The organism is Calothrix sp. NIES-3974 (assembly GCF_002368395.1).
In the GTDB taxonomy this organism is placed as follows: Bacteria; Cyanobacteriota; Cyanobacteriia; order Cyanobacteriales; family Nostocaceae; genus NIES-3974.
This window is the reverse complement of record NZ_AP018254.1, coordinates 1499460-1614802: the sequence shown is the minus strand read 5'-3', so window position 1 is coordinate 1614802 and position 115343 is coordinate 1499460. Positions and strand designations below refer to the sequence as shown.

Annotated in this window: 93 protein-coding genes, 3 tRNA genes and 2 pseudogenes (2 of these 98 cut by a window edge); 50 read left to right on the top strand and 48 right to left on the bottom strand. The window is 42.3% G+C overall.

The window, feature by feature from the left end; translation table 11 throughout:
• From CDC37_RS06300 to CDC37_RS06290, 3 genes are all read right to left on the bottom strand, one after another.
• On the bottom strand, positions 1–13 hold the start of the coding sequence (locus tag CDC37_RS06300) for a bleomycin hydrolase (RefSeq protein WP_096620992.1). Its footprint begins 482 nt before the window's first position; the window shows 13 of its 495 coding nt (coding positions 1–13); it begins with the start codon at positions 11–13; its stop codon lies beyond the left edge, outside the window.
• Between the two features lie 116 nt (positions 14–129).
• Positions 130–663 (bottom strand): bleomycin hydrolase, encoded by a 534-nt coding sequence (locus CDC37_RS06295; RefSeq protein WP_096620991.1) that lies wholly within the window; start codon positions 661–663, stop codon positions 130–132.
• 489 nt (positions 664–1152) lie between these two features.
• Complete coding sequence (locus CDC37_RS06290) at positions 1153–1716, bottom strand: phosphoribosyltransferase (protein ID WP_096620990.1); 564 nt, start codon at positions 1714–1716, stop codon at positions 1153–1155.
• 67 nt (positions 1717–1783) lie between these two features.
• Here CDC37_RS06290 and CDC37_RS06285 point away from each other — a divergent pair, with 67 nt between their 5' ends.
• The 4 genes from CDC37_RS06285 (at position 1784) to CDC37_RS06270 (ending at position 5383) form a co-directional block, all read left to right on the top strand.
• Positions 1784–3232, top strand: coding sequence for an MFS transporter (locus CDC37_RS06285; protein WP_096620989.1), 1449 nt, complete (start codon positions 1784–1786; stop codon positions 3230–3232).
• A 97-nt stretch (positions 3233–3329) separates the two neighbouring features.
• Positions 3330–3923, top strand: a complete 594-nt coding sequence (locus CDC37_RS06280) for a methyltransferase domain-containing protein (RefSeq protein ID WP_096620988.1) — start codon at positions 3330–3332, stop codon at positions 3921–3923.
• A gap of 102 nt (positions 3924–4025) precedes the next feature.
• The gene (locus CDC37_RS06275; RefSeq protein WP_096620987.1) at positions 4026–4712 is read left to right on the top strand and encodes a HEAT repeat domain-containing protein; all 687 of its coding nucleotides are present in this window, start codon (positions 4026–4028) and stop codon (positions 4710–4712) included.
• Positions 4713–4846: 134 nt separating this feature from the next.
• Complete coding sequence (locus tag CDC37_RS06270; RefSeq protein WP_096625960.1) at positions 4847–5383, top strand: phycobiliprotein lyase; 537 nt, start codon at positions 4847–4849, stop codon at positions 5381–5383.
• Positions 5384–5502: 119 nt separating this feature from the next.
• Here the strand turns inward: CDC37_RS06270 and CDC37_RS06265 are convergent, their stop codons facing one another.
• Positions 5503–6987 carry a site-2 protease family protein gene (locus CDC37_RS06265; protein ID WP_096620986.1) on the bottom strand — a complete coding sequence of 495 codons (1485 nt, stop codon included), beginning with the start codon at positions 6985–6987 and terminating at the stop codon, positions 5503–5505.
• Between the two features lie 179 nt (positions 6988–7166).
• On the opposite strand from CDC37_RS06265, the gene CDC37_RS06260 reads away from it, so the two are divergent.
• Positions 7167–7826 carry an MBL fold metallo-hydrolase gene (locus tag CDC37_RS06260; RefSeq protein ID WP_096620985.1) on the top strand — a complete coding sequence of 220 codons (660 nt, stop codon included), beginning with the start codon at positions 7167–7169 and terminating at the stop codon, positions 7824–7826.
• Positions 7827–7899: 73 nt separating this feature from the next.
• Here CDC37_RS06260 and ctpA read toward each other — a convergent pair whose 3' ends face one another.
• The 5 genes from ctpA to CDC37_RS25715 form a co-directional block, all read right to left on the bottom strand.
• Positions 7900–9144: a carboxyl-terminal processing protease CtpA gene (ctpA, locus tag CDC37_RS06255; RefSeq protein ID WP_096620984.1), complete on the bottom strand. Its 1245-nt coding sequence runs from the start codon at positions 9142–9144 to the stop codon at positions 7900–7902.
• A gap of 413 nt (positions 9145–9557) precedes the next feature.
• On the bottom strand, positions 9558–10583 hold the full coding sequence (locus CDC37_RS06250; RefSeq protein ID WP_096620983.1) for a glucokinase: 1026 nt from the start codon (positions 10581–10583) through the stop codon (positions 9558–9560).
• A gap of 166 nt (positions 10584–10749) precedes the next feature.
• Positions 10750–11421, bottom strand: coding sequence for a histidine phosphatase family protein (locus tag CDC37_RS06245; protein ID WP_096620982.1), 672 nt, complete (start codon positions 11419–11421; stop codon positions 10750–10752).
• A gap of 193 nt (positions 11422–11614) precedes the next feature.
• Positions 11615–12094: a bile acid:sodium symporter family protein gene (locus tag CDC37_RS25720; protein ID WP_442861066.1), complete on the bottom strand. Its 480-nt coding sequence runs from the start codon at positions 12092–12094 to the stop codon at positions 11615–11617.
• Positions 12073–12528, bottom strand: a complete 456-nt coding sequence (locus tag CDC37_RS25715; RefSeq protein ID WP_442861065.1) for a bile acid:sodium symporter family protein — start codon at positions 12526–12528, stop codon at positions 12073–12075. Before CDC37_RS25715 ends, CDC37_RS25720 begins: the two co-directional genes overlap by 22 nt.
• 419 nt (positions 12529–12947) lie before the next feature.
• Between CDC37_RS25715 and CDC37_RS06235 the strand changes: the two genes are divergently transcribed.
• Positions 12948–13196 carry a hypothetical protein gene (locus CDC37_RS06235; protein ID WP_330220833.1) on the top strand — a complete coding sequence of 83 codons (249 nt, stop codon included), beginning with the start codon at positions 12948–12950 and terminating at the stop codon, positions 13194–13196.
• Between the two features lie 94 nt (positions 13197–13290).
• Here the strand turns inward: CDC37_RS06235 and CDC37_RS06230 are convergent, their stop codons facing one another.
• A complete protein-coding gene (locus CDC37_RS06230; protein WP_231943234.1) occupies positions 13291–13779 on the bottom strand; it encodes a GNAT family N-acetyltransferase in 489 nt (162 codons plus the stop codon).
• A gap of 444 nt (positions 13780–14223) precedes the next feature.
• On the opposite strand from CDC37_RS06230, the gene CDC37_RS06225 reads away from it, so the two are divergent.
• Positions 14224–14541 carry a DUF2605 domain-containing protein gene (locus CDC37_RS06225; RefSeq protein ID WP_096620980.1) on the top strand — a complete coding sequence of 106 codons (318 nt, stop codon included), beginning with the start codon at positions 14224–14226 and terminating at the stop codon, positions 14539–14541.
• 285 nt (positions 14542–14826) lie between these two features.
• On the top strand, positions 14827–15138 hold the full coding sequence (locus tag CDC37_RS06220) for a DUF2973 domain-containing protein (RefSeq protein ID WP_096620979.1): 312 nt from the start codon (positions 14827–14829) through the stop codon (positions 15136–15138).
• 184 nt (positions 15139–15322) lie between these two features.
• On the opposite strand, the gene CDC37_RS06215 is transcribed toward CDC37_RS06220, so the two are convergent.
• Positions 15323–17641: an amylo-alpha-1,6-glucosidase gene (locus CDC37_RS06215; RefSeq protein ID WP_096620978.1), complete on the bottom strand. Its 2319-nt coding sequence runs from the start codon at positions 17639–17641 to the stop codon at positions 15323–15325.
• Positions 17642–17999: 358 nt separating this feature from the next.
• Here CDC37_RS06215 and CDC37_RS06210 point away from each other — a divergent pair, with 358 nt between their 5' ends.
• Positions 18000–18209: a hypothetical protein gene (locus CDC37_RS06210; protein WP_096620977.1), complete on the top strand. Its 210-nt coding sequence runs from the start codon at positions 18000–18002 to the stop codon at positions 18207–18209.
• Between the two features lie 205 nt (positions 18210–18414).
• On the opposite strand, the gene CDC37_RS06205 is transcribed toward CDC37_RS06210, so the two are convergent.
• Entirely contained in the window at positions 18415–19497 is a 1083-nt protein-coding gene (locus CDC37_RS06205; protein ID WP_096620976.1) for a glycosyltransferase family 4 protein, read from the bottom strand.
• A 172-nt stretch (positions 19498–19669) separates the two neighbouring features.
• On the opposite strand from CDC37_RS06205, the gene CDC37_RS06200 reads away from it, so the two are divergent.
• Entirely contained in the window at positions 19670–20002 is a 333-nt protein-coding gene (locus CDC37_RS06200) for a XisI protein (protein WP_096625956.1), read from the top strand.
• Between the two features lie 307 nt (positions 20003–20309).
• On the opposite strand, the gene CDC37_RS06195 is transcribed toward CDC37_RS06200, so the two are convergent.
• Positions 20310–21338, bottom strand: coding sequence for a glycosyltransferase family 4 protein (locus CDC37_RS06195; RefSeq protein WP_096620975.1), 1029 nt, complete (start codon positions 21336–21338; stop codon positions 20310–20312).
• An 852-nt stretch (positions 21339–22190) separates the two neighbouring features.
• Entirely contained in the window at positions 22191–24701 is a 2511-nt protein-coding gene (gene gyrA, locus CDC37_RS06190; protein WP_096620974.1) for a DNA gyrase subunit A, read from the bottom strand.
• 720 nt (positions 24702–25421) lie between these two features.
• Here gyrA and CDC37_RS06185 point away from each other — a divergent pair.
• Complete coding sequence (locus CDC37_RS06185) at positions 25422–25817, top strand: response regulator (RefSeq protein WP_096620973.1); 396 nt, start codon at positions 25422–25424, stop codon at positions 25815–25817.
• Positions 25818–25927: 110 nt separating this feature from the next.
• Here CDC37_RS06185 and CDC37_RS06180 read toward each other — a convergent pair whose 3' ends face one another.
• Complete coding sequence (locus CDC37_RS06180; RefSeq protein ID WP_096620972.1) at positions 25928–26788, bottom strand: tetratricopeptide repeat protein; 861 nt, start codon at positions 26786–26788, stop codon at positions 25928–25930.
• A gap of 1111 nt (positions 26789–27899) precedes the next feature.
• On the opposite strand from CDC37_RS06180, the gene CDC37_RS06175 reads away from it, so the two are divergent.
• The 3 genes from CDC37_RS06175 to CDC37_RS06165 all read left to right on the top strand — a co-directional run bounded on the left by CDC37_RS06175 (position 27900) and on the right by CDC37_RS06165 (position 32331).
• Positions 27900–29744 carry a TolC family protein gene (locus tag CDC37_RS06175; RefSeq protein ID WP_096620971.1) on the top strand — a complete coding sequence of 615 codons (1845 nt, stop codon included), beginning with the start codon at positions 27900–27902 and terminating at the stop codon, positions 29742–29744.
• A gap of 244 nt (positions 29745–29988) precedes the next feature.
• The gene (locus tag CDC37_RS06170; RefSeq protein WP_096620970.1) at positions 29989–30720 is read left to right on the top strand and encodes an ROK family protein; all 732 of its coding nucleotides are present in this window, start codon (positions 29989–29991) and stop codon (positions 30718–30720) included.
• Positions 30721–30969: 249 nt separating this feature from the next.
• Positions 30970–32331 carry an ABC transporter substrate-binding protein gene (locus CDC37_RS06165; RefSeq protein WP_096620969.1) on the top strand — a complete coding sequence of 454 codons (1362 nt, stop codon included), beginning with the start codon at positions 30970–30972 and terminating at the stop codon, positions 32329–32331.
• Positions 32332–32668: 337 nt separating this feature from the next.
• Here the strand turns inward: CDC37_RS06165 and CDC37_RS06160 are convergent, their stop codons facing one another.
• Positions 32669–32872 carry a hypothetical protein gene (locus tag CDC37_RS06160; RefSeq protein WP_157780666.1) on the bottom strand — a complete coding sequence of 68 codons (204 nt, stop codon included), beginning with the start codon at positions 32870–32872 and terminating at the stop codon, positions 32669–32671.
• Between the two features lie 405 nt (positions 32873–33277).
• Here CDC37_RS06160 and CDC37_RS06150 point away from each other — a divergent pair, with 405 nt between their 5' ends.
• Complete coding sequence (locus tag CDC37_RS06150; RefSeq protein ID WP_096620966.1) at positions 33278–35173, top strand: N-acetylmuramoyl-L-alanine amidase; 1896 nt, start codon at positions 33278–33280, stop codon at positions 35171–35173.
• 232 nt (positions 35174–35405) lie between these two features.
• Positions 35406–36332, top strand: a complete 927-nt coding sequence (murI, locus tag CDC37_RS06145; RefSeq protein WP_096620965.1) for a glutamate racemase — start codon at positions 35406–35408, stop codon at positions 36330–36332.
• A gap of 29 nt (positions 36333–36361) precedes the next feature.
• On the opposite strand, the gene CDC37_RS06140 is transcribed toward murI, so the two are convergent.
• Positions 36362–36538: a hypothetical protein gene (locus CDC37_RS06140; protein ID WP_231943233.1), complete on the bottom strand. Its 177-nt coding sequence runs from the start codon at positions 36536–36538 to the stop codon at positions 36362–36364.
• A 1130-nt stretch (positions 36539–37668) separates the two neighbouring features.
• Here CDC37_RS06140 and sds point away from each other — a divergent pair.
• On the top strand, positions 37669–38640 hold the full coding sequence (gene sds / locus CDC37_RS06135) for a solanesyl diphosphate synthase (protein WP_096620964.1): 972 nt from the start codon (positions 37669–37671) through the stop codon (positions 38638–38640).
• Positions 38641–39226: 586 nt separating this feature from the next.
• Here sds and CDC37_RS06130 read toward each other — a convergent pair.
• Entirely contained in the window at positions 39227–39706 is a 480-nt protein-coding gene (locus CDC37_RS06130; protein ID WP_096620963.1) for a hypothetical protein, read from the bottom strand.
• A gap of 233 nt (positions 39707–39939) precedes the next feature.
• On the opposite strand from CDC37_RS06130, the gene hetZ reads away from it, so the two are divergent.
• The 5 genes and pseudogenes from hetZ to gmk form a co-directional block, all read left to right on the top strand.
• Positions 39940–41130, top strand: a complete 1191-nt coding sequence (gene hetZ, locus CDC37_RS06125; RefSeq protein ID WP_096620962.1) for a heterocyst differentiation protein HetZ — start codon at positions 39940–39942, stop codon at positions 41128–41130.
• On the top strand, positions 41123–42109 hold the full coding sequence (locus CDC37_RS06120) for a PatU (protein ID WP_096620961.1): 987 nt from the start codon (positions 41123–41125) through the stop codon (positions 42107–42109). Before hetZ ends, CDC37_RS06120 begins: the two co-directional genes overlap by 8 nt.
• Before the next feature lie 453 nt (positions 42110–42562).
• The gene (locus tag CDC37_RS06115) at positions 42563–44905 is read left to right on the top strand and encodes a transglutaminase TgpA family protein (RefSeq protein WP_096620960.1); all 2343 of its coding nucleotides are present in this window, start codon (positions 42563–42565) and stop codon (positions 44903–44905) included.
• Positions 44906–45692: 787 nt separating this feature from the next.
• Positions 45693–45959 carry an extracellular matrix/biofilm regulator RemA gene (gene remA, locus CDC37_RS06110; protein WP_096620959.1) on the top strand — a complete coding sequence of 89 codons (267 nt, stop codon included), beginning with the start codon at positions 45693–45695 and terminating at the stop codon, positions 45957–45959.
• Between the two features lie 226 nt (positions 45960–46185).
• Positions 46186–46779: pseudogene (gene gmk, locus CDC37_RS06105) on the top strand (guanylate kinase); the annotation flags it as partial.
• 208 nt (positions 46780–46987) lie between these two features.
• Here the strand turns inward: gmk and CDC37_RS25440 are convergent.
• The 4 genes from CDC37_RS25440 to CDC37_RS06090 form a co-directional block, all read right to left on the bottom strand.
• A complete protein-coding gene (locus CDC37_RS25440) occupies positions 46988–47113 on the bottom strand; it encodes a hypothetical protein (RefSeq protein ID WP_255408901.1) in 126 nt (41 codons plus the stop codon).
• 236 nt (positions 47114–47349) lie between these two features.
• Entirely contained in the window at positions 47350–47868 is a 519-nt protein-coding gene (locus CDC37_RS06100; protein ID WP_096620957.1) for a photosystem I reaction center protein subunit XI, read from the bottom strand.
• A gap of 428 nt (positions 47869–48296) precedes the next feature.
• The gene (psaJ, locus tag CDC37_RS06095) at positions 48297–48431 is read right to left on the bottom strand and encodes a photosystem I reaction center subunit IX (RefSeq protein WP_442861082.1); all 135 of its coding nucleotides are present in this window, start codon (positions 48429–48431) and stop codon (positions 48297–48299) included.
• 105 nt (positions 48432–48536) lie between these two features.
• On the bottom strand, positions 48537–49031 hold the full coding sequence (locus CDC37_RS06090; RefSeq protein WP_096620956.1) for a Photosystem I reaction center subunit III: 495 nt from the start codon (positions 49029–49031) through the stop codon (positions 48537–48539).
• Between the two features lie 653 nt (positions 49032–49684).
• On the opposite strand from CDC37_RS06090, the gene tsaD reads away from it, so the two are divergent.
• Entirely contained in the window at positions 49685–50731 is a 1047-nt protein-coding gene (tsaD, locus tag CDC37_RS06085; protein ID WP_096620955.1) for a tRNA (adenosine(37)-N6)-threonylcarbamoyltransferase complex transferase subunit TsaD, read from the top strand.
• A 228-nt stretch (positions 50732–50959) separates the two neighbouring features.
• On the opposite strand, the gene CDC37_RS06080 is transcribed toward tsaD, so the two are convergent.
• Positions 50960–51859: an alpha/beta fold hydrolase gene (locus CDC37_RS06080; protein WP_096620954.1), complete on the bottom strand. Its 900-nt coding sequence runs from the start codon at positions 51857–51859 to the stop codon at positions 50960–50962.
• A 234-nt stretch (positions 51860–52093) separates the two neighbouring features.
• Positions 52094–52813, bottom strand: a complete 720-nt coding sequence (locus tag CDC37_RS06075; RefSeq protein WP_096620953.1) for a hypothetical protein — start codon at positions 52811–52813, stop codon at positions 52094–52096.
• 484 nt (positions 52814–53297) lie between these two features.
• Between CDC37_RS06075 and CDC37_RS06070 the strand changes: the two genes are divergently transcribed.
• Together CDC37_RS06070 and CDC37_RS06065 are read left to right on the top strand one after the other, a co-directional pair.
• Positions 53298–53840 carry a GNAT family N-acetyltransferase gene (locus CDC37_RS06070; RefSeq protein WP_096620952.1) on the top strand — a complete coding sequence of 181 codons (543 nt, stop codon included), beginning with the start codon at positions 53298–53300 and terminating at the stop codon, positions 53838–53840.
• Positions 53841–54052: 212 nt separating this feature from the next.
• Positions 54053–54126 (top strand) — tRNA-Pro (locus CDC37_RS06065).
• 396 nt (positions 54127–54522) lie between these two features.
• On the opposite strand, the gene CDC37_RS06060 is transcribed toward CDC37_RS06065, so the two are convergent.
• From CDC37_RS06060 to CDC37_RS25435, 4 genes are all read right to left on the bottom strand, one after another.
• Positions 54523–54594, bottom strand: a tRNA-Thr gene (locus CDC37_RS06060).
• 11 nt (positions 54595–54605) lie between these two features.
• Positions 54606–54686, bottom strand: a tRNA-Tyr gene (locus CDC37_RS06055).
• A 1083-nt stretch (positions 54687–55769) separates the two neighbouring features.
• Positions 55770–57245, bottom strand: a complete 1476-nt coding sequence (gene gatB / locus CDC37_RS06050) for an Asp-tRNA(Asn)/Glu-tRNA(Gln) amidotransferase subunit GatB (RefSeq protein WP_096620951.1) — start codon at positions 57243–57245, stop codon at positions 55770–55772.
• A gap of 113 nt (positions 57246–57358) precedes the next feature.
• Positions 57359–57484, bottom strand: coding sequence for a hypothetical protein (locus CDC37_RS25435; RefSeq protein ID WP_255408899.1), 126 nt, complete (start codon positions 57482–57484; stop codon positions 57359–57361).
• A 35-nt stretch (positions 57485–57519) separates the two neighbouring features.
• Here CDC37_RS25435 and CDC37_RS06045 point away from each other — a divergent pair, with 35 nt between their 5' ends.
• Positions 57520–57702 carry a CsbD family protein gene (locus CDC37_RS06045; RefSeq protein WP_096620950.1) on the top strand — a complete coding sequence of 61 codons (183 nt, stop codon included), beginning with the start codon at positions 57520–57522 and terminating at the stop codon, positions 57700–57702.
• A gap of 437 nt (positions 57703–58139) precedes the next feature.
• Complete coding sequence (dps, locus tag CDC37_RS06040) at positions 58140–58655, top strand: DNA starvation/stationary phase protection protein Dps (protein ID WP_096620949.1); 516 nt, start codon at positions 58140–58142, stop codon at positions 58653–58655.
• A gap of 119 nt (positions 58656–58774) precedes the next feature.
• On the opposite strand, the gene CDC37_RS06035 is transcribed toward dps, so the two are convergent.
• Both CDC37_RS06035 and CDC37_RS06030 read right to left on the bottom strand, forming a co-directional pair.
• On the bottom strand, positions 58775–59362 hold the full coding sequence (locus CDC37_RS06035; RefSeq protein ID WP_157780665.1) for a hypothetical protein: 588 nt from the start codon (positions 59360–59362) through the stop codon (positions 58775–58777).
• A gap of 305 nt (positions 59363–59667) precedes the next feature.
• Positions 59668–61482 carry an ABC transporter substrate-binding protein gene (locus tag CDC37_RS06030; RefSeq protein ID WP_096620947.1) on the bottom strand — a complete coding sequence of 605 codons (1815 nt, stop codon included), beginning with the start codon at positions 61480–61482 and terminating at the stop codon, positions 59668–59670.
• A 661-nt stretch (positions 61483–62143) separates the two neighbouring features.
• Here CDC37_RS06030 and CDC37_RS06025 point away from each other — a divergent pair.
• The 6 genes from CDC37_RS06025 to CDC37_RS06000 all read left to right on the top strand — a co-directional run bounded on the left by CDC37_RS06025 (position 62144) and on the right by CDC37_RS06000 (position 72120).
• The gene (locus tag CDC37_RS06025; protein ID WP_096620946.1) at positions 62144–64273 is read left to right on the top strand and encodes an FG-GAP-like repeat-containing protein; all 2130 of its coding nucleotides are present in this window, start codon (positions 62144–62146) and stop codon (positions 64271–64273) included.
• 1157 nt (positions 64274–65430) lie between these two features.
• Positions 65431–66330, top strand: a complete 900-nt coding sequence (locus CDC37_RS06020; RefSeq protein ID WP_096620945.1) for a WecB/TagA/CpsF family glycosyltransferase — start codon at positions 65431–65433, stop codon at positions 66328–66330.
• A 72-nt stretch (positions 66331–66402) separates the two neighbouring features.
• Positions 66403–68574 (top strand): GumC family protein, encoded by a 2172-nt coding sequence (locus CDC37_RS06015; RefSeq protein WP_096620944.1) that lies wholly within the window; start codon positions 66403–66405, stop codon positions 68572–68574.
• Positions 68575–68743: 169 nt separating this feature from the next.
• A complete protein-coding gene (locus tag CDC37_RS06010; RefSeq protein ID WP_096625950.1) occupies positions 68744–69319 on the top strand; it encodes a serine O-acetyltransferase in 576 nt (191 codons plus the stop codon).
• 3 nt (positions 69320–69322) lie between these two features.
• Complete coding sequence (locus CDC37_RS06005) at positions 69323–70543, top strand: glycosyltransferase family 2 protein (protein ID WP_096620943.1); 1221 nt, start codon at positions 69323–69325, stop codon at positions 70541–70543.
• Positions 70544–70956: 413 nt separating this feature from the next.
• Positions 70957–72120 (top strand): glycosyltransferase, encoded by a 1164-nt coding sequence (locus CDC37_RS06000; RefSeq protein ID WP_096620942.1) that lies wholly within the window; start codon positions 70957–70959, stop codon positions 72118–72120.
• 351 nt (positions 72121–72471) lie between these two features.
• Here CDC37_RS06000 and hisG read toward each other — a convergent pair whose 3' ends face one another.
• Positions 72472–73107 carry an ATP phosphoribosyltransferase gene (hisG, locus tag CDC37_RS05995; protein WP_096620941.1) on the bottom strand — a complete coding sequence of 212 codons (636 nt, stop codon included), beginning with the start codon at positions 73105–73107 and terminating at the stop codon, positions 72472–72474.
• Between the two features lie 413 nt (positions 73108–73520).
• On the opposite strand from hisG, the gene rppA reads away from it, so the two are divergent.
• On the top strand, positions 73521–74210 hold the full coding sequence (rppA, locus tag CDC37_RS05990) for a two-component system response regulator RppA (protein WP_096620940.1): 690 nt from the start codon (positions 73521–73523) through the stop codon (positions 74208–74210).
• A gap of 477 nt (positions 74211–74687) precedes the next feature.
• Positions 74688–75899 carry a precorrin-6y C5,15-methyltransferase (decarboxylating) subunit CbiE gene (gene cbiE, locus CDC37_RS05985; protein ID WP_096620939.1) on the top strand — a complete coding sequence of 404 codons (1212 nt, stop codon included), beginning with the start codon at positions 74688–74690 and terminating at the stop codon, positions 75897–75899.
• Between the two features lie 826 nt (positions 75900–76725).
• Here cbiE and CDC37_RS05980 read toward each other — a convergent pair.
• The 3 genes from CDC37_RS05980 to CDC37_RS05970 form a co-directional block, all read right to left on the bottom strand.
• On the bottom strand, positions 76726–77613 hold the full coding sequence (locus CDC37_RS05980) for a DUF5895 domain-containing protein (protein ID WP_096620938.1): 888 nt from the start codon (positions 77611–77613) through the stop codon (positions 76726–76728).
• Positions 77614–78190: 577 nt separating this feature from the next.
• Positions 78191–79819 (bottom strand): mechanosensitive ion channel, encoded by a 1629-nt coding sequence (locus tag CDC37_RS05975; RefSeq protein WP_096620937.1) that lies wholly within the window; start codon positions 79817–79819, stop codon positions 78191–78193.
• Between the two features lie 345 nt (positions 79820–80164).
• Complete coding sequence (locus CDC37_RS05970; RefSeq protein ID WP_096620936.1) at positions 80165–81376, bottom strand: acetate/propionate family kinase; 1212 nt, start codon at positions 81374–81376, stop codon at positions 80165–80167.
• A 580-nt stretch (positions 81377–81956) separates the two neighbouring features.
• Between CDC37_RS05970 and CDC37_RS05960 the strand changes: the two genes are divergently transcribed.
• A complete protein-coding gene (locus CDC37_RS05960) occupies positions 81957–82178 on the top strand; it encodes a hypothetical protein (protein ID WP_096620934.1) in 222 nt (73 codons plus the stop codon).
• Between the two features lie 52 nt (positions 82179–82230).
• Here the strand turns inward: CDC37_RS05960 and CDC37_RS05955 are convergent, their stop codons facing one another.
• The 5 genes from CDC37_RS05955 to rpaB all read right to left on the bottom strand — a co-directional run bounded on the left by CDC37_RS05955 (position 82231) and on the right by rpaB (position 87034).
• Positions 82231–82746, bottom strand: coding sequence for a DUF456 domain-containing protein (locus CDC37_RS05955; protein WP_096620933.1), 516 nt, complete (start codon positions 82744–82746; stop codon positions 82231–82233).
• A gap of 222 nt (positions 82747–82968) precedes the next feature.
• Entirely contained in the window at positions 82969–83829 is an 861-nt protein-coding gene (locus CDC37_RS05950) for a transposase (protein ID WP_096620932.1), read from the bottom strand.
• Positions 83830–83844: 15 nt separating this feature from the next.
• Positions 83845–84552 carry a class I SAM-dependent methyltransferase gene (locus CDC37_RS05945; protein ID WP_096620931.1) on the bottom strand — a complete coding sequence of 236 codons (708 nt, stop codon included), beginning with the start codon at positions 84550–84552 and terminating at the stop codon, positions 83845–83847.
• A 409-nt stretch (positions 84553–84961) separates the two neighbouring features.
• Entirely contained in the window at positions 84962–85603 is a 642-nt protein-coding gene (locus CDC37_RS05940) for a cofactor assembly of complex C subunit B (protein WP_096620930.1), read from the bottom strand.
• Between the two features lie 702 nt (positions 85604–86305).
• Positions 86306–87034: a response regulator transcription factor RpaB gene (gene rpaB / locus CDC37_RS05935; RefSeq protein WP_096620929.1), complete on the bottom strand. Its 729-nt coding sequence runs from the start codon at positions 87032–87034 to the stop codon at positions 86306–86308.
• A gap of 172 nt (positions 87035–87206) precedes the next feature.
• On the opposite strand from rpaB, the gene radA reads away from it, so the two are divergent.
• Positions 87207–88760, top strand: a complete 1554-nt coding sequence (radA, locus tag CDC37_RS05930; protein ID WP_096620928.1) for a DNA repair protein RadA — start codon at positions 87207–87209, stop codon at positions 88758–88760.
• 146 nt (positions 88761–88906) lie between these two features.
• On the opposite strand, the gene CDC37_RS05925 is transcribed toward radA, so the two are convergent.
• On the bottom strand, positions 88907–89389 hold the full coding sequence (locus CDC37_RS05925; protein WP_096620927.1) for a hypothetical protein: 483 nt from the start codon (positions 89387–89389) through the stop codon (positions 88907–88909).
• 330 nt (positions 89390–89719) lie between these two features.
• Here CDC37_RS05925 and aroA point away from each other — a divergent pair, with 330 nt between their 5' ends.
• The 4 genes from aroA to CDC37_RS05905 all read left to right on the top strand — a co-directional run bounded on the left by aroA (position 89720) and on the right by CDC37_RS05905 (position 94757).
• The gene (gene aroA, locus CDC37_RS05920) at positions 89720–91090 is read left to right on the top strand and encodes a 3-phosphoshikimate 1-carboxyvinyltransferase (protein ID WP_096620926.1); all 1371 of its coding nucleotides are present in this window, start codon (positions 89720–89722) and stop codon (positions 91088–91090) included.
• Between the two features lie 73 nt (positions 91091–91163).
• Positions 91164–91889, top strand: coding sequence for a peptidylprolyl isomerase (locus tag CDC37_RS05915; protein WP_096620925.1), 726 nt, complete (start codon positions 91164–91166; stop codon positions 91887–91889).
• 986 nt (positions 91890–92875) lie between these two features.
• Positions 92876–93208 carry a hypothetical protein gene (locus tag CDC37_RS05910; protein WP_096620924.1) on the top strand — a complete coding sequence of 111 codons (333 nt, stop codon included), beginning with the start codon at positions 92876–92878 and terminating at the stop codon, positions 93206–93208.
• Between the two features lie 157 nt (positions 93209–93365).
• Entirely contained in the window at positions 93366–94757 is a 1392-nt protein-coding gene (locus CDC37_RS05905; RefSeq protein ID WP_096620923.1) for an aminopeptidase P family protein, read from the top strand.
• A gap of 113 nt (positions 94758–94870) precedes the next feature.
• Here CDC37_RS05905 and leuD read toward each other — a convergent pair whose 3' ends face one another.
• Together leuD and CDC37_RS05895 are read right to left on the bottom strand one after the other, a co-directional pair.
• The gene (leuD, locus tag CDC37_RS05900; RefSeq protein WP_096620922.1) at positions 94871–95464 is read right to left on the bottom strand and encodes a 3-isopropylmalate dehydratase small subunit; all 594 of its coding nucleotides are present in this window, start codon (positions 95462–95464) and stop codon (positions 94871–94873) included.
• Between the two features lie 495 nt (positions 95465–95959).
• Entirely contained in the window at positions 95960–96505 is a 546-nt protein-coding gene (locus CDC37_RS05895; RefSeq protein WP_096620921.1) for a hypothetical protein, read from the bottom strand.
• A gap of 653 nt (positions 96506–97158) precedes the next feature.
• On the opposite strand from CDC37_RS05895, the pseudogene CDC37_RS05890 reads away from it, so the two are divergent.
• From CDC37_RS05890 to CDC37_RS05880, 3 genes and pseudogenes are all read left to right on the top strand, one after another.
• A pseudogene (locus CDC37_RS05890) lies at positions 97159–99672 on the top strand (response regulator); the annotation flags it as partial.
• Entirely contained in the window at positions 99662–100039 is a 378-nt protein-coding gene (locus tag CDC37_RS05885; protein ID WP_096620919.1) for a response regulator, read from the top strand. The pseudogene CDC37_RS05890 and the gene CDC37_RS05885, both read left to right, overlap by 11 nt.
• Before the next feature lie 101 nt (positions 100040–100140).
• Positions 100141–100590, top strand: coding sequence for a hypothetical protein (locus CDC37_RS05880; RefSeq protein WP_096620918.1), 450 nt, complete (start codon positions 100141–100143; stop codon positions 100588–100590).
• 85 nt (positions 100591–100675) lie between these two features.
• Here the strand turns inward: CDC37_RS05880 and CDC37_RS05875 are convergent, their stop codons facing one another.
• Both CDC37_RS05875 and lepB read right to left on the bottom strand, forming a co-directional pair.
• Positions 100676–101452, bottom strand: coding sequence for an MOSC domain-containing protein (locus CDC37_RS05875; protein ID WP_330220832.1), 777 nt, complete (start codon positions 101450–101452; stop codon positions 100676–100678).
• A gap of 259 nt (positions 101453–101711) precedes the next feature.
• Positions 101712–102368 (bottom strand): signal peptidase I, encoded by a 657-nt coding sequence (gene lepB / locus CDC37_RS05870; protein ID WP_096620916.1) that lies wholly within the window; start codon positions 102366–102368, stop codon positions 101712–101714.
• 619 nt (positions 102369–102987) lie between these two features.
• Here lepB and CDC37_RS05865 point away from each other — a divergent pair.
• Entirely contained in the window at positions 102988–104313 is a 1326-nt protein-coding gene (locus CDC37_RS05865) for a dihydroorotase (protein WP_096620915.1), read from the top strand.
• A gap of 417 nt (positions 104314–104730) precedes the next feature.
• Here the strand turns inward: CDC37_RS05865 and CDC37_RS05860 are convergent, their stop codons facing one another.
• Together CDC37_RS05860 and CDC37_RS05855 are read right to left on the bottom strand one after the other, a co-directional pair.
• The gene (locus CDC37_RS05860) at positions 104731–105174 is read right to left on the bottom strand and encodes a cupin domain-containing protein (RefSeq protein WP_096620914.1); all 444 of its coding nucleotides are present in this window, start codon (positions 105172–105174) and stop codon (positions 104731–104733) included.
• Positions 105175–105675: 501 nt separating this feature from the next.
• Positions 105676–106455 carry a cysteine hydrolase family protein gene (locus tag CDC37_RS05855; protein ID WP_096625948.1) on the bottom strand — a complete coding sequence of 260 codons (780 nt, stop codon included), beginning with the start codon at positions 106453–106455 and terminating at the stop codon, positions 105676–105678.
• Positions 106456–106604: 149 nt separating this feature from the next.
• On the opposite strand from CDC37_RS05855, the gene CDC37_RS05850 reads away from it, so the two are divergent.
• From CDC37_RS05850 to CDC37_RS05835, 4 genes are all read left to right on the top strand, one after another.
• Positions 106605–108008: an amidohydrolase gene (locus CDC37_RS05850; protein ID WP_096620913.1), complete on the top strand. Its 1404-nt coding sequence runs from the start codon at positions 106605–106607 to the stop codon at positions 108006–108008.
• A gap of 1017 nt (positions 108009–109025) precedes the next feature.
• Positions 109026–109592 carry a hypothetical protein gene (locus CDC37_RS05845; RefSeq protein ID WP_096620912.1) on the top strand — a complete coding sequence of 189 codons (567 nt, stop codon included), beginning with the start codon at positions 109026–109028 and terminating at the stop codon, positions 109590–109592.
• A gap of 104 nt (positions 109593–109696) precedes the next feature.
• A complete protein-coding gene (locus tag CDC37_RS05840) occupies positions 109697–110473 on the top strand; it encodes an armadillo-type fold-containing protein (protein ID WP_096620911.1) in 777 nt (258 codons plus the stop codon).
• Between the two features lie 95 nt (positions 110474–110568).
• Entirely contained in the window at positions 110569–111099 is a 531-nt protein-coding gene (locus CDC37_RS05835) for a thermonuclease family protein (protein WP_096620910.1), read from the top strand.
• A 398-nt stretch (positions 111100–111497) separates the two neighbouring features.
• Here CDC37_RS05835 and CDC37_RS05830 read toward each other — a convergent pair whose 3' ends face one another.
• A complete protein-coding gene (locus CDC37_RS05830) occupies positions 111498–111914 on the bottom strand; it encodes an AbrB family transcriptional regulator (protein WP_096620909.1) in 417 nt (138 codons plus the stop codon).
• Positions 111915–114326: 2412 nt separating this feature from the next.
• Between CDC37_RS05830 and CDC37_RS05820 the strand changes: the two genes are divergently transcribed.
• On the top strand, positions 114327–115334 hold the full coding sequence (locus tag CDC37_RS05820) for a succinate dehydrogenase/fumarate reductase iron-sulfur subunit (protein ID WP_096620907.1): 1008 nt from the start codon (positions 114327–114329) through the stop codon (positions 115332–115334).
• A gap of 6 nt (positions 115335–115340) precedes the next feature.
• Here CDC37_RS05820 and CDC37_RS05815 read toward each other — a convergent pair whose 3' ends face one another.
• A protein-coding gene (locus CDC37_RS05815; RefSeq protein ID WP_096625946.1) for a TolB family protein crosses the window boundary here: on the bottom strand, positions 115341–115343 show its 3' end. Its footprint extends 516 nt past the window's final position; 3 of the gene's 519 nt are visible here — the last part of the coding sequence; its start codon lies off the right edge, out of view; it ends in the stop codon at positions 115341–115343.

The following is a 115343-nucleotide window of genomic DNA, read 5'->3' as shown; positions in this document are numbered from 1 at the left end:
TAACGGATTTCATTTTCTGATATCTCCAGAATCGATATTTGAAAGGGATTTCAATTTCAGTCAGCTACAAGGTGTAAACAGGAAGTAATTCTGTCAACACACTTCGTCTTGTGGATAGTTACAAATCAACTAGCTTAAAGCCGCAATTACACGGTCAAAGTAGCTGGCACATTCAGCCGCAAGAGCAGAGCAGTCACCTTGAGGTGTATCCATTTTCCGCTTGGTAGCGGTGTTGTTGATGTGAGCAACTGCACAAGCTTTCATGATTTGAACTGCACGCACAGCAGAGGTTCCTGGTACACCCAAAGCGGTGTAGGTTTCTTTTAACCCGTTCAAACAACGGTCATCCAATACTGATGCATCACCAGCTAACAGAGCGTAGCAAACGTAGCGGAGGATGATTTCACCATCACGCAAACAAGCAGCCATGCGACGGGTGGGGTAGCAGTTACCACCAGCTTGTACTAAACCTTGGTTTTCGCAAATCATTCCCGAAACAGAGTCGGAAACGATACAGCTAGCATTACTAGCTACGCAGTTCACAGCATCCAAGCGTTTGTTACCTTCAGCAACGAAGCTCTTGAGTGCAGCCAACTCAGAACCACCGATGCAAGAGGTTTTGGTGTCTGCTGTGATTACAGCTCTGGAAAATGCGTCAAGCATTTTTATCTCCTTGAGTATTCACAAAAACAAATGGCGGATATTTTTCACTGAGTTCTTGAAACTGTTTTCAAGTAACCCATGTTAGAAAACATAGGCGAAGGGGGGGGCCGTCGTCTTCTCTATGAGAAAGAAAGTAATAATCTGTAATATTTCGGGGTTTGCTGGGGATAAATGAATATAAAACAATACAGGTGTATTTGTCTGGGATTCTGTTGCGTAATGCCATCAGGGGTAGAGAGGAATCGTTGGGTCGTCTCTACAGGATATTGTGTCTAAACTACATGGGGGAATGATTTGACCTATGAAATTGATGTGTTGGATGTTTAAAACCTCTTATAGAGACGCGATGTATTTATCAGAGACGCGATGTATCGCGTCTCTACGTGTTGACATCATGTTGCCATCATTTTCGTTACAAGACTTAATCTTTGGCAGAACAATTCTCATGTACTGTGCAAAAAAATGACGGTAGGGCAGTACCTAGTATTATCAGTAATTACGGCTGACTTCGTACTGCGATCGCGCCATTTCTAAATTGTCATCCAGGGCGTATTTGGCGGCTAAATCGGCCGGATTAGTCATTTCATAGGGTTCAAAAGGTTGATGAATCCACGGATTATCATGTAAATAATCCACATAGTAATCTGGTTCAATTACGGAACAAGATTTATACCAAATAACAGCAGAACGAATATCTTCAATCGGGGATTCGCTATACTGATGTAACCAGGGGATGGTTTCTTGGAGAGTGATACCAGAATCGACTAAATCATCTACTAGGAGAATTTTTGAGCCGAGATGAGTCGATGTCATGGTCAGATGTTTGGCGAATTTTAAATTACCTCTTTCTTGCTTGCCTGCACCACTGTAAGATGATGTAGCGAGAATTGCCAAGGGCTGGTGGTAAATACGCGAGAGAATATCGCCAATCCGCAGTCCCCCCCGTGCAAGACAGACAATTTGGTTGAATTGCCACCCAGATGCGTAAATCCGAGCGGCCAACTTTTCAATTTTTTGATGATAATCTGACCAAGAAACGTATAGGTCTGCCATAGCGGATTGTTTGATGGGTAGTAAGCGTGAGTACCAAAGTTATTATTGTATCTGAGCTTGAAGTAGTATGAATGATTTACCATCAGATATTCATCAACAGGGTGTCAACACAAGGGATAAACTCAGTTTTTGGTTAAAGTTAGCCTATGGTGCAGGGGATTTAGGACCAGCCATGACTGCGAATATTTCCAGTTTCTTTTTAATGGTTTTTTTTACCAATGTGGCGGGAATCCCTCCGGCTTTAGCTGGTAGCATTTTGATGGTGGGGAAAATTTGGGATGCGGTCAATGATCCAATGGTGGGTGTACTTACGGATAGAACCCAATCAAAACGATGGGGACGACGTTTACCGTGGTTGTTGTATGGAGCAGTTCCCTTTGGAATTACATTCGTATTGCAATGGATTGTACCGCAATTTAGTACCAATCCCAAGATCAATATTTGGGGTTTATTTATGTACTATATTGTGATTGGATTGATTTCCCAGGTATTTTATACCGTTGTCAATTTACCCTATACAGCGATGACACCGGAATTGACCCAGGATTATGACGAGCGTACTAGCTTAAATAGCTTTCGGTTTGCCTTTTCCATTGGTGGTAGCATTGTTTCCCTGATATTGGCACAGGTAATTTTCAGCCTAATTGCCAATCGCCAATCCCAGTATGTTATTTTAGCGGTGGTGTGTGGAATAATTGCCACCCTCTCCCTACTTTGGTGCGTGTATGGAACCCGCGATCGCATTTTGGCTTTTGAAGCTCAACGCACCCAAAATCATGATACAACGGCGGAAATTCCCATCATCGATCAATTTAAAATCGCCTTTCGCAATCGTCCTTTTTTATTTGTGATTGGTATTTACCTATTTTCCTGGTTAGCATTACAAATTACCGCCAGTATCCTACCCTATTTTATCGTCAACTGCATGGAACTACGGGAAGCCGATGTCCCAACGGTACTAATTGGGGTACAGGGAACAGCCCTATGCATGTTATTTATCTGGGGAATTTTCAGTCAAAAAGTTGGCAAAAAAATCGTTTATTTTCTAGGGATGATGCTGTGGATGATTGCCGCAGTTGGGTTATATTTTTTACGACCAGGACAAATTGGTTTCATGTATGTATTAGCCGTATTAGCCGGTGCAGGTGTATCCACAGCCTATTTAGTACCCTGGTCAATGATGCCTGACATAATTGAATTAGATGAGTTGCAAACCGGACAACGAAGGGAGGGCATTTTTTACGGATTTATGGTACTGTTACAAAAATTTGGTTTAGCCTTCGGTTTATTTCTAGTCGGTTTAGTCCTAGAAGCATCTGGATTCCAGGAAAGAATCCCCGGAAGTCCCACCATACCTGTTCAGCCAGAATCAGCCCTGCAAGCAATTCGTACCGTTGTTGGTCCGATTCCAGTTATCCTCCTAATCGCTGGTTGCGTGTTAACCTACTTTTACCCAATCACTAGGGAAATGCACGCAGAAATCATGATGAAATTGGCACAAAAGAAAACAGGTTGAGAAGTGAGTAATTGTCATGGAGGGAGTATTTCGTTAGCCTCCCATTCCCCAGGAAAAAAGCATTACAAATTATGAATTACAAATTACGAATTATTTGATGCTAGACTCAAAAGACTGGAATCAACGCTATTTAGAGGGAAAAACCGGGTGGGACATCGGTCAAGCAGCACCTCCATTTACCAGTTTGCTGCAATCGGATCAACGACCTGCACCTGGGAAGGTTGCGGTGTTGGGTTGTGGTCGTGGTTATGATGCTTTGTTGTTTGCAGAATTTGGTTTTGAGGTGATTGGCTTTGATTTTGCCGAAACAGCTATCGAGTCAGCAGTTCATCTTGCTCAGACTCATCAAAATCAAGCCCAATTCCAACAACGTGATATTTTTGATTTACCCGGAGAATTTAGCAATTACTTTGATTACGTCGTCGAACATACTTGTTTTTGTGCCATTTTACCCCCACAACGGGGTGAGTATGTCAAGGTAGTGAAATCAATCTTAAAACCCCAAGGAAAATTAATCGGGTTATTCTTTACCCACAATCGTCCGGGTGGTCCCCCATTTGGTTCTACACCAGCAGAAATTCAAACCCTATTCACCATCGATTTTCGCATTCTCAGTTTTGAACCCGTCACCAACTCCATCCCCCAACGTCGAGGGGAAGAGCATTTAGGGATATTCCAACGACTTGATTAAATATTCGGCTTTCCTCCCTTGGTAAACAGTGCCACTAAAATCGCCAGAGGACTTAAGATGTAGATATATGAAAATGCGAATTCCAAATGCACTGAAAACCGAATGGCAATTCCCAGCTTAGAAGAACTTTCCACCCAACTAGAAAGCCCCAATCTGCGCGATCGCATGGTGGCTTTGGCTGCATTGCGAGATGTCCCGGCTGAAGATGCTTTACCTTTAATCAAGAAGGTACTGTACGACGAATCCCTGCAAATCCGAGCAATGGCAGTATTTGCTCTGGGAATCAAGCAAACCAATGAATCCTATCCGATTCTCGTCAATATCCTGGAATCAGACCCTGATTATAGTATTCGTGCGGATGCAGCAGGTGCTTTAGGATACTTGGAGGATAACCGTGCCTTTGAAGTCTTGAACCGAGCATTTTACGAGGATACAAGCTGGTTAGTCCGGTTTAGTGCCGCAGTCGCTTTAGGTAATATTAAAGACCCTCGTGCCCGTGAAGCCCTATTGAGTGCCTTAGATAGCAGCGAAGTCGTAATTCAACAAGCTGCGATCGCTGCTTTAGGGGAAATTCGCGATTTGAGTTCTGTGGACGCAATTTTAAGGTTTGCGCAGTCGGAGGATTGGTTAGTCAGACAAAGATTAGCCGAAGCATTAGGTAATTTACCGACACCGAAAAGTGTCTCTGCACTGAAATTTCTTGCTAAAGATAGCCATCACCACGTGTCCGAATCCGCTCGCATCTCCCTACAGCGACTAGCTGATTCCGGGTATCAGGTGGAGGAATAGGGAAACTATTCCCCGATTTCCCGTAGAGACGACCCGACGTTGTAGAGACGACCCGACGTTGTAGAGACGACCCGACGGGTCGTCTCTACTGCCCAAAAAATATGGTAATTTTTGAAAAACGACTGATTAAAAATATGAATATTGAAAAATTCTTTGACTTGAGTACAGGTAAATGGTTTGCTCACCGAACCAAACATGAATTAACAACTCAAAAGTCCATCGAGTCAAAATCAGAAATTGTGATTGATCGCTTGGATGGTGCTCATGCTGAGGTGTTGAGTTTATGTGAAACCCATAATATCCAACCAAGTCAGGGTTTGTTGGCGTTGAAACTAACATGGAACGATACAACCCGACTCAATCAAAAAAATGTTGGCTCCATGATTATGGTTGCTGTTCCGACTTTGGATCTAGTGAATGCGGGAAAAATCCTATTTAGCAATCAATCCCAAATCGGTGAGTATAAATTAGGTGAAGATCAAGCTTTAACATTAACCTTGACAGCAGAGCAAATCGTCTCTGAAGAAAGATTATGGTTTGCCAGTGATAACTTGCGGATGCGGGTAAGCACCCTCAAACATGCAAATAGGGTGATGAATACAGCATTTACCTCAGAAATTCGCATGGGAGTACCACCAAAAACGCGATCGCAGGTAGCAGAATCGACGTAGAGACGCAATATATTGCGTCTCAGATTCTAGATGTATTGCCAAATATATCGCGTCTCAGATTCTAGATGCATTGCCAAATATTTTTTCTGCAAATACTTCAGCTAAAAACCTGACTTCTCTTAAATATTTAACAATCTCGCTAAAGGAGTAGGTAGGGGTAGAACAATCGCAATTAATAACGCCATAGCCAGTAAACCCAAGGTATCACGTCGATTATCCAGTTCGGTGACATCATTGAGTGCAGGTTCATCCAAAAGGGGGAAAAACAACAGAATAATTGCCCAAATAAAATACTCCCGTTGTACTAAAGACAGTAAAAGTAATAAAAATCGCGTGATTTGGCCAATAATAATTGCATTACGTTGTCCAAACATAGCGTGGATAATGTGTCCCCCATCCAATTGACCTACGGGCATTAAATTTAATGCTGTAATAATTAATCCCAGTAATCCGGCGATCGCCACTGGATGGAGATTGAGTCCGTTACCCGCGACTAATTGGTTCCCCCACACTGATTTGGCAATCAGGGCAAACAGTAGAGAATTTCTGGGATTAAAGGCATTAAAATCAAAAATTGGTGATCTATCACCCAAGGTGACAATTTGCGAATTGGATAAACCCCAAATCAGAAATGGTAAAGTGGCTATCAAACCAACAATTGGTCCAGCAAAGCTGACATCAAACAACGCTTTACGATTGGGGAAAGGACTACGCATTTGAATGAAAGCGCCAAAAGTACCCAGGAAAAAGGGAATGGGAATAAAATAGGGCAGAGTGGAACGAATCCGATAACGTTTTGCCGTTAGATAGTGTCCCATTTCATGGCAACCAAGAATCACCATCAGGGAAATGGCGTAGGGTAAACCCAATAACCAATTATCAGGATTCCGTTGTAGTTGTTCCGCACTCACATTGGCAAATCTTAACCCCACAAAAGCTGTGGTAATTAGGGTGATACCTAATAGACCCAAAGCCAAAGGTATATTTGTTAACTTTTGGGAGCTATCACCATAGGATTTAGCCAGTATGGTATTGGGAACTAAAGCGAAAAAAGGCTTGCCATTTAAATCTTCCTGCAACATCACCACAAAGCGATCGCCAAATTGTTCCCTCACATTCTCCTGTATACGTTGATATGCAGCATCGGGTTGACCACGTAACTGTCCGCGACAAATAATTGCCTGGGGACGGTACTCAATATCCTGCAAATAAAATACCGACCAGGGGAAACAATTGCGTAATTGAGTTTCCTCTCCTGCGCTAATAGGTCGTACCGGAGGCGAAGTTTCTGGGGTAGGATTAACATCAGTGCCCGATGCGATCGCCTGTGATGCTACCTGTGTATCAGACAGTGATCGCCGTCCCAACTGAAACAAAAACCAGTACAAAATGGGGCAAATAATTAATGACCAGAGCATCACACCTAAAGCACGAGGAGGTAGCTGATTGGTTTGATACACACTGGCCATCACAGTCCAGAAAATCAACGGCAACATCAAAACCAACCATAATAACCAAACAGGGGTTTTGGTGACTCGCCCTACAGTTCGCTGCACCAGCAGATAAGTAAATATACTTAATATCAGGAGAAACAAAAATTCCATTTTATCTTCACAAATTTTAAATCATGTCGTTCGGACTTAATATTGTCGCCAAGCTCCACAAATACAAAAACACGAACAACATTTATCGCTGACATTTAGCCTGGGAATTTAAAATCCCACTCCACAACTTCCTCGCCCCTCAATACTTTAATTTTAACTAACCCGATTCAGTTTCTCCCATGTGCCCTTTAAATTCAGAACCGACCCATACACAAAAGCCACCACGGCTGGTGTTAGATACGATTTTTGCATTTCCTCCCAATCGGGACACACTTGGAGGGACAGCTTACCTTATTGTAGGAAAAGAAGGCAATATCTTGATCGACTGTCCAGCTTTAGATGTAAATCTTTTCAATTTTTTGCAGTCCCAGGGAGGAATAAGGTACTTATTTATTACCCATCGTAGCGCGATCGCTCAAACTGCTAAACTACAGGCGGAACTTTCCTGTGAGGTGGTCATCCAAGAGCAGGAAGCATACCTACTTCCAGACATCCCAGTCACCACTTTTGGTTCCGAATTAACTCTAACCCCTCAAATTAAAGTGATTTGGACACCCGGACATACCCCCGGCTCATCCTGTTTATATTACAGCGAATTGGGCGGAGTATTGTTTAGTGGTAGACATCTTCTCCCTGACCCAAACGGTCAACTATTACCAATACGAACAGCCAAAACCTTTCATTGGCGACGACAAATTAATAGCCTACATGCATTACGCCAGCAATTTAATGAAACAACATTAAAATATATTTGTCCAGGTGCAAACACCGGATTTCTACGCTCACAACGGGTTATCGACAACGCCTACCAGAAATTGATCGATATTGATATTGCGTAGAGACGACCCGACGGGTCGTCTCTACATACGTCGGGTCGTCTCTACATACGTCGGGTCATTCCTCGGGGGTATTCTAAACCGCACCCAGCATCACACGGTTTTTCGTCAACATTTCCACTGCTGCTTGATATTGGGGGTCATCTGCGGTTGCGATTTGCTCCCGTGTTAGCAGTCCTGACCCCACTTCCTTATCTGGTTGGATACCTAATTTATGGATGTCGTGGTGTAGGGGTGTTTCGTATTTCGCGATTGTCACAGCTAAACCGGAACCGTCGGAAAGTTCAAATAAAGACTGAATTAAACCCTTACCAAAGGTTTTCTCACCCACTAATTGAGCGCGTCCGTTTTCCTTCAAAGCACCAGCGAGAATTTCACTTGCACTCGCAGTACCTTGATTTACCAAGACAACTAATGGATCATCCGTTAAAGCTGGACCAAAAGCTTCAAAACTACCTTGAATTCCCTGACGGTTGACTGTGTAGACAATTGTACCGGAATCTAGCCATAGTCGGGCAATTTCCACCCCCGCTTGGAGAAGTCCACCGGGATTATTGCGTAAATCGAGAATATAGGCATCTGCACCTTGTTGCTCTAAATTAGAAATAGCATGGGCTAATTCCATTGGTGCATTGGCGTTAAATTGGGTCAGACGAATATAACCGATGGATTTACCACCCTGACCTGGTTGCAACTGAGCAATTACAGGATTGACAGCAATGCGATCGCGAACTAATTGTACATCCCGCTCATCCTCACCTTCCCGTGCGATTCGCAAGGTGACAGTCGAACCAATTGGACCGCGCATTTTTGCCGCAGCTTCATCTAAGGTTAACTCATCGGTGGCAAAACCTTCAATTTTGACAATGCGATCGCGGGATAAAATACCAGCTTTTTCAGCCGGTGAACCGTGAATGGGAGCGACAACTTCTAGTTTACCTGTTTGGGGATTTAAACCAATTTGTAATCCCACCCCAGTTAGTTCACCGGATGTATTAACCTGTAGACTCCGATATTGCTCCGGATTCAAAAACCGCGTAAAGGGGTCATCCAGAGTCTTTAACATCTTCTGAATCGCCACGTATGCACTTTCCTGATTCTTGAGGGGCTTTTCCAGAATTTTCTGGCGTATCGCTGCCCAGTTTTGATGGTTAAACGTATCATCGAGGTAGGTACGATTGACAATTCGCCATACCTCTGCTACCAGCTTTTGTTCCTCTGTCAAAGCATGTGCTGGTTCAATCCAAGCTCCCAAGGTGACACACAAGACTAAAAGCAGCGATAAACCCAATCGAAAAATCTGTTTGTGCATAAACCCTATTGTTTAATTTTATTTTCAACCAGATATAGTAGGAATATTGACGATGTTCTGATAATTACAGGACTTACGCAATCACGACACAGCTACGTCATGGCGATATGAGGAAGCAATCCCAAGTCTTGTTTTATCGTCATCAGTGCGTAAGTCCTAAATTAATACTAATTCTTTAATTATGACCAAATCTCAGCAGAATGGAAACTACTAGTACAGGTTGGCTGAAATAAACCGAGTATTAACTTTTTATCTAGTGACCATGCTCCGCGTGGGAGCGAGGGGAAAGGTAGGTGTATTTACGCCGCGCGGTACTAGTGGTTTGTCAAAATAGAGTGTAAATGATGGATATATTTATTTATAATTTAAATGCGGACAGGATACCCGCACCACCACCATCCATCAAAAAAAAGTTGACAGTACTAGAGTCGAGATGCACAAATTGCAGCCCCAATTAACCCTACCTGTTGGTTTAAAATCATATGGACGGGTATTTCCTCCAGCAGGCTGCGCATTCGTCCTTTTTGGGTAAAAGCAATCATAAAGCTGCTTTTTTGCATCAGGGGTAAAATTTTTGGCGCAATTCCCCCAGCAATGTATAATCCTCCATAGGGAAGTAATTTGAGGGCTAAATTCCCCGCTTCGGCTCCATAGGCTTCCACAAAGATTTGCATTGCCTTTTCACACAAGCGATCGCTTCCTGCTAGGGCTGCTTGACCGATGATTGCACCTGGATCGATGCTTTTTTCCGATTGTCCGGCTTGTTGTTCCCAATTCCTGATGGCTTGACCAATTTCTGGTGATTCTGTGACAATTTTGCGATCGCGTAAAAATTGATAAATCGATACTATCCCCTGTCCAGATACTACCCGCTCGACTGAAACCCTCTGAATGTCATGTTTATCTAACAAGTACTTTAATAGTTGGAATTCCAGTTCGTTCCGGGGTGCAAAGTCAGCATGACCCCCCTCGGAAGGATAAACGTAATAATATTCACCCTGTTTAATTAAAAATCCCTGTCCTAATCCCGTACCTGCGCCAATAATGGCAATGGGTGCATCTAATTTGGGTTCTCCTGCTTGCAAAGTATGAATATCACTGCTTTCTAAACCCAAAATCCCGTATCCAACAGCCGCAAAGTCATTAATTAAAGTTACTTGGGGAATGTTTAATTCGGTTTGTAAACGTTCTGTTTCTAGAAACCACACCAAATTGGTGAGTTTGGCAGTATTATTCACAACTGGACCTGCAATCCCAAAACAGGCTTTTTGGGGATGGTCGCAACTAGTTTGACTTAAAAAGTCTTGAACCATCGGTACCAAATCAACAAAATCGGCACTACGATATACCTGTTCATGGATATTTTTTAGCAGTGGCATTTGGGATGCGTCCACTAGACGCAAAATCGTTTTTGTACCACCAATATCTCCAGCTAATAAAACAGTCATGGGATTTTAGATTTTAGATTTTAGATTTTGGATTAGTTAATCTGAGTTCGGAATCAGTTCAAATGACCATGCTAACCTTGACTGCAACCCCTAGTATCTTGTGGAAAGAACATCAAATTGCCTTAAACAGAACTGACGTTAGGGTTAGACCTGGATTGATCAAGATTTAATGTAACCGTACTACTTCTTCCACTCGATCCAGATGGGAAGTATCCCCTTTCAGTTCAATTTCCCATTCCGTAGGTTTGGCTGGAGTTTTCAAGCAGCTATTACGTACTAACTTAAATAAGGCACATAAACGAATTTTTTCACCCGTGTCAGCTGCTTCCCCAGCTAAACCCATTGCTGCACCCTGAACTGATGCACCATGAGCAACAAATAAAATATTCTCTGGAGCAAATTCTGTGACTAAACAGCGAGCAGTCTGTCCCGAACGAGCTCGCACCTGTTCACGAGTTTCGGGATATTTGGCTGCAATCCGAGGTGTATAACTTGCATCAATTCGCGGATAAAGTTCGACCAACTCGTCAAGGGGATGACGTTCGGGTTCTTCGTCCATCCAATCAGGATTTAACCACTCGCTCAAACCGGTTTCTAAGTATATGGGTAAATTTAAAACTTCAGCGATCGCATTGGCAGTTTGTACTGTCCGCAAAAATGGTGATGCAAAAATATGATGGATTTTCTCGGATTTTAAATGATTTGCCAGTTGTTGTGCTTGTTCAAAGCCATCTTCTGATAAGGGTGGATCGTAACGACGTTTGGCTGTTTGAAACCAATCCGGATTGACAAAATCTAAACGGTTTGCGTGTCGAGCAATCCAGACTATTTGACTCATGTGCAGATTCCCAATGTGGATTCAGACTACAGACTGCAAATTTAATATAATCCCACAGTTTGGGTTTTTGCACGGCTCAATTGTGACAGTCGGGGGATTTTGGATTTTAGATTTTGGATTTTGGACTACTGCTTTTGCGTCTACACTATTCCCTACTTCCTGTACAGACGACCCGACGGGTCGTCTGTACTCCCTACTCACCACTTACAAACGAGTTACCAGAAAGGTGTAAATCAGCTTGTTTCCGTCCGTAATGGATGGCGGCAAAACCGGTAACATACATAAAAAGACTATAAATAGCTGCTGGAATTGCCATGTCAGGGTTATTTAACAATCCCGCCGTCACTGCGATCGCCAGTGTTCCGTTTTGAAAACCAACCTCAATGGCAATACAAATCTGCTGGGGAAGACTTAAATTCAATGCCTTTCCTAGATAAAATCCCGCCACCATTGCCAATGTATTCAGTAATACAACCCCAATTCCTACTTGAGCAATAAAGTCTGGTAAACGGCTCCATTCTCGAATAATTAAGGTTGTGATAATTACAAACAAAAAAGCGATCGCGATTTTTCCACTGACTTTTTCCAGTCTGCGCGCTAGTTCTGGAAACAGTTGCTTAATCAACATTCCCAAGGCAATTGGTAATAATGTCACCACAAATATTTGTAACATCGTCGTGCCAATTGGTAATGCGATCGCAGCGGTTTGACCGATAAAGCGGTTTGACCGATAAAATGTTGTAGCGCTAAGTTGGCAAAAATAGGGATTGTCACCACTGTAATCGCACTACTAAAGGCTGTTAGTGTCACCGACAAAGCCACATCCCCTTTGGCAAAATAAGTAATTAGATTCGAGGAAACACCCCCTGGACATAAGGCCAAAATCACCAACCCAGTAGCGATAAAATTGGGCATCGGAACTATTTTGGCGATCGCAAATCCAATTAACGGTAACAGCACTAATTGACTCCCTAACCCCACCGCTACCGCTTTCGGATATTTGACCACCCGCACAAAATCCTCTGGAATCAACGATAAACCCATTCCCAGCATGATAATCGCTAAGGCAATCGGTAAAAAAACCGCCGTGAAAAAAGATGTTTCCATGTATCTCGCTTGACATTATATTTATTTTTATTAACTGTAAATATAGCGGTATCATTGGCATTTATATTAATGGCTTACCAAATATCAAAATCTGGAGTTGATACCTGACGGGGAGCAGGGGAAGAAAGTGTATCAAAATTTGAGTGAAATGGTATGAAGGAATACCCATTGCAATTTTCTTAACAGTCCCCATGTCTTTGGGACACAAGCAAACACTCCCTAAAGAAGCCACATGTCCCGTCTCTAGCTATTCCCCATTTCCTCTGTATTCAGCGAGATAAATTCAATGGATGTTAGGCGATTCCTAGGGAAAACTGGTGCGATCGCCCACTATCCAATACAACTGTGATGCTAATTCAACTCAAATCAATATCAGCTGACACACAACATCCTACGAGAAAAATATGAAACCATCAAATTTGCGTACCAAACTTCTGACAGAAATTAATCTCATTCCTGAAGAAAAGCTGGAAGAAGTATATAATTTTATCCATTATTTTCGAGTCGGTGTCGAAGCCTCTCAAAGCACACGCGAACAGATTATGCAGTTTGCAGGCTGTTGGGACGATATGCCTAATGAACTATTTTCTGATTTCAGCGAGGAAATCACTACCCGTCGTCAACAGGCTTTTGCGGGAAGAAGAAATAATGAAACCAGCCTTAGTTGATACAAATACTGTTCCCTGTCAGTTTTCGCGTTTTATGAGAAATGCAGAATTAATACCTTTCCCTGAACAATCCAAAATCCAGAATCCAAAATCCCTAAGTCTCCCCATCATCCAAAGACTTAACCATCCACAAGGATTGAGTTTGAAACCCAAGCTTTCTATACATATCCAATGCTGGCTGATTAGATAAGAATACCTGCAAACCGATCTGATGGTCTCCACGATTCTTTGACCACTTTTGTGCAAACTCCATCAAGGCTGTACCAATTCCTTGACGACGATGGGCTGGAGCTACGTATAACAAAAATATATGGGTGTGTCTCTTACCTGTTAGTTGATCAATTGCATTCCCCATCCATAAACAACCAACCGGGGATGGAACTGGTTCTGGATTGTCCACCCAATCTACCCACCAAATGGGAGTATCTACCGATAGGTAGTAGTCAACCGTTTGCCTTAAGTGGGAAAATATTAACCCTGGAAAAATATCTTGATAAGTTTGCTGCATAAACTTTACCAGCAGCGCTCGCTCCGAAGTTGATCCGCGACGCAGATTATACCCAGGTATTAGTTGTTCGCTCAATTTCTAATTCACTCTGTTCACTGAACTCTCAAAAACACAAACAGATCAATTGTATCTGTTTGATGATGCCGACTACTTTGTCATAAAAACTACACACCCTATTTTACTTCGCCGGATTACTCCAAAATATAAAATTTTCATGGTAATTTTTGCTTACCACCAACCCCGGTTCTCTCATTTTTCATCCCAACGAAAGTTAAAATTATGAGAATTCCCTTGCATCCCCATTTCTTTTAACCCCATACTTCCCCTTCTTACCCCTAAACTTGATTATGCAAGCAATTGATAAATACCCCTACTCAAAATCTTTTTAACCTGATTATAATATTTTGTATACTCGAATACATTCTCCCCTAAATATTTGGTATCAAAACAGAAAAGTATGTTAAGATTCGTAAACAAAGTTAAAAATTATCGGATATTAAGAAGTATCCTTTTGGAAATATGCCAGATGCAAACTTACCAGAGTCAGAGTTACTGAAAAGCGTATTATCACCGTTGTTAGAGGATTTTCAGTATTGGTTTGGGCGATCGCAAAACCTATTGGAAACCGAAAGGTTAAGTTTTATGAGCGATGAAGAGCAAGCCGACCTACTAACAAGGGTAAAACAAGCGCAAGCGGAAGTAAGCACTGCGAAAATGCTATTTGCAGTTGCAGATGGAAAAGTGGGGATTGACCTAGAGACAGTAATGCCGTGGCATCGCCTTGTGCATGAGTGTTGGGGTGTAGCAATTCGCCATCGTTCCCAAACGCAAGCTTAGTTGATTGATGTTATTGATTGTGAAGGTTGGAGTAAATTCTCTTGAACAGAGGAAAATGAATCCGATAGAATGGAAATGTTAAAAGAATCTAATTTTTCCCCCTATTTGTGTTGATTGGCTCGACCCTTAGTACAGGGGATCAAAAATTTTTAAATACAAATTGAGGTTGATTGTTGTTTTTCCACAGCAGCTTTCACCAGATTAGATTACAGTTTTAGCTTTGCTGATAACTCAAAAATACCGACTAAAGACTTTAACCAACACCGCGGCTTTTGGAGGAACCCAATGCTACACCTACTTTATATATCGGCTTTTACCATATTAGCTGTCATAGCCGTAGCTAATTTGATTCGGAATTTAATCATGTTTGGTTTTGAACAGGAACCAGCGCGGACAAGGACAACACCAGGTAGCGGGTATCCAACATCGCGACGGGTTAACATACCCCACCCAGAATTACTAGACGAAATGGGAAACGTGATTCGTGAGCCGTTATTAGTGATGCGTTCGGTGAATGTGGAAGATGCACGTCAACAGTTAGATGCGTTGTATGAGTCTTCTCCCAGTTATCATAGTGAAAAACGGGAAGAAGGTTAATTAATAGAATTCGTAATTCGTAATTACCAATTAATCAATTTAATCGTTAATTTATATGGGTTTTAAGTTTTTGATTTCAATGCCAAAAATGGGTAGATCCATGATTTCAAACTCCTAGATTTATCTATGGGGTGTTAGCTGAAATTAAAAATCCAAAATCCAAAATCCAAAATCCAAAATCGGATCACGCTTCAATCACGACCCGTAAATTGCCGCGTTTTTTGGCAACACGGCAAGCGGTGGTACTACCGGAACGTTCAAATTCGAGGTCAAGAATTGTTGGTCCGACACGTAAATTGTGGATAGACAGCTGATTAATTGATTCTGGTAAGGCTGGGTCGATAATCCGTAAACAGTTATTCGGCGCATCGGGAACTAAATTCACCACCATTTGTAAAAGCTGGAAAATGCTTCCAGTAGCCCAAGCTTGAGGAGAACAAGCAACTGGGTATTGGACTGGTGCGTCCTCTCCATTGCGTTCGTAACCGCAAAATAATTCTGGGGGACGTTGATAGGGTTGGAGACTGGTCATATCGAATAAACCTTGGAACAATTCTAAAGCTTGGTCAATTAAACCGAGCGATCGCAGTCCCATCGCAATAATTGCGTTATCATGGGGCCAGACGGAGCCGATATGGTATCCCATTGGATTATAGGCAGGTGAAAGGCTACTGAGGGTGCGAATACCCCATCCGTTGAATAAATCCGGTGCCCGTAATCTTTCAGCTACACTGTAGGCCCGTTCTGGTGTAAAAATACCTAATTGCAGACAGTGACCAGGGTTAGAAGTAATACTATCTACCTGATTGCCATCACCATCAAGAGCTAAAGCGCAAAAATCCTGGTCTTCCATCCAAAAATCGCGGTTAAACCTGGTTTTTAGCTGACGAGCTTCATCTTGCCAACGGTCAGCCAAGTCTATGCGCTTTTTCATCCTGGCAATTTCTGCTAAACGCAACTTCGCTGTGTAAACGTATGCCTGCACTTCACATAAACTAATAGGACCAGTTGCTAACTCACCCTTGCGATTAACGATACAGTCTCCCGAATCCTTCCAGCCTTGGTTGGCTAACCCTAACTTTGATTTTCGATGATAGGAGAGATAACCTGTATCCTTCATGTTGCGGTCAATCCAATCCATCGCCGAACAGGCATTATCCCACAGTTGTTCCAGGGTTTCACTATCATGGGTCCAGGCATAATAATTGGCATATAGCATTAACCACAAAGGAGTGGCATCCACTGTCCCGTAGTAGGGAGTATGGGGTATCTCTTTACACCGAGCCAATTCCCCTAAGCGAATTTCGTGGAGGATTTTTCCCGGTTCCTCCTCTCGCCACTCGTCGTAATTTTTACCTTGATAGGCAGCGAGTAAAAATAGGGTTTCCTTACCGATTTGTGGGTTTAACATCAGGGTTTGGGAGGCGGTAATTAATGCATCCCGACCAAACAGAGTGGAAAACCAAGGTACACCAGCAGATACGGTTTTGCGCTTACCAAAGGATTGCCGTAGCAAATACATATCCTGTTCTGCGCGTTCGATAATCCGGTTGAAAATACTTTTATCCGCGCGAATCCGGGTAATTTGTTGCACCCAGTGTTGCTCCTCCATCGATTCTGCGGCTTTTGCTTGGGAGAGGGTAGTTGCTGCACTGACGGTAGAACTGGGTTTATTATTGGTTAACAAATTGATGCGATAACCGAGTTTTTGGGTTTCATGGGAAGCTAATTCCAACCGCCAAATTGCCGTGTATCCTTTAAAACAATCCGGTTGACGGTGCTGAAATTGAATCCGTGATTCCATTACCATCCCATCTAATCCTTGGTAGGCAAGAATTAGTTGCTTATCAACTTCATTATCCGGAGGATGGGTATGTAGGTATAACCCGTCATGACCGTGACCGTCCCCATTACCGTTTTGTTCCAATAGGGGTTCTAAATTTAAGGATGGTTCAATCGCTCGCAGTAAGCGTCCCCGTTGACTCCGTTCGTGTCCCCGCACCTCGAATAAATCGGCAAAATCCCCATCAAAGCTAATTGTAATTTCAAAACTAACGGTAGTTGTACTATAGTTAGATATTTCTAATTCTTCAAATAGAGCGCCATTGAGGACTAATTCGCGACGAATTCCCACCGTATCTGCTCGTAAACGGTCTTCAACCCGAGGATTAGTACACAAAACGGATAAAGCAAAACCTCGGTCTGCGGTACTGCTAAGTAATACTGGTGAGTGTCCGTCGATTTGCAATTCGAGGCGATTGAGAAAGCGGGTATCCGAACAAAATAAACCCAAGCTGGGATTGCCGTTATCGAGGGAACATCCAGCAATATTACCTAATGTATCCGTGACTAAAAATAAATCATCATCTTTGATCGTCAGGGTCGGTTGGGGTTTTTCACTGATGACACAAGGCCATTCAGGAATAGGTAGTTGCTCTGCGGGAACGAAGGTTTTGCCATCTAGGATAATTTTTTCCGGTGTCATTTTTATTTCCGGTGTCATCAGTTAATTTTCGGTTTACAGGTCTAGTTTTCGTGGATGTGAACGTGTCAGCAGGAAATAATGACACGATTAATTATCAATTTTCCCATTGTCTAATATCTCTTAGATTGGGGCAGAATCGATATTTACACCAGCAAATTTCCATGTAGACAAGCTACAAAGAGATGGTGATTGGTGGGATTGTAGAGGAATTACGCGCAATGCGATCGCATGTGATATTAATTTTTCCAAGCTTGTGTATTAAACATCACAATTAATTGCCTAAAAGTGAAATCAACAAGTATAAATCCCCCTTCCCTGGAACAAGCCGTTCATCGCGCGTCTGTGTTATTTTCACACAGAACTAAAATAAACTGACATGGATTTTGAAGATAGTCGGCTATTAAGCAAAAACCCGATATTGATTAATATCGGGTGCAACCAATTTGGGAATAATTTTTCTTTTCCTCAAGGAAAGACGCAACATTGTCGCTTTGATATGGGGGAGTGGGAAAAAATCATTTTGGAGTTGATACCTGATGGGGAGCTTTCGCATACAGGGGAAGATAATGCATCAAAATTGGAGTGAAATGGTATTACATCGTTTACGCTACATATCAGGGGCTGTAACCGTTGATTATTCTAGTTTCATTTATTTCAAATTACAAGAGAATCGATATTAGTCCCCCATGTCCTTTAGACACAACCAAACAAGAAAATACCTCATTCCTGCTCCCCTGGAGACAACCCAACGGGTCGTCTCTACTCCCTACTCCCCACTCCCTATTTACAAACTAGACAGCAATGACGCGATCGCGACTATGATGTAAGTGACCATTTTGGGCAAATTTCCGTTCTAGCAATTGACGGTAAACCGCTTCATAACCATCCACCATACTAGTGACACTAAAATTTTCCAACACATGACGACGACAAGCATGACGGTCAATTTCTGACAAACGCGCGATCGCCTTGACGAAATCCTCCACGCGATCGCATATAAACCCAGTCTGACCATCTCTAATCACTTCCGGAACTGAACCCAAGGGTCTTGCTAATACGGGAGTACCAGCAGCCATCGATTCCACCATCACTAACCCAAAGGGTTCCCGCCAAGTAATCGGAAATAACATCGCCACCGCTCCACCCAGTAGTTGATTTTTCTGGGTATGGGTTGCTTCCCCTAAAAACTCTATGTGTTGACCATCAATATGGGGTTTGATTTGACTCTCGAAATACTCCACATCCACCGGATCGACCTTCCCAGCCATTTTTAGCGGTATACCTACCCGTTTGGCTATTTCAATAGCAATGTGGGGACCCTTTTCCGGGGACATCCGTCCTAAAAAGGCTAAATACTCTGGCTTTTGCGGTTGGGGATAAAAACGATGTTGATCGACATCAATTCCATTGTAAACCGTGGCAACGTAATTTAATCCTAATCTCGGTTCCCGTTGGGCATGGGATATACTGACAAAAGGTTGCTGACGATGGGTTGCAAAAACTTGTTCGTTATCTTTAGTAAATATCCCATGTAAAGTATGTACTATTGGGGTGGCAGAAAAATTACCGTACATCAAAGCTGGATAACCCACATGGGAATGGATGATATCAAATTCCTGGGAACTTCCAAATACACGACTTAACTGCAACGCTTCATAAGCAGCGTATTCCTTGATGGTGGGGTCTAAACGTATCGCTTGCGGACAAACTGATTCTAACTTCGCCTTAGAAATGGAATCTCCGGATGCAAACAGCGTCACCTCATGACCCCGTTTGACTAACTCCTCTGTTAATAAACCCACAACTAACTCCGTACCACCATAAGCTGGAGGAGGTACTCTTTCCCATAAAGGAGCAATTTGAGCTATTCGCATATAATTCTCTCAGTTGGAAAATTAGGTCGAAGAATTATTTATACTTAGAATTCGCATTCTTTAAGGTTTTGTTTAAAATTTACGCAATTATCAGTGAATTTGTAAACACCAATTACCACTACCCCTGGAGTCAGATAAACCGAACTTGACACGAACAGGGGGTAATTATTCAATAGCTGTAGAGCAGTATCGTCAAATTATTCAGCAGTTAATTCTAGAAGGCTCAAAGAGTGGTTTATCACAGGAAGGAGTAGAAACACAAGCTATTTTAGATACAGAACGTGACCATTACCTCTTGCTACATACAGGTTGGCGTGGAAATCGCCGAACTCATGGATGCAGTCTGCACCTTGACATAAAAGATGGCAAAATCTGGATTCAGCATGATGGCACAGAGATGGGGATGGCAACACAACTTTTAGAATTGGGTGTACCAAAAGAAGATATTGTTTTGGCGTTTCACTCTCCTTATATGCGTCAATTTACGGAGTTTGCAACTAATTGACCAGACCAGAATCAAAATAAATAAAATTAAAATAAATAAAAATAAATAAATAAATTAAGTTAGGTAGGTGCAATTAAACATAAAACCGCAACGTAACCGATCATTTGGCTCAAAGCCTTACTCCCCTACAGACGCGATATATCGCGTCTCTCCCTATTCCCTGTACAGACGACCCGACGGGTAGTCTCTACGGACTTCCTCTCCGCATCTAGCAAAGAGATAAAAAAAGACACTCGGATAAATTGTGTCTTCCTCAGTGTTAAAGTTATTTATACCTTAGTTCAAAAGAACGGCAGATTACCAGCAATCAAGACCCTAAAACCCTCGCGTATGCCTTTTCATACTCGTCAGTCATACTTTCCACACTAAAACGACTAACCACATACTCACGACAGGTTTGACGGTCTAATTTAGTTGCATTCGGAACCACCTCAATCATTTCCGCAAGGGAATTACACACAAAACCCGTTTCCCCATCCGCAATCACTTCCGGGACGGAACCCATATTCATTCCCAAGACTGGGGTTCCTGTAGCCATTGATTCAATCATCACTAAACCAAAGGGTTCTCGCCAAGTAATCGGAAATAAAGTTAGGGTTGCACCTGCTAAAATTTTTACCTTTTCCTCATGGGACACTTCACCCAAATACTGAATCTGTTCGCCATCGATTAATGGTTCTACCTGTTCTTGGTAGTATTTACGGTCTACCGCATCCACCTTACCTGCCATTTTCAAGGGTAAACCAGTTGCTTTTGCGACCTCAATCGCTCCGATGGGTCCTTTTTCTGGAGATATGCGACCGACGAAAGCTAAATAGGGAGAACCTTCGGGATTGGGATTATATTCATACACCGATGTATCAATCCCGTTATATACGGTGTGAATGTAATTTAAATGGGGACAAGGTTCCCGTTGAGCATTGCTAATACTAATTAAGGGCTGGTTCGGGAAATAATTCCAAATTTTTTGGTTCTCTGGGGTAAAAGCACCATGTAATGTATGTACAGTAGGAGTTTTGACTAATTCCGCAAAGGAAAGCGCCCCAAAACCAAAATGGGAATGAATGATATCAAATCTATCCGTATTATGAAACAATTCCGACAAAATTAGATGTTCGTATACACCTGGTTCCACAATACTGCGATCAAGTCGTAGTGCTTTGTCATGAACTGATACTAATTTTGCGGAGGTGATAGAATCACCCGACGCAAATAATGTCACCTCATGTCCACGTCGCACTAGTTCATCTGTCAACAACTTGACAACTAATTCAATGCCACCATATCGAAAGGGAGGAACACGCTCCCACAACGGAGAAATTAGAGCAATTCTCATGTTTCACCTAAACGGGTAAACGCTAGTTGTATTTCCCTTGTCTCTGTGTGATTTGGCAATTTGTTCAATTTAATTACCTTGACAAAACATGGTTAATACACTGCGCAGGAATCATCACTATTAACTCACTTGATAATTTCGGTTTTTACGTAAGCTCGTAGGCTGGTAATTACCTAATTTTCGATTTAATCGGAAATTATTTAGATAATCATTAGTAGTGTTTTTTACTAATTAATTAGGAAATGTGATTTCCGTTGAATTTGTTTCTCAAGTTAGTTAATAATTAGCAAGTTGAAAAAAATCAATCAACTTGAGGCAAGTTAAGTCAAAGCCTGTCACCACAATGGATTGGCTGATTTAATCCCAGTGTTAATTGAGGATTTTTTGATTTAATTTGACCTAATATTAAATTTTATCACATGATAATCACGCGAATGTATTATAAAGTCATAATTCGCCAATTAACTGATACAAGATGTCATATTTTTTCCAAAATGCTACAGTTTCAGAACTGAAATATTTAAACTTATCTTGTGTTTAATAATGTTCGTGTAAATACATCTATCCCAGGAAATAAATAGTAATTGCATAAAAATGATTTTTTGCAAAAAAAGTTGGGTTTCTCAGGGGATGTATTAAAAGTTGCTGTGCTAAAGGCTTAACTACGTGCCTTTTCTCACATTTCAAAATTAATGTTTTGCATTCGTTGAACTTACAAAGGAGGGTTTGGCGATCGCAAAATGTCTAAAAATGTCTAAAAATCAATACAGTTCAGTTAGACTTAAAAGCCTGATTATTGGGTAGGTTGGGTTGAAGAATGTAGAGGTAGAGTCTAGGCTCTGTACCTTGTGCCTAAGTTGTCGATGTGGATGAAGCTAGACCAATTATGCTGGTAATGCGTTCGTCACGATTGAGTTCGGTAATGGGTTGACCTTTAGCATCCTTATTTGTAACAGGGATAGATACAGTTTCCATCCGTATCAGACGTTGCTGATTGCTGATGAGGGCAATTTCCCTGAAATTACTAGGAATAATTCCTGCTAAATAGTCCGTTTTGTTGAATCTGAGAATTTGCGCACCCAGACTACCCCGTTGGGAAATGGGGATTTGCAGAACCGGGATATTTTTGGCTTGCCCTTCTTCGGTAACTAGGAGGATGGATTGTTGGGGATTAATCGCAATACAACCGACTAAATGTTGTTGTTTCCCAAGTCGCAGACCCTGTACTCCAATAGCATTCCGTCCCATAATGGGTAATTCATCATCGTGGATGGTCATGCGTAACATGCGACCACTGGAACTGGCTAGAATTAGTTGCATGTTACTGGATACAAATTGGGTGCTGATTAATTCGTCTTCGTCTTTCAGCTTGATGAGGGTGATTCCCCGTTTGCTTAAACTAGTCAGTTCCGCGAGACTAATACGTTTAATGCGACCCTGTTTGGTGGCCAAAATCATGGTTTGGGTTTCGGCATTGTCTGGTAGCAAAAATCGGGTAAGGATGGTTTCCTGGGATTCCTGGACTGTACTACTTAACAAGGTGACTAGGGGAGTTCCGCGAGAATTGCGACCTGTGGAGGGGGGGATTTCGGCAACTTTTAACGGGTAAGCTTTTCCTCCATTGGTGATGATAATTAATTCTTTGTCAGTTGCTGTCGCGATGGTTTGGATAATGGCATCATTTTCGCTGAGGGGTTCGGTTTTCGATTTGCGGTTGGGTGATAGGCGACGAACATATCCGCGATGGGTAAATTCTAATACTACATCTTCAGGGGCGGATTCAAAATAGCTGGGGGTGCTAGTGGGGGCTGGTTGGGAATCATCCGATTTGCTGGACTTTGGCTGGACACGACTGGGGGTGACATCCAAATTAATTCGGGTACGACGTTCGTCGCCAAATTTACGTTTGAGGTTACGTAAATCCTTTTTCAGGGATTTGAGTAACTCCTTGCGATCGCTCAATAATCTTCTGAGTAGATCAATTTGTGTTGCCAATTCTGCGGCTTCCCGTTGTAGGTTTTGTTGTTCCATCCCGGTTAAGCGTCGCATGGGCATTGCTAAAATGGCATCAGCTTGGGTTTCGCTTAATTGTAATTCGTTTTGCAGGGTGATTTTGGCGGAACTACCATCGGCCGATTGCCGCAAAATCTCGATTAATCGATCCACATTTTTTAACGCCGTTAGTAACCCTTCCAGCAAATGTAAACGGTTTTCCGCCTTGCCTAACTCGTAGCGATAACGACGATTTAAGGTGGCTTCCCGGAAATTTAAAAATTCCTGTAATAACTCCCGCAAACTTAACTGACGGGGTTGTCCATCCACCAACGCCAATAAAATTGCCCCAAAATTCACCTGGAGAGCGGTTTGTTGGTAAAGATGGTGTAAAACCTCATCCGGGTTAGTATCGCGTTTGAGTTCCACCACAACCCGCATTCCTTCGCGATCGCTTTCATCCCGAATATCGGAAATTCCCACTAATCGTCCCTGATTGACCAAATCAGCAACTTTTTCAATCCAACCAGCCTTATTCACCTGGTAGGGCAATTCTGTCACCACAATCGCGGTTCGCCGTTTACTACCCCGACTCCCAGCAATTTCCTCAATCTGGGCAATCCCGCGCAAAGTAATACTACCACGTCCAGTCCGATAAGCGTCACGAATACCGCCATCACCGACAATTTCTCCCCCAGTGGGAAAATCAGGTCCGGGAATTAACTCAAATAACTTGTCGTCACTTAACTCCGGATTATCAATTAAAGCCACCAAACCATCAACAATTTCCCCTAAATTATGGGGGGGGACATTTGTCGCCATCCCCACCGCAATCCCCGTACAACCATTCAATAACAAAAATGGTAATTGGGCAGGTAATACGGTCGGTTCCTGCTGGGAATTATCAAAATTCGGGATAAATTCGACGGTCTCTTCACCAATCTCCGCCAACATCCCCTCATGGCTAACAGGTGCTAACCGGGTTTCCGTATAACGCATCGCCGCTGGTGGGTCATTATCCACACTACCGAAATTTCCGTGTCCCCCCAACAAGGGATAACGACTAGAAAAATCCTGGACTAACCGCACCAAGGCATCATATACTGCTTGGTCGCCGTGGGGATGGTATTTACCGAGAACATCCCCCACCACCCGCGCACACTTACGATAGGGACGATCAGGTGTCAACCCCAACTCATGCATCGCATATAAAATGCGTCGGTGTACAGGTTTCAAGCCATCGCGTACGTCCGGTAAAGCCCGACCAACAATGACACTCATGGCATACTCTAAATATGAACGTTGCATCTCCGTATGCAGCGCAGTGGTGATGACCTGACCCGAAGGGATAAGGTTTAACTGTTTTGCCATGAGTGATTACCTAAAATGTGAAATAGAAAGAAACGCCGTAATCGTTGACAAGTTAGTTAGGGGTTGACAACTTGCAACTAAACAGAAAATAACATGTTTGTACCAACGTCAGCAGTTAAAGCCCCCAAATCTCTGGAATTATCCAGTTTTGTTAAGGTGCGTCAAGGCAACCCATAATCGACGAGTGGGAGAGGAAGTAGGGAACAGGGAGTAGTAAATATAATTACTCAGTAAAGTTGACTTGGTAGACTACTAGTTTATACAGATTTTAAATGGATTTACCAAATAAATCGTCTGCAAGTGAGTGGATATAACGCTTTGATTTTAGATTTTAGACTTTAAACTAATAATTTGAAATTATCAAGACTTGGTATTTGATGAGGGAGCAGGGAGCGGGGAATAGGGAATAGCCATTATCTCGGCATACCCTTAGCCTTGTCGCAAACTAGCCCTGTATACTTCACAGGGTGATATATTCCCCTTTTAGTTTGTTAACAGTCAACGGTTAACGGTTAGCCTGTGCAAACGCGACATGTCGCATCTCTAACTTCCTACCCACCCCATGAATGGAAAAAATAGGTATTTCTGAGATCAAAATTAAGAAAAGGCAGTAGTATTATCCTTGATGACGAAGATAGGTATGAGTTTATGTATCCATAAAGGTTAAACCTTGTATGTATATAAACCCCTATCTCCCTCACCCCTATAACTGAAATTCCCATGAAAACAGTTTTAATCGTTGAAGATGACCTGATTAATGCCCGCGTTTTCTCAAAAATACTAACCAAGCGCGGAGGCTTAAACGTCAAACATACGGAAAATGTGGATGAAGTCATGGAAATTGCCCACTCAGGAGGTGCTGACATCATTTTGATGGATGTCTCCCTCTCCCGTAGTGTCTATCAAGGTAAGCAAGTAGACGGTATCAAAATTACCCAAATACTGAAAGCTGATCCGCAAACAGCATCCCTACCAATTATTTTAGTTACAGCCCACGCAATGGAAGGCGATCGCGAAAATTTTCTCCAACAAAGTGGAGCTGATGGATATATTTCTAAACCCGTTGTTGATCACCAACAATTTGTTGACCAAATTAAGGCATTGTTGGATGAGTGATTCAAGAATACGGTCATCAGGAGACAGGAAAAATCGGTTAACGGTTTAAGTAATCTCCAATCCATAGACCCGTAGCAGATCGACCCCAGGGTAATCCAAAATCTAAAATCCTATTGTCGGTTTCCAGCTTCTAAAGCAGCTTGGATTCGAGGTAGGGAAAGAAACTGTTTGGCATGGCCAAGTAATTTTTGTCCCCACAGGTTTTGTTTGAGGAAATCTAAATCACCATAGCGAGCATCAATTTTTAATGCTTGCTCTCCCATGACAATACTTTGTTGGCGATCGCCTTTGATATAATTAGCAACTGCAAGGGCTAACATCGGTTCGGCAGCCCGTTTGTCAATGGCGATGGATTCCTGCCACTTTTTGATTGCTCCTTGAATATCACCCTGTTCGTATAAAACTAGACCAATGTTATTGATGGCTGGCCAAAATTTGGCATTTTGAGCGATGGATTTTCGATATTGGGCGATCGCATCTTGGTAACGGTTTAGCATGTAATAGGTGTTACCTAAGTCAAATAAACCGTTTGCATCGTTAGGTTGTAGGCGTAAACCTGCTTGGTAATAGGTCAGCGCAGTTTGGTATTTTTCTTGCTGAAAGTGTAGGGAACCCAGGGCAAACTGAACTTGATGGTTTTTGGGATTGAGGGTTTGTGCTCGTTGTAATGCGCTCAAGGCATTGGTAAAATCCTTTGTTTGCATATGTATACTACCGAGCAAAAACCAAACTCGATCGTTATTTGGTGCAAGTTGAACCGCTAAACGAGCGCGGGGTAGGGCTAATTCATACTGTTGAAATTGTGCCAAGGAAGCAGCTTCTTGAGCCAAACTCAAACCTTGTTTTTCTAGCTTGGCTGTATCCAGTTGTAATGTATGGGGTAGCAGTGCTTGTGCCAACACAGGATTGGGAATTGTCCACCACACACTACAGATTACTAATAATCTTACGAAACTTAGTTTTTTCAGCACGCTACTATCTCTACTCACAAAAATAAAATAATCATCCTTCAGCTAGCTTAAACCATCTAATCCGGTTACGACAGCAATTTGTCGTTGAAGTTACCATAATAGACGGCAAGATTGCTATTAGTTAACAGTTATTCAACAATCGTTGACCGAAAAGGAATTGGAAGCGTAGAGACCTAGCAATGCTACGTTTCTGAATTTGGACATGAATTATCATTTATCCAATACTCCCTACCCGACAATTTTGGTACTTATCGAATATTAGTAATTTAGGAAGTAGAGACGACCCGTCGGGTCATCTCTACTCCCTGTACAGACGCGATATATCGCGTCTGTACTCCCTGATCTCAACGACAATTTTTACCACCCACCTACTTATACAATCTTTTTCAACGCAATCATCCTGAATATCTTTGATATTTTTGATATTTTTTGAGATTTTATTTCAGGAAAAAATAAATCTGCACAGGTGAAAATATAAAACAGTTGACGAAAACTACAGCAGTCCGAGCGGGATTTGTGAAATCTTACGTGTAGGGTTGTTAACGTTTGACAGTTGACGGTTAACAGTCACCAGTCATCAGTCAACGGCACGCTATTTCTCACGACTTAAAAAATAGGATTGCTGTATAATATCTGATTTTTGTGCCCTTGATAATTTTCTGACTATGGGAGGAAAGTTAATAGTGAACAGCAAATTTTCTCGAAAATAGGCACAGTTAACAATTGAATAGCTATTTCTTCCCAAGCTGGTGTTCTACGTCATAACCTGGATTTCTCACGAGTAAGTTGTAAGTCTTGAGTAACGGATTGATTTTCTGACTACTCCCTACTCCCTATTCCCTGTGGGTTTTAGGGTTTTGTGAGAAATGCGGGATAAGTGTTACTGCCAAATCCATCATAACATTCCGGAAATTTCAAATCTTCCTTGGGATAATCCAAAATTGTTTGACTGTCAGCGATTCACTCTCAACAGCCATCATACATATTTTGGGAATGGAAATCGGATTGCTATATTTACCCCTTCACCAAGAAAGCAAAACTCATTTTTACTCACCATAGCTTGTCGGTGGAAATGCATGTTAATTGCTAGCTGATAACTGTTAACTGACTGATGACTAAAAATTTTATGAATTTATATAGATTTCTTCTACATTCTTCTTGGGTTGCGATCGCAATTACTATTTTCTTTCCGGCTTCTGCTCGCAGTGAGGAAAATTCTCGTCCTAGTTGGTTACAGCAGCAGAGGGCTATCCTCAATCACAACAAGAGCAAGCTTTTAGCGCAGGCTTCCGGTTCTGCGGCTGATTTAATTGTATCACCCCGTGGTTTAAGTACTCAGACTAACGGTGTATTCTCTACCCAACCTGTAATTAAATCTCCATCTCCACCAACCCCATTAGCTCAAGTCCATAGTTCTGAAACTTCGGGACGGAGTATGGAGTTTGTGCGTCCTGATTCCGATGATACCAATAATTCCGAACAAAATATCTACAAGTATATTCGCAACGATACTACGCCGAGCAAAAATTTACCGAAACACTCTGACTCCCAACTCCCCAATTATCCACCAGAAGGGATTCCTCCCCAGTCACCTGCTTCTGGATTCCCCCAACCTTCGATAAATTCTGACCCAGGAAAAACTTCACCAGCAGTAATTCCTGTGAAGAATCAATCACCAGAACATCCTCCAACCCCCCACCCTCCCAAAACGGAATTACAAAGCTTAACCCTGGAACAAGCTCTGGAAATTGCCAAACAAAATAATCCAGAGTTTCAATCTGCGTTACTCAGAGTCAAACGTAGTCAAGCTGTTCTTCGGGAAGCACAGGCTGAATGGTATCCCAAGGTGAATATTAATGGTGTAATTGAAAATACCCGCTCTGCAAGCGACCAATTAGCTGTGGAAAAGGGTGTCGCTCCTCCCAACACTGATGAAGCTGTCACCCAATTCACCGGACAAGCCGAGTTGCGCTACAGTATTTTTACGAGCGGTAGACGGAGTGCAACGGTACGGGAAGCCGAGGAAAGATTACGGGTTGATAAATTAGATGTGGAAGCTAAATATCAAACCCTACGTTTAAATACAACGCTACGATATTACGATTTACAAGCAGCCGATGAACAGGTGCGCATTAGTAAGTCAGCTGTGGAAAATGCTCAAGCGAGTTTGCGGGATGCTCAAGCTTTAGAACAAGCTGGTGTTGGTACTCGCTTTGATGTTTTGCGATCGCAGGTTAATTTAGCTAATGCGCAACAGGATGTCACTAATGCTCTTTCCCAACAGAGTATCGCTCGTCGTCGGTTAGCAACGTTATTAAGTTTACCGAGTAATGTCAATATTGTAACCGCGGAACCTGTTAAAATCGCTGGATTGTGGGATGCCCCACTAGAACCAACTATCATCCAAGCCTTTGAGCGGCGCTCCGAATTGCAACAACGTCTGGCAGAGCGAAATATCGCCCAACAACGCCGTCGTCAAGCTTTATCGGCTAAAGGTCCCCAAGTTGATTTTGTCGCTACCTATGACCTGTTAGACCAGTATAACGATGATATTAGTGTCACCGATGGTTACTCTATTGGAGTGAGAGCTAGTTTAAATTTATACGACGGAGGTGCAGCTAAAGCCAGAGCCAATCAAGCCAAAACCGATATGGCGATCGCAGAAACGAATTTTGCTTCCCAGCGAGACCAAATCCGCTTTGAAGTGGAGCAATTTTACTCCCAGTTGCAATCTAGCCAGGAAAATGTGCAAACTGCTACTCTTGCTCTAGAACAAGCAAAGGAAGCTCTGCGATTAGCACGGTTACGGTTTCAAGCTGGTGTCGGTACACAAACGGATGTCATCTCGGCTGAAAATGACCTCACCCGTGCTGAAGGTAATCGGATTACAGCGATTCTTGACTATAATCGTGCTTTTGCTAACCTGGAAAGAGCCGTGGGAACGGTTAGCAAATAATAGAAACTAACATTTCTTTGCACTTGAAATATTTCGAGGCTAAAGCCACTACTATAAACCCCTGAAAACTTAGTATGGTGGAGTACTACCGCAGTCCGAGCGAGATTTGTGAAATCTTACATGTAGGGTTTGTTAACGGTTGACAGTTGACGCTTAACAGTCACTACTTCAATCGGATTGCTATAGATCAAATTAAATTATTAAATAATTTATACTGGAGGAATGTTAGAGCAATCACCGAAAAATGACAGAATCTAATAACATCCGTACCCTATCAGTAGATATCGGTGGGAGCGGAGTAAAAGTAATGATATTAAATCAACAGGGAAATCCGATTAGCGATCGCCTGCGGGTAAATACTCCCTCCGTTGGCACACCCACATCAATTATCGCAGAGATTGTGAATTTGGCAGCCCAAGCAGGTGAGTTTGAGCGGGTATCCGTCGGTTTTCCTGGTGTTGTCCGTTCCGGTGTCACAGAAACCGCAGCCAATTTACACCCAGAATGGATCGGTTTTGATTTAGCTACAAGTTTAACTCAACACCTAAATAAACCCGTGCGTGTAATTAACGATGCAGATATGCAGGGGTTAGGAGCCATTGCTGGACGGGGTGTGGAGTTAGTAATTACACTCGGTACAGGATTTGGTTCGGCTTTATTTATTGACGGTAAATTAGTACCGAACTTGGAGATGGGTCATCATCCCTTTCGCAAAGGAGAAACCTACGAAGAACAACTCGGACGTTCTACCCTAGAAGACATCGGCGAGAAAAAATGGAATAATCGAGTCAAAAAAGCGATCGCATCTTTGCAGCATTTATTTAACTACGATTACCTTTACATCGGTGGTGGTGAAGCAAAACGCATCAATTTAAACTTACCACCCAATATCAAGTTAATTCCCAATGTCACCGGATTATTGGGGGGTATCGCCCTATGGTATGATTGGCAACATATTCCCCAGATTAAGATTTAATTTGAGTCATCTGTAAAATCTTACATGGAGGATTGTTGAGAGACGCGATATATCCCGTCTCTACGCCCAATGATTGGTTACATTGTGGTTTTATGTTTAACTGCACTACCTACTGATTGATGGTGTTGAAAATAGATATCAACCTAGTGGATACACGGTAGAACGTTTTATTTATATTTAATTGCACCTATTCCCTATCACCCTGATAAGCTGGGGTTATCAGCTCATCAAAAATGTACTTAATCAAGTATGAAACAAAACCACTTGATAGACATCAGGAGATATATCTCGACTTTATTAACAAAGCAGTGGCGACATATCCGAACAAAATTGAGATTAATCATCCTATTTGGACTAAGTTTAGTAATTATTGCAGGCTGTCAATCTTCTAGCCAAATATCCAACAGCAAAGTCATTAAATTAACCTTTTGGCATGGTGTAAATCCGCCCCCCAACCGGGATGTGGTCAATAAATTAATCGACAAATTTAATCAAACCCATCCTGATATCTTCGTAGAATCATTATATGTTGGCCAACAAGACCAACAGATGCCAAAAATTTTAGCGGCAGTTGTGGGTAATGCCCCCCCAGATTTACTTTGGTATAATCCTACCATTGGCGGCCAGTTAGTAGAATTAAATGCCCTCATCCCCCTGGACGAAATGCTGGCAAAATCGCCCGTGAAATCCGAAATTGACCCAGCTCTGTTTGAGTCCATGACCTATCAGGGGAAAATTTGGTCAGTACCTTTTGCGACTAATAATGTGGGAATATTTTATCGTCCCAGTTTATTTCAAGCCGCAGGTATTCAGGAATTACCCAAAATCTGGAGTGAATTTCGTGAAGTCGCCAAAAAATTGACCAGGGATTTAGATGGGGATGGCAGAATCGATCAACACGGAATGTTTCTGCCCTTGGGAAAAGGGGAATTTACCGTATTCACCTGGTTGCCATTTCTCTGGTCAGGGGGAGGAGAATTAGTTCCGGAAAACATCAACACAGCCGCAGGTGTGCAACTGGAAAATAATCAGGGAGCGATCGCAGCATTAGAGTTTTGGCGTAATCTCATCAATGATGGTTCCGTTCAACTATCGGGACCCGAACGGGGTTACGAAACCGATGCATTTGTCGCGGGAAAGGTTGCTATGCAAATCACCGGACCCTGGACACTAGGAGAAATGCAATCCCAGGGAATTGATTTTGGTGTGTTTCCCATCCCGATGGACAAACGTCCCGCAACTAGTATTGGTGGTGAAAATTTATACTTATTTAAAACTAATCCCCAGCGTCAACAAGCAGCCTTTACTTTTGCCGAATATACCCTCAGTCAAGAATTTCAAACCGAATTAGCTCTAGGAACAGGTTATTTACCAATCAACCTCAAAGCCAGAGAAAACCCTAAATACATCGAATTTACCCAAAAACAGCCAGCAGTCAAAGTATTTCTCCAACAAGCTCAATATGGACGTAGCCGTCCCATTTTCCCAGGTTATAATCGGGTTTCGGAAAATATCGGTCGTGCCATTGAAAGTGTCATTTTAGGCAAAACCACACCCTCCCAAGCTCTGAAAGCTTCCCAGCAGCGACTGGATTTGATTTTTCAGTCATGAGCAATGAGTAGAGACGACCCGTCGGGTCGTCTCTACCTACCAGATTTGGGTAATCCAATTTAATAATTATCCAATTTTCGGGCAAGATACCCAAAACACAGGATATTCTATTTTTCGGAAGTCTCTTAAATCAATATTTATCCTGAAACAGATGATTTGGCTGAGAATGAATTGAGGAAGACAGTTGAACCACCTGATATTTACTAAATATTTTCTTAGATACATGTATTGAATAAATCTTATCAGTTGCCGGATAAATTGCGTATATTGACATAAATTACATCAGATGAATCCTCCTAATCACTGGGATTCGGAGGAATCAAATGGAAACCATTAATTATAAATTATCGTCCACAGGAAATGTAACTTTTGAGGAACATGTACTTTCATTCACACACAGTTCATTTACCACGTTTTCTGGAATTTGAATCGTAGATAATTTGGAAATTCCCTTTCCCAGAGTGAAATTTAGAGTGGCGATCGCCAAAAGTATCGAGTTATCATCGCCATTGATTTTACCTAATTTAGGGGTGTATCGCATTTGCACTATCACTTAGGGAAAATCTCTGTGCATCGTCTTCCGGGTCAACTACCCCTATACATCTCCAAACATCTCAAGTGTTACCAAAGGGTATTGACAGTTATTGTTAATTCTGCCATCCCTTGGTTGCTAGGAGCAAAATGCTCAACCTCCTACTTTTCATGTCACAAAATCATGAAAAAATGGTCATAGCCGTGTTAGCATGTGACGCTACAAGCAGTGTCATAGAAGTTCCATGTCAAGAGGTATGGGGTATCGGTATCGATGCGAAGTCCGAAAAATCCTTATTTACGGTGTTTTCCGCCCGAAATTTGTCAGTACCAGCTTTGTCGGTGACTGCATGAGGATTTGTCATTGTTTATATATATTTAAAGCTCCCACAACAATCAATCAGGAGAAAACATTGTGAAAATACACTGGTTACTACCTGGCAGTCTAATTATAGTTCCGGTCTTCATGCTCGCGTCACCAGCACAGGCTGCAAGGTTACAGTCTTGGCGGTTTGACCCCAATACCAATCAATTAGAAATTCGCACTGAGGGAGCCGTACAACCACAGGCTCAGTTAGTATTTAATCCCACCAGATTAGTCATTGATTTACCAGGAATCAATTTTGGTAGACCACAAACCCAACAAACCCTGAGTGGTTCCTTCCGTGCAGTGCGTGTTGGTCAGTTTGACCCTTCGACTGCACGAATTGTAGTGGAAGTTGCTCCCGGTTATACCCTTGACCCCCAACAAGTTCAATTTGAAGGTAGAACCACAAGCTATTGGATAGTTAAATTACCATCCCCCCAAAGACAAACTGGCAATAGCAGCAATAATCCAGAAACTATTTACGGTGTGGTCAACCGGGATAGACCACCAAGCGCCGGTAATTCCAGTAATAACCCCACTAGTTCAACCAGACCAATTGCTAGTGGAGTTAGGGGAGCAACCCAAGTTGATGATTTACGAATTACTGGAGATGGCTTATTTGTCCGTACTAGTGGCACTGGTAATCCATTATTAAGGGTAAATCGTAGTAGCGATCGCAGAACAATTAATATTGATGTTACCAATGCATCCATTTCTCCCAATCTCGGTAATCCGGAAATAAATGTGAATCGTTTTGGTGTCAGTCAAGTCAGGTTCACCGAGTTGGAAAGCAATCCCCCCATCGTCCGTATATCCCTGAATGTGGATCGAGATGCTCCCAATTGGCAGGCTTCTCGCAGTGGTAATAATGGTATTATCCTCCTTCCTGACCGCTTAGGTAGTATCTCGAACGAACGTCCTAGTAACCCTTCAGATTCAACACCTAATCCCTCCCCCCGTGAGGGAATTGCCACCATCGAGTCGATTGATTTCAATGCCACCGCCAATCAGTTGCTAATTCGTGCTAATAAAGGTGTGCGAGCAACTAGCGGTTGGGATCGGTCTTCGGCCATGTTTCAGGTGACTATCCCCAACGCCAAACTTGCACCTTCCGTTAGGGGACCCCAACTGGATGGTAATAGTCCTGTTCTGCGAGTCCGTCTCCAAGAACTTAAAGATTCCCAAAGTGTAGTTGTCCTGGTGCAACCAGCTGCAAGGGTGCAAATCGGTCAGTTGAATCAACTTAGCGGACAGTTATTAGCACTAGAATTAAGACGGGATTCCTCACCGATTACACCTCCCGTAGTTTTACCTCCCCTCCCCCGTCCCAACCCCGCACCCACTCCCGAAATACCCGACCGACCCACGCTCCCCAATCCCACCCCCGTACCTCGACCCACACCAAATTCCCGTCCAGTGGTATTTATTGACCCCGGTCACGGTGGTCAAGATCCAGGGGCAATTGGTATCGGTGGATTGCGGGAAAAGGATGTAATTCTGCCTATTTCCCAACGAATCGCCCAGGTACTAGAACAAAATGGTATTCAAGTAGTAATGGCTCGGAATGCGGATTATTTTGTCAGTTTACAGGGACGGGTAGACATGGCAGAACAAGCTAGGGCAAGTGTATTTGTGAGCATCCACGCCAATTCTGCTGGTGCTAGCCGTCCAGATGTAAACGGGTTAGAAACCTACTATTACGAAAGTGGATTACGATTAGCCCAAGTCGTCCATGCTAGCATTCTTCGCAGTGTAGATGTTCCTGACCGGAAAGTGCGTAAAGCCCGTTTTTATGTGTTGCGTCGCAGTTCCATGCCATCTATTTTAGTAGAGACGGGCTTTGTCACAGGTGCAGGAGATGCGGCCAGATTACGTAACCCCGTATTCCAACGACAAATGGGTGAGGCGATCGCTCGTGGTATTCTCCAGTATCTCGGTCGCTAATAATTTTAGGTTATCACCATTTGATTTTGGATTTTGGATTTTGGATTTTGGATTAGGGTAATCAAATTTAATAATTAGGGTCTGCGGAAAAAGTCTGAAGCGTGGGGGTAGGGGATAGGGAGTGGGTACAGACGACCCGTCGGGTCGTCTGTACAGGGAATAGTTTTACACAGGCTGCAAAAATTAAAAGCGTATCATATAATCCAAAAAAACTAATTATCAACTCTGGCCTGTGCTTCCATCTGCAATTTTTGAAGCTAATCTGCAAACCTTTGCGCGCGAACCTCAACGCGCTCCCATTGGTGTTTTTGATAGTGGTGTGGGGGGATTAACGGTATTACGGGAACTCTACCGCCAACTTCCCCATGAATCAATTATCTATCTCGGCGACACAGCCAGACTTCCCTACGGAATTCGGACTCCTGCCGAGATTTGCCAGTTTAATCGGGAAATTCTCACTTGGATGCAAGCCCAAGGGGTAAAAATGACCATCATGGCTTGCAATACTAGCTCGGCTTTGGCTTTGGATACTGTACGTCAGGAATTCAATTTTCCCATCCTCGGCGTAATTTTACCAGGGGCTAGGGCTGCTGTTCAAGCCGGCTCCCGTATCGGTGTAATTGCTACCCCCGCAACTGCTAAAAGTAATGCCTATAAACAAGCTATCCAGGAAATTAATCCCGATATCCAGGTGTGGCAGGTCGGTTGTCCAGAATTTGTACCCCTAATCGAACAAAACCGCATCCACGACCCCTACACCCTTGCGGTAGCTCGTTCCTACCTTGAACCCCTTCTCGAAGCAGAAATTGATACCCTGGTCTACGGTTGTACCCATTATCCCCACTTGGAACCAATCCTGCGATCGCTACTTCCGGAACGAGTTCGTCTGGTAAATCCGGCACAACATGTTGTCAGTGCTTGCACCCAAGAACTAGAGTTACTGGGATTACGTAATAACTATCCACCCATGCCAACTCGATTTGTTGTCAGTGGCTGTCCCCAAGAATTTGCCCAATCTGCTTTTAATTGGTTAGGCCATACCCCCACTGTCGAATCCATCCAATTCCCACATGTCATCTCCCCAACCACTCACCCAGATATGCAGTTGGCTGTCAACGGTCAATCGTCAACAGCCACCACAGATATTTCTCCATCTTGAAACCAAATTGTGAACCTAAATTGTGAGTTTTATTGACCACTCACAATCTCCGTAATATTTCCATTCATCGATACCTCTGCTGCCAACTCATCACTAGAAATTGATTGAGTTTGACGCGGAGGTATTTTGCTTGTACCTCGTTTTGCCAATGCCAACAATAAGTACACAACAAATAGGTATCCCGAAGCTAAAATAAAAGTCATCATAGGCATTTTTCCACCAACCATCTCTCGACCCAAAAGTTTATCGACCAACCCACAAGTTTGTACGCGCAAAAGTACTTCTGCACGCTCAAGCCTGCAAAAACCTACTACGTTCACACCGACGAATATGGTGTAGTCTGATTCCAACTCAACCCAAATTAAACCGCACCGAAATTGACGATGCCCATTCTACTTATTCAGTTTTCTACTGTAGGCGGACTTTACGTCATACCTCAATCAATCGCAAATGGTTATAAACTAACTATTCGCTCTCGACCAAAAAGTTTTCGATTCTCAGTTTTGCCAGTTGAATCTTCGGTAGACTTGATGCCATCCCGTCACAGATTCTTTCAATGACTAAATTCATCTTGAATGAATGAACCTCAAATCAAAAACCGGCTGACTACTCACCTCAAGTCCTAACCTTGAACATCTTGAATATGCAGTTAACTCCTCAACTGACCAAAGATCCTAAAAATACTTTGGCAAGACATATTCCAAGACAAGCAAACTTCCTGCTGATAAGGTTAAACAACCATCCCTAACAGACTTGCTCACCCTATCCAGCGAAACTCAACATTTGCCTCGATTCGCTTGCAAACCTAGACAGGTAATACAGATTTACCTGCCAAAGTACCTATAGTTACCTTTTAGCTAGTCTCTTACTGATTCGCTACAAGAGCATTTAACTACCAGACATGTATCTAAGACACCATCTCTGGATTCTCGGAAGTCAAAAACTGTCGCTAAACAGTCTATCTCCTCCAAGAATTTATATTCAAAAAATAAATTTCTTTACTATATATAGACTAACACAAAATTCCCAGTATTTCAGGCCAATTTTGGGAAAAAATTATTTGTTCTGATGGAGACTACAAAAAATGAAGAGGGGGAATCGTTGCCAGCAGATGTGTTGATCAAATGATACATGAAATCGACCAAAACATTACCGGGGATTATCTAGTCATAGCTTCGATTTTCTCCATTTATCGCCCAAATACTCCCCAATAAATATCCTCCAAAAATAATCTGCAAGAATTCAGGTCATGAATACTTTGCGCAAATCCTGGCATATCTTAAAATAAACATAGAATATTTAAATTTTTGTAACAACTAGCCAGAGTCCGCCATCCATGACCCCAGCTACCTCCCTTTTTTCCCCTGTGGAAGCAGACCTGCGAATGCTTGCCGAAAACCTCAAGCAACTCGTTGGCAATGGTCATCCCATCCTATCGGCTGCCGCCGAACATTTGTTCGGGTCGGGGGGTAAGCGAATTCGACCAGCCATCGTTCTCCTAATATCGCGGGCAACCATGCTGGAGCGTGGTATTAGTCAACGCCATCGCCGATTAGCGGAAATTACGGAAATGATTCATACCGCGAGCTTAGTCCATGACGACGTGGTGGATGAAGCCGAGTTAAGACGGGGGATACCGACCGTACATAGTTTATTTGGTAATCGCATTGCCATTTTGGCGGGGGATTTTTTGTTTGCCCAAGCCTCCTGGTACTTAGCTAACCTAGATAACCTAGAAGTAGTAAAATTGCTGTCACAGGTAATTATGGATTTGGCAGCAGGGGAGATACAGCAGGGTTTAAATCGATTTGACACCAGTCTATCGATGGAAGCCTATTTAGAAAAAAGCTATTACAAAACAGCAACATTATTTGCCAATAGTGCCAAGGCTGCTGGGATACTAAGCGAAGTTAGCCCATCAATGGCGGAACACCTGTATGATTATGGTCGTCACCTGGGGTTAGCCTTCCAAATAGTCGATGATATTTTAGATTTCACCAGTTCCGCCGACACCCTCGGAAAGCCTGCTGGTTCAGACCTTAGAAGTGGTAACTTAACGGCACCAGTTTTGTTTGCCTTGGAAGAGAAACCCTGTTTAGACGTGTTGATTGAGCGAGAGTTCGCCCAAGCAGGAGACCTAGAGCAAGCTTTAGAAATAATTAATGATAGTCAGGGAATTAGTAAAGCGCGGGATTTAGCAGCCCATCATGCCAAATTAGCGATTGAGCATCTAGCGGATTTACCAGTATCGGATTCGCGCTACTCTCTGATAAACCTTGCTGATTATGTGATTAGTCGGTTGTATTAATTAAGGAGTAATTCGTAATTTGTAGTTCGTAATTCATAATACCCGCTACGCGGGAAGCAAGCTACGTAATTTGTAATAGCCTATGGCAAGTCGCTATGCGTCTACGTAATACCCGCTACGCGGGAAGCAAGCTACGTAATTGCGAATAGGTAATTTCTGGTCACTAGCCTCTAGTTTGAGTTATGGACAGGTGTGTGAATACCCTCGACTTCAGAGTAACTAGGAATTACTTAGGCGCAAGCCATGCGGTAGGTTATTATCAATTACGAATTACAGCAATCCGATTTAAGTCGTGAAAAATAGTGTGCCGTTGACTGGTGACTGGTGACTGTTAACTGTCAACCGTTAACAACCCCACATGTAAGATTTCACAAATTATTTAGGACTGCGGTATATTGACAAAAATAATGGGATACAGAGTCTTGAGTACGGTAGGGTATGCGAGAACTTGGGTCATGGAGCGATTCATGTTGGGTGAAACCCGAAACGCTACAGGTTCCTACTCCCCACTTCCTAATTTCAAGTATGACTAGAAGTTAACACTGCACAATTGGCGAGAAGCAGGTTAAGCTGATATCTGATTCGATTAGGCGATATCAGGAGGTATAGGACTGGAATTGGGTTTTTGTTGTGTGTGTAAAAATCCTTGGATTTGGCTCTGGAGTTGGTGTCGCGGTATTTCCACAGCATTGCTCATCGTGCCAGGGGTTTCAAAAAAAACTATACTATCTACGGGTTCCAATGCCACGAGTTGGAATAATAGATGGATAACAGGAATGGGTGCAGCAATTACTTGAGGGTCAAGACCAGCATCAGTGTTGGTCGAAACATCTTGTAAGGTAGGGAAAGCGTAAATTACTCGCTTTTCCAGATTCGGGTTAGTACGATTGCTCAAAGTTGTCACAATCCAATGGTGATCCATATCTTGGAGAATGTAGTATTGAAGGTGACGAAGTGGTTGAGCGATTGCTTGTAGCACTGGCGCGATCGCAATCATCAGTTGCGGTGTCACACCATCTTGGGGTGCATTGTCAACCAGCGATTGAATTTGTGCTTGTAAATCCATAAGGTCAGTCAAAAAATTATTTGTAGTGATAGTGGGTAAGCGTGTCGGTTATGGTTTCCTCAAAATTGTGGAGATTGTAAATAATCCCCTCGGATTTGGGAATAATTAGGTTAACCTTGATTTGTAACTGGGGATTTATCCTGTCTTTAAGCTTATACCCTCGTGATTTTCAGTATCACTAAAATCCTACAGGTAATAGATAGCTATGTTGGGGTCTTTTTTAGAACGAGACTATGAATCTAGCCGCAACCACAACTATTCAGGGAGACAATTCTATCGGCGTGGAGGCGATATTTGAATTCCTATATCAAGAGCTTCGGCAATCGACCAAAGCTTCAGAACAAAACTGCCGTGATGTCGCCATGCGGATTACGACAGAAGTGTATCGGATTTGCAGTGAGAGTAAACGCATTCAAGCCTCTGGTGCGATCGCAAGTTCGGCCATGAGTTTGGCTCGCCATCGTCTACAGCAATGTCTACGGTACTACAATTTGGGTTCACATCGCGGTCGAGTTGAACTGCATAGTACACTCAGTGCCATTATCTACCGCTATATTAATCCGCCCCAAAGGCAATTAAGTTACCAGGGTCGCCTCACAATTATTGAAGACTTTTTACAGAGTTTTTATTTGGAAGCTCTAAATGCCTTTCGCCGGGAAAATCAAATGGGAGCGACGTACCAACCCCAAACCCAGTTGCAATTATCCGAGTATATGGCATTTACGGAACGGTACGGTAAACGGCGTATACCCCTTCCCGGTCGGCAACAACAATTAATTATTCTCCGCGCTCAGACCTTTTCCCAGCAGCAACCTCCAGAAACCTGTGTGGATATTGAGCAAGCTGCTGAAGGAAGTACCAGCGAAGCCGATGGGAATTGGGAAGACCCAGCAGTGCAGCAGTTGCGCAGCGCCATGGCCACCCAACCGGAACCGGAACCCCAGGAAGAAACTTTACGCTCGGTGGTCATCGAAGAATTGATGAATTATCTCGAAGAGCGACAACAAAACGATTGTGCCGATTATTTTGCCCTGCGTCTCCAGGACTTGTCTGCCCAAGAAATTGAATCGGTTCTCGGTTTAACTTCACGGCAACGGGATTATCTCCAACAAAGATTTAAGTATCATTTAATCCGTTTTGCCCTACTCCATCGTTGGGAATTAGTCCACGAATGGTTGGAAGCCGATTTAAACATGAATTTAGGATTAACACCCCAACAGTGGGATGTTTTTATCGCCGGACTGGATGACAAACAACGGGGATTGTTGGAATTAAAACAACAAGGACACACGGATGAAAAAATTGCCAGAACCCTGGGGTTATCTACAGCGCAACTACAAAAGCGTTGGTTTAAAATTTTGGAACAAGCTTGGGAAATTCGTAACTCTTTAATGTCCGGATCGGGTGCTTCTACTCATGAATAGTAACTCAGAATCCTTACAAAACCAGTTACTACGATGGTTGTTGGCAGAAAATGCCGAAACCTTAGAAAATACTGTGGAAGATTGTAAGGAAAATTACGGGGTAAATCAACAAGCTACTGATGGAACTGGTGTTACTCATGACATCGGTTCATTGTCATCAGCAGATTCTCTACCCCCAACCTTTCAACTAGGAGAAATTCCTACTGTGCAAGAACGTTTCCAAGCCGTCCTGAAGCGTCGGTTAAAAATTCAAATCGAAAACCATCCTCCTTTATTCCCTTGGGAGTCTCAATTAGTCGATTATCCGGAGTATGTGGACAACCCAGCTGTTGTTCTTAACCCTGGTTGGAATTGGTCGTTTCAGCAATCATTGCTCAATTTACCGACCAATTTACCCGAACGGGTTTTCCAACAGTTATTGGCCAAATGCCAAGGGCTGATTGCATCCTCAATTCCCCTGGGGGCAAAATTAGTGCAAGCGGTGGAAGTTTTATTTCCCAATGAGCCACAGGCTCTCAACGAGTTAGCGGGGATGGTCTTACGTACTCCCTATCGCTCGGTAGATACTTTAGCGAGTTTGCCAATTTTAGAGCAGGACTATGAGCAACTTCAGGAACGTCAACAGATGGCCCTGTCGTTGATTGCTGCCAAGCAATTGCTCGAAAACCTGACTTTGGAAATTTCTGCTACCCAACCAGTGATTGAGCGACGCTGGTTAACTAGTGCCGGGATGTTAAATTTACGGGTAGAATCCACTGGACCAGATGGTGCAAGAGCATTGCGGGTGCGAGGAGATTTGCCCTGTTCCGGGACAATCACTGTCCGGGATCAAACATCTGGTGCTGTTGCCCAGGCAACTGGGGCTGGTAGCTTGAGTTTAGAATTAACAGCGAGTTCCCCTCAACAAGCTTGGATTTTGGAATTGAGCTTGGATGAGTGTATCCAACCACCCCTAACGCTGGTGATTAATGCGGTTTAATGCTAATCACCAACCCCGTTGAATCTCCAGTTGCTATCCAGCTTAAATGTTAAAACTATCACTTATGGCATGGATAATTGTTCCTCTGCCGTAGTATTAACGATGACAATCCATAATTTCCGACCTATCTTGATAGACAAACAGCGATTGACCACAATAATTGTCTATTCGTAATTAGCTGTCTTCCTGTGGGTTTGCCAGTTTGTTGGTACGCAAACCGACACAGCCAACTGGACTCACTGCTTGTGCATCTACATAATTTAATTTGTAGTTGCAAATTGCGAATTGTTTATTGCGAATTGGTTTGACGGGGCACTGGCAAAAGTCAATTTTTGACGATGCGGTGCTTTTGATGTCTGAACCAGCCGAAAAGAAAAAAATATTTGGTTTGGTTATTTTCGTCACAGTCAAAATCGTTGTGTGCGTGTATGCAGATGCGAGATTTTCATCAGAATGTCGAAAATTATCGAGATTAGTCGGCATTGGCGACTATTATGGGCAGGTGGCTCTGGTGTTGATCCATCCTCTAGAACACCTGTAGGGCAAGTAGAAGATTCAAGGCGATTACGGGTGCTAGTATTAGCGTTGGTGGTCGTGGGGGTGATAGCCGTCGATGTGGCAGCCGAAACAGGATTTAGTTTCTGGTCTGCACCATTGAATACGGTGGGGGCGATATGGAGTTACCAGCGTCGTCGTAGCCGAAATGTAGCAATTAAATTTGCGATCGCGATTGGTATGTTGTTAGCCCTGGGTGCATTTTTTGGTCAATTACTGGGGAATGCGCGTAATGGTGGCGATACACGGCTGATTTTGGCTGAGTTATTGATTCAACTCCAGGTTTTACACAGTTTTGATATGCCACGAAGGAAGGATTTGGGCTATTCAATTGTGATTGGAGTGATTTTATTGGGTGTGGCGGCAACTTTAAGTCAGACCTTAGCGTTTGCCCCAGTACTATTAGTATTTCTGGCGGTGGCTTTACCAACGTTGGTGATGGACTATCGTTCGCGTTTGGGAGTTCGACCAGATCCATTAATTAGGCAAGGACGCGGACTTCGGGTTGGTAAGTCGTCTTTGCCATCTTATTTTGGCTTATTTTCCTTAGTTTTGGCGATTGGTTTGGGTATTTTCGCCGTTTTACCTCGTTTTCCTGGCTATCAGTTGCGGATGTTCCCGGTGAGTTCTCCGGTGGAAATTCGCGGGGATTTTACTGGTCGCACTATTATCAACCCTGGTTACAGTCGCGCTGCGAGGAATGGGACTGGTGAGGGGGAAGATGGTCAAGGAAGTGGTGGAAATGGTTCCGGTGGTTTAGATTCGACTTCCTACTACGGTTTTAATAGCAGTATTAACCAAAACCGACGGGGACAAATGACTCCCAAGGTGTTGATGCGGGTTCGTTCCCAGGTGGAAGGGTTTTGGCGGGTTTTGGCTTTTGATCGCTATACTGGTCAGGGCTGGGAAATATCACGGAATGACCAGGTAAACACGATTCGTCGTCCCCCCTGGTCCTATCAATTGACCATACCCCCTTTGGAAATGAGGGGCAAAACCCAGGAAGTGATTCAAACCTATTCGGTGGTAGCAACAATGCCGAATTTAGTTCCAGCCATGAGTATCCCCAGGGAAATCTACTTTCCCGCTCCGGCGATCGCGGTTGACCCTGAAGGTGGTTTGCGCGCACCTGTACAACTGGGGGATGGGTTTACCTATACGGTGGTGTCTGATGTTCCCTATCGCGATCGCACTCTTTTAGGTCAAGCTGGTAATAATTATCCACCGGGGATTCTCAGTCATTATTTACAGGTTCCACCGGCGATCGCCGAGCAGGTGCGTAACCATACGGAAAAAATTCTGGCGGACTATAACCGAAATCGGGTTGGCAATGAAATTAAGCCGTTGACTTCTAATTACGAAAAGGCTTTGTATCTAGCTCAGTATCTGAAACAGTCCTATCAACTTCCTGATAATCCCGATGATTTACCGTTGTTAGGGGAAGATGAGGATTTGGTCACTGCTTTTCTATTTAAAAATCGTGGCGGCTATCCTGACCATTTTTCCACCACCTTAACGATTATGTTGCGTTCGATTGGTATTCCAGCTCGTTTGGTGGCTGGATTTGCTCCAGGGGAATTCAATCCGTTTACGGGGTTGTACATCGTGCGTAACACTGATGCCTATGCAATGACTGAGGTCTATTTTCCTAACTATGGTTGGTTTACTTTTGATCCCATTCCTGGACACCCTCTAATTCCCCCCTCGGTGGAAGAAACCCAAACTTTTACTGTCCTCCAAAAATTCTGGAAATGGGTAGCTGGTTGGCTACCATCTCCTGTCACCGGTTTTTTAAATCATTTGTTTGCCTCGATTTTTGGCAACTTGGCTAGATTTATCGCTTGGTTGATTGCCCTATTTACCCAGGGATGGCTAGGTCTGATTACTGGCTTAACGGTAATGACTGGATTTGCTTTCAGTGTTTGGCTAATCTATCAACAGTGGCATCAACTTCGAGTCAAGGCGGCTATGGGCAAACTACCTCCGATGGAAAGGTTGTATCAATATATGCTGCGGTGGGGGGGGGAACAGGGGTTTTCCAAGCATCCAGCCCAAACCCCCCTCGAATACGCGCAAGTGGTCTCTGCCAATTCTCCCCCGGAAACTGGGGCAATGATAACGGAAATTTGTCACGCCTATGTTAGTTGGCGCTACGGACAAAAACCCCCTGAGATGGAAAAACTACGCGATCGCTGGCGCGAATTCACCACCCAACAAAACACAAAAATGAAAAGGCAATAGGGAAATCCCCAGAATTAGGGCTTAATAAAAGTATTTTACAGGGCATATCAATACTATATTGATATGCCCATATTATCTAGCAATGTTGACTTTTGGTGATAATTTGCTTTTTTTGCGCTAATTTGCCCAAATATTTGGAAATATCAACTATTTCTGTCACCTAAATCCCTAATTATCTTTCCACAAATAATTAATTGGACTCAAATATTCACCACAACATCCTGCTTGCGTCTGTAAATATCTATAAATTCATCAATCGTCATTAAACAATGGGATTTACATATCTGTAATTTGGACAATTCAGCCAAAATATTTTTTATATCTGACGAAAACTTTTTGATTCATCTATTAATTAAATCATCGGTAATGATGCCATCAATTTATGATATGTTGTGATATGGCAAATATATTGACCTTCTAAATCTGCTCCTAGACGACTGTTCTCGATACTTTACTTCACTTTATGTAAAAAATCTCAAAATAGATTTTCCCCTGAATGTGAAGTCTAATTAATCGCATCGATGAACATCTATTTAATTTACTTATTTTGATACTAGTTCACGCATGACACTACAGAAAAGGATTTTACTTAGCTCTGGTAGAAAAAAATTACCTGTATCTAAAGAAAGATTTTCGGTAAGTGGATTGCCAAAAAACTAATCCAAAATAATATTAACTGGCAAAATCATTGCCAGAGAATTCATGGTGTAGTAGCAGATTTTTTAGGGATAATATGAGAAATAGTCGAAAAAAAAGCAAATCACGCAGCATATAGCGTAATTTTCCTATGGACATTCAATTAATCAACATCGGCTTTGGCAATATTGTTTCCGCCAACCGAGTAGTTGCCATTGTCAGTCCAGAGTCTGCCCCTATTAAGCGTATTATTACCGATGCCCGCGATCGCGGGCAACTAGTAGATGCGACCTACGGACGTAGGACTCGGGCTGTAATTATTACTGATTCTAGTCATGTGATACTATCGGCTATTCAACCAGAAACGGTGGCAAACCGCTTTGTCATCGCTCGTGAACATCATGTTGTCGATAATTAATCAAGAAATAATTAAATTTATCGTGGTGGGTAATCAGTCCCACCCTATTTATGGCATATCGGCAGTAACATGTGAAAATAAATGGATACCTCTCAAGCATACTACCCACCCTATTAGTCAAATTGGTTACTTTATGAAGTAACTGAGCTATGGCTATAGGCTTTCTCTGGGAGTCACCTCCCAGAGATAAATAACTTTTATCTATTAAATTTCACAGGTTGAGCGGATGATGCAAGTTATATCAGTTGCAAATAGTGATACTAGTAAACTTTGTACCTCACAAGGCAGGCTAATTGTCTTGACAGGTCCAAGTGGTGTCGGCAAAGGTACCTTAATGCGTTTGTTGCTTCAGCGTCATCCAGACCTATATTATTCCGTTTCTGCTACCACCCGCGCACCCCGCGAGGGAGAGATTGACGGCCAGCACTACCACTTTATCAGCAGGGCACAGTTTGAAAAATTAGTCGCCAGGGGGGAATTTTTGGAATGGGCTGAGTTTGCTGGTAATTATTACGGTACTCCCAAAACACCTGTGCAGAATCAGGTTGATGCTGGCAAAAATGTTCTCTTGGAAATAGAATTAGAAGGCGCAAGACAGGTGCGCAAGTCCTTTCCCCAGGCATTTAGTATTTTTATACTTCCTCCTTCTATTGCCGAATTAGAAAAGCGGATTCGGGGACGAGGACAGGATTCTCCAGAAGCGATCGCCAAACGAATGCACCGCGCAATTGAGGAAATTTCGGCTGCTGATGAGTTTGATTTAAAAATTGTCAACGACGATTTAGAAAAAGCACTATCGGCGATTGAATCTGCTTTGTTTGAGGAATCAGCAATCACCAGTAACGCTAACCCTAGGACAAAACATACTCATCAGGTTGTTTGTGTGAATGATTCTGGATTTATTCAACATCATGAACAGTCGGTCAGCAGCTGAACTAGTAATAGGTTAGCTGAAATAAACCGAGGATTAACTTTTTATCTAGTGACCATGCTCCGCGTGGTCGCTTAGTGAGTTGAAGGCTCTGCCTTCATTCACGAGGTAGAAGCCTCACAGATTCTTCTCCCACGCGGAACATGGGAGCGAGGGGAAAGGTAGGTGTATTTACGCCGCGCGGTTCTAGGGTAGTTGCGATCGCAGTTCCTAGATTTCTCACGAGTAAGTTGTAAGCCTTGAGTAACGGATTGATTTTCCTTCTACGGACTATCCCTGTGAGTTTTAGGGTTTTGTGAGAAATGCGGGAGTTAAATCTGATTTACTGTGGGAAAATTGAGAAGCCGGACTTTGATCATAATTATCCTGTGAGATTCTTATCATCAAAACCCGACTTCTTGAGGTTGTCGAATTCACATAAGTTCAGTGAATTTTAACTAAATTGTGCGGAATTTTAACCTAACCGCCAATGCTTTGTAAAAATCCCAAGTTACTAGTTAGGAAATAGGCCACTATCGCACCGCCAATACCGCCAATTAGGAATGCACTAGCAAAATTATTCCAACCTTCTTTGGTGTTGAAGGAGTCGGGAGGGTTGGGTACTGTGACGCTGGCAAAAGGTTTACCAGGGTTACTGTTGGCATATAAGGATAGGCAAGCGGTCAAAATTACAACTAAACCAATGCTTCCCAGCATACCAGCGAGGTTAGCATTAGGGGCATTCCGTAATGGACCGAGCTTGGCAAAAGGTCCAAATAACAAGTAGCCATGAGCCATACCTATTTCCAAACCACGACGGAAAGGAGTTAAACCCGGACGATAGGCAGGTAAGTTATTAATATACCAGGTAGTTAGGGCCGATGAGTTAATCGGTGTTTCTAAATTACCTTGTTGGGGGTCGCGTCCTGCGGCTCTGACTACTTCCCGATTTCTAGGGTCGCTCGCCAGATTTTTAGATGCGTCAACTGATTGAACCATATATTTCGTTTCACCTCAAAAATTGAAGTTATCAAATCTGTTCAATTTTGCAACTGATTTGTCAACTAATCACCTAGATTGTTGTCAGTAATTGCGCTATTTAAATCCAATCGAATTCATAATTCTGAATTCGTAATCGCCTACGGTAATGAACCTGCGCCTACTCAATGAAGAAGATTTTAATTCCCCTACTTATTGTAAGCAGCCCTGTTTCAGACGAGATTTAAATCCCCAATTGAAACATTTTTTATATTTCAGGCGAGATTTAAATCCCCAATAGAAACATCATTTATAAATTACGAATTACGTAGCTTGCTTCCCGCGTAGCGGGTATTACGAATTACGAATTATTTAAATCCTATTCACAAGCCAACAAAAACCTCAATCAAGTTGAAAATTGAATCAAATGCAATCTTTAAACCGGATTTTTACAGGGGATGGAAAAGCAAATCGGGGAAGAACCGATTAAACTCGATCAACAAACCTGCCGTGAAAATTAACAAAGCAAAAATCAATACAGGTGCGGTTGACAAATATTTCAATAAGTGCTGTTGTTCCATAATCCGAACTCCAAAATTAAAGTATGTATGAATCAAGGATTTACCCGGCAAAACTAGGGGGTTTTTCAGGTAAATTGATTTTCAAATTCCAGAATCTTGATCTCAAACCTAACGGGGAGAGATGGGAATTTCGGTATCAGGAGCTGTTAATTCACCAGATAAGAACTCTTTGACAGCCGCAGCAGGCCAAGCAAAGCCAGAAAGCATCATGGAAAATGCCAAAGGTACATCAATGATAATTTCTTTAAGTTCTGTATCTTTTTGTTTGCGGATGGCGATTAGATAAGCACGACCAACCCAACCAATCCAGCCTGCAATATACAGGAACAAAATACTGGGAATCAAAAAGTCTCCAGCCCGGTCAAGACGACCATCCACAATTAAGTGGGGTAGTCCCTCTGGACCACACAAAGCCTGGGAGTAGCGAGCAAAGCGCTTTTCTCCCGATTGGGGGTCAGAGGTGGTATCACGGGCAGTTTTGGCGCGCTCTTGGAACGCTGGTGAGTCTTTGCAAGGTACTAAATCTGCACCCAGAGCCAAGGTGGGAGGTGCAAAATTGAACCACAGGCAAATCGCTAAGATCAGAGCAAATAAACGTCGCATGGAATTGTTTCCTTTTATTACGAAACCAAAAGTTATTTGTACAAGGAGAGGCGGGTTGTACAATCATGATTTGCATAACTAGCATGTCATCATATCCCTGGTGTGGGAACTGAGTAAAGTTGAAGGAAATAAAAGTTAAAGCTTCTCAACGGGAAGAGATAAAAAAATGGTGCAGGGGAGTCGGGGGTAGGGTTAGTAAATAATAATACAAATAGGGCTTGCAGAAAAATAGTAAAACTCTTATCTTGTAGGCTTTGGAGGCTAAAAGTGCAAACAAGGTTGGTGTATAGAAACTCAAAAACCTTGCATCTGTAATTTTTTGCAGCCTATAAAAAGTAGAATTGTTGGTTTAAAACTATTCTCTAATCCCTACTCCCTGTTCCCTACCCTCACTAAAAGACTTTTACAGTAGACCCTAAGTTATAAATAACAAATAATTTCACGTGAGTTCGATGAACCTCACCCCAACCCCTCTGTGACTTCCCAGAGGGGCAGAAAATCCATAGTTTTCAATCAAAAATCAATTCTTTCAAAAGCTCTGTTCCCAAGGTAGAGAGCTTTGGAGAGGTATTCTTTGAGACTGTGTAATTCACGTTAATTGAATTGCGTATATTCTGTATCCTGTCTCCTATCTCCTATCTCCTACGAAGAAAATGGCAACCATATTAGCGATAGAAACAAGTTGTGATGAAACTGCGGTGGCGATTGTGCGCGATCGCCATGTTTGTAGTAGTGTGATTACGTCCCAAATTGATACCCATCGTCCCTATGGTGGGGTTGTACCGGAGGTGGCTTCACGGCAACACTTGGAAATAATTAACTGGGAAATTGACCAGGCTGTGGAACAGGCTGAGTTAGGTTGGGATAGTATTGATGGTGTGGCGGCTACCTGTGCGCCGGGGTTGGTGGGGGCTTTGTTGGTGGGGTTGACTGCGGCTAAGAGTTTGGCTGTGGTTCACCAAAAACCGTTTTTGGGTGTGCATCACCTAGAGGGGCATATTTATGCTAGTTATTTAAGTGAACCGGAATTGCAACCCCCTTTTTTAAGTTTGTTGGTGTCTGGGGGGCATACAAGCCTGATTCACGTCAAATCCTGTGGTGTCTACGAGTCGATTGGGGAAACGCGGGATGATGCAGCTGGTGAGGCTTTTGATAAGGTGGCGCGATTATTAAATTTAGGGTATCCGGGGGGTCCGGTGATTGATAAACTGGCAGCAATGGGTAATCCCCAAGCCTATCCCTTACCAGAGGGACGGGTTTCCCTCCCCACCGGGGGTTATCATCCCTACGATGCTAGTTTTAGTGGTTTAAAGACGGCTGTATTACGGTTGGTACAAAAGTTAGAACAGACAGAGGAAAAGAATTCACTTCCGATTGCCGATATTGCCGCCAGTTTCCAAGATACCATCGTCAGAGCATTAACTAAACGAGCGATCGCGGCAGCCCTTGATCTGGGATTGGATACCATCGCTGTTGGTGGTGGTGTGGCTGCGAATCGCGGTTTACGCCAACATTTAACAGCAACGGGTAATCAGCACAATCTCCGGGTGTTATTTCCCCCTTTGAAATTTTGTACGGATAATGCGGCGATGATTGGCTGTGCTGCTGCTGACCATTTCCATCACGGCCATGTTTCTGACCTCAAACTGGGTGTGAATTCCCGTTTATCTTTGGCTAGGGTGATGGATTTGTATGTTTAGGGAGTCGGGAGTTGGGAATGGGGAATAGGGTGCAGGGGGAATATAGAATCGGCTGTTGCTATTTAGTCGGAACCTCGTAGGTTCAGTACCCACGCGGAGCATGGGTGTGAGGGAAAAGGTAGGCGTATTTACGCCACGCAGTACTAGTAAAACGGTATAATTCCTGAAGAAAATAGTTCATTCCTACGGACTATCCCTACTCCCCACTCCCTATTTTCTCGCGAGATACTAAAGCAGTAAGCGACGAATTTCTTTGGCTACAGTTTCCGGTTGTTCTAGCATGGCAAGATGACCACAGTTGGGGATTTCAATGACGTTTTCGCCACAGTACTGGAAAGAGGGGTGGAAGCTGGCTAAATGCCTGACGTATTTTGGTTCCATCACCTTATCATCGGCTCCGGCGATAAAATAAACCGGCTGTTTGAGTTGGGATACTAGTTGGGGTAGGCGATTTATTTCTTCTTCTGTGGTTGAATCCATCAGGCTTCCCAAGGCTGCTTCGGGGTCGGCGACAACAAAGTCTATCACCCGTTGTCTTGCCCATTGTCGCTCTAGGGGTCGGGCAACGCTGGCACGGGAAAATAATATATCAATTAAAGGTAACTGGGATAGCCACTTCGGACGAACCTGTAAAAATCGCTGCCCTGCACTCCGAAATTGCTCGAAGGCTTCACGTAAGTATATACCACCACCAGAATTGATACAAATTACACCTTTGATGCGCTCAGGCATCTGGGCCGCAGCCCAGAGGGCAATCGTCCCCCCCAGGGAATGTCCGATTAACCAAACATTATCAAGTTGCAGCTGACTGAGCAAAATCCCTAAATCTTGAGCATAGTTGGCGGGTGCATAGGCAGAATTAATCCTGGTAGCCACTTGACCCATGTCCAAACCAGTTTCCTGAGTAGGCGATCGCAAATTACCAGTGTTGGGCTTGGCTTGGGAATCGCCAAAACCACGCAAATCATAGGATAAACATTGGAAATCACCACAAAGATTAGAAATTAAAGGCTGCCAGTACCCACGACTATTTAGCCAACCGTGGATAAAAACTAACGTGTGGGAATGGGAGGTCGATTGAGTTAAATCGTATGCGTGCGGAACGCCCAAGATGTCGATTGTTGCCATACTTTTATCGTACCCCTATAGACGGGTGCGACTGAATACGGTTAGGGATGAATACTGAAATTTCACAATGGGTACAAGTTAAAATAACAGATTTTTAACTGTTTATTTCCAAAATTATTTTGCCTAACTTAATTTTTATCTCATCGCGAATAAACTGTGGTCAGAATTTGGCAGGATTTGACTAGTTATAAAGAAATGTAACAAAAAACAATATAGTGATTAAACCTTGTGAATTTATTTTCCTAGTAATCTTAACTTTACGCCCTCAGCTATTTTATGACCTAAATATTCGGGTATCAGACTTTCATTGGGTCCTAATAAATACAAAATTAAACGGGTTCGTCCTCGCCAAACCAGTAAATTGGCGTTAACAACCAGTAAATCCTCCTGCCAAATTGCGTACATCACCTTATAAAAAAGACCCGGTTGGCTATCGGCTTCCACTACTAGCGCAGGTAAATGGAAAACGGGATCGACGTAAAATTCTGTTTGTACCTGCTCTAACCCTGCATCCAGGTTAAATTCCACAGCTAGCATTTCTTCAACCTCAAATCGTCCTCCCAAGGCTTCACGAATTGCTCGACATACATTTTCAGAGGTTTTCTCAGTCAAGCTTTTGCTACCACGGGATACCAGTAGCTTGATGAACACCAGCATGGGTGGCTTAATTTGACCGTATAGGCTCAGGGAATGAATTGTTAATCCATAGGCAGCTAAAACACCAAAAATATCACTGAGTAGAAATGATTGATTACGGTAGGCAAAGTGCAAAGCGCTTTTACTTCCTTCCGGTTTCAATTCAATGACCGCCCGTCGCGTTTGATACAGACGGTATGCCAAACGTAAATTTTGCAGCTGAATTTCGCTGCTGACGAATTGCTCGTAGAACTGGGGAAAGGAACGGTTAAACCGCTTGAGAAGTTCAAGAGTCGAGGATTTTAAACCAGAAGCCATCATGTAGGAGTAAAACCATTTTGGATTTTGGATTTTGGATTTTGGATTTTGCGGAAAGTTAGTGGGAGATTTATTCTTCCGCCAAACTTTCCAAGACGGATTTTGGATTTGGGAACCCCTTGTTGTATCAAGGTTTCATACTTCCATCTATACCCATTCTGTTTCAAATTGGGATGAAACTTGCTTTACCTGTGTCCAATGACTAAATTCATGCTGATCAATCAACGGGGGATGTTATATTCAAATTTAGATTGGTGGAATTTATTCCGGTTCCCTATGTTGTAACAGTTAATTTCTCCTTGGCTTGCTAACAAAGTGCTAAAGTTGATAATTATTGGTGTATGACATATCCTTGTTTACCTATAACAGCGATTTTGGCACACACCCATAGAATCTGGAATCACGGTTTTCTCTCAAAGATGGGTTGAAGTCATTTCAACTTACAAGTAGGAGGAACCAATTTAGTTATACTACCCTGGCTGGCATGGGTTTTTGGAAAACTTGGTTTAACACCGCGAATACGACAACAAATTCTCGCACTTTACCCTTTGAAGAGCATACAGGAGATGGGACATCAAGTCTAACCGTCTCCGGAGATGCTTCCGGTTCTGTGCGTATTGTTTTTAGCACAGATCGGGATATAGACTTGTATGAACTAGAAGAACTATGTGACGCTGTAGGTTGGTCTCGTCGTCCCCTGCGAAAAGTCAAGAAGGCGATTGAACATAGCTTTATTGTCACTACAATGTGGCAAGTTCGCGGAACTCAAAGGCGGATGATTGGTTTTGCTCGTGCAACTTCTGACCACGCTTTTAATGCCACAATTTGGGATGTGGTTGTCCACCCTGATTTTCAAGGTAAGGGGTTAGGTAAGGCGTTGATGAAATATATGCTCAAGAAACTGCGTGCTGAGGAAATTAGCAATGTCACGTTGTTTGCTGACCCCCATGTGGTAGATTTCTATCGCGGTTTAGGATTCATGTCTGACCCGGAAGGAATTAAGGGTATGTTTTGGTATCCTCAATAGTTGAATTTGAGACTGCGCACGCTGATATATTTACCTTTAGGTTTGTTGACAGTTGACAGGTGACTGTTGCTCTCTAGGTATGAACTATCTAGAAAGACCAAGATTTTGTCATCTCGTTAAATATTTCCTACCGTTTGCGAAAATTCAACATCTAAAATTTATTGACCATTTACGGGTCTGATGGTTTAATATTATAGAAGTGTGTTAGTCTCCGGGATGTAGCGCAGCTTGGTAGCGCGCCTGCTTTGGGAGCAGGATGCCGCAGGTTCAAATCCTGTCATCCCGATTAGAAAAACAAATAAAAATAATCTATATGATTAATCGATTGGGTTTAAAAGCAATCCTCAATCCTTCTTTTCATTCTGTATGATTCATCGATTGGGTTTAAAAGCAATCCTCAATCCTTCTTTTCATATTTATTGGGAATGGATATTGCAGTGTTTAGTATCTGCAAGTGGAAGCTCGAAAAAGATTGATGGAAAATTCTTGATTAGTTCCTCCATCTGACGGAACTATGGAGAGGGAAAGTTGACAGCGCGATCGCAAAAATCTTTAGTGGTCTGTCCCATAAGTTCTTATGGGGTTGGTAGTAGTGGCTTTAACCTCGGAAAAGCTTTACCATAAAGGCGCTAAAGCTCTACTACGTGCCTTTCTAACTTATCAAAGCTAGTTTGGCCAAAAAAGCCCATGATGAGATTTGAACTCATGACCTCACCCTTACCAAGGGTGTGCTCTACCCCTGAGCTACATGGGCATTGTGGAAAGTGGGCCGAGCTGGATTTGAACCAGCGTAGCTTGCGCAACGGATTTACAGTCCGTCTCCATTAACCACTCGGACATCGACCCAAGTTGTCCACGATTATATATATTACCATAGATATTTAGAAATACAATGCCTAAACAGAAAATTGTTGCTTCGCTTGAATCAAGCTACCCAAAGGTGTCTATAGTCCTCAATACAGTTCAGTTAGACTTAAAAGCCGGATTATTGGGTAGGTTGGATTGAAGAATGTAGAGGCAGTAGCCCTTGTGGAATGCGTCCCCACGCGGAGCATCGAGACGAGATCATCACAAAAACCGTGTGAACTTATGGGTAAATTTCCACAAAATCAACAGTCTATGCAAAGCCTCAACTGAACTGTATTGCTATAGTCCTAAGCGAAAAGGTTAAGTAGGTAGGTGCAATTTAACATAAAACCGCAACATAACCGATCATTCGGCGTAGAGATGACCTGACGGGTCGTCTCTACTCCCTGATCTCAACGACAATTTTCACCACCCACCTACTTACTACATATAGTTTGCTTGGAGAATTTTTCAAAAAAAAGAGAGAGCCACTTGGGTAGCTCTCCAGATCATCAGGGTGCATCTATGAGACTACTATAGCATACTTAAGTGAGGGGTCAAACCCCCCATGCGTATTTTTGACAAAAATCTCGGAAATTTTTCCCACAAGTTTCCAAAAAGTTATTAATACTTAGGAAATTATACTTAATCTTAATATTTTTCGATTGAAAACAAAAAGAGAGCCACCTAGGTAGCTCTCCAGATCATCAGGGTGCATCTGTTTATTATATTAATTGATTTTTGGGGTGAGGGGTATGACCCCTCATAAAGTTTTTGTTAAAAATGCTTGAAAAAATGGTGTAAATTTCGTTACTCAAATAATAATTGTTAAAAAAACAGAGAGCTACTTACGTGGCTCTCCGGATCATCAGGGTGCATCTACATAACACACTATAGCATATCAGGGCTGGGGGGTAACACCTATTTTGGGGCAATTTTATGTAAATTTTTCTTAAGGATAAGATAAAGAAGTAATACCCTTAAATTTTGCGGAAGTTTGAGGGAGATTTATTTTCCGTCAAGCTGTTTTTTGAACCTAGCTCAGAAATTTTGGGTTAGTCGATCACCAGGATTGTGTGGTGTTTATGCGTTGAGCTTTTTCTCAACCAGTTCATTGGTGAGACGGGGTTCAGCACGTTTATCAGTTTTCTTGAGGACTTGTCCGACAAAAAAGCCTTTGAGTTTAGTGTTACCACCGCGATATTTTTCGTATTCCTTGGGGTTTGCGGCGATGATTTCGTCAATTAGGGATTCGAGGGTAGTGGTGTCGGTGATAAGTTCACTACCGGCAAAAGCTGCTTCTGGGGTGACACCATCCAGGAGGTCGGTGAGTTTTTCTTTCGCGATCGCGTTACTAATTTTACCACTTTCGATGCGGTTGATGGTATCGGCGAGGTTTTGGGGGGTGAGTTTAATATCGTTGATGGTGAGTTTTTGTTTATTTAGGTAAGCAGCGATATCTTGGGTAATCCAGTTTGCCGCAGCTTTTGGGTTAGCACCTGTGGCAATTACGGCTTCAAAATATTCCGCAGTCTCCCGTTCTTCCGTGAGTACGCGTGCATCATAGGCAGAAAGCCCTAGCTCCGATTCATAACGATGGCGTTTTTGGGCTGGGAGTTCCGGTAACTCGCTTTTCCAGGTATCTAACTGACTAGGGGAAACCTCGATTGGACCTAAATCGGGTTCTGGGAAATAACGGTAATCACTGGAACCCTCCTTAGTACGCATACTGATGGTGCGTTGACTACCTTCTTCCCACAAACGGGTTTCTTGGATGATTCGTTCACCAGCTTCGATTGCAGCAATTTGGCGGTCAATTTCGTATTCGATCGCTCTTTGGATGGCATTAAAGGAGTTCATGTTTTTAATTTCGACTTTAGTGCCAAATTTTTCTTGTCCGACGGGACGAACAGAAATATTCACATCGCAACGCAGGGAACCCTCTTGCATGTTACCATCGCTTACACCCAGATAGCGCATAATCCGTCGTAATTCCTGAGCGTATTCCGCAGCTTCCTGTCCCGAACGTAAATCTGGTTCAGAAACAATTTCGATTAGGGGGACACCTGCACGGTTGTAATCAACCAAAGAATAGGCCGAACCAGCCAAGCGATCGCTACCTGCGTGAACTAATTTACCTGCATCTTCTTCCATGTGCAAGCGGGTAATACCGATTTTTTTCCGGATTGGATTTCCGTCTTTATCGATGAGTTCGATTTCCAACCAACCATGTTCCGCAATCGGTAAGTCGTACTGGGAAATTTGATAATTCTTAGGTAAATCCGGGTAAAAATATTGTTTGCGGTCAAATTTACTATATTTAGCAATTTGGCAATTCAAAGCTAAACCCGCTTTAACTGCATATTCTAAGACCTTTTGATTCAGTACGGGTAAAACACCAGGTAAACCCATACACACCGGGTCAATATTTGTATTTGGTTCTCCACCGAAAGCCGTTGAACTATCAGAAAATATTTTTGTCTTCGTACTTAATTGGCAATGGGTTTCCAGACCGATAATTGCCTCATACTCAGTTTTGACTGGTGTCGCAGATGTCATAAAAATGAAATACGTATCCCGAACTATCACTTCAGGCTACTATTGTAGACTCCAAAGGGCATCCTTGGAGTAGGGATTCAATTCAAAACAACAGGTCGCGTCTCTCCATCTAGCTATCGACAGATATGTTGGGTGATGAGGTCTACCTGCCAATAGAGAAAAATTTGGCGAGAAACTAAGCTTTGGTGAGAAGCTGACAGTAAGTGGTGGGGAATAGGATATTCATAATTCTCAAACATGATAAATCTAATTAATCACCAGGAGAAATTATTCTATGGGTATCGAAAATCGTGTAGATGCAACTTTAAAAAACATCGAAGGTAAGGTCCAAGAAGTTGTGGGAGAAGTAACCGGAAATCCCCAAGACAAAGCAGAAGGAAAAGCGAAGCAAGAAGCTGCTCAAGCTCAACATACAATTGAAAATATTAAGGATGAGGTCAAAAAAGCAATTGACTAGTATTTAATCACACTAGAAGTATTTACGTAGCTGGCATATTATTTTAAGTTTTGGCTTCACACACTAGTCTAATGCAGGGGTTGGTTGGGTATATCCCAACTTTTTTTCTGGCTTGATACAGTCCTTAATCTTCCCTAGCTCATCCTGGGGATAAAAATAATTATTCCTTCGGTGAGATTTAAACCAGTTGCGATCGCTCCTATGATGAAGTCACAGAGATGGAAATAAATTGTTCATTAATTATTTGAATTCTTTGTTGCCATCATCCATCATTTTTGTGCTAAATTTCCTTCCCACTCCCTACTCCCCATTCCCTATTCCCTAAGAAAGAGTTTGAGGATTTATGAGAAATCCGGGAATAAGTATATAAAAAGCCCATAATTTTTCGATGCGTAAATCCGCAAAATTAGTTTGTTGTTAGATTACTTAGGAAACGTATGCAGACTATTTCTCGTAGCAATAGCAAAAGCAATCTTCATGCCACTCGAATTGATTTGCCAGAAGAAACTAGAAAACAAATAGTGGAAATGTTAAATCAAACATTGGCTGCAACTAGCGATTTAAGAAGCCAAGTAAAACAAGCTCACTGGAATGTTAAAGGTATGAACTTTTTCCAGTTGCACGAAATGTTTGATGAAATGGCAGACCAATTAGGGGAATATATTGATATGGTAGCCGAACGAGCTACAGCTCTGGGTGGAATTGCCCGTGGTACAGTACGAATGGCAGCCGCAGACTCAATTTTACCAGAATATCCAATTGATATTACTGATGGAATTGACCATGTAACCGCTTTAGCAGACCGTTTTGCTAGCTATGGTAAACACCTACGGGAAAATATTGACCGTGCGGATGAACTCAATGACCAGGATACCAATGACCTATATGTAGAGGTTTCCCGTACCATTGATAAATATTTGTGGTTTCTAGAAGCCCATCTACAAGGTAAATAATACCGATTGGAAAAAAAGAATGCAATAAATAAATCCTGTAGAGACGTAGCGATGCTACGTCTCATATATGTGTTGTAAACATTTACATGTATAACCGAAGGGATTTATTTCTGAGATGGCTACTCCCTATTAGCTCTCTTTTGATAAAAATCATAGTAATGATGGTCTTCGCTATCGTGGGGGTTGTTGTAGCGCCAAGTATTAAGGGGTGGAAAGTGGTATGGTTGAAATTTCGTGATGCTGTCGAGGGTTTCCAAGGCAAAAGGCTTGTGTTCGGGTACGTCATCCCAACCAATAAGTAATATACCGCGATCGCGTAAACAGTTATAAGATGCGCTAAAGGCTGATTCGACTGCTTCCCGTTCATTTAAACCCCAGCCAAATACACCATTGCAAATAATTAAATCGAGTTCTTGAGGTTGAAAGTAATTACCTAGATTACTCATGGAGTCAACAATATGATGTTTGGCTCCATACACTCTTTTGAGGGGATTTATATCAATTGTCCAATACTCTTGTCGTGCAAATATTTTTTGATAGTGTTTCGTATAGGAACCACAACCAACAAATAAAACCTTTTTGACATCAATTTGACTGGCAAAATACGGCATTATTTCCTGTTCTAGCAACCTGCGTTCATGATTTTCAATCGGAATATCCCATCCCATTACTGTACTTATTAATACTTTTGCTTTCTGTAAAATCATAGGAGGCTAGTATTACATTACATTGTCAGTATAATAAGTGTCATCAGGGTCTTCTATGTAGATTTCATGAATATCGGCTACTAGTATTCCACCACATTACAAATGAGTTTTTAATAGGTGAGGGAAGGCACTTAGCAGTGCTTCAGCACTTTTGTACTAACACCACCACTTTGATAGATGAAAAAAAGGTACGTAGTTGTGCCAGTCTACGATAACCATGCGGATATAAATATTTACACTGACAAAACTAAAAATACTTAATAAATTATGTAAAAAAAACAGGCTAGAAGCCTGTTCCACATCAGTTAATTAACTACAGCATTTCTGACCTTGATATCCGGGATATTCCAGAAAGTACCACCCGTAGCAGAATGTTGGATATTTTCAAAGCGATCGCGGACTGCGGCTAAGGAATAGGGGTTAACCAGGTGAATCAAGGGTAAGTATTTCTGGGTGAGTTGTTGGGATTCTGCATACAAGGCTTTGCGTTTAGTTTCGTCAAATTCCCGTGCAGCTTTGACATACAATTCACCAATTCTAGCTTCCCACGGATACACCACTCTCCCTTCAATCGGTTTAGAACCAGGACCTGGTTTCAGGTTAAACATGTGGGAACCACCATCGGGAGTCCAAAGGTTAGCGCTGGAATTGGGTTCAAAACCAGCACCAAAACCAATCAAACTCATCTCCCAATTCATGGTATTATCTAATCTATCTAGGAATGCGCTCCAAGCTAGGGGTGTAAAATCCACCGTCATACCAATTCTACCTAGATCCTGTTTTATCTGCGCACCTATAGCTTCACGAATTCGATTACCAGTATTAGTCAGCAAGGAAAATCGAACTAAATTACCATCCTGATCTAGTAATTGACCCCGTTCGTTATATCTAAACCCAGCTTTCACTAGCAATTGTCGTGCTTTTTCTGGATTATATTCATAAACCTTTAAACCCTCTTCTGGGGATAGATAATAGGGACTTTCTGAATATAAAGGCGAATTTTGTAACTCCCCTAAACCACGGTAAGTATTATTAATCATCGCTTCCCGATTAATACCGTAGGCTACCGCTTGACGAAATTCCACCGTATTAAACCAGCGTGATTTGATGGGGTCCACTAGGGGAACACCATTACGTCTACCCTGATTCAGATTAAACATCACAAAGGTGGTAGTTGCAGCCGGACCACCATTATAAATTTTAAAATTACCCTGTTCTTCCTGGGCTTTAAGTAAAGAAAAATACTCAGGTGAGACCGCAATCGAATCTAATCCACCGGAACGAAACTGAATTAAACCCGTATCCGTCGATTCCACAATTTGCCAAACAACTCTTTCAATATAGGGTTTTGGCTTTCCCTGCGGATCTTTTTGCCAATAATAAGGATTGCGTTGAAAAATTATCCGTTGACTGGTTTGATAACGGGCTAATTTATAGGGACCATTCACCACCACTTCCTCTACAGGTGTATCCACACCCCATTTAGCCAAAAATAAGGGTTTGCCTTCACTATCCCTTTGATCGATGGATTCTTTCAGCGCGTGTTTAGGTAAAATCGGCAACCCTGTCACCCCTAAAAAGGGTCGAAACGGTTCAGGTGTGGTAAATTCCACTCGATTCGCATCAATTTTTTTGACCGTTGGTAATAAACCTTTTTCTCCTACCTTCAAAATATCGCGGGTATCAGTGGGAATATCGGGATTTAGGTAAATGTCATTATAGGTAAAAACCACATCATCCACCGTCAAAGGTTTACCATCTGACCACTTCAAACCATCACGCATGGTAAATGTAATTTTTAACTTATCTTCCGAAATTTGCCAGGATTTCGCCAATGCTGGTTCGATTTCCCCCGTCAAAGGATTTTCGGAAATTAAACCCTCAAAAGTCAAGGGAAAAATATTCGGAGACTCATTACTCAAAGCATAATTAAAGGTCTTGACATCGCTGAGAATGCTTGTCACCAATTCCGAAGTTTGAGCTGCATTACTGCGCATTCCTGCTGGATTGCACCCATGTAAACCAATCGCGAGCCAAACTCCTAGCAAGGCAAAAATCCAACCCCGACGAAATATTTGTGTAGAAACCCTAAATTTAGTTAGTAACTTGTTTCGTAGCATGTTTGAATTGTGGGTGTGTAAGGCAAAATAAATTTGCAACTGTGAAAGCTAAGATTTTAACACTGTCTGCTGGAGTTGGAACGTTGGTTGAGGCTTCCCGTTGTTAAACTACACACACAATAGGCAAAAGTCTCAATTTGCAAGGATTTCAACCTTTCGGGATCTCAAATTCATTTTGCCCGATAACCTCTCAAACCGCAAATTCCACAGTTCAAGAAAAATAAATTACATTATCCTTTGATTAAGAAAGCTTTGTCTAATAGGGTTTTTGCTCCCATATACTGATATTTAGAGTCAAAAAAAAGTATTTTTTAAATCACCTGTCTAGTCCTTCAAAACGTTACATTTCATTAAAAATATGCTTAAATATGTAACTGGTTAAGTTTTTTAGGCAAAATAACATTCAATGGCAGTAAATTGATTCTCCCTACTTAGGTATCTACTTAAGTATGATTGTCATTCCGCCAAAGTCATATCTTTGACAAACGTTGTAAATCGGAAATCATGCTCAACCGTCTTTGCAACATCCTAACGGCTACAGAGAAGTTCAGGGTCTTCTATCAAAACCGCGTTTGATTGAATGATTGGTTGAGCAAATCAAAACCAAACCATGACAAGCGCCCTAATTAAACTATTTTTAATCTCTGCGAGGAATTAACCAGTGTCTAATCGAGTTTTATCTTCCAAACAGCAAAATCGCTTGGATAGTATTAGTGGTTTTACTGCCAACCTGACACCTGCATCCCCCTTAGAGGAAAATATTTCTTACTCAGGTGCTGCTGACCCAGTAGCTGCATCCACCGGAAGTATTCAACCAGTTTTAAATATCGGTACTCCCAATAGATATAACCCTAACGGTACTGCTCAAGTTATAGCCCCTAGATTAAGTATTGTTGATGCAGACGGGGGTACTTTAGATGCTGCTAATGTCTTCATTTCCGGTACGTTTAACCCCACCACAGAGAGTTTAGGAATTAGCGGTCAAACAGGAGAAAATGGTACTATTGGGGCTTTGAGTTGGAGATACAATCCCACAACGGGTGTACTTTCCTTTACAGGTACTGCCACGAATTTAGAGTACGAAAACGCCCTCAAATCCGTCACCTACACCAATACCAGCGCACAACAAGGTCAAGGACGGGAGATCGAATTTTCCCTTGGTCGTCCGATTTATTACGCACCCAATGGTCATTACTACGAATTCGTAGAAAATCGCGGTATTTCCTGGACTAATGCCAATAATGCAGCCAATGGTCGAGATTACTTTGGACTCCGAGGTTATCTGACGACGGTTACTAGCCAAGGCGAACAGGACTTCATTCAACAACGGTTAGCTGGTAATGGTTGGATTGGTGCAAATGACGTTGAAACACCCGACACCTGGAGGTGGGTGACAGGTCCAGAAGCGGGTACTATCTTTTGGTCAGGTGGTCCGAAAGGACAGGGTGGTCAACCTGTAGAAGGTAGATACGAAAATTGGCGTACCCTCAATGACCCGGAACCCAATAATAGTGGGGGGAATGAATCATATGCTCACATGATCGGGAATGACGGTATCGACAATGGACAGTCCCGTGGGAAGTGGAATGACCTTCCCGATGACCGCGATTACGGATCCATCCCCCAGTTTGAACCCCTAGGTTACATTGTGGAATACGGTGGTTTTGCGAATGAAACCCAACCCCAAACTAGAGGTTTGGCAAATCTGGTCTTTGGTGCTGATAATCCACTGAATTTTCCTGATTTTAACCGAGATGGTACGCCGGATATTCTCTGGCGAAATTATAATGACGGCAAAAATGCTGTTTGGACGATTAAATACAACGCAGCTAATACCACAACACCTTTCACATTAGGTTCCGATAGCAAATTTATCACCCAGGTGCAAGATACGGGTTGGAGTATGGAAGGCGTTGCCGATTACGATAATGATGGGGTGCTTGATATTCTCTGGCGTAATTATAATGACGGGAAAAACGCTATTTGGTTAATGCAAAATGGTAGCGCTGGTCTGGAGTTGAAGAATGGTTACTTTATTACAGATGTTCCGGACACCGCTTGGGAAATAGAAGCTGCAAAAGACTTTAATGGCGATCGCAAACAAAATATTTTGTGGCGAAATTACAAAACTGGACAAAATGCGATTTGGACTTTGGACTTTAATGCAACGAACACAAATAATCCCTTCTCTTTGAATTCAGCTGGAACCTTATTTATTGATGAGCAAACAGACACTACCTGGGAAATAGCTGGTTGGCATGATATGACGGGTGATGGAATTGCAGATATCGTTTGGCGCAATTTCAGTACTGGAAGAAATGCTGTCTGGGGATTAAGATCAACAAACGGTGTACCCTCGGTTGATAATACCAAGCAATATTTTGTGGCTGATGCACCCTTTGGTTGGGAATTAGAAGAGGTGGTTGATTTCAACGGTGATGGTATTGGTGATTTCCTCTGGCGTAATTACACTACTGGTGAAAATGCTATTTGGGAAATGAGTAGTGGAGGAAATTTCAGACAAAATGGTGCTTATTCTGTGACTCCGAATGTGACTCCTGCTGCTGATTGGGAAATTGAGGGTGTGGCTGATTTCACTGGTGATGGAATTGGCGATATTCTCTGGCGTAATTATGCCACCGATGAAACTGCTATTTGGCGGATGCGTCGGAATCAAAGTGGCAGAATTGAGTTGGATGGTGGTTTCTCCCTAAATCAACGAACCAGTGACACAAATTGGGAAATTGAAGCTCCAAGTGCTGGTAATCGGATTCTCACGAGGTCGGTTTAAAGGTGGTTTTTTACCCTTGACTGACTGTTTTTTCGGAGACAATCCGTTGGATCGGGAATAGGGGTGTTGCGGATTGGGAGTATGGATTGATGTCAGGTGATCCCTGTGGGTATTCCCAATATCATGAATCATTAAAGAGTATTGTTTACCCATGCTCAACACGTACATTCATACTCCAATTCTGCAACGCTTTTTTTGAAGGGTATCAGCTTAAGCAAAGTATGGTGTTTTTGAAAAGAACCAACATATAAACTTCACACCTAAACAACAACTTCAGTCATAATTCGTCTTCTTTATGAATTTTTCATCTGTTTGGCGGCTATCTACACGATAACTTTATATATTGGTCTGGAAAATACTTAAATATAAAGATATAGTGAGGCTATCAAATTTACATCACTTACCTGTAACTTATAAACAGGGTGTATTCAGTAAAAAGTTTATAAATTTAATATCTGCGTCATTGTCAGCCGGTGTTTTATATCGGGTAAGACATTTGCCTGGAGTGTTGCGTTAACTGCTCAGTAATTGTAGTTGTCGGAAAAAATAGCGATCACGCTATTTTGCCAGTCTAGATCAGGAAATTATCATGAGTGACAGATGGATTTCCTTTGTAGAGACGCGATATATCGCGTCTCTACATAACCACGGTATATCGCGTCTCCGCGTAATATATGTATCCTGCATACATGTCGTGTCCCATATTTGGATGATTGGCAGATATTTTTGGAATCGGTAGTTAAGTTGCGCAAGTAATAAGCTATACGTGCGGTATAGTGAATTCAACGAGAGCGAGATCAAACTTGGTGTTTGTCAAGCTAATTTAAATAGATAAATTTGGAAAATATTAAAAGTTTCAAATCTTGACAGAAACTGCGGGTACTGATATAAATTTTACTTCAGCATAGTGATTATTCCTAAGTGTTTCTGCCCCAAAAAAGTAACTTGGCTAGTATTTAATGACTGGATATAGAAGCTTGATTGATTACTGAATTGTCCTCTTGATACCTGTAAATACCTAGGTACGGAAAAACTTATATAATAACCGGCCTAATTCTGAGGTTGATTCAATTAATTTGTTTAAATAAAGTCAATCAATGATTCTATATTTATATAGTGAATAATAATAGTTAAACTAACTCTACTCAATAGTGGTGATGAGGAAAGTCAATTTACTGAACGTCAGTATCAACAATATGACGATGCTGGAATTACTAGAGCAGCTACGTCAAGGTGGAGTTGTCTTCACTCCGAATGTAGATCATGTGATGAAACTTCAGGTGGATTCAGAATTTTATGATGTGTATCAAAATGCAGATTATCGAGTTTGTGATAGTCAGGTGTTGAAATATGTCTCCTGGTTTCTGGGTACTCCCATTCAAGAGAAAATTTCTGGTTCCGATTTATTTCCAGCTTTTTATGAGTATTACCAAAACGACGAAAGCATAAAAATATTTTTATTGGGTGGTCATACAAGGGAAATTGCTGAGACTGCACGGCAAAAAATTAACCAGAAGCTAGGAAGAGAGATGATTGTTGAATCCTATTCTCCTCCCTTTGGGTTTGAAAAATCACCAGCAGAATGTCAACGAATTGTTGCGAAAATCAACAATTCAGGTGCTACGGTTTTGGCTTTGGGGGTGGGTTCTCCGAAACAGGAACTTTGGATTGCGAAGTATCGCCATCACTTGGTAAATGTGAAAATATTTTTTGCCATCGGTGCTACGATTAATTTTGAGGCTGGGGGTGTGCAGCGATCGCCGAAATGGATGAGTGAAATTGGCTTGGAATGGTTACATCGATTGCTCATGGAACCACGCCGTTTGTGGAAGCGTTATGTTTTAAGTGCAGCACCTTTTTTATGGTTGGTTGTCAAGCAAAAATTGCGTTTGTACAAAAATCCTTGGTCTGACGTGGATTTAGCACTAGAAGAATTACATAATTATAGTTTTCCAGATAATTTAAATCAAAATCTCAACCGCGTTCTCACAGCTGAATTGGAGCCCTTGGGCAATCAGCCAGTCAGATACGTCACAGACAAAATAAATCCCAGCTAATTTTACGTAAAATTTCGTTGACTTTAGTTGACAAAACAGGATTTAATTGCTTAAGAGGTTTCGGGGCACTCTATGGAAAATCCAAGCTATCTAGAAGAGATCGACGTTCACAGATATTGGTTAGTGTTAAAGCGACGTTGGTTGGTTGTAGTCGGGATATTAGCAGCATCTACAGCCTTGTCTGGATTTGTGCTTTCGACCCAACGTCCCCAATTTGAGGCAATCGGTCAATTACTATTCCAATCAAATCGGACTTCAGCCTATACAAAAATTGGCGAAAATACAGGGTCTTTAGAAAGCTTGCGTCACGAATCTAACCCCCTCTCAACCCAGGCTGTGGTATTGCAGTCTCGTCCCATTTTAGAGCAGGTAATTGCCAAATTAAATTTACGCGATCGCAACGGCAAGTTACTCGACCCGGATTTACTCAAAATCAAGGTGGAACCGGTTATGGGTACGGACGTATTGAAGGTTTCCCATATCTCCGACAATCCCAACTTAGCCGCAGCCGTTGTCAACCAAGTGATGGAGTCCTACGTCGAAAGTAATATCCAGAGTAACAGGGCAGAAGCCCAATCGGCCGGGAAATTTATCGAGCAGCAATTACCACGAGCAAGAGCGGAGTTAGAAAAAAGTGCAGAGGAACTCAGGAAGTTTCGCACTCAAAATCAAATTGCAAATTTACCGGAAGAAGCCAAAACCACCGTTGAGTCCATTGCCAAGCTGACCGACGAATTAAACAGTACCCAAGCAGAACTCGCTCAAGTTACATCCCAGATGGGTCAACTGCGATCGCAAATGAATATATCCAGTGAACAAGCAGTGGATATTTCCACACCGGGGGTACAGGACGCAATCACCGAATTACAAAAACTACAACGTCAATTAGCAAACGAGCGATCGCGCTACACTGAGTTTCACCCGAAAATTCTCAACCTGAAACAGGAAATAGCCCAAGTCCAAGGTTTAATTCAGCAACGGGTAAATGCATCTTCCGGAGCAAATTTCAATACCACTCCAGAGCGGTTAGAAGTACAAGGACTGAGGGAAAAACTTCTCAACGAATATGTGCAATTGCAAGCTCAACAAGCTGGTTTAGCAAGTCGGGTACAGGAACTATCAAATTTGCACCGGATTTATAGACAACGCACCACCATTATTCCCAATCTAGAGAAGCGTCAAGGAGACTTGGAAAGGCGCTTAGGAGTGGCTCAGAAAACCTATGAACATCTGTTGAGCCGTTTACAAGAAATTCGCGTTGCCGAGAATCAAACCGTCGGCAATGCCAGAATCATTCAAGCAGCTGCACCCCCCCCATTACCAGCCAAATCCAAAATGAGTTTGTTAATTGGTGTCGGTGGAGTTTTTGCTGGATTATCTTTAGGAATTGCAGCAGCATTTTTAATTGATTTGGTAGACCGTTCGATTAAGAGTGTCAAGGAAGCAGAGTCGGTCTTTGGCTATACCCTACTGGGTTTAATACCCCGCTTTGACAGTTCTGTGAGCAGCAACCGTTCCGAAGAATTATTTGCTGGTGTCTCCCCCCGCGTTATCGTGGCCACAACCCCCCGGTCTGTCATCCATGAAGCGTATCAAATGTTGCAGGCAAATCTGAAATTTATCAGCCATAAAAAAGTTCGTACTATTGTGATTACCAGTTCCGTAGCTGGGGAAGGAAAATCGGAAGTAGCAGCTAATTTAGCAACCTCCATTGCCCAATCAGGTCGGCGAGTGTTACTAGTGGATGCGGACATGCGTAATCCTAGTCAACATCACCTTTGGGGAAGAATCAACCCCACGGGTCTGAGTAATATCCTCGTGGGACAGGATGACATGTCGAAAGCAGTACAGACAGTCACAGGGAATTTATCAGTTCTCACCGCCGGAGTTATTCCACCGAATCCTCTAGCATTACTGGATTCAGAAGCGATGGTGGCGATTGTGAAAACCTTGTCCCAGGGATATGATTACGTGATTTTCGATACTCCGCCCCTTCAGGGGAACGCCGATGCTGCAATTCTCGGCAAAATGACAGATGGAATCCTGTTTGTGGTTCGTCCAGGGGTAGTAGACTCCGCCAGAGCCACTGCGGCAAAATCATTACTGCAACGCTCCGAAGCCAATATTTTCGGTATGGTTGCCAATGGTATCCGTGTAAAATATGAACCGGATAGCGATTTTTACTATGCTAGCCCCAGGGGGGAAACAATGGTGGAGGGAAAAGAGAAAGTTGTGATTAATTAATAATTCTTAATTACGAATTAGTAAAACTCAATCCCTTCGTAATTACATGGGGCATAGCCTCGCTGTAGGGAATTGCGAATTACATAGCTTGCTTCCCGTGTAGCGGGTATTACGGATTTGTTGAATGCAATCAATGAAAAGAGCTTGTGAATCAATCATGGATATGGATATGAGGGCGCAAGTAGAAGAATCTACTGAACAGAATGTATTAGTTCATTCATCCGAGACCCGGAAATTAAGTTTGTGGCAGCAAATTCAAGAAGATTGGCAAGCCCACGGTTGTGACTGGACAAAGCCGGGGTTTCGAGCTGTGGCTGTACATCGGTTTGGGGTTTGGCGGATGGGGGTTAAATCGAAGCTATTACGCGCTCCCTTGAGTATTCTGTATCGGATGTTGTATCGAAAAGTACGGAATTCCTATGGAATTGAATTACCTTATACGGTTGACTTAGGACGACGAGTTGTGATTGAGCATCAGAGCGGAATCGTCATTCATGGTTACAGCGTGATTGGAGATGATTGTATTATTCGTCAAGGAGTGACATTAGGAAATCGTTATTTAGAGCATCCCCTGGAAGCACCAAAGTTGGGAAAAAGGGTGAATGTGGGAGCAGGAGCAAAAATATTTGGAGATATTTCCATTGGCGATGATGTGAATATAGGTGCGAATGCGGTGGTTTTAACCGATATTCCTGCAAATTCTACGGCTGTGGGAATTCCTGCCAAAATTATCCAGAAGGAGTAGATTGTGAAAATTGATCAAGTAGTGCAGGTAGTGGAAACCGCTACCAACCTGTTCGTGTGGGTTGGTGTGTTGACGGTATTGATTTTGTGTGGATTTTTATGGGTGGAATGTGTCGCTGCACTATGGCCATCAACCTTAGAACAACAAGTGGGTAAACAATTCAGTGATCGGGAAAAACGGGTGACGGTAATCATTCCTGCTCATAACGAAGAAAATGCGATCGCGCGTACACTCAAACAGTTGAATACTTCCAGTCATAGCAATCAGGATGTGGTGGTGATTGCGGATAACTGTGATGACAACACTGTGGAAATCGCTCGTAGACACGGAGCTAGGGTGATTGAACGTTGTGATGTTGAACGTCGTGGTAAGGGTTATGCACTCGATTACGGAATTCGCTATCTTCGTCAGAATCCACCCGATATCCTAGTCATGATTGATGCGGATTGTTATGTAGACAGACACACAATTCCCCTGTTAACCCAAACCGCGATCGCTACGGGTAAACCAGTACAAGCGAATTATCTGATGAATACACCAGAAAAACCCACAGCTAAAGATGGGATTTCAGCCTTTGCTTTTAAAGTCAAAAACCTCGTGCGATCGCGGGGATTAGCAAGATTGGGTTTACCCTGTGTTTTAGCGGGTACAGGGATGGCTTTTCCTTGGTATGTGATCGAGAAAGTGAATTTAGCTAGTGGTCATATTGTCGAAGATATGAAACTAGGTTTAGATTTGAATTTGGCTGGTTATGGAGCAGTATTTTGTCCTGAAGCACGGGTATTTGGAACTTTACCTAGTAACAAAAAAACAGCCAATACTCAAAGGACTCGTTGGGAACACGGACACCTCCAAACCCTGTTCACCTATGTGCCAATTCTAGTGAAGAGTGCATTACAGCAGCGTCGTTGGGATTTATTTTGGAGTGCTGTGGATTTGGCCATTCCGCCACTTTCTTTACTAGTGATGTTATGGGTTGGAGTCGTGGTGATGTCTTTTAGTCTGGCTTTAGTCACAAGCTTTTGGCTACCGACAATTATTGCGCTCATCGCTGGAGTTTTCCTATTCAGTGGTATTTTCATCTCCTGGAGTAAATTTGCCAAAACTGAACTTCCCCTAGGACAGTTACTAACTATTCCCCTATATATTTTGGGCAAAATTCCCCTATACTTCCGTTTTTTAATCAAACCAGAACGTAATTGGATTCGGACTGAGAGGGAGTAGGTTCTGTCAATCCACTAATAACAAATAATGGGAGGAGTCAGGTTTGGATGACAATTGAAATTCCCAAAAGCCGACTTTTACTTTATAGACTACTTCCTGTAAAGATGACCCGACGGGTGGTCTGTACTCCGAAAAAACGAACTTGTTAAGTATTAAAAATCGACTTTTAAAATATGCTCTCAGAGGTTGTTTGTCAAGTATTAACTATCACTATTTTGACTATCGTCCTGACTCTGGATATGGGTTTATAAAGCTGATTTTCCTTCCAGAGTATAGACGCGACATGTCGCATCTCTCCCTATTCTCAAAACGATAATTCAAGTATTAAAATCAACTTTTAAAACATCCCCTAAGATACGATTGACACTCTCATGTATCCTGTATTCTGTATCCTCTATTCTTGAAAATAATTAATGCGCCTTTTAATTGTTCAGTATGGTGGCGATTATCGCAAAGTATTTGAGCAAGTCCGTAACCGGGGAATTGAAACCTACCATGCTCAAAAATATGTGGTTGAGACCGTGACCGAACTTAGCCAAAAACTGGAGGAAGTTGCTTTACTTTGTTGTCAAACTCAACAAACCTATAATGAAGAGGTGCAACCAGGTTTACGGGTAATTGGAGCAGGAGTGGAACCCTATCAAAATTCCCGACGGGTTTTAGAAATCATTCAAGCTCAACAACCCACCCATTTAGTAATTCACTTCCCCCACGAAAAAATGTTTCGCTGGGGTATCCAGCAGCAAGTTAAAATTTTAGGTTTGTTTGCCGATTCTTTCTTGCAACGAGGTTGGAAACGACGACTAAAAAATTACACTTTGGCAAGATTATTAAACCATCCCCAGGTGGATTTAGTTGCGAATCACGGGATTAATGCTTGCTTATCCTTACAACAGATAGGTGTTAATCCCAACAAAATTATTCCTTGGGATTTTCCCCACCACAGAACCCCCTATATGTTTCCCAGCAAAGAATTAAAAGAATTATCAATTAATTCCCGTCCCCTTCAGTTAGTTTATGTGGGTTTGATACAGAAAAATAAAGGAGTGGGGGATATTTTAACCGCAGTGGCAAAACTGGGTCAATTTCGTCCGCTTTCGGTGAAAATAGCCGGTGGTGGGGAAATCGAGAAATTTCAACGTCGTGCGCAGGCTTTGAAAATTAGTGAACAGGTGGAATTTTTGGGATTAATTCCGCAAACACAGGTGATTGAATTGATGAGTACAGCAGATGCAGTGATTGTTCCCAGTTGGCATGAATATCCGGAGGGATTGCCTTTAACAATTTATGAAGCTCTCTCAACCCGAACACCCATTATTGCCTCTGACCATCCCATGTTTCGCGGTAACTTAATCCACCGTCAAAATGCCATGATATTCCCAGAACGCAATCCCCTGCAATTGGCTGCATGTATCCGTGAATTATTTACCAATCCTGAATTATACGCTCAAATTTCCCTCGCTACTGCCAGCGCTTGGGAAAATTTACAAATACCCCTGAAATGGGGAGATTTGATTCAAAATTGGTTGTATGGTGTCAGGGAAGACCAAACATGGTTTCGCGATCGCTTGAGGTGATACCTGACGGAGAGCTTTCGGGAGCAGGGTCAGAAAATCTGTCAAAATTTGAGTGAAATGGGATGAGAGTCTTTACTGGGATTTATCTCAAAAACTCGACTTCATAGAGTGTTCCAACAAAGTAAATGATTAATTTGATTAATTTACTTTCTTATTGCTGTCTTATTACTGTGTTCGTAATGACAATTAGGTATTTCCTGGATTTCTCACGAGTAAGTTATGAGTCTTGGGTGACGGATTAACTTTTCTTCTACTCCCTACTCCCTTTAAGTTTTAGGGTTTTGTGAGAAATGGGGGATTTGTTTACTTGGAATACTCCTAAGTCGAGAAAACCTGTATTCTGACTCCCAATTAATCAATTTGCGATCGCATTTTGCTGACAAAATCACTCACATTGCCAGAATTTAAACGATAACTCAGGGGATGGGCAATTAACCTAGCTGTGCTTTCGTAGAGGGTTTCAATTTCCACTAAGCCATTTTCCCGCAATGTTCTACCGGTGGAAACCAAATCCACAATCGCTTCTGACATCCCTGTAATTGGACCTAGTTCCACTGAACCATAGAGGGGGATAATTTCCACGGGTAAATCTAAAGTTTGAAAAAAATCCCGTGCGCAATTAACATACTTAGAAGCAACCCGTCCATGAGCAGGTAAATCGAGGGGGGAACGGTAGGAACTGGACTCTTTGACAGCCACCGAGAGACGACAATGACCGAATTTTAAGTCTATCAATTGGGCCACATTAGGTTTTTTCTCCCGTAACACATCGTAACCCACAATACCTAATTGGGCTTGTCCATATTCAACATAAACGGGTACATCCTGCGCTCTAACTAACAGTCCCTTGGCGATTCCCTGGGGATCGATAATTTGCAGTTGGCGAGTATCTGAGTCTAAAAAGGCACTAAAATCTAAACCAGCACCTTTGAGTATACGGATACTATCTTTTAAAAGTCCACCTTTGGGAATGGCTACAACAATCATGGTATTTGCGAAAATAAAATGAATTTGAGATTTTGGATTACTCTTCGAGAAGCTGTACTACGTGGGTCTATAGATTTTGGGTTGAACCTCGTCTACGTTGATGACTCTCCTTGCTCAGATAACTGTGGGAGGTAATCCACATCCTAATTTGCCTTTATTAGCACTCAACAAGCGCCAAAATTGCTAGGCAGGTGTCAGGAGTAGTAAAGTTAAATTACCAGTCAAAGCTTCCCTATTGAACTGCTGGGTATATTATTCAAAATCAAATATAGTTTCTATATATTATTTTTTGAGAGTATTTCACTAACACTATTTTCTCAGGTTTTGACCCATGAGGTAAAATAATTTTTTGCCCCAGTAAAGACGACCCGACGGGTCATCTCTACAGTAATCCAAAATCCAAAATCTCATTGATGCGTATTCTTCTTGTTGATGATGAAGTGGAATTAACCGAACCTCTGACGCGGGTGTTAACGCGGGAAGGTTATCATGTGGATTTTGCTGCTGATGGTGAGGATGGTTTGCATTTGGCGGAAACCGAAAGTTATGATTTGTTGATTTTGGATTGGATGTTACCGGGAAAAACAGGATTGGAAATTTGTCAAGAAATTCGCCGACAGGGTAAAACTACTCCAGTATTATTTTTAACTGCTAAAGATACCCTCGATGATCGAGTGGAAGGGTTAGATGCAGGTGGGGATGATTATTTGGTGAAGCCGTTTGAATTGCGGGAGTTGTTAGCAAGAGTTCGAGCTTTATTAAGACGTTCAGGGGTTTCCATTCCGGAACAGATATCGACACGAATTTGTGTCCATGATTTGGAATTAGACCGGGAAAATCAAATTGCCTATCGTCAAGGTCGGGTGATTGAATTATCGGAAAAAGAAGCACAATTGTTACTGTATTTGATGGAAAATCCCGGACAATTACTGACTCATGCCCAAATTATGCAACATTTGTGGGATGAAAATGAGCAACCGAGTAGTAACGTAATTGCGGCTTTGGTAAGATTGCTACGGCGAAAAATTGAAGTGGGAAACGAGACCCAGCTAATTCATAGCGTTTATGGTAAAGGTTATCGATTTGGCTGTGGAAGTTATTAATGATTTTAACAGTCGCTTTTAATCGCTTTTAATACTGAAATTATCGTTTTTTGGGAGTAGGGAGTAGGGAATCGGGATTAGAGGTGCAGGAAGCGGAAACGTATCGAAATTTAATCGAAATTTAAAACGTATCGAAATTTAATCGAAATTTAAATGATATGGTGTAGTACCGATTCTCATGTACTTTGCAATAAATGAAACTAGAATAATCAACGATTACAGCCCCTGATATGTAGCAAGCATTAGCGTAAACGATATTATTTGAATCCGTTGTAGCTCGCTACGACCTAGGAGTACTCACGTTGACTTACTACTTACAGCAGAATGTATGAAAGTGGTTTTCCCCCACTTCCTACTCCCTTCAGATCAACCAAGATTGAGACAAAAATTTTAAGATTATCTTTTCGGTCTTTCCAGTCATAATCAACAAATATGGGGAATAATATCTATTAAGTTGTGGATATAGCGCTTTGATTGATGATGAAATGGCTTTCGGTTGTTGGCATCGGCGAAGATGGATTGTCAGGGTTAAGTGCGATCGCAACTGCGGTTCTAGAACAAGCGGAGGTCATCGTCGGTGGAAATCGTCATTTGGCGATGCTGCCACCGGATGATCACCGGGAAAAAATATCCTGGACATCACCCCTAGAACCGACGATCGACGAAATTGTCGCTCGCCGTGGTAAAAATGTTTGCGTCTTGGCAAGTGGAGACCCGCAATATCACGGAATTGGTGTGGTTTTACTCCAGCGCATTCCGATTACAGAAATGACCATTATTCCAGCCCCTTCGTCCTTTAGTTTAGCTTGTGCGCGATTGGGGTGGGCATTGGCTGATGTGGAAAAAATTAGTCTAACGACCCGTCCCCCAGAAATCCTACCTGCGGTTCTCTATCCAGGTGCAAAAATTCTGGTGCTAAGTGCTGGCAATTATACCCCGGCGAAAATTGCTGGGATTTTATCGAAGCAGGGCTATGGAAACAGTAAGATCACAATTTTAGAGCGCATGGGTGGAGTCAATGAGCGTATCCTGACTACCACCGCCAATGAATTTAATTATACCGATATTGCCGCCCTCAACACGATTGCCATTGAGTGTATCGCCGACAAAGGAATCGTACCGCGATCGCGTTTGGCTGGTTTGCCTGATACTGCCTACTACCACGATGGACAAATCACCAAGTCGGAGGCTAGAGCCATTACTCTAGCAGCTTTAGCACCCCTTCCCGGTCAATTACTCTGGGATGTGGGTGCAGGATGCGGTTCCATCAGCATTGAATGGATGCGCAGTCATCCCAATTGTCGCGCAATCGCTATTGAGCAGGATTCCCGCCGTTGTACCTATATTGCTGATAATGCCCTATCCCTTGGCGTTCCTTCTCTACGCATTGTTAACGGTGATGCACCCCAAGCCTTAGCTAGTTTAGAGTCCCCCGATGCCGTCTTTATTGGTGGCGGTTTAACTACTATTGACACCTTTGAAACCTGCTGGTATGCCCTGAAACCCGGTGGTACTTTAGTTGTCAACGCCGTAACGGTGGAAAGCGAACATCTAATTTTAAACTTTCACCACAAGTATGGCGGTAGACTTTCACGCATCAACATTCAACGCGCTGAACCGTTAGGAAAATTCTTAAGTTGGCGCTCTTTTTCCCCTATTACCCAGTGGGTTGTGAATAAAACTAGTTAGAGGATGTTTTAAAAGTCGATTTTAATACTCAATAAGATCGTTTTTGGGGGTGGGGAGTAGGGAATCGGGAGAGACGCGACATGTCGTGTCTGTACTTTATCGCGTCTGTACTTTATAACGACAAATGTACCGTTTGAGTCTATTGACTTCAGGACTATTCCAGCAAAACTGATAAAAAAATGTTCATCGTCAATGCTCGAAATGCTATCACCAGACAGGTGGATGTATCGTCTCTTTTGCCTCAAAGGTTTGCGGGTAAAGGGTTACAGGATTTAGAATGATAATTATTATCATGAACGAGATAGACGAACCCCTTGGAGACATATTTCTATACTAATAGAAACCTGATTAAAAATCAATCCTTTTCCTCAAATTTTGATTGAACAAACTGCGATATTAATACGTATTGTAAAAAAACGGGGTGAGAAGAATTAAATATTTTTTTACGTCATGTCATGTAGAGACGTAGCATCGCTACGTCTCTACGATAATTTGGGTTTGGTTTTAGGGTTTTAATGTATGAAATTGATTCGTTGGATATGTGAAACCCTGATAGAGATGCCATATATCGCGTCTCTACATTATTTCCGCCATATATCGCGTCTCTCCTCAACCACAAAATCAATGGTGACTGCATACCCCCCTCACCCTGAGAAATATATATAATTGGAACCTAGATGCCCAAATTTCCACTGGAACTATAACTGTAAAAACACTGAAGAATTACGTAAAATTACATAATCAACTGGATAAAATCTGAAATAGCAGTAGAGATGTTCCATCGGAACGTCTCTACTGGGGTGTCGTTCGCGTCTCTACGAAATTTCTAATAGGGGGGATAACCAAAATCATCCTCATCGGCGTAAACATAGGAATTAGAAACCGCAGCCATTGACATTTTGCTGTTACCTTGACCATTCCCATTTTCATTGCGAACTGGTTCTTTGCCAAAATCCTTATATTCTTCAAAGGTGCGGGTGATCATAGCAGATTCAGGGGAATCGGAAGCAATTAAATATTCAGTCAAGGTGGAAACTGTCGGGTGTTTGTAGTCCACCGTGGAAGCGACGAGAACCGTGTTGGGATGGATTCCCCTTTCTTCACATTCGATGATAGGACTAAAAATACCGTGGGCATGAAATAGGGGACCTTTTGGTGCAAATGGTTGCTTGCGATAACCTGCATAGGCTCTTTCTAGTTCAATTAAAAATCCCCCTGCGGGTCTGCCTTGTTGATATTCGCAATAGCTTTTACTAAAACTGGCTCCTGCAACTCCATGAAGGGTTAATTGTAGGGGTTGGGAATGTAAGAAGGTTTTGTTTTCACTAACTAGATAGACAAGATAGCGAGTGAAGGTTTTGTATTTGAGTTTATCTGCTAAAAATGCATCATAGTTGTCCCGTAGGGTTCCTAATTTGACTCCGGTTTCTCTATCTTTGAGGGAAATTGGTCCACGACGAATAATTACTAAACGGGGACTTGTGGATAGATAAATGGTTTCAATGCCAGAGCTGAATTCATGTTCGACCTGTACCCAGTTTAAATCCGGTTGGAAACCGACGGCGTTAGCGTTGTCTAGCTTAATTGCTAATCCATACTGTTGCACCCCATCGGGACTGTAGCGGGGGTTAATCATTTGACACCAGGGTATCACCTGGGGAGGTGGAGCGTTAAATTTTTCGTCCTCAAAATCAAATTTTATAGATGCTTTCATCGTTATTTCAAAGAATACAGGAGACAGGAGCAAATTAGTTTTTATTTTTGATTTTTGCTTTGATTGATTATTTATAGGACCTAGGCACTCGTGATGAGGAATTAGGTGTTGGGGATTGCTACTTTACAAGAAGCCACTGCGCGTCTGCCTGACGACCCTGCGGTCGATCTGCTAAGGAAGAAGTGCAATGAGGGTGTTTAGGTTGTCCTGGCGTAAGTCCTGGTTTATTTTATTGATATTGATTGGTTGCTGCTCGTGTTGGTCTGATTTACATAATTCAATTTACTCATATTTCCATAGTGGAGGACAGTTACTGGTCAATACCATACTAACGCCAACTAACGCCATACTTGAGAGATTTGAGTGAGGACAGAGTTTTTTTGTGATACATGTGTTTTATCATGATTCGGAAGCTTTAGGCACATTCTGATGCAGTTTGTAACAAATACCCAGGCGATGTCCATAGGTGATAGGAAAAAGTAACCCCACACCCGAAAAGATGTGGGGTATTTGGTAAAAGTAAATACTCAAAGGGTTTCCAATTTGTCTGCTGAACTCTAGAAAAAATCTCAAGCTATTAATTTCTATTTTTGAAAGATTCGAGCCATTCTTGCATTTGGGTGCGAGCAACATCACGACCACCTAAACCGAAGGCAAGGGCGATCGCAACGGCAATTGCGCCAAGTAATAAACCAAAGGCAAGGTTGACGATATCGGGGGCAACACCGATTTGTTGGAGTGCCATTGCTGACACGAGGGTAATAATGGCGATTCGGGCTACCTGTCCTAAAATCCGAGCTTGGGATGAGCCTGTACTAGTAATAATACCAAAGGCAAAATTGGCAAGGAATAAACCAATACCAAATACTACCAAACCAGCTAGAATCCGTCCCATGACAACCAGAATGCCGTTAACCAGGCTTGTCAAGGCTGGAATGCGGAGAATATCGACTGCTGCGACGGTGGCAAACAGCATAATTCCCACAAGGGTGATAATGCCAGCTATTTCCGATGGGGTGCGAGGAGGAAGGCGAACTTCTCCGGTAGTGGTAGTTGTTGTCTCCGTCCGCAGAGATGGTAATCCCAGTACGGAAAAGATATTGTTAAAGCCGATGCTAGTAAGAATACTGGTGACTAAATCAGCGATAAATCTAGCGAAGAAGTAGGCCACCGTCAAAATTGCACCAGCCGTGAAAATCAACGGTAGGGCATTTAAAACTTGTTGCAACATGGCGATCGCGGGTAGGGAAATCGCTTGGATTTGCAACGCGTTTAAGGTGGCGATCGCAACGGGGATTAGGAAGAGAATATAAACAATCGTACCGATAATCGTCGAAAGGGATTGAACTCCCGCAGTTGTACTCAAACCAAAACGACTACCAATATGATCAATACCAGTACTTGCTAGGAGATTAGTGACAATGCGACGAATCACATTTGCCGCAAACCAACCTACTGTCCCAATTAAAATGGCGGCGAAGATATTTGGTAAGATCGCCAGAATTTGCGTCACCATGTTTTGGATTGGCTGTAACGCCAATTGTAGTCCCAAGGTATCGAGTACCGGAACCAAAAACAGCAGGAAAATAAACCAGTACAAAGCGTTACCAATGGTTTGGGATAGGGACATAGATCCTAAACCAGGAACGTTATCCTCCGGTGGGTTGAGACGCTCGTCAATTCGTAAGGCATCCAATCCCCGAATTGTAATCATTCTAACAATGCTTGCTAAAATCCAAGCTGCACCCACTAAAATGCCTACAGCTAGTAATTTCGGCAAAAATTCGCCAATTTGATTTAGGAAACGGTTGAGAGGTTGGGAAGCGACCCGTAGTTCCAAGGTGTCCAGTACAGCCACTACTGCAATCAGCAGCACACTCCAAAAGACTAACCCGGAGATGATTTTTTCGATTTGAATGTTATCTTGACTACCCGTCAAGCTGGCTGCAATACGGTTGTCAATTTTTGTCCGATTTAAAAGTCCCCGAACGATTGCTGCTGCGATCGCTGCAATTAGCCAGCCAACAAGGAGAATCCCAACAGCCGCTAATAACCGAGGTAAGAACTGCACAACTTGCTGTACAGCACCCTGGACATAATCCACCGATTCACCGCCAAGGGTCGGTGATTGTGCTAAAAATTGCCCTACCTGCATCACCAAACCCGATTCCATTATTGGGGTTATGTCGTGCCAAGTTGTAAGCATGGTTTTCCGTTATTAAAAATTAACTGTTATCACAAAAACACTGCAAATGTTATTGGGTAAGGTTGCTGCAAACAACCTAATATCAAATAACTTGTTAGTGTTTGACTTGTAATTTACCAGTAAACTATTACCATAAATCGACATCTAGTGAGTTTTTTTACGTTTTCATTAATATTTTGTCGCCAGCCCCACAAAACATCTCAAATATATGCCTTTTTACGGATTTTTAGGTTTCAATATATACATCTCTCTTTGCGAGCAATGCATATTTGAATGGGAAAAACAATTTATCTTGAGATATATATCTTTTGTCGCGTTAATTTTAATTACTGAATAAAAATATGGTCAACTATTCAATATTTGCCAGGTTTGACAAGCGATTTCCCAGTCTTCCTGGGTATGTATAACTAGAATCCGCACAGAGGAATCAATGGTGGCAATATCCGCATCTACAGGATAGCTTTGATTTTTTTCCTGATCCAGTTTTATACCCAGATAGGTTAATCCTTCACAGGTGGCTTGACGAATCAGGGGTGAGTTTTCCCCGACTCCGGCAGTGAACAATAACACATCTATTCCTCCTAAGCTGGCAATCATGGCGGCAATTTGACTACGGAGACGATGGATGTATACATCGATAGCTAGTTGGGCACGGGCATTACCTTGATTCGCAGAGGCGATCGCACTGCGCATATCACTGGAAACACCGGAAATTCCGATTAATCCAGATTCTTTATTGAGGATGCGATCCAGTTGATCAACACTGATTTGCTCTTGACGGAGCATATGAATCAAAATCCCAGGATCAACACTACCGCAGCGACTACCCATCATTAACCCATCCAGGGGTGTAAATCCCATTGTGGTATCAATACTGTGTCCGTTATGGATGGCAGCGAGGGATGCACCATTTCCCAAATGACAGCTAACTATACGTAGGGAATCGATGTCACAATTGAGTATTTTGGCTGCACGTCGAGTGCAATATTGGTGGCTAATTCCGTGGAAACCGTACTTCCGAATACCTTTTTCCACCCAGGAGTAGGGGATAGGATAAATTGCCGCCGCATCAGGAATATTACTATGAAATGCCGTATCAAATACTGCCACTTGCGGAATATTTGCCAGATATTCCTCAATTGCTGTGATACCCTCTAGATTAGCAGGATTGTGGGCTGGTGCGAGGTTTGCTAAATTTGCGATCGCGTTTTTGACATCAGCATCGATAGTCACACTTTGGCGGTATTTTTGTCCCCCATGTACAACTCGATGTCCGACTGCATCTATTTCCGCAAGGTGGGTAATAACTTGGGTCGAACCTTGAATCAGGGTTTGAAATAGGTAGGAAATAACTTCTAAGCGGGATTGGGTAGAAATTTCCTGATATAAACTTTGATGATTAGCTGTTTTGACTTTAATTTCGGCAATCCCCGGACTGTGACTCCAATCAACACTTGCTTCCCATAGGGGTTGGGGAGGTTGCTCGCTGATTTGGGTAATTTCGTATAAACAAGTTTTTTGACTACTGGAACCCGCGTTGAAGACGAGAATTTTCATTGTCTAGCTAGAAAATAGGGATTGGGGAATTAAAATGTTTAGCTGTGTCCACTGATATATGGGGACTATTGGGAATTGATTAAGTCTTGCATCTTGGGTAAGTTCAAAATAAATTGAACTCAGTATTAACTAATCGCTCGACTACGCTACCATACACCTGGGACTTTTCGTCCTATTCTCAAGAGAGAAGTCTATATTAAATGGACTACCAACAACATCTACATGGCGAGATAAATTAATCACTGTATTTATGAATAATTACGTATTTACTGGTAAGGGACAAGATGTAATTTCTCAATGTGAGATCAGTTATATAGACTGGATTCACTACAGATATTTTGTCAATGCTTCGACTACCTTGGAAAAGGCTTTTACTCGTATGATGTTAACCCAAAAATTAATCAAGCAAATCTACTCACAGGATAGAATATGCGACAAATTTATCCCAGATTCAGCAAAATAGTCACTCGATTACTACTTTCACTTGTTTTGATACTGTCATTCCTAATTCCGAACTATGGATTAGCACAAAGCCAAAAAAACACAAATACAGCCAACAGCAACAAGGACAGTATAGTGATTGTCCGAACTCGAAAAGTTTATCAAGGTATACGACAACTATTTCGACGACAGAAACCGGATAAATCGGTCAAAAAACAAGTTAATCGCCCGAATATTTGGCAAAGATGGCGACAAAAACGGCAAAAAGCCCAAAATAACCGTCCTCAGTCAGGCTTTTGGTCAAGATTCAGAATTCGCAGGAAAAACCCTAGTACTCGATCAAGCCAAAATTGACTGGTAAATGTAATTTACTACTCTCTAACCCCATTAGATATCTTGGGGTTGGTCAAGTATTAATATACCTGCGGCCATGTGGAGATGATAAACACAATCACCGCGATCGCAGCAAGTACCCCTTGAATTAAATTACCGACCACTGTACCGACAACAATCCCCACACCCGCTTTCACAGCGACTTTGAGATTACGACAATATAAAAATTCTCCAACAATTGCTCCTAACAAAGGTCCAAATAAAACCCCTAATAGGGGACCACCAAAGGGTAAAGTGGGTAACAAACCAAAAAATCCCAACAATAATCCCACAAACGACCCTATTTGTCCCCACTTACTTGCACCAGCTTTCTGCGCACCAATATAACCCGCAAGAAAATCCACAGCGATACTCAAAATAAAAACTATACCAGTAACAACCAAGGGAATAGTCACAGCCGCAAAGGATTTTTGGACAAACCCCCAAATTGCGATCGCGACTAAAATTAAACTAGAACCAGGTAACGCGGGAACCACTGCACCAATCACCCCCACAACCATGAGGGTGATTAGTAACCAGTAATAGACAGTTAACATAGATTTATCGGTTTATAGCTTTATGGAGAAACACATATCCCCTATCGGGATCAAGTTTAGAATAGATGGATATTTCCCGTTGGTAAAGTCTGGATTCCCACACGCATAATTAAATAAAACTTTAGAGGATGTTTGGAAGGTGTCAATAAATACTTTATTAACCACTTCCTAGAGACAGGAAATAAGCTCAAACAGTAAGAGTCTCAATCTCTCTCCTATACCCTAGCTTTCACATCCTGAAAACAACTGCCGCACATCTTCAATACTATCAGCTAAAACCACACAGCGTAAAATTTCTTGCAATCGCTGTAAATCATAAATTTGTGAAATTTGAGGCATTAACTCCAATCCCTCCCTACCAAATTTAGCTTCCAAACTCGTTTGTATACTCACCCTTGTTCCCTGTGCTTCTCCCCGTGCTTCCCCTTCACGCAATATTTCTAGATACCAAGGTGACTCACGTAAAACTCCCATATCCCACCTCATAATTTCTTGAACAACTGCACTCTCTAACACAAAGGTAGCAAAAAAGGCTAAAACCGTCTCCAACTGATTTAAGTTCTCGTCTTGACGTAGTATCTGTAAGGCTTCCCGAATGATTGATTCATTATTTCCTCCTTGAAGAATTGGCACAAATGGTAATAATGAAGGTAAAGACTGTTGAAAGGGTATATTCACATCAACTTCCCAAAGATTAATTACCCGGTAATCTTGAATTGCTCTTAATCCTCCCAGATTTGATGTGAAGGTTGTAGGTATCTCCCCATCCATTGTGGGTAAAATATTAATTAAAACGGGATAGGTTGGTAATTCAAATTTTTCTTCTGCTAATGCTGCATAGGAGCGCATTCGCCGAGGCATTTTATTGTTGTAGCGCAATTGCAGTTCATTTAATAACAAAAACTCTCCCCATTCTGGACTAAACGTGCGAATTAACACATCACTTTCTCGGCTAATCCATTGAAATTCTCCGGATAGAATTTCCCTTGCTTGGAGATTAGAAATCCCTGTCACCCATCGTACCCAATTATCCGGTGCCAAGCTAATTAATTTTTTCGTGCTGGTATCTGCTGGTTTCGGCATATTTTAATTTATACTTTATATTTTTTTTGCTACCCAACCACCGACCCAAAATCCTGTGTAAAATCGATGAGGAAAAGTAAATCCAGCCTCTGTAAATAAATCAAATAATCGCGTTTCAGGGATAGGATAAACACTATGGTGCATAATTTCAATCAATTCTTCACTTTTTTGTGCAGGTAATCCCATCTCCTGCCAATAATGTTTTATGTAATCCAAATTAGTTGTGAATTCCGGTGTATTTTTATCTCCAAATACATCAACCAAAATCAAATTCGCTGATGGTTGTAAACGTGCAGCAATTGCTTGTAAAAACCCCAATTTAGCACCATCATCAGGAATAAAGTGCATCACCAAGATTGATGTTGCGGCATCATACAGAGTTGTTGTCGGTAAATCTTGAGTATAACCAGTTACCAATTGAATCCGTTGCCCATACTGATGCTGTTGAATTTTTGATTGCGCGATCGCTAACATATCCGCAGATGGATCAACTCCTAACATCTGCCATCCGGGACAACTCTGGGCATATTTAATCAATTCTATTCCCGTACCTGCACCAACCACTAATAAATTCGCCGTCGATGGCAATTGGGATTTTAACACCGATAATCCCATCATTTGCATGGCTTCATATCCAGGTAATACCATCCGCACCGTTTTATCGTAATCACTAGTAGCGATGGGTGGATTCCGGTCAAAATCAATTTGTGCTGGTAATTCCATAAATATGAATAGGTGGGTAGGGAGTTATATTAAATCTTGAAGTCGGACTCCTATGTAGGGTCTGCTGTAAAAGTCTGAAGCGTGAGGCTAGGGAAAAGGGAGGGGGTAGAGATGACCCATCAGTTCGTCTGTTAAGGAAATAGTTGGAACCATTGTGATTCCACTTTTCACTGATTGCAAAAATTACAAATACCTCCTACATCATTTTATTTTCCTATCCCCTGTTGAAAAGTTTTCACCGCGTCCACATGATTAACCTGTAATACCAATTTAAAAAATGCGACAGAAGAATTTTGTGTGTAATGTGTAGAGACGTAATATATTACGTCTCTTATTCTGTTTTGTTTTGTTATATATTACGTCTCCTATTCCATTTTTTTCTGAATTCAATGGATTATCTGTTTCTAGATTATTGTTCGGTCAAAGTCACTGCTAATTTATCCGCAATCCCCGCTATCCAGTTTTCATCCTGTTTGGTATAACTGCGGGGTGCATTTGCTCCTAATATTAATGCACCTCTATTCCCAATTGGTTGACAAATTACCCCTTGGGTATTTTCTGGTAAATAATCAAATTCAATCCGACCAGGATAGACTTTTAAATCGACTAAATAAACGGGTTTTTGCTTTTCTAAAACCCGTGTTAATATTGCTCCCGGTTTTACTTCCGATTTTGCTGCGAGAATGCCTCTGCGCAACAAAACTTTACCATCCACAAACACAACAATAGTGCGGGTAACTGTATTAGTTAATAATAAATGGGTAGCCCAAGCTAATTCTGTTTTGACAGCATCAGACAAATTTTGATCCAATTCAAATCCTTCTTCTCCAACTAATTCCACCGCTTCCGGTAGACGAGGTTGAACTTGCTGCCACAGGAGTCCCGTCAAAATTAATACAGCACTTAAAATTACACCTAATGCATCTCCTCGCGCTTGGGATGGCATTAATTCCGGTGTTAGTAAACGATTAATCAACAAAAGTATAGCGCCTAACCCACCAACAACGATAGGTAAGCGCCGCAAAACAAGATTGGAGTCTGTTTTTGCCATGCCTGTTTTCAATTTTTTGGAGATAGTGAGTGCTGATTGTTACTTAGTGGGGATGAGTATGAAAATCTGAATTTATAGGTGATGAAAAATGAAACTTTTTCAGGAGAATACAGGAGACAGAATACAGAATACTTCCTGAATAAATCCCGCAGAACCTGAAGTCAGGTAAAGGGTCTGGAATTTGGAGTCAGGATATACTGAGATAGTGTTTCACTCTCTAGGAATGCTCCAATCGTATTATTCGCCTGCAAAAAAGCAATACTAATTGGAAAAAAGAAAACGATGGATGGAGAGATGAAACCCCAATATAACTACAACCTGGATTTCTCACAAGTAATTTGTAAGCCTTGAGTAACGGACTGATTTTCCTTCTACACCCTAGGGGTACGCGCAGGGTTGTCGTAGACTAGACGCGTAGCGTCTACACTACTCCCTACTCCCTGTGATTTTTAGGGTTTTGTGAGAAATGCGGGTACAAGGGATTCCCAAACCCATCAACGCTGGTCGCGCGGCGTTTTCTACGACAAAGCCTTACGGAGAAGGCTGATGTCGGGAGCAGAATCATCCAAAATTCAGAATCCAGAATCTAAAATTGTATAATTCTGACCCCTGAATTCCTTTGCAGTAAAGTTTCTTGTCATTTATTTTTACAATTCTTTACTCTTGGTCATCTTTGTTCAACCCCTCACTCACAGATTAAATTTATTCCTCCCCTGGTTCAATAATACGTTGAAATAAATATCCCGTTCCCCGTGCTGTGAGGATTAATTCTGGGTTACTGGGATCATCTTCTAATTTGGCACGCAAGCGGGAAATATGTACATCGACAACGCGGGTATCAACATGACGTTCGGGGGTATATCCCCAAACTTCCTGGAGAATTTCCGACCGGGAAAAGGCTTCACCAGAACGACTGACTAGTAACTCTAGTAAACTAAATTCCATTCCGGTCAAACGGATACGTTCGTCACCTTTGTAGACTTGACGCTTGTTAGTGTCGATTTTAATTGTGCTGACGTGGATGACACCGGAACTGGGAATTCCGGAAGCACCGGTTTTATCAACTCGACGCAGCACTGAACGGATACGTGCTTCTAGTTCCTTGGGAGAAAAGGGTTTAACGACGTAATCATCCGCACCCAATTCTAAGCCTGTAATTCTGTCAGCAACGTCACCTAAAGCTGTTAGCATAATGATGGGGACATCCGATTCCTTGCGTAATTCCTGGCAGACACCATAGCCGTCAAGCTTAGGCATCATGACATCGAGGACAACCAAGTCGGGTTCTGACTTGCGGAAAGTTTCCAAGGCTTCTTCCCCATCGCCAGCCGTGACAACATCGTACCCAATCATGGAAAGACGCGTTTCGAGAATACGGCGAATACTGGCTTCATCATCGACCACCAGAATTTTTTCTTTATGACTTTCCAAGTTTCTCAATGCTCCTTAACTAAAATTTTTCATCATTAATTTTTACTACCATATTATTAAGATATCATTCCAATTATTCATTCGTAAAAGCTGTAAATTCCTTGGATGATTGACTTTACTCCTCGGTTGGATCACTTAAGAAAAAATTAAGATTATTTAATAACATTAAAGAATGTCTAAATCTCGCTCAATTTACGTTTGCACTGAATGTGGTTATGAATCCCCCCAATGGTTTGGTCGTTGTCCAGCTTGTGGTACCTATAATTCTCTAGAAGAAGAAATTACCATTCAATCCTCCACTGATGTTCCCAGTCGGGGAGTAGGTCGTTGGCATGGGGAATCGACAAATAGTAAAAAAAGTAACAAACCCCCCAAACCTAGGGCATCCTTAAAATTCGATCAAATCAGCGATCGCCAAGTGACGCGGTGGGAATCTGGGTATGGCGAGTTGGATCGGGTATTGGGTGGGGGTGTGGTTCCCGGTTCGATGGTGTTGATTGGGGGAGACCCTGGGATTGGGAAATCTACCTTATTGTTGCAGGTATCCAGTCAACTAGCTCAGAAGTATCGCATTCTCTACGTATCTGGGGAAGAGTCGGGACAACAGGTTAAGTTACGTGCGTCCCGTTTAGGTGTTTCGCCGACAACCCTTGGTTTAGAGAACGGCAACGGTAAGGGGAAAAATTCAGTGCAAATAAACCAACTTGAAGAGGACGATGGTCAGGAACCGAAAAACCCAACGATCGAGTCCTTAGACAGCGATTTATATGTATTACCGGAAACCGACCTGGAAGAAATTCTCCGGGAAGTTGATTCCCTCAAACCTAACCTCACCGTCATTGACAGTATTCAAACCGTATTTTTTCCCTCGTTAACTTCCGCACCAGGTTCAGTAGCCCAAGTCCGAGAATGTACGGCAGCTCTGATGAAAGTCGCCAAGCACGAAGATATCACCATGTTGATCGTCGGACACGTCACCAAAGAAGGCGCGATCGCCGGACCAAAAGTGTTAGAACACCTAGTGGATACGGTGTTATATTTTGAAGGAGATCGATTCGCTTCCCATCGGTTATTACGGACGGTAAAAAATCGGTTTGGCGCAACCCATGAAATTGGTATCTTTGAAATGGTGGAAAATGGGTTACGGGAAGTACCTAACCCCAGCGAATTATTTTTAGGTAATCGGGATGACCCTGCACCAGGAAGCGCCATTGTGGTAGCCTGTGAAGGAACCCGTCCCATCGTTGTCGAATTACAAGCTTTAGTCAGTCCCACCAGTTACCCTTCTCCCCGCAGGTCAACGACAGGTGTGGATTATAACCGGTTGATGCAGATTCTGGCAGTTCTCGAAAAGCGGGTGGGGATACCGATGTCGAAATTAGATGCTTATGTAGCATCATCGGGGGGATTAAACGTAGAAGAACCAGCCGTAGATTTAGGTGTAGCCATTGCCTTAGTCGCTAGTTTTCGCGATCGCATTGTCGATTCCAGTACCGTGTTAATTGGTGAAGTCAGTCTTGGTGGTCAAGTACGACCAGTGTCACAAATGGAACTACGGTTAAAGGAAGCCGCTAAACTGGGATTTAAACGCGCCATTGTTCCTAAAGGGCAAAAATTTCCCAAACTAGACATCGAAATCACCCCCGTATCCAAGGTCATTGATGCCATTATTGCCGCTATTCCTCAACAGTCGCTGACGGAAGAAGATTTGCGAATGGAAGAATAGGGATACAGGGAGAACTGGGGGAGTACATGTATCAGAATTTTAGTGAAATGATATTCAAAGGCAGTGTTGAATTCGGTCATACCCATATCCCCTATAGATTATTATAATTCCCCATTCCCATTTGTAGATACGACCCAACTATCATCCTACTTCTCAATTTCCAGACTTAAAACATAGGAACCTAGTTGAATTTTCCCCGTCCAGAGTTCATATTCAACACGTAGATGTTCTGGAAGCGGGTGTCCATTTAAGGATAGACTACGGGTGAAATTACGGAGGCGGATTGGCTCATGGGGTTGGATTGATTCGGTCGGCAACCAATAACGACTAACTCCATAGATACCTTGTTCCCAAAAGTGACGGTAGCAAAGTTGACCATTTCCCTGCATGGTCATAATCACACGGTAGGGAGATATTTCCAACCAGAGAATCCTCGGTCCAAAGGAGTTGGATAATTTGATGGGAGGGGGAGGGGTTGGTTCGCAACTGGGTGAGGGTGCGGTCAACAATAAATGAAAGCGATCGCAATCTTTTTGGTAAAGTGTGGCTGAGGTTTCCACGACCGACAACACGGGTAGGTCGGTGGAAATAAGTGACAAACACACTGGTTTACGGTGGTGGGTCAGCATGGGAGCGAATGTAAGTTGAAGATCAAATGGTTTTAAAGATGTTGTTTGGTTGGCTACCTAGATACATCTAGGTTTTTTGCCCTCTGGTATTTGCTCAAAATCTGAGAATATGACTATTGATTAATTTAACGCTTTTCGGGTCTGGGCAGATATCAACACGCAAGATATATGGTACAACCGTCTTTCCTGTTGTTGCTGTGAAAATAAAACTAAATTTTGGTAGCGACACCTGGTAGAGAAAGCGGTAGGATACTAGCGAGGAAGAACACACATGGATTAATTATCCAATACCAGTGTCTTCCATTTGCCATCACACGCCAGTTTATCCTAATGTTGCTTCCTGTTATAACCTTAGATACAAAAGAAGACCGTTCACAAAACTTAATAATTAATATTTCTGGGTCTGGGGTGTCCCTGTCGGGTCGAGTTCAGATTCCTGGAGACAAATCGATTTCCCATCGTGCTTTAATGTTAGGTGCGATCGCCCAAGGGGAAACCCAGATTCGCGGATTATTGTTAGGGGAAGATCCGCGTAGTACTGCTGCTTGTTTTCGAGCAATGGGGGCAGAAATTTCCGAGTTAAACACGGATTTAGTCACCATCAAAGGAATTGGTTTAGGTAATTTACAGGAACCCGTTGACGTTTTAAATGCCGGAAATTCGGGAACAACACTGCGATTAATGTTGGGTTTACTGGCTTCCCATCCGGGTAAATTTTTTACAGTTACAGGTGATAATTCCTTGCGATCGCGACCAATGTCACGGGTTGTCAAACCTTTGCAACAAATGGGGGGACAAATTTGGGGACGCAGGGAAAACAGTTTAGCGCCACTAGCTGTATCAGGACAAGTCCTCAAACCCATCCACTACCATTCCCCGATTGCATCAGCCCAGGTGAAATCCTGTATTTTATTCGCAGGGTTGATGACGGAGGGGGAAACCATCGTCACCGAACCGGAAATTTCTCGTGACCATAGCGAAAGAATGTTAAAAGCCTTTGGGGCACAATTGCAAGTAGACCCAGATACAAAAACCGTTTCTGTGGTGGGTGGAAAGCCCTTACAGGGACAATCAGTGGTAGTTCCGGGGGATATCAGTTCCGCCGCATTTTGGTTGGTTGCAGGGGCAATTACACCCGGTTCCGAGTTAGTCGTGGAAAATGTGGGTGTTAATCCGACGCGCACAGGAATTTTAGAAGCCTTGACCATGATGGGTGCAGAAATTAGGCAAGAAAATCAACGTTTGGTTGCAGGGGAACCAGTAGCCGATTTACGTGTACGCTGTGTCCGGGAAAATGGTAGATTACCCTTAAAAGCCTGCACAATAGGCGGTGAAATTATTCCCCGTTTGATAGATGAAATTCCCATCCTTGCCGTTGCCGCCGTATTTGCCGAAGGGGTGACAGTAATTAAAGATGCCGCCGAACTACGAGTCAAAGAAAGCGATCGCATTACAGTCATGGTTCAGCAATTAACGAAAATGGGGGCAAATATCACCGAATTACCCGATGGGATGGAGATTACCGGTGGTACACCTTTACAGGGAACAGAGGTAGACAGTTTCACAGACCATCGCATCGCCATGAGTTTAGCTATAGCTGCCCTCAATGCTACCGGAAAAACCACCATCCATCGTGCTGAGGCTGCGAGCATATCCTACCCAGATTTTACCACCACCCTGGAACGGATTTGTCAAGTTTAGGAGACAGGAGAAATCAGTTAACTGTTAACAGTTAACTGTTTAACTAAATCCAAAATCGAAAATCCAAAATCGAATGAGTAACACAGAAGTTCAAACAGAAGATATTATTAACTTTCTCAAAAGTGAATTGAGCTTTCGGGAGGTATATCAACAAATATTAACTCAGCGAATAATTGCTAAATATGCTGAGGAAAAATCAATTGCTGTGAGTGAAGCGGAAATTCAAGCAGAAGCAAATCAACAACGCCGAAAACTACGTTTAGAAAAAGCCTCTGATACTTTAAATTGGCTATCCCAACAAATGATTACTCCCGCAGATTGGGAGGTGGGAATTCGTAATCGTCTCCTGGCTCAAAAACTAGCAGAAAGCATGTTTGCTCAAGATGTAGAACGGTTTTTCATCCAAAATCGCCTAGAGTTTGAACAGGTAGTTTTGTATCAAATGATTGTTGCTGATGACAAATTAGCCCAGGAGCTTTATTATCAAATTGAAGAGGGTGAAACCAGCTTTTATGATGCTGCCCATCAGTACGATATTGATAGCACAAGACGACAAAAATGCGGCTATGAAGGTGTTTTATATCGGTGGGCGATCGCACCCGATATTGCAACTCTTGTTTTTAGTAGTATACCGCAGCAACTAATTGGTCCAATTAAAACTGAACAGGGATATCATCTGTTAATCGTGGAAGAGAAAATTCCCGCCGAATTAACACCCCAACGCTATCAAGAAATTCTCCAACAGATGTTTAAACAGTGGTTAAATACCCAAATAGAAAGTCTTTTATCGCAGTCCTAAATGATTTGTCAAATCTTACATGTAGGATTGTTGACTGTTAGGATTGTTGACTGTTAACGGTTGACATTAAACAGCAATACAAGACAATTTCCAGTAAATTTAACTCAGTATACTTCAATCACTCAACTATACTCACATCCCCCAGGGATGGAAATCATTGTTTAGGAAGTGAAATCTATTTTTATGGACTACAAATTCAGACATAGACAGAGAGTGTAATTTCCAGCTTTGTGGGTGGTTGTTTATGTATTTACTGGTAAGACACAAACTTGGAGATATCGCTTATATCGTTTACGCTAATGCTTGCTAAATATCAGGGGCTGTAACCGTTGATTATTCTAGTTTCATTTATTGCAAAGTACAAGAGAATCGATATTACTCACGTTAAAAATACATCAAAAAATAACACAGTACTCAGAGATTGTTGGTCAAGTATTAATTATCACGATTTTGACTATTTTCCTGACTCTGGACATGGGGTTATAAAGCTGAATTTTCCTTCGAGAGTACAGAAGCGACATGTCGCGTCTCTCCCCATTCCCAAAAACAATAATTCAAGTATTAAAATCGACTTTTAAAACATCCTCTAAATAATTTGTAAAATCTTATTCTGGATTTCTCACGAGTAAGTTGTAAGCCTGAAGTAACGGATTGATTTTCCTTCTACTCCCGTCACGGACTATTCCCTGTAAGTTTTAGTGTTTTGTAAGAAATGTGGGTTATATGTATGGGTTGTTAACGGTCGAGGGTTAACAGTCACCAGTCATCAGTCAACGACACGTTATTTTTAACTACTTAAATCGGATTGCGATATCAAATTATTCAGATTTACCTCTTGAGACACATGCACATTAATTCATCTGCGTCTATCAGCCGAAAAAAACAATAAAATTATCCACATCTACACCTTTAGACATATGCAAATAAATTTATCTGTAGGAAAAATATTAAGAATCTTTGCCAATTTTTCGTGTGAGGGAAAAATCATGTTGAATCTAAAATCCACATTCAACCACAACATCGGGAAACTACTAATCAGCTTCAGTATTCTACTAACCACCATCGGATTAGCTAGTTGCGCACAAGATACTCCAAATTCTGAAGTTGAGAATCCCAACCAACCGGAACAAGTTCAGGATGCTTCCAACCAACAAACCCAACCAGTTAATCCCCCAGCTGCAACTACAGAAAGTCCGGAAGACGAGGATAAAATCAAACAGCAAGAAGAGGGTGACTACAACAAACCCAATGATGACCAAGATGACGCTACTGAAAAACAAAACAAGGATGATGATAAACCAGGGGATGGCGCTAATTAGGAATACACAAAACAGGAGATAATTTGATTCAGGGATTTAAGGGAATTTTGTTGACAGTTGACTGTTAACCCTTGAGCGTCAACAATGTTAACTAGGATATGCTGCAAATAGTCGTTTCCTGATTTCTAAATAATCCTGTTTTTCTAGGGTTTCCACCATGCTTGCACCCGAACACCTGCCCAATATAAACTTAATCGATATCCTCAAAAATCGTCGTCAACGCCTAGGCGATCGCATCGATTTTCCTGCTATCCTATGGGCAGGCAGTGCAAGCCCCCGTAATTTCTCCGCTAACACTTTTCCCTTCCGTGCTAGTAGTCATTTTTTATACTTTACTGGTCTACCAATTCCCCATGCAGCCATCCATTTACAAGCTGGTAAATTAACCCTATTTGTGGAAGACCCCCACCCTAGTAGTACACTATGGTATGGACAAAGACCAAATCGGGAGGAATTAGCAGCCCAAATTGGTGCAGATGCAGCCTATCCCTTATCGGAATTACCCCAATATACCCCAGGTGCAGCAACCATTGCCGTTCAGGATGCAGCGACTTGGACTCAACAAACTCAAATATGCGATCGCTACATATTACCGCAGATTCCTCCCCAAGGTATCGACTTAGAACTAGCCCAGGCTATTGTTGAAATACGCTTAACCCACGATGAAGGGGCACTAGTGGAATTACGCAAGGCTGCAACAGTAAGTATACAAGCCCATCTGGCAGGCATGAAAGCTGTGAGGATAGCTCAATGGGAAGCCCAGGTGCGTGCAGCAATCGAAGCAGTAATTATCGCTCAGAATATGACCACCGCCTATCCTAGTATCGTCACAGTACATGGCGAAATTTTACACAATGATTCCTATGGGCGGCAAATTCAACCAGGGGATTTATTATTGGCTGATGTCGGTGCAGAAAGCAATTTAGGTTGGGCTGCCGATATTACCCGTACCTATCCCGTTTCTGGTCAGTTTTCCCCAACTCAGCGTGACATTTATGACATTGTGTTAGCAGCCCATGATGCTTGTATTGCTGCGGTGAAACCGGGTGTGGAATACGAAGACATTCATTTATTGGCTTGTCGTATTTTAGCAGAAGGGTTAGTGGATTTAGGGATTTTGCGTGGTCAGCCGGAGGAATTGGTGGAAAAAGATGTCCATGCCTTATTTTTCCCCCACGGAATTGGCCATTTATTAGGTTTAGATGTCCATGATATGGAGGATTTGGGAGATTTATCGGGGTACGAACCTGGAAGAAGTCGAAGTTCCCGATTTGGGTTGGGATATTTGCGTTTAAATCGGGTTTTGCGTCCGGGGATGTTAGTGACTATTGAACCGGGTTTTTATCAGATTCCGGCAATTTTGCACTCAGCACGGGAGCAATATCAGTATTTAGTGGATTGGGAGCGTCTTGCGCAATTTAGGGATGTACGGGGAATTCGGATTGAGGATGATGTCTTGGTGACTGCAACTGGTCATGAGGTTTTGACGCAGGATTTACCGACGAAAACCTCGGATTTGGAGGAGTTGGTTAATTCTGGAGGTTTTTAAAAACCATATAGATATAAATAGGGTCTGCTGTAATATTCTAAGAGGATGTGTTTTAAAAGTCTATTTTAATACTTAAAGATTTTTCAGCAAACCCTAACTAAAAACCCAACTTCTTAACTCCATACCATGTAGGGTAATTTTGCCGCAGTTGCTTGAATTTGTTCGCGCTGGGAAACTAACTGACCGCAAGCATCCCAAGAACCAGATACGAACATATTTCTGGGAGCAGGTGACATTTTGATTTCGGCACAGAAATCTCCACATTTTACCAGCATAGACTCTAAATCAATTATCACTGATGCTTGGGGATTTGTGGAAATTATTTCCTGCAATTTTTGAATCGTGGTAGCATCAGCAGTCACACAGGGAACACCAATGGCAACACAATTGCCGAAAAAGATTTCCGCAAAACTTTCACCAATCAAGGCTTTGATTCCCCATTTAGAAATAGCTTGGGGTGCGTGTTCCCGCGACGAACCACAACCGAAATTACGATTCACAATGAGAATATTAGCACCTTGAAATTGTGGTTGATCAAAGGGATGTTCTCCCCCTAAAGCTGCACGGTCATCAGCAAAAGCATGTTCACCGAGACCGTCAAAAGTGACACAACGCAAAAATCGAGCAGGAATAATGCGATCGGTGTCAATATCATTACCGATTAAAGGAATAGCACGACCGGAGATAGATTTAATTTCGCTAGACATGGATGGGGGGATGTTGGGTAAGGAAAACGTGGAGTGCAACCTACTTCCCCCTGGAATTAGGGAAGATAGGCTATGCAAGAACAGTATATAATAATTCGTAATTACTAATTCGTAATTCGTAATTATGAACTATGAATTACGAATTCTAAATTACGAATTACATAGCTAGCTTCCCGCGTAGCGGGTATTACGTACGCGAAGCGTTGCCGCAGGCTATTACGAACTACGAATTACGAATTACATAGCCAGCTTCCCGCGTAGCGGATATTACGTAGGCGCAGCCTTGCCGTAGGTTATTACGTAGCTTGCTTCCCGCGTAGCGGGTATTACGAATTACGAATTCATAAATTACGAATTACATAGCCAGCTTCCCGCGTAGCGGATATTACGTAGGCGTAGCCTTGCCGTAGGCTATTACGAATTACGAACTACGAATTACCAATTACGAATTACCAATTAATTCCTCCCCACACCCTAGTCCCTAATTGTTTCTTCCTATCTACTGCCGACAGCTGCGGAAATAGAACCGACGTTAGTTAGGGTGGTGCGACTAAGGACATCAATCCGACTGATGGCTAGATAACCAATGTCAATGGCGCTAATTTCCGTAATGGTTTGGGGGATTTGGAATAGGAATACTAGTCTGGTGGGAACACCAGGGGCTAAATCAATGGTAACGCGATCGCTGCCTCTTTGCACATTATTAAAATTGACGCTGCGAGCTACGAAAACATTTCCCTTCGGATCAACAACGCGGGTGGGATATTTTTCAAAGCTAGCTCCAAAATGTACTCGACGGTGCATATTGTTGAAGTTTGTACTAATTACTTCACAGGTCACCACGTTTCCCCTGCGTGTACACCCCTGTGATTCAAAACTGATATTAGTACGGGGATCGAGTTGGCGTTTTGATGCGCTTGTTTCCGGTGTTTGAGCAATGGGAGAAGAGTTTACTTGAGGTAAAGCGAAAGCGACCCCGTTACTACCAAGGATGATAGTCGATACCGCTAGACTTTGAGCAAGCTTCCACACACTAGTCATAGTTCTGATTGTTGTAACTTTATTTACTACCTTTGATAGCAATAATATACCCATCTCCAATGAGTGGTGGATGACAATTTACCGTAAATTGGTAAAGTTTTCATATTTTTCCGAGTTTCTTACGAGTCAACGACCCGAAAATTTGTATTTGTGTAAGTAAATATTAAATTCAATTTATCTTATTTGTGATTGATTAGCCATTTTGACTAGGATGTTATCTGTAGGGGGGTTAACTTCAAATCTTGCGCTATGTGTAATTGTTCAATAAATGTAAATGTTACTCAGTATCTATCCATATTACTTGACTACGTTCATGCACATCTGACAGCATCAGTCCATTCCAATGGACTATCAACATCTGCGATAAAGTAGATTTATGACTAAATCCTTTATCAGGGTAGGTATTCATGAGTAAGGTGCAAGATAGCCAGTGAATTAACACCCCTACTCCCTCTCCGTATAGACAACCCACCGATGTCAAGAGAGACGACCCAACCGGTCGTCTCTACCCCTACTCCCTATTCCCGAAAAAAATGCTAATATCTGCATTCCAATGGCATATTTTTGCAACCGTGGTGATGACCGTACTTGGTGTTGGTGCGATCGCTGGAGCTATCCGTCGTTATCGCTGGAGTCGTCACCAAAGTCATACTTTAACTGCACGGATACGTCAGCAAGCCTTTGTAGTGGAATTAGGACAAATGGCTTTGGCTGGAAGTGATTTAGATAAGTTATTGGCAACTGCGATCGAATTTGTCACCCAGGGTCTACGGGTTGAGTATGGGAAGATTCTGGAAATTTTGCCGGGTCAGGGGGTGATGCGGTTAAAGGCTGCGGTGGGTTGGGAACGAAGTTTAATTGGTAATTTTTGTATCCCTTTGGATAATTCCCATGCTGGCTATACACTGTTAGTGCGTCAACCTGTGATTGTGGAGGATTTGGCAACAGATACACGCTTCCAGGGTTCAGAATTGTTGCAGTCAGCACAGATTAAAAGTGGTTTGAGTGTACCGATTGCGGGCGTGGAGGATGTGTATGGGGTATTGGGTGCCCATACTCCTCGATATCAACATTTTACCGAGGATGATGTGAATTTTTTAAAGGCGATCGCCAATATCTTATCCAGTGCAATGGTGTCTCGCCAACGGGAAAATATTTTACGTAAAAATAAGGAGGAGTTGGAGTTACGGGTAGCTGAAAGGACTGCGGAGTTGATTGCTTTGAATTGTCAATTACAGACGGAGTTGGATGAACGCAAGCGCACCCAGCAGGAACTACGTATTTCCCAGGAACGGTTTGCAGGTATTGTGAATATTGCTGATGATGGAATTATTTCCATTGACCGTCAGCAACGGATTATTTTGTTTAACCAGGGTGCGGAAAGAATTTTCGGTTACACTGCTGCTGAGGTGTTAGGGAACAGTTTGGATATGTTAATTCCTTTGCGTCATGTTCAAAATCACCGTCAGTATGTGAGTAATTTCGGTGATTCGGGTACGGTGACGCGACGGATGGGGGAACGTCGGGAAATTTTTGGTCGTCGTCGCGATGGCAGTGAATTCCCGGCGGAAGCTTCGATTTCTAAGCTAGATTTAGAGAATGAGACCATTTACACTGTGTATCTTCAGGATATCAGCGATCGCAAACAAATCGAGCGGATGAAGGATGAGTTTGTTTCGGTGGTCAGTCATGAGTTGCGCACTCCCCTCACCTCCATTCATGGTTCTTTGGGTATGTTAGCCAGTGGTTTAATTCCCAGCGATTCACCCCAGGGGAAACGGCTATTACAAATAGCAACCGACAGTACGGAACGTTTGGTACGACTGATTAACGATATTCTCGATATCGAACGCATCGAATCGGGACGGGTGAAAATGGAAAAGCAACTTTACAATGTTGCCGAAATTATCGCCCAAGCTGTAAATATTATGCAGGCGATCGCCGATAAAGCTCAGGTAAATTTAGATGTAGAATACCTCCATGTCCAAGTTTGGGCTGATGCAGATAAAATCGTCCAAACCCTCACCAATTTGCTCAGTAACGCCATTAAATTTTCCTATCCCGGTTCCACTGTCTATCTCCGCGCTAGCGTTACCGATGCAGAGGAAGTTTTATTTCTCGTGGAAGACAGTGGTCGAGGTATACCTGCCGATAAACTTAACAGCATCTTTGAACGGTTTCAACAGGTCGATTCTTCCGATTCCCGCAAACAGGATGGTACGGGTCTGGGGTTAGCCATCTGTCGCAGCATTGTCCAACAACATAATGGCAAAATTTGGGTTGAAAGTACCCTAGGGGAAGGTAGTAAATTTTACTTTACCCTACCTCTCCAGCCGCAACAAGAACCATCTCCCGTTACTACCATCACCTCCCCCACTGATACTAAAAGCCAGTTAAATCAACCACACATCCTCCTTTGCGACGACGACCCGGAGGTTTTAGAGGAACTTAAACCACTCCTGGAATCCCACAATTATCGAGTCGCAACCACAACTAAAGGAGAAGAGGCGATCGCCTTTGCTACCAACCATCAACCCGATGCCATTTTACTAGATTTAATCATGCCAGGGATGAGTGGATGGGAAGTCATGGCAGAATTAAAACAACAGGAAAGTACCAAACACATCCCCATCGTCATTTGCAGCGTTTGCTCCGTTAACTATACACCCCACCCCAACCAAGAATTCACCGATTGGGTCTGCAAACCCGTTGACGAAACCAGTTTATTTTCCGCCTTACAAAAAGCCCTTGCAAGTACATCAAAATTACGTCGTGTCTTGATTGTCGAAGATGACCTGATTTTGGCGGAAATTATCTCCACCCTCCTGACTACCCATCACATCCAAACCCATCTAGCCAAAACAGGTGCAGAAGCAATTCGTCTCAGCCAAGACTTTAATCCCGATTTGCTCATCCTCGACATCAGCTTACCAGAAGGAGATGGATTTGCCGTTGTCGAATGGCTCAAGCAACATAACCGTCTGCATCGCGTTCCCCTGTTAGTATACTCCGCCAAAGATTTAGATGCATCCGAACGTCAACGTTTACAATTAGGCGAGACGCAATTTTTGACCAAAGGACGCGTTTCCATCCGTGAATTTGAAATGAGTGTGATGGAATTATTGCAAAAAATCACCCATCGTGAGGCAATTCACAATGAGCAATAGACGCATTCTCGTCATTGATAACGAAGAGTATATCCAAGAAGTCACCAAAATCTGTCTCGAAACCGTTGCTGGATGGGAAGTCATTACCGCCAGTTCCGGGATAGAAGGTATCAAAAAAGCCACAACGGAAAAACCTGATGTCATTTTACTAGACGTGATGATGCCCGATATGGATGGGCTAACCACCTTTAAAAAACTCCAAGAGCAAGGAGAAACCCGTAATATCCCTGTGATTTTATTAACAGCTAAAATCCAAAATAGCGATCGCCAACGTTATGCAGCAATGGGAATGCAAGCGGTCATACCTAAACCCTTTAATCCGATGGAGCTTGCTCAGGATGTAGCTACAGCCTTAGGATGGAGTTGAGATGGAAATTTATTCAAAATTCCGAAATTACAAGGGGTAATTTTTCGCTCTAAAGTTTCTATAATAGTGGGAATTCACGGGAAATACCCACGAGGATTTGAATGAGATTTAAACAACTATCCGTTATTGCCACTGCGATCGCCCTTTCTACAGTCACCCTACCCCAAACGGTATTGGCTAATCCTGTAGCTTCCCGATCGACTATCGCTCAAGCAAGACCAAATAACCCCAACAGACCCGCAAGGTCAGCTGGAATCCAATTAACACCCGAACAGCAACAAAAATTGGTGGAAATACAAAATAACACGCGATCGCAAATTGAAAAAATCTTTACTGCGGAACAAAAACGCACCGCAGAAGCACGTTTAAAAGCAGGTGTTCCCCCCCGTCAAGTATTTGCAGAATTAAAATTTACTCCCCAGCAACAACAAGCATTACAACAAGTCTTTATTTCCTCCCAGCAACAAATCGAAGCGCTGTTAACAAACGAACAAAAACAGGAATTAATTCGTCAACAACAACAAAGACAACAGCAACAGCAACAGCGTTAAATATCGAATATCCATCCATTGGGATGGAGTATGTTGTTGATTGTTAACAGTTAACCGTTAACAGTCAACAACCCATATTTACAAACTAATGCCAAAAAATCTCGACTTCATTGCCAACTTCGATACTTTTACCTGCTTCCGAAGGATTGAGTCTGGTATTGACAGCGACTCGATAAAAGTGATTGAATTGACTGGGGTTAACCCATGCTGGTAAGGTTTCTTGGCGTTTTTTAGTAAAAATTTTGGTAAATTCCGGGTAGGATTCCCCGGTCATCTGGTCACGGGTGGGAACAACACAACGTTGACAGGGATTAATACCAGATAGCAAGACATTACCAATCCGGAAAGAAACACAATTATCAGCTTCATCAAACAATTGGTCTTCCCAAAAAGCCGGGACACCACCAATTTCGATATTACTCCGGAAGCGCTGACGGATATCATTAATACTCAAACTCGGAAACCAAGTAGCAATTTCCACTAAAGTTGCAGTACTAATAATAGTTGGTCCAGGGGATTGGATATCATCGGGAAAACCGGTTTTCGTGTCTCGCTGCAAACACACCGGAAATTGAAAATAATCGCTGAGAGTTCTAGCGATCGCTAATCTTTCCCCATCCAAATTAAAGACCTGTTCTATCCCTGTTCCATTGATTTGCAAAGTAACAGTCCGTGCAGCTAATTGGTACTGCGATCGCAATCTATGCACCATCGGGTTATTCTTGCCATTGACAAATTTTCCCTGTTCATCGACAATAGCAAATTCGCGATCGCCTTTTAAAGCTCCACTAGCTAGAACTTCCACCCGTTCAACTTCCACACCATCCAGGGATTTAATCGGAAATAAGCAAATTTTCGCCACATATGCCACGATGCACCCCACTTTGTCAGCAATCTCTAATTATAGAATTATAGAGGGGTATAGAGGGGAGCAATATCCGATGAAATGATTTTTATAGAGACGTTGTATTGCAACATCCCTGTAGGACTTACGCACTCGTTGTGAGAAATCAGGAGTTTGGGATTGCTACACAAGCAAGAAGCCGTTACGCGTCTGATACAGTGACGGTGTTGACTTTGTCCTTGCGTAAATCCTGCTCTGTTAATAATTCCCCCAAAAACTACTGGGGATTTTCCGGATACAGAGGATAAGACCGATCTAGTCCACCGATTCTGGGTAAAGGCCAAAATCTCACAATCGCTCGTCCGATAATATTCTGACGGGGGACAAATCCCCAGCAACGTCCATCATAGCTTTGGGAGCGATTATCACCCAATACTAGGTAGGAATCAGGAGGAACGGTGACAGGTTGGTGCAACAAAGGAGGTTGGGGACCTGAAGTACAAACATCCACAGATGTCCGTTGTCCAGCTTCTAAATAATTATTTTCTGGTAGTTGTTTGCCATTAATATATATTTTACCGTCCTTGATTTCCACCCGTTCACCAGGTAAAGCAATCACTCGTTTGATAAAAGCATCTTCATACTTTTCATTTTGTAATTCCTGGGTGGGGGAAAACACGACAATATCGCCGCGTTGAGGTAAGGAAAATCGATATGTCACCTTATCCACAATAATTTTATCGGCTTCCCATTGATTGGGTGTACCGTGTAGAGTTGGTTCCATCGAACCGGAAGGAATCCAACGTGCTTCAGCGACAAAAGTACGAATACCTAAAGCTAGTAAGATACTGAGAATAATTGTTCTTGCGAATTCCGCAATCCAGGAATTATCTGGTTTTTTACTAGAATTTTGATCGGACACTTGGTTTTGCATGGAATTTACAAAAGGACTGATTGATATAGAAAATAACCCCTTGAAGTCGGAGTGACTATTTTTAGTAGCTTTTTTAGCAATTAGCTTGTAAACGGGAAGGAATATAGGGAACAGGACACAGAAAACAGGATATTTACCCTGACTAGAATCGAATTAGTGGCAATTAGCCATAGTATTTATGTCTGTAAAGGTTAACAGTCATACAGTTAAGTAGGTGGGTGGTGAAAATTGTCGTTCAGATCAGGGATTAGGGAGAGACGCGATATATCGCGTCTGTACTGGGGGTAAGGCTTTTCAACGAATGGTGGGTTACATTGTTGTTTGATGTTTAATTGCACCTACTACTTAAGCCAAAATCTTGCAGCCTCAATTGATGTATGGGTTATTTTGTATTCTGCATTCTCTGTCCCCATTCCTAATTAATTACTATATTAGACATCTTAACCGCAGATATTAGATATTCGAGTGAAATTGCTACATTAGCAGCTACTTTTTTGCCAAAATCCACTTTTTTTTGTTTCTCTGATTAAAAATAACTATTGAATCAGCCTAAATCTTTGCTTGACTAGTATAATTATTGGTGTTGATATCGCGTCTGGTTGCAGATGCAGTGTTCGTCATGTCATCCTTGGTAAATTTACTCATTCGTCATGCCCACGTTGTTTTACCTGATTCTAATTTAATTTTCGCAGATGTGCTAATACGCGATCGCTTGATTGCTGAAGTTGCTCCCGTAATTAGCCCTCCTGCGGACACATTGGTTATAGACGCAACGGGGTTAACTTTGTTGCCTGGTGTGATTGACCCCCAGGTACATTTTCGCGAACCGGGTTTGGAATATAAGGAAGATTTATTTACTGCTACCTGTGCTTGTGCCAAAGGTGGGGTGACTTCGTTTTTGGAAATGCCGAATACCCGACCCTTGACTACTACCCAAGCCACCCTGGATGATAAATTACAACGAGCAGCCCAAAAGTGTTTGGTTAATTATGGCTTTTTTATCGGTGCAACCAAGGAAGTTCTTCCTGATTTAAATACCGCTCACCCGGTTTGTGGAATCAAGATTTTTATGGGTTCTATGCACGGTCCTTTACTGGTAAATGAAACCGAGGTGCTAGAACGAATTTTTGCCAGTGGAACCCGTTTAATTGCCGTTCATGCCGAAAATCAACAACGGATCGACCAACGTCGTCAGGAATTTGCCCATATCCATGACCCCAGTATCCATTCCCAAATACAAGATAATCAAGCAGCCTTAGAAGCTACCCAACTAGCTTTAAGTTTATCCAAAAAATATCAACGTCGCTTACACATTTTACACATGTCCACCGCCGAGGAGGCGGAATTATTAAGACAAGATAAACCCGCTTGGGTGACAGCAGAAGTCACACCCCAACATTTACTATTAAATACCAGTGCCTACGCCAAAATTGGTACTTTAGCCCAAATGAACCCACCCTTGCGATCGCCCCACGATAATCAAGTACTATGGCAAGCTTTACGGGACGGGATTATCGATTTTATCGCCACAGACCATGCTCCCCATACCCTGGCAGAGAAATCCCAAGAGTATCCCAATACACCTTCAGGAATGCCAGGGGTGGAAACTTCTTTGGCTTTGATGTTAACAGCCGCTCAACAGGGACATTGTACCGTACCCCAGGTTGTCAACTGGATGTCCACCGCCGTCGCTCAAGCCTATCGTATCCCTAACAAAGGTGCGATCGCACCCGGTTATGACGCGGATTTAGTTCTGGTAGATTTAGAAAATTACCGTCCTGTCCTCCGGGAAGAAATCGTCAGTAAATGCGGTTGGAGTCCCTTTGAAGGCTGGAATTTAACTGGTTGGCCTGTTTATACTATCGTCGGGGGAGAAATTGTCTATGAAAAGGGTAAAATAAATACCCATGTGCGGGGACAAGCTCTGAGGTTTGATGCAGCATAATTCGTAATACCCGCTACGCGGGAAGCAAGCTACGTAATAGCCTACGGCAACGCTTCGCGTACGTAATTATTCACGACTGATACAAGGATCATGTAAACACAGTCATTGTACTTTTTCACCCAGTGGATCGACTTGCTTACGTAGCAATCCCAAACACCTAATTTCTGTTTCGTAATTCGTAAAAACCTTGCATTTGTAATTTTTTGGGTCTTTTGAAAAGCGAAAGGGAAAAACTTAAAACTATTCCCTACTCCCCATTCCCTACCCCTAATAAAAGACTTTTACAGCTAGCGCGGCGCTTCGCGAGCAGCAGAGCCGTATTTATTTTTAATAGTTATGTTAATTTATGCCTCCTGGTTTTTAAAAACACTTAAATACCCAATTCTACTTCCCAGTTTCCAGCAATTTATTAACTTATTAATGAGACAATCCATTTAAAACCAGCATATCTTCCGCATCTAATTCTACAGGTGTGCCGCTTCTAATTAATTCGGAAAAATCCTCGTTAGGAACCATAATTGTTAATGTGTATAGACGGGAATTTCCGGTATTTTTAATTAAATGGGTTCCCGTTGGTGGCACTAGTAGGCTATCTCCAGTTTTTATCTCTACCTTTTTTCCATCACAAATTGCCATCCCTTCTCCCTTAATGACAAAGAACATTTCTACTGCCCATTGATGACGATTGGGAGGGGTTTGTCCACCGATATCAAATATTTCCACACAGCATGTTAAGGAAGTATTCGCGCTGGAACTATCAAAGACTATAGCCAAGCGATTTGTGTCATGGGGACTAATACGAAATGCTTGGTAATCTTTGGGGGATTTCACAATGGGAATTACACAACTTTTTAAAGACATTATCAATAGCTCCTTGAAGTTAGAAATCAAAATACAAAATACAAGAGGCAGGATACGGTTAACAAACAACAGTCAACAGTTAAAAATTAGAATTTAGAAGTAAGAAAGCAGAATACAGGAGACAGAATACAGTTAATAAACAACGGTCAACTATCGCCGTTTGCTATTGAAATTAATACCAATTATTTCTTTCGACAACGTACCCTGGATTTCTCACTAGTACAGGTTGGCTGAAATAAACCGGGTATTAACTTTTTATCTAGTGACCATGCTCCGCGTGGTCGCTTAGTGAGTTGAAGGCTCTGCCTTCATTCACGAAGCAGGAGCCTCGCAGATTCTGCTCCCACGCGGAGCATGGGTGCGAGGGGAAAGGTAGGTGTATTTACGCCGCGCGGTACTAGTAAGTTATAAGCCTTGAGTAACGGATTGATTTTCCTTCTACTCCCGTCACGGACTATTCCCTATGAGTTTTAGGGTTTTGTGAGAAATGGGGGGTACTACTCAAGTTGATTTTGTCTGCAAACTCCGATAAATCTCATCTGAATTAGTCATAAAACCAAAACATTGATTCACATTATAAAAAGTCGCTTGTAAACAATATTCCGGTGAAGTTGTCGCGGTACAATCTTTAATCAGGATGCAGTCATAGCCCAAAAAATTTGCATCCTGTAAAGTGGTCATCACACACTGATCAGCATTGACTCCGGCAAATAATAACGTTGTTCGCCCCAAATTACGTAAAATACTATCCAGGGGCGTATCCCAAAACCCACTCATGCGATACTTATCCACATAAATATCCTCTGGTTTTGCTTCTAATTCATCCACAATTGCCGCAGCCCAACTATTTTTTATGAGTACAGGGGCATTATTTTTTGGTAAGCGATCGCCTACTCCCACCCCTGCACCTGTAGGATTGTAAACGTGGAGCGTAGCAGCACTTAAATTGCGTAAATCGGGACGATTTCCCCAATTCACCCAAATAACGGGAACATTCACACCCCGTAAAATCGGCAGTAACTTTTGCAATGGTTGAATCGGTTGACGCGCAGGGGTGACATCCACCCCAATATGGGATAACCAACCATCGGGATGGCAGAAATCATTTTGCATATCAATCACCAGGATGGCGGTTTTGGCTAAATCCATCCGTAATTGCTTGGTTTCCGTCATCAGAGTCACCGGATGGGGTTCAAGGGGGGGACGGGTAATATCTGCGATCGCCTGATTCACTGTCCAAGCATTGGGACTAATTCCTAGTTTCCGTAATGGTAAATTCATAATTAATGTATTGACATAATTCGATTCCACCAATAGTTTTTGAGTCGGTATCTCAAATAAAGCTATTCTTGATGAGTAATTCTTTTTATTTTGTAACTTGAAAATACCGCTTCCTGGCGGTTTTATTCATCTACTCAAGGTTAAATATTGTGAACTATACAATCAAAAATGCCCTCACTACGGTTGACAATCGGTATCTTCATCAAGATTTGATTATTTCTCACCAGCAAATCTCCGCTATCGGTACTGATTTGGAACCCGTTGGTACGGTCATAGATGCCACAAATAAGTTGCTTTTACCCGGTTTTATCAATGCCCATACCCATTCTTCGGAAATGTGGCAACGGGGTATCATGTCCATGTATCCCCTGGAACTGTGGCTAGCGGAATTATACGATTTTGCCCCCTTGGATTTATCCCAAGTTTATTTAAGCGCTCTGGGAACCGCCGTGGAAACTTTGCTGTCTGGGGGAACCAGTGTGGTCGATCATCTAGTTTTGATTCCTGGAAAAGAATTAGAAACCATCGCCACCGCAGTGCGTGCTTACCAAGAGGTGGGAATTCGGGCTTTTATTGCTCCCCTGATCCAGGATGAGTCGATCACGGCTGGTATACCCTCTGGAAATACTAGCCAAAACCATGAACCCTATTTTCGTTCTACCCAAGCAACCCTGGATATTATCGAAACTGCCGTCCAGCAGTTCCATAATCCGGTAAATGGAGTCAGTATTCTCGTCGCACCCACAGGTATTCAACTTTGTACCGATGCCTTATTTACTGGATGTATCGAGCTAAGTCAAAAATATGACCTGTGTCGCCATTCCCACCTGTTGGAAACCAAAGCCCAGGAAAAACTCGCTCAGGAGAAATACGGATGTACGGCTGTAGAACATCTCCAACGCATCGGCTACTTAGATTATCGTACCTCCCTAGCCCATTGCGTTCATTTGAGCGATCGCGATATCGAAATTTTGGCCGCAACAAAATCGACGGTTGTCCACAACCCCTTGAGTAACCTCCGTTTAGGAAGCGGTATCGCTCCCATTCTCAAGTACCGCAAAGCAGGTGTCAATATCAGTTTTGGCTGTGATGGTGCATCTAGCAATGACTCCCAAGATTTACTGGAAGCCATCAAAATCGGCTCCATCCTCCATAATGTCACCGATATGGATTACCGCAACTGGATTACCCCCTATGATGCGGTACAAATTGCTGCTCAAGGTGGTGCAATCGGTCTGAATATGGGAAATTACATCGGAACTCTAGATATCGGTAAACAAGCTGATTTAGTCACCTACGATTTGACCAATTTATCCTTACTTCCCCGTACAGACCCCATCGGTTTACTCGTTCTCGGTCGTCCCAGTCTTGCTGTTGATAGTGTCTGGGTCAACGGTAAACAGGTTGTGAGTCATGGCCAAGTCACCACCATTGATGTGGATGAATTGCGACAAGCTTTATTTAACCACAGCCAATGGCAAACAATGCGTCAATCGCAAACAGCGATGGAGTTAGAACCCCATTACCGATTTGTGATGGGTTTATCTAATTGATCATCATTCCCATCTCAAATTTATGCCCTAAATCAGATTTTGGATTTTGGATTTTGGATTATTCTGAAGGTATGGATAGGTAAAAGCCATGCTGAGTGTCTATAGATTGGGAAGCTCTTGTTAAACGAGGGTTATGTCTTCCTATTTGTCGCCTTATTTTTTCTAATTTGCTATTACAGGGAAATATTTAACCCTCGTCTTGGAAGTGAAACATACAAACTGAGGCCGATTTTTGCTCGTCAAGTCACCCTTTGAGATGGCAATAGGGAATGGGAAATAGCCAATAGGTAATGCTGACAACAAAACCGCATGAAACTGCTTTTCCCCATCCTCCGAAATACACCCAGCCTTTTCAAAAACTAAAACTACTCCCTACTCCCCATTCCCTACTTATTAAGCCTGTAAATTTCCGAACCTGGTACTTTGACTGCTGTGTCAAATTTTCTTGATATTCGCGATGTTTCCCAATGCAACTCGGATTATTTTCCGTAATACGCCCATCGGAATGTGTAATTTAAATAGCTAATTTCAACACTTCTTTATCAATTCATTATGGATTTTCTAAGAATTTTTGACTTTGCCATTACCTCGGCTTTGCCGTGATTTCATCAAACTACGTTAGCTTTCCCCCTCCTGTCTACCTTAAACATAAATTCATTAATACTGAAATAAAGTAATTATGAAATTAAATTTTTAGTTGTAAAGTTTTCATGTTTTTTAGTGGCAAATCTCCTCTCTATCCTGGTGATATCTACTATTATTTGTATATCTATAAGTAAAAATTAAAACAATATTTCTTTTTTATCTAAGTAGTAAAAGGTATGATAATATACAGGAGGTATCTCCATCAATATAGCTTGTTTACCAGCCAGATACAAATGGCTTCTAGGAAGAAAGGGAAATTTCAAAAATAGTAAATAAAGATACTATCTAGCCCATTCCAACCACATCACAAGCCATACATTATATTTCCGAATTAGAAAAATTGATGTAATTAAACACACAAGTAGTAGAACAATGCTGAAGCAGGGTAGTCTTGATATTCCTATTTTAGAAAATCGGCAATTATCCTCTCTCGCAAAGGATAAATTGGGCTTTACAGGCAAAAATCATGATATTTGCAGTCATCCAGAATTAACGGACTCAGATAATTTTGAATATATCTGCTTAAATCTAGAAACCCTAAGATGTTTTGAAGTAGTCACCCAACAATACGCAGATGTTGGTGTAATATTTGAAAATTGCATTGCGATTCATCCTTCTAATCCCGCATTTCCTACAGCTTCCGGTAATATAGTTTTGTTAGCGGCACCGAATTGCGGATTAATTCAGGTCAATTTTTTGCAACCAGTCAAAATAGTCAAGGCTTTTGTGACCAGTTCCCAACGCTTAGAAATGTCAGCCTATAATCGCGATCGCCAACTTGTGGATCGGTCGATACTTGTGGGTGCGAATTTGGCCAACTCCAACTCATCGGTTCCCCCGAACATGCTAGTCCAAGTTCAAGCAGCAGAGATTCATGCTGTCACCTTTAGTGTGCTAAATGGGCAATTTACCGTTGATGATTTTAGTTTTTGTCGTTGATTTTCCCAAATTGATCCGATTATGACTTGCCAAAATCGGAATTTTCAGGCAAAAGCTATATATTATTAAACTGGATAAATTTGCTAGTTAAGTAGGTAAACACAGTGGCACAGGCTTCGTCATCGTGGCGACAAATTACTAAGTATATACCAAATTGGAAATTAAATACCTCTAAAGGTGGAGTAAAGAATCGTAGTTACCCCATCAAACTGCTCAAGCGTTTCCAAGGTCCGGGTGGTTCCCTGGGTCTAGTCACCTTCATTGTCGCAATGGGGGTATGGGATTGGAAACTGCTATTGGCTCTTGGTGTTGGTTTGGGGACAATGGTGTTTGCCTATTCACTCCAGGAATGGCAGTGGCAGAAATTTTGGCTGGAAATTCGTAAATTTATCTATAGCCCTAATCGTCGCATTTTAGTTGCTGTCCTCAGTGGTGGAATCGGTACGGTTAGCTGTTATGCTGGTGTTTCCACTTGGTTAGAATTAAATCATCATTGGGCTGCTACGGCGATGATTATTCAGGGATTGGCAAGTATTTTAATTTTAATCCTTTTGATTTGGCAACTGGCGAATACCTACGGTCGCGATGCGGATCATAAAGTTGATGAAATATTACAAAATTTAACTGCTTCAGACCCCCTCAAGCGTTTGGTAGCCATCCGTCAAGTGACAAAATTAGTCGAACGGATGCAGGTTGATGGGGATACCAGACAAACTATTATAGACTGCTTACATTTATTGCTCACCCAAGAAAGGGAAACCGTTGTTCGAGAGACCGCATTGACAAGCTTAGAAATCATTGCACCAGTTAGCGATTCCCCCAACTCACCCACACCCCTCAAACCTTTAAAAATACCCCACAAACAGCAAATTTCCCTTTAAATTGACCTGCCATATCCTGTATCCTGTCTTCTGTACTTCACATTTTTCCAGGAATCAGCTTGAGGATACGAATATCTCGATTCATTATCTGCTTAATGATAGTCGCGATCGCTCTCAATTTGAGTGGGTGTGATCGCTTTGTCACCAAGGGCGATCGCGTGGAGCGGGTTAGTGATGGTGATACGATTCGAGTCATCGATCAATCTGGTAATCGGGTGACAGTTCGTCTTGCTTGTATTGATGCACCCGAAATTCCCCACTCCCAAAAAGAACGCGATCGCCGAAATAGCAGCGACAAAAACCAATTTCAATGGGGAGCGAAAGCTCAAGCACGGTTAGAAGAACTTATCAAACAAGGAGGCGATCGCGTAATTCTGACTACAACCGATAATGACAAATATGGACGAAAAGTCGCTGAAGTTCGTCTCCCTAATGGCACTTTTGTTCAGCAGGTTTTACTCCAGGAAGGATTAGCCAAAGTCTACCGTCCCTACCTCAAAACATGTCCCAGTCGTGATATCCTCGAAACTAGCGAAGCCAAAGCCAAACAAGCTAAAAATGGTGTTTGGGGAGACTCCAAATTTGTTAATCCCTGGGAATGGCGTTTCCTGAATAAACAAAAATAGCTAGCAATCAGCTAGCTGCAATTTGGCTGTTGTATTTATCAGCATTTTTCCCAAATCCCTATCAATTGTAGGTGTCAAAATTATTTTGATAAGGAATGGAAAGTAGGAGGAAAAGCATTCCTTGACCTAACCCTTACCACCCACTTGTCAAAATCCAGCTTGACCTAGATTTCTCACAAATCCGTAAAACTTCCAAGGAGTAGGGGGTTGGAGTTAGGGACTAGAAAGAAAATTATGCCGTTACTCACTGCTTACTGTTTACTTGTGAGAAATGCAAGTTGACACAGGTTTTGCTGACGAAACTTTGACAAATCACTCATCAATCTAGAACCAGATATTTGGGGAATTTGCCAAAATTTACACCCGGTTGAGTTCCAACTCCGAAGTAAAATTATTGATTATTCTTCGTCCTCATCCTCATCTACATCTGCTTCATTCAGCTTCTTGTCGCTATCGACTTGAATTAAATGAATGTGCTTGTATCCCAACTTAATTTCAAACTCATCACCGGGTTCCAAACCCATCGCTTTTGTGTAGGTTGCACCAATCACAATTTGCCCATTCTGATGTACACTCACGCGATAGGTTGGTTCGCGTCCACGTCCATCTTTTGGTGTTTCCGGACTCAAAGGAACCCCCCTAGCTGACAACAACGCGTCATAAAAATCAGTCAAATTAACGCGCTCTTGACCACCTTTGGTTTTGGTGTAATATCCACATTGTCTAGCTCTTTCCCGACGTGGCAAATTGGAAAGTTCTTTTACTTTCGCCAACAGTGCTTTTCCTGTTAATGGCGCAGTTGCTGCTTCACTCATTATGCTCTCAGTATCCTTAACTTGCTCCAAATGTTAATAATTTTAGTTGCATTTAGTTACACCTACCACAGGAAGTTTACATACCTGTACAGAGTGCCTAAATCCCTTGCATCAATGATTTTATTCTGACCCAGAAAAATACCAGATTCACATTTATGATTTCCCTTAAAATAGAGAATCTTCCGGCTTTCCAGGGTTTGTTTGTAGTGGTTTGACTGCAATCAGAATCTTCATTCGCTTTTGGCAAATGAATCATTTTTTTATCCTTCAGGTGACGGTTCAACTCAGAGAACCCCATTCCCGATTGACGTACTCTAGCTCCATAAGATGCACAGAACATCTGTAAATCAATGTATTTTCAAATGTTAATGCACCGTCAAAGTTGTCTGAGATATTTTCGGGTTTCCCACATATCCAGACAATCTTATCTCAGGACAGATTTTTCCGCACTTGTTTGAGTATCAAGATATTTTATCCTGAGACTAAACACGCGTTTTCGCGTATTCTACTTTGGAAGAAACAACGCAGTCAATTCGCAGAACCACGATTGATTGGGATGTATGCTACTTCGTATTTTATATTAAATAGTAACATGAAATAATAATAGCAAAATAGTTGTTTAATTTTGAATTAAAATTGCTATAGATTTTTTCAGGAAATATCACACCCTCTGCGTTAGTATCCCAATCTGGATTGTCTAAAAATTTATTTTCTGGACTGAAAGCGTCAAATAGCTAGGTATGCCATCCTCCTAACTTATTTTTGCTCCGTTACGGCAGGAGGATACAAATTTAACAATTCTATATAATGTCATCTGATGATGTCGTCGATAGGAATCCAACACAGATTTTTTAATTTAGCTGACGGGATAAGGTAATAGGGAGTAGCCATCATGAACTGGGTACACTAGAATGCATGAAAATGATTTCTTCTCGCTTCCTACTCACTACTCACTTTCAACTCAGGGAGTAATAAGTAGAAAGGGTACTCTAGTTTTGTTTAATATTCAAATCTGAGTCCTGTAGCTGTAAATTATAGTCCCTTCTGGGGTAATTAAAGGTCTAGAATCAAGGCAAAAATAAATATGAGTCCCGCTTACCAGAGTTTGTCGGAGAAAAGTTTTTCCCGGATTTCTCACGAGTAGGTTATAAGTCTTGGGTGAAGGATTGATTTTCCTTCTACGGAATATCGCTACTCCCTACTCCCTGTAAGTTTTAGGAATTTGTGAGAAATGCAGGTTTTGACCCTCAGCTTTACCCTGCTCGATGTTTGAGCTAATTTCCGGTCATTCAAATTTTGAGCTATGGCTCTAATTAGACGTGAATACCCCTATATGTAAGTAATAGGTAAGTAAACTAGGATCGGGAATCATCAATTACTTTTTCACGGAGCTAGGACTTGGGTTTTGAACTGAAATCGTTGTGGGAACAGGTGATTGTGAGCAAAAAGCCGACTGACTGTAAACTGTCTTTAACTCGCGTTAATCTTGGAGAAAAAGTATGAAAATTAGGGGTTCATCTGTCAATTCATAAGTTGATGGTTATACTAAACATCAATCAACCATATTTAGAGCGAATCCCTAAAAATTTCAGGGATAGAAGGAAAATCAATGCCTTGTAGCGTTTTACTTTGGAATTGATACCTGACGGGGAGCTTGCGGGAGCAGGGGGAGAAAATATATCAAACTTTTAGTTAAATGGTATTGTCTAAGGTTTATAATTTACTTGCTTAAAATCCAGAAATCAAGTGGTACTCAAAAATTCAACATACATTCTTCAGAATCTCAGTCTTTCCTCGAACTAATTTTTCCTAGAGGTTAGGAATTACAGCAATAAGTTAGAGACTTGATGCTGCGTCAATCGTACAGGTGCTGACTTGTTAGTTGGCAGTATATATTTAATTTTGCTTAACTATTTTATGTCCATTGAGCAAATAGCGTGATTGATTTTATTTATAAGTATAATCAACAGTTTATTCGCTATTACTTGATGATTGATTGGGAATACTTATAACAGCCAGCAAAATCAAGGGTCATAACCCGGATTTCTCACAAACTCCTCAAACTTTCAGTGAGTAGGGAGCAGGGAGTAGGGAGTAGGAGGAAAATAAACCCACTACTCAAGGCTTATCACTCCCTTGTAAGAAATGCAGGATAAGTTGGGCTAATAACTGTCTTCAGTTTTTTAGGAGACAGGTTAATATGGGTGATTGGGAGATTTTGATTGTCAAGGTGGATTAAGGGACTTTTGTCTGTATGTTGATGATTTTTGCATGTAAACGAGAAAATCCCTAATTTCTGTTTCAACTAGTTTCCCATGTCGTTTGATTAACATCACTAAACAGGAATACGGTTATTTTCCCTTTTCTCATCACTATTCCCTAATCACTCAGTATCCAGCTAGGTGTACATCAATGGAAGTAAGATTTAAGATCATCAGACAGCAAACCGGTAAAACACCGAAAGCGCAAACTTACATTCTCGATATTGAACCGGGAAATACAATATTAGATTGTTTAAACCGGATAAAATGGGATTTAGATGGAACATTAAGTTTTCGGAAGAATTGTCGCAATACCATTTGTGGAAGTTGTGCCATGAGAATTAATGGTCGTTCTTCCCTTGCTTGTAAAGAAAATGTCGGTAACGAAATCAGTCAAGGTTTTGCGACCAAAAATCCCGATGGCGTACCAGAAATTACCGTTGCTCCCCTAGGTAATTTTCCGGTGATTAAGGATTTAATTGTTGACATGTCCAGCTTTTGGGACAACCTAGAATCCGTAGCACCCTACGTCAGTACCGCAGGTAGAAAAATACCAGAAAGGGAATTTTTGCAAACACCCGCAGAGCGATCGCAACTTGATCAAACTGGTAATTGTATTATGTGTGGTGCTTGTTATTCCGAATGCAATGCTCGTGAAGTTAACTCCAAATTTGTTGGTCCCCACGCTTTAGCAAAAGCCTATCGGATGATAGCAGATTCCCGCGACAATGACACTCAAAACCGATTAGAGCGGTATAATGACACAGAAAGTGGTGTTTGGGGCTGCACGCGCTGCTACTACTGCAACGAAGTCTGTCCAATGGGGGTAGACCCAATGGATCAAATCACCAAAATCAAGCAGGAAATTTTAGCCAAAAAAGACGCGAGTAGTAGTCGAACCATCCGTCACCGCAAGGTTATGATTGACTTGGTGAAAAAAGGAGGTTGGATCGATGAGCGTAAATTTGCACTCCGAGTTGTAGGTCATAACGGACGCGACCTCAAGGGTTTACTAGGTATTGCTCCTTTAGGTCTGAGAATGTTAACTAAGGGCAAATTCCCCCTTACCTTTGAACCATCCCAAGGTACTCAGCAAGTTGGAAAATTAATTACAAGAGTACAGAATGTAGAAGAGAAAGTACATCTAGAAACAAAGTGAGTGGTATCA

Bases quoted from the DNA above. Each gene is read 5' to 3' on its own strand.
- CDC37_RS05925 (WP_096620927.1), bottom strand. From the start codon at position 89,389: ATGCTGACCCACCACCGTAAACCAGTGTGTTTGTCACTTATTTCCACC.
- CDC37_RS06100 (WP_096620957.1), bottom strand. From the start codon at position 47,868: ATGGTTCAATCAGTTGACGCATCTAAAAATCTGGCGAGCGACCCTAGA.
- CDC37_RS06010 (WP_096625950.1), top strand. From the start codon at position 68,744: ATGAGGGCGCAAGTAGAAGAATCTACTGAACAGAATGTATTAGTTCAT.
- CDC37_RS06035 (WP_157780665.1), bottom strand. From the start codon at position 59,362: ATGATTTTACAGAAAGCAAAAGTATTAATAAGTACAGTAATGGGATGG.
- CDC37_RS06295 (WP_096620991.1), bottom strand. From the start codon at position 663: ATGCTTGACGCATTTTCCAGAGCTGTAATCACAGCAGACACCAAAACC.
- CDC37_RS06225 (WP_096620980.1), top strand. From the start codon at position 14,224: ATGCCAGATGCAAACTTACCAGAGTCAGAGTTACTGAAAAGCGTATTA.
- CDC37_RS06265 (WP_096620986.1), bottom strand. From the start codon at position 6,987: ATGGAATTTTTGTTTCTCCTGATATTAAGTATATTTACTTATCTGCTG.
- hetZ (WP_096620962.1), top strand. From the start codon at position 39,940: ATGAATCTAGCCGCAACCACAACTATTCAGGGAGACAATTCTATCGGC.
- CDC37_RS06130 (WP_096620963.1), bottom strand. From the start codon at position 39,706: ATGGATTTACAAGCACAAATTCAATCGCTGGTTGACAATGCACCCCAA.
- CDC37_RS06030 (WP_096620947.1), bottom strand. From the start codon at position 61,482: ATGCTACGAAACAAGTTACTAACTAAATTTAGGGTTTCTACACAAATA.
- CDC37_RS06260 (WP_096620985.1), top strand. From the start codon at position 7,167: ATGTGCCCTTTAAATTCAGAACCGACCCATACACAAAAGCCACCACGG.
- CDC37_RS05855 (WP_096625948.1), bottom strand. From the start codon at position 106,455: ATGAATTTACCATTACGGAAACTAGGAATTAGTCCCAATGCTTGGACA.
- CDC37_RS06020 (WP_096620945.1), top strand. From the start codon at position 65,431: ATGAGGAAAGTCAATTTACTGAACGTCAGTATCAACAATATGACGATG.
- CDC37_RS25720 (WP_442861066.1), bottom strand. From the start codon at position 12,094: ATGTTACAAATATTTGTGGTGACATTATTACCAATTGCCTTGGGAATG.
- CDC37_RS06270 (WP_096625960.1), top strand. From the start codon at position 4,847: ATGAATATTGAAAAATTCTTTGACTTGAGTACAGGTAAATGGTTTGCT.
- CDC37_RS06115 (WP_096620960.1), top strand. From the start codon at position 42,563: ATGTCGAAAATTATCGAGATTAGTCGGCATTGGCGACTATTATGGGCA.
- CDC37_RS05860 (WP_096620914.1), bottom strand. From the start codon at position 105,174: ATGTCTTTAAAAAGTTGTGTAATTCCCATTGTGAAATCCCCCAAAGAT.
- CDC37_RS06275 (WP_096620987.1), top strand. From the start codon at position 4,026: ATGGCAATTCCCAGCTTAGAAGAACTTTCCACCCAACTAGAAAGCCCC.
- CDC37_RS05940 (WP_096620930.1), bottom strand. From the start codon at position 85,603: ATGGCAAAAACAGACTCCAATCTTGTTTTGCGGCGCTTACCTATCGTT.
- CDC37_RS25435 (WP_255408899.1), bottom strand. From the start codon at position 57,484: ATGTTTGAGAATTATGAATATCCTATTCCCCACCACTTACTGTCAGCT.
- remA (WP_096620959.1), top strand. From the start codon at position 45,693: ATGGACATTCAATTAATCAACATCGGCTTTGGCAATATTGTTTCCGCC.
- CDC37_RS06170 (WP_096620970.1), top strand. From the start codon at position 29,989: ATGACAGAATCTAATAACATCCGTACCCTATCAGTAGATATCGGTGGG.
- gyrA (WP_096620974.1), bottom strand. From the start codon at position 24,701: ATGGCAAAACAGTTAAACCTTATCCCTTCGGGTCAGGTCATCACCACT.
- CDC37_RS06215 (WP_096620978.1), bottom strand. From the start codon at position 17,641: ATGACACCGGAAATAAAAATGACACCGGAAAAAATTATCCTAGATGGC.
- dps (WP_096620949.1), top strand. From the start codon at position 58,140: ATGCAGACTATTTCTCGTAGCAATAGCAAAAGCAATCTTCATGCCACT.
- CDC37_RS05865 (WP_096620915.1), top strand. From the start codon at position 102,988: ATGTCATCCTTGGTAAATTTACTCATTCGTCATGCCCACGTTGTTTTA.
- gatB (WP_096620951.1), bottom strand. From the start codon at position 57,245: ATGACATCTGCGACACCAGTCAAAACTGAGTATGAGGCAATTATCGGT.
- CDC37_RS06195 (WP_096620975.1), bottom strand. From the start codon at position 21,338: ATGAGAATTGCTCTAATTTCTCCGTTGTGGGAGCGTGTTCCTCCCTTT.
- CDC37_RS05945 (WP_096620931.1), bottom strand. From the start codon at position 84,552: ATGGAATTACCAGCACAAATTGATTTTGACCGGAATCCACCCATCGCT.
- leuD (WP_096620922.1), bottom strand. From the start codon at position 95,464: ATGTCTAGCGAAATTAAATCTATCTCCGGTCGTGCTATTCCTTTAATC.
- CDC37_RS06075 (WP_096620953.1), bottom strand. From the start codon at position 52,813: ATGGCTTCTGGTTTAAAATCCTCGACTCTTGAACTTCTCAAGCGGTTT.
- CDC37_RS06045 (WP_096620950.1), top strand. From the start codon at position 57,520: ATGGGTATCGAAAATCGTGTAGATGCAACTTTAAAAAACATCGAAGGT.
- CDC37_RS06090 (WP_096620956.1), bottom strand. From the start codon at position 49,031: ATGCGACGTTTATTTGCTCTGATCTTAGCGATTTGCCTGTGGTTCAAT.
- CDC37_RS06185 (WP_096620973.1), top strand. From the start codon at position 25,422: ATGAAAACAGTTTTAATCGTTGAAGATGACCTGATTAATGCCCGCGTT.
- hisG (WP_096620941.1), bottom strand. From the start codon at position 73,107: ATGATTGTTGTAGCCATTCCCAAAGGTGGACTTTTAAAAGATAGTATC.
- CDC37_RS05910 (WP_096620924.1), top strand. From the start codon at position 92,876: ATGTTGAATCTAAAATCCACATTCAACCACAACATCGGGAAACTACTA.
- sds (WP_096620964.1), top strand. From the start codon at position 37,669: ATGACCCCAGCTACCTCCCTTTTTTCCCCTGTGGAAGCAGACCTGCGA.
- tsaD (WP_096620955.1), top strand. From the start codon at position 49,685: ATGGCAACCATATTAGCGATAGAAACAAGTTGTGATGAAACTGCGGTG.
- CDC37_RS06120 (WP_096620961.1), top strand. From the start codon at position 41,123: ATGAATAGTAACTCAGAATCCTTACAAAACCAGTTACTACGATGGTTG.
- CDC37_RS06285 (WP_096620989.1), top strand. From the start codon at position 1,784: ATGAATGATTTACCATCAGATATTCATCAACAGGGTGTCAACACAAGG.
- CDC37_RS06280 (WP_096620988.1), top strand. From the start codon at position 3,330: ATGCTAGACTCAAAAGACTGGAATCAACGCTATTTAGAGGGAAAAACC.
- CDC37_RS25715 (WP_442861065.1), bottom strand. From the start codon at position 12,528: ATGGAAACATCTTTTTTCACGGCGGTTTTTTTACCGATTGCCTTAGCG.
- CDC37_RS06000 (WP_096620942.1), top strand. From the start codon at position 70,957: ATGCGCCTTTTAATTGTTCAGTATGGTGGCGATTATCGCAAAGTATTT.
- rppA (WP_096620940.1), top strand. From the start codon at position 73,521: ATGCGTATTCTTCTTGTTGATGATGAAGTGGAATTAACCGAACCTCTG.
- CDC37_RS06220 (WP_096620979.1), top strand. From the start codon at position 14,827: ATGCTACACCTACTTTATATATCGGCTTTTACCATATTAGCTGTCATA.
- CDC37_RS06165 (WP_096620969.1), top strand. From the start codon at position 30,970: ATGAAACAAAACCACTTGATAGACATCAGGAGATATATCTCGACTTTA.
- CDC37_RS06245 (WP_096620982.1), bottom strand. From the start codon at position 11,421: ATGAGTCAAATAGTCTGGATTGCTCGACACGCAAACCGTTTAGATTTT.
- CDC37_RS05980 (WP_096620938.1), bottom strand. From the start codon at position 77,613: ATGAAAGCATCTATAAAATTTGATTTTGAGGACGAAAAATTTAACGCT.
- CDC37_RS05975 (WP_096620937.1), bottom strand. From the start codon at position 79,819: ATGCTTACAACTTGGCACGACATAACCCCAATAATGGAATCGGGTTTG.
- CDC37_RS06160 (WP_157780666.1), bottom strand. From the start codon at position 32,872: ATGCGATACACCCCTAAATTAGGTAAAATCAATGGCGATGATAACTCG.
- radA (WP_096620928.1), top strand. From the start codon at position 87,207: ATGTCTAAATCTCGCTCAATTTACGTTTGCACTGAATGTGGTTATGAA.
- CDC37_RS06015 (WP_096620944.1), top strand. From the start codon at position 66,403: ATGGAAAATCCAAGCTATCTAGAAGAGATCGACGTTCACAGATATTGG.
- CDC37_RS05955 (WP_096620933.1), bottom strand. From the start codon at position 82,746: ATGTTAACTGTCTATTACTGGTTACTAATCACCCTCATGGTTGTGGGG.
- CDC37_RS06250 (WP_096620983.1), bottom strand. From the start codon at position 10,583: ATGACTGTTTTATTAGCTGGAGATATTGGTGGTACAAAAACGATTTTG.
- CDC37_RS06140 (WP_231943233.1), bottom strand. From the start codon at position 36,538: ATGATGACTTTTATTTTAGCTTCGGGATACCTATTTGTTGTGTACTTA.
- CDC37_RS06175 (WP_096620971.1), top strand. From the start codon at position 27,900: ATGACTAAAAATTTTATGAATTTATATAGATTTCTTCTACATTCTTCT.
- CDC37_RS06205 (WP_096620976.1), bottom strand. From the start codon at position 19,497: ATGCGAATAGCTCAAATTGCTCCTTTATGGGAAAGAGTACCTCCTCCA.
- CDC37_RS05905 (WP_096620923.1), top strand. From the start codon at position 93,366: ATGCTTGCACCCGAACACCTGCCCAATATAAACTTAATCGATATCCTC.
- CDC37_RS05820 (WP_096620907.1), top strand. From the start codon at position 114,327: ATGGAAGTAAGATTTAAGATCATCAGACAGCAAACCGGTAAAACACCG.
- CDC37_RS06210 (WP_096620977.1), top strand. From the start codon at position 18,000: ATGGATTTTGAAGATAGTCGGCTATTAAGCAAAAACCCGATATTGATT.
- CDC37_RS05885 (WP_096620919.1), top strand. From the start codon at position 99,662: ATGAGCAATAGACGCATTCTCGTCATTGATAACGAAGAGTATATCCAA.
- CDC37_RS05835 (WP_096620910.1), top strand. From the start codon at position 110,569: ATGATAGTCGCGATCGCTCTCAATTTGAGTGGGTGTGATCGCTTTGTC.
- CDC37_RS05970 (WP_096620936.1), bottom strand. From the start codon at position 81,376: ATGAAAATTCTCGTCTTCAACGCGGGTTCCAGTAGTCAAAAAACTTGT.
- CDC37_RS06290 (WP_096620990.1), bottom strand. From the start codon at position 1,716: ATGGCAGACCTATACGTTTCTTGGTCAGATTATCATCAAAAAATTGAA.
- cbiE (WP_096620939.1), top strand. From the start codon at position 74,688: ATGATGAAATGGCTTTCGGTTGTTGGCATCGGCGAAGATGGATTGTCA.
- CDC37_RS05845 (WP_096620912.1), top strand. From the start codon at position 109,026: ATGCTGAAGCAGGGTAGTCTTGATATTCCTATTTTAGAAAATCGGCAA.
- CDC37_RS05880 (WP_096620918.1), top strand. From the start codon at position 100,141: ATGAGATTTAAACAACTATCCGTTATTGCCACTGCGATCGCCCTTTCT.
- CDC37_RS06070 (WP_096620952.1), top strand. From the start codon at position 53,298: ATGGGTTTTTGGAAAACTTGGTTTAACACCGCGAATACGACAACAAAT.
- CDC37_RS05830 (WP_096620909.1), bottom strand. From the start codon at position 111,914: ATGAGTGAAGCAGCAACTGCGCCATTAACAGGAAAAGCACTGTTGGCG.
- CDC37_RS06080 (WP_096620954.1), bottom strand. From the start codon at position 51,859: ATGGCAACAATCGACATCTTGGGCGTTCCGCACGCATACGATTTAACT.
- CDC37_RS05950 (WP_096620932.1), bottom strand. From the start codon at position 83,829: ATGCCGAAACCAGCAGATACCAGCACGAAAAAATTAATTAGCTTGGCA.
- CDC37_RS05895 (WP_096620921.1), bottom strand. From the start codon at position 96,505: ATGACTAGTGTGTGGAAGCTTGCTCAAAGTCTAGCGGTATCGACTATC.
- CDC37_RS05915 (WP_096620925.1), top strand. From the start codon at position 91,164: ATGAGTAACACAGAAGTTCAAACAGAAGATATTATTAACTTTCTCAAA.
- aroA (WP_096620926.1), top strand. From the start codon at position 89,720: ATGTTGCTTCCTGTTATAACCTTAGATACAAAAGAAGACCGTTCACAA.
- lepB (WP_096620916.1), bottom strand. From the start codon at position 102,368: ATGCAAAACCAAGTGTCCGATCAAAATTCTAGTAAAAAACCAGATAAT.